This is a genomic window from Geobacter sp. AOG1, assembly GCF_019972315.1.
GTDB lineage: Bacteria > Desulfobacterota > Desulfuromonadia > Geobacterales > Geobacteraceae > Geomobilimonas.
Genome location: NZ_BLIZ01000001.1, coordinates 2517521 through 2632863, shown reverse-complemented (window position 1 = coordinate 2632863; position 115343 = coordinate 2517521). Strand labels below are relative to the sequence as shown.

The 115343-nt window shown below is 51.3% G+C and carries 100 protein-coding genes, 1 tRNA gene, 1 pseudogene and 4 riboswitches (1 of these 106 cut by a window edge); of the genes and pseudogenes, 29 read left to right on the top strand and 73 right to left on the bottom strand.

What is annotated here, in order from left to right; genetic code table 11:
• The 40 genes from LDN04_RS11970 to rnr form a co-directional block, all read right to left on the bottom strand.
• Positions 1 to 154, bottom strand: the 5' portion of a protein-coding gene (locus LDN04_RS11970; RefSeq protein ID WP_223910721.1) for a glycosyltransferase. It extends 773 nt beyond the left edge of the window; the window shows 154 of its 927 coding nt (coding positions 1-154); its start codon is at positions 152 to 154; its stop codon lies off the left edge, out of view.
• A gap of 60 nt (positions 155 to 214) precedes the next feature.
• Positions 215 to 1282: a glycosyltransferase family 4 protein gene (locus LDN04_RS11965; protein WP_223910718.1), complete on the bottom strand. Its 1068-nt coding sequence runs from the start codon at positions 1280 to 1282 to the stop codon at positions 215 to 217.
• Positions 1283 to 1373: 91 nt separating this feature from the next.
• Positions 1374 to 2369, bottom strand: coding sequence for a glycosyltransferase family 2 protein (locus tag LDN04_RS11960; protein ID WP_223910714.1), 996 nt, complete (start codon positions 2367 to 2369; stop codon positions 1374 to 1376).
• A 35-nt stretch (positions 2370 to 2404) separates the two neighbouring features.
• Complete coding sequence (locus LDN04_RS11955) at positions 2405 to 3520, bottom strand: glycoside hydrolase family 99-like domain-containing protein (protein ID WP_223910711.1); 1116 nt, start codon at positions 3518 to 3520, stop codon at positions 2405 to 2407.
• A 349-nt stretch (positions 3521 to 3869) separates the two neighbouring features.
• Positions 3870 to 5084 (bottom strand): glycosyltransferase family 4 protein, encoded by a 1215-nt coding sequence (locus LDN04_RS11945; RefSeq protein WP_223910708.1) that lies wholly within the window; start codon positions 5082 to 5084, stop codon positions 3870 to 3872.
• A 13-nt stretch (positions 5085 to 5097) separates the two neighbouring features.
• On the bottom strand, positions 5098 to 5883 hold the full coding sequence (locus LDN04_RS11940; protein ID WP_223910705.1) for a CatB-related O-acetyltransferase: 786 nt from the start codon (positions 5881 to 5883) through the stop codon (positions 5098 to 5100).
• Positions 5870 to 7501: a hypothetical protein gene (locus LDN04_RS11935; protein WP_223910702.1), complete on the bottom strand. Its 1632-nt coding sequence runs from the start codon at positions 7499 to 7501 to the stop codon at positions 5870 to 5872. Before LDN04_RS11935 ends, LDN04_RS11940 begins: the two co-directional genes overlap by 14 nt.
• Before the next feature lie 31 nt (positions 7502 to 7532).
• Positions 7533 to 8324, bottom strand: a complete 792-nt coding sequence (locus tag LDN04_RS11930) for an SDR family oxidoreductase (protein WP_223910699.1) — start codon at positions 8322 to 8324, stop codon at positions 7533 to 7535.
• Positions 8325 to 8337: 13 nt separating this feature from the next.
• A complete protein-coding gene (locus LDN04_RS11925; RefSeq protein ID WP_223910696.1) occupies positions 8338 to 9630 on the bottom strand; it encodes a glutamate-1-semialdehyde 2,1-aminomutase in 1293 nt (430 codons plus the stop codon).
• Positions 9630 to 10349, bottom strand: coding sequence for a cytidylyltransferase domain-containing protein (locus LDN04_RS11920; protein ID WP_223910693.1), 720 nt, complete (start codon positions 10347 to 10349; stop codon positions 9630 to 9632). Before LDN04_RS11920 ends, LDN04_RS11925 begins: the two co-directional genes overlap by 1 nt.
• 85 nt (positions 10350 to 10434) lie before the next feature.
• The gene (locus LDN04_RS11915; protein ID WP_223910690.1) at positions 10435 to 11193 is read right to left on the bottom strand and encodes a class I SAM-dependent methyltransferase; all 759 of its coding nucleotides are present in this window, start codon (positions 11191 to 11193) and stop codon (positions 10435 to 10437) included.
• A gap of 35 nt (positions 11194 to 11228) precedes the next feature.
• Positions 11229 to 12701, bottom strand: a complete 1473-nt coding sequence (locus tag LDN04_RS11910; protein ID WP_223910686.1) for an aminotransferase class I/II-fold pyridoxal phosphate-dependent enzyme — start codon at positions 12699 to 12701, stop codon at positions 11229 to 11231.
• Positions 12702 to 12745: 44 nt separating this feature from the next.
• On the bottom strand, positions 12746 to 13615 hold the full coding sequence (locus LDN04_RS11905) for a sugar phosphate isomerase/epimerase (protein WP_223910683.1): 870 nt from the start codon (positions 13613 to 13615) through the stop codon (positions 12746 to 12748).
• Positions 13615 to 14082 carry a GNAT family N-acetyltransferase gene (locus tag LDN04_RS11900; protein ID WP_223910680.1) on the bottom strand — a complete coding sequence of 156 codons (468 nt, stop codon included), beginning with the start codon at positions 14080 to 14082 and terminating at the stop codon, positions 13615 to 13617. The genes LDN04_RS11905 and LDN04_RS11900 overlap by 1 nt, the downstream gene beginning before the upstream one ends.
• Positions 14079 to 15137: an N-acetylneuraminate synthase gene (gene neuB / locus LDN04_RS11895; RefSeq protein ID WP_223910677.1), complete on the bottom strand. Its 1059-nt coding sequence runs from the start codon at positions 15135 to 15137 to the stop codon at positions 14079 to 14081. Before neuB ends, LDN04_RS11900 begins: the two co-directional genes overlap by 4 nt.
• Before the next feature lie 87 nt (positions 15138 to 15224).
• Positions 15225 to 16442 (bottom strand): ABC transporter ATP-binding protein, encoded by a 1218-nt coding sequence (locus LDN04_RS11890; RefSeq protein ID WP_223910674.1) that lies wholly within the window; start codon positions 16440 to 16442, stop codon positions 15225 to 15227.
• Positions 16442 to 17221, bottom strand: a complete 780-nt coding sequence (locus LDN04_RS11885; RefSeq protein ID WP_223910671.1) for an ABC transporter permease — start codon at positions 17219 to 17221, stop codon at positions 16442 to 16444. The genes LDN04_RS11890 and LDN04_RS11885 overlap by 1 nt, the downstream gene beginning before the upstream one ends.
• Before the next feature lie 68 nt (positions 17222 to 17289).
• On the bottom strand, positions 17290 to 18045 hold the full coding sequence (locus LDN04_RS11880) for a glycosyltransferase family 2 protein (protein WP_223910668.1): 756 nt from the start codon (positions 18043 to 18045) through the stop codon (positions 17290 to 17292).
• Position 18046: 1 nt separating this feature from the next.
• Entirely contained in the window at positions 18047 to 18874 is an 828-nt protein-coding gene (locus LDN04_RS11875) for an alpha-1,2-fucosyltransferase (protein ID WP_223910665.1), read from the bottom strand.
• Positions 18871 to 19626 (bottom strand): glycosyltransferase family 2 protein, encoded by a 756-nt coding sequence (locus LDN04_RS11870; RefSeq protein WP_223910662.1) that lies wholly within the window; start codon positions 19624 to 19626, stop codon positions 18871 to 18873. The genes LDN04_RS11875 and LDN04_RS11870 overlap by 4 nt, the downstream gene beginning before the upstream one ends.
• Complete coding sequence (locus LDN04_RS11865) at positions 19623 to 20603, bottom strand: glycosyltransferase family 2 protein (RefSeq protein WP_223910659.1); 981 nt, start codon at positions 20601 to 20603, stop codon at positions 19623 to 19625. Before LDN04_RS11865 ends, LDN04_RS11870 begins: the two co-directional genes overlap by 4 nt.
• Complete coding sequence (locus tag LDN04_RS11860; protein WP_223910656.1) at positions 20600 to 21442, bottom strand: decaprenyl-phosphate phosphoribosyltransferase; 843 nt, start codon at positions 21440 to 21442, stop codon at positions 20600 to 20602. Before LDN04_RS11860 ends, LDN04_RS11865 begins: the two co-directional genes overlap by 4 nt.
• Positions 21439 to 23157 (bottom strand): glycosyltransferase family 39 protein, encoded by a 1719-nt coding sequence (locus LDN04_RS11855; RefSeq protein WP_223910652.1) that lies wholly within the window; start codon positions 23155 to 23157, stop codon positions 21439 to 21441. The genes LDN04_RS11860 and LDN04_RS11855 overlap by 4 nt, the downstream gene beginning before the upstream one ends.
• Positions 23138 to 24004, bottom strand: a complete 867-nt coding sequence (locus tag LDN04_RS11850) for an ABC transporter ATP-binding protein (RefSeq protein WP_223910649.1) — start codon at positions 24002 to 24004, stop codon at positions 23138 to 23140. Before LDN04_RS11850 ends, LDN04_RS11855 begins: the two co-directional genes overlap by 20 nt.
• 9 nt (positions 24005 to 24013) lie before the next feature.
• Positions 24014 to 24796: a hypothetical protein gene (locus LDN04_RS11845; protein ID WP_276572188.1), complete on the bottom strand. Its 783-nt coding sequence runs from the start codon at positions 24794 to 24796 to the stop codon at positions 24014 to 24016.
• 80 nt (positions 24797 to 24876) lie between these two features.
• Positions 24877 to 25671 (bottom strand): ABC transporter permease, encoded by a 795-nt coding sequence (locus tag LDN04_RS11840; RefSeq protein ID WP_223910644.1) that lies wholly within the window; start codon positions 25669 to 25671, stop codon positions 24877 to 24879.
• Positions 25672 to 25770: 99 nt separating this feature from the next.
• Complete coding sequence (locus LDN04_RS11835) at positions 25771 to 26142, bottom strand: hypothetical protein (protein WP_223910641.1); 372 nt, start codon at positions 26140 to 26142, stop codon at positions 25771 to 25773.
• Positions 26143 to 26191: 49 nt separating this feature from the next.
• Positions 26192 to 26416, bottom strand: coding sequence for a type IV pilin protein (locus tag LDN04_RS16895; protein WP_276572187.1), 225 nt, complete (start codon positions 26414 to 26416; stop codon positions 26192 to 26194).
• A 222-nt stretch (positions 26417 to 26638) separates the two neighbouring features.
• Positions 26639 to 28012: a sigma-54 dependent transcriptional regulator gene (locus LDN04_RS11825; protein WP_223910638.1), complete on the bottom strand. Its 1374-nt coding sequence runs from the start codon at positions 28010 to 28012 to the stop codon at positions 26639 to 26641.
• Between the two features lie 19 nt (positions 28013 to 28031).
• Positions 28032 to 29663: a nitrogen regulation protein NR(II) gene (locus LDN04_RS11820; protein ID WP_223910635.1), complete on the bottom strand. Its 1632-nt coding sequence runs from the start codon at positions 29661 to 29663 to the stop codon at positions 28032 to 28034.
• A gap of 2 nt (positions 29664 to 29665) precedes the next feature.
• On the bottom strand, positions 29666 to 30886 hold the full coding sequence (locus LDN04_RS11815; RefSeq protein WP_223910632.1) for a type II secretion system F family protein: 1221 nt from the start codon (positions 30884 to 30886) through the stop codon (positions 29666 to 29668).
• 27 nt (positions 30887 to 30913) lie between these two features.
• Complete coding sequence (locus LDN04_RS11810; protein WP_223910630.1) at positions 30914 to 32005, bottom strand: type IV pilus twitching motility protein PilT; 1092 nt, start codon at positions 32003 to 32005, stop codon at positions 30914 to 30916.
• Between the two features lie 13 nt (positions 32006 to 32018).
• Complete coding sequence (pilB, locus tag LDN04_RS11805; protein WP_223910627.1) at positions 32019 to 33728, bottom strand: type IV-A pilus assembly ATPase PilB; 1710 nt, start codon at positions 33726 to 33728, stop codon at positions 32019 to 32021.
• A 38-nt stretch (positions 33729 to 33766) separates the two neighbouring features.
• Complete coding sequence (locus LDN04_RS11800) at positions 33767 to 34666, bottom strand: shikimate dehydrogenase (RefSeq protein ID WP_223910624.1); 900 nt, start codon at positions 34664 to 34666, stop codon at positions 33767 to 33769.
• Positions 34663 to 36534, bottom strand: coding sequence for a DUF2723 domain-containing protein (locus tag LDN04_RS11795; protein ID WP_223910621.1), 1872 nt, complete (start codon positions 36532 to 36534; stop codon positions 34663 to 34665). Before LDN04_RS11795 ends, LDN04_RS11800 begins: the two co-directional genes overlap by 4 nt.
• Positions 36531 to 37286: a bifunctional 2-polyprenyl-6-hydroxyphenol methylase/3-demethylubiquinol 3-O-methyltransferase UbiG gene (locus LDN04_RS11790; RefSeq protein WP_223910619.1), complete on the bottom strand. Its 756-nt coding sequence runs from the start codon at positions 37284 to 37286 to the stop codon at positions 36531 to 36533. The genes LDN04_RS11795 and LDN04_RS11790 overlap by 4 nt, the downstream gene beginning before the upstream one ends.
• 5 nt (positions 37287 to 37291) lie before the next feature.
• Entirely contained in the window at positions 37292 to 38311 is a 1020-nt protein-coding gene (locus LDN04_RS11785) for a lysylphosphatidylglycerol synthase transmembrane domain-containing protein (protein ID WP_223910616.1), read from the bottom strand.
• Positions 38304 to 39275, bottom strand: coding sequence for a bifunctional riboflavin kinase/FAD synthetase (locus LDN04_RS11780; RefSeq protein ID WP_223910613.1), 972 nt, complete (start codon positions 39273 to 39275; stop codon positions 38304 to 38306). Before LDN04_RS11780 ends, LDN04_RS11785 begins: the two co-directional genes overlap by 8 nt.
• A gap of 35 nt (positions 39276 to 39310) precedes the next feature.
• Positions 39311 to 40150: a twin-arginine translocase subunit TatC gene (gene tatC, locus LDN04_RS11775; protein ID WP_223910610.1), complete on the bottom strand. Its 840-nt coding sequence runs from the start codon at positions 40148 to 40150 to the stop codon at positions 39311 to 39313.
• A 74-nt stretch (positions 40151 to 40224) separates the two neighbouring features.
• Complete coding sequence (gene rnr, locus LDN04_RS11770; protein ID WP_223910607.1) at positions 40225 to 42483, bottom strand: ribonuclease R; 2259 nt, start codon at positions 42481 to 42483, stop codon at positions 40225 to 40227.
• 171 nt (positions 42484 to 42654) lie between these two features.
• Between rnr and LDN04_RS11765 the strand changes: the two genes are divergently transcribed.
• From LDN04_RS11765 to LDN04_RS11750, 4 genes are all read left to right on the top strand, one after another.
• Positions 42655 to 44820 (top strand): tetratricopeptide repeat protein, encoded by a 2166-nt coding sequence (locus tag LDN04_RS11765; protein ID WP_223910605.1) that lies wholly within the window; start codon positions 42655 to 42657, stop codon positions 44818 to 44820.
• A gap of 206 nt (positions 44821 to 45026) precedes the next feature.
• Complete coding sequence (locus tag LDN04_RS11760; protein WP_223910602.1) at positions 45027 to 46298, top strand: TolC family protein; 1272 nt, start codon at positions 45027 to 45029, stop codon at positions 46296 to 46298.
• Positions 46299 to 46310: 12 nt separating this feature from the next.
• A complete protein-coding gene (locus LDN04_RS11755) occupies positions 46311 to 47408 on the top strand; it encodes an HlyD family secretion protein (protein WP_223910599.1) in 1098 nt (365 codons plus the stop codon).
• A gap of 19 nt (positions 47409 to 47427) precedes the next feature.
• Positions 47428 to 48978 (top strand): DHA2 family efflux MFS transporter permease subunit, encoded by a 1551-nt coding sequence (locus LDN04_RS11750; protein WP_223910597.1) that lies wholly within the window; start codon positions 47428 to 47430, stop codon positions 48976 to 48978.
• Between the two features lie 43 nt (positions 48979 to 49021).
• Here the strand turns inward: LDN04_RS11750 and LDN04_RS11745 are convergent, their stop codons facing one another.
• The 14 genes from LDN04_RS11745 to aspS form a co-directional block, all read right to left on the bottom strand.
• Positions 49022 to 49654, bottom strand: a complete 633-nt coding sequence (locus tag LDN04_RS11745; protein ID WP_223910594.1) for a TPM domain-containing protein — start codon at positions 49652 to 49654, stop codon at positions 49022 to 49024.
• A 24-nt stretch (positions 49655 to 49678) separates the two neighbouring features.
• A complete protein-coding gene (locus tag LDN04_RS11740; protein WP_223910590.1) occupies positions 49679 to 50545 on the bottom strand; it encodes a YgcG family protein in 867 nt (288 codons plus the stop codon).
• Between the two features lie 8 nt (positions 50546 to 50553).
• Complete coding sequence (locus LDN04_RS11735) at positions 50554 to 51138, bottom strand: LemA family protein (protein ID WP_223910587.1); 585 nt, start codon at positions 51136 to 51138, stop codon at positions 50554 to 50556.
• Positions 51135 to 51449, bottom strand: coding sequence for a SemiSWEET family sugar transporter (locus tag LDN04_RS11730; protein ID WP_223910584.1), 315 nt, complete (start codon positions 51447 to 51449; stop codon positions 51135 to 51137). Before LDN04_RS11730 ends, LDN04_RS11735 begins: the two co-directional genes overlap by 4 nt.
• Positions 51446 to 52192, bottom strand: a complete 747-nt coding sequence (locus LDN04_RS11725; protein WP_223910580.1) for an RNA methyltransferase — start codon at positions 52190 to 52192, stop codon at positions 51446 to 51448. The genes LDN04_RS11730 and LDN04_RS11725 overlap by 4 nt, the downstream gene beginning before the upstream one ends.
• Positions 52189 to 52809: a DedA family protein gene (locus tag LDN04_RS11720; protein ID WP_223910577.1), complete on the bottom strand. Its 621-nt coding sequence runs from the start codon at positions 52807 to 52809 to the stop codon at positions 52189 to 52191. The genes LDN04_RS11725 and LDN04_RS11720 overlap by 4 nt, the downstream gene beginning before the upstream one ends.
• Positions 52810 to 52986: 177 nt before the next feature.
• Complete coding sequence (locus LDN04_RS11715) at positions 52987 to 53535, bottom strand: 2-oxoacid:acceptor oxidoreductase family protein (RefSeq protein WP_223910574.1); 549 nt, start codon at positions 53533 to 53535, stop codon at positions 52987 to 52989.
• Between the two features lie 23 nt (positions 53536 to 53558).
• Complete coding sequence (locus tag LDN04_RS11710) at positions 53559 to 54377, bottom strand: 2-oxoacid:ferredoxin oxidoreductase subunit beta (RefSeq protein ID WP_223910571.1); 819 nt, start codon at positions 54375 to 54377, stop codon at positions 53559 to 53561.
• Between the two features lie 2 nt (positions 54378 to 54379).
• Complete coding sequence (locus LDN04_RS11705) at positions 54380 to 55513, bottom strand: 2-oxoacid:acceptor oxidoreductase subunit alpha (protein WP_223910569.1); 1134 nt, start codon at positions 55511 to 55513, stop codon at positions 54380 to 54382.
• A gap of 23 nt (positions 55514 to 55536) precedes the next feature.
• Positions 55537 to 55731 carry a 4Fe-4S binding protein gene (locus LDN04_RS11700; RefSeq protein ID WP_088534432.1) on the bottom strand — a complete coding sequence of 65 codons (195 nt, stop codon included), beginning with the start codon at positions 55729 to 55731 and terminating at the stop codon, positions 55537 to 55539.
• Positions 55732 to 55918: 187 nt separating this feature from the next.
• A complete protein-coding gene (gene mdh, locus LDN04_RS11695; RefSeq protein WP_223910566.1) occupies positions 55919 to 56872 on the bottom strand; it encodes a malate dehydrogenase in 954 nt (317 codons plus the stop codon).
• Positions 56873 to 56919: 47 nt separating this feature from the next.
• Entirely contained in the window at positions 56920 to 59145 is a 2226-nt protein-coding gene (locus LDN04_RS11690; protein WP_223910562.1) for an NADP-dependent isocitrate dehydrogenase, read from the bottom strand.
• A 333-nt stretch (positions 59146 to 59478) separates the two neighbouring features.
• Positions 59479 to 60081, bottom strand: coding sequence for a LysM peptidoglycan-binding domain-containing protein (locus LDN04_RS11685; protein WP_223910559.1), 603 nt, complete (start codon positions 60079 to 60081; stop codon positions 59479 to 59481).
• Positions 60082 to 60193: 112 nt separating this feature from the next.
• Positions 60194 to 61975 carry an aspartate--tRNA ligase gene (gene aspS / locus LDN04_RS11680; RefSeq protein ID WP_223910556.1) on the bottom strand — a complete coding sequence of 594 codons (1782 nt, stop codon included), beginning with the start codon at positions 61973 to 61975 and terminating at the stop codon, positions 60194 to 60196.
• Positions 61976 to 62455: 480 nt separating this feature from the next.
• On the opposite strand from aspS, the gene LDN04_RS11675 reads away from it, so the two are divergent.
• Together LDN04_RS11675 and LDN04_RS11670 are read left to right on the top strand one after the other, a co-directional pair.
• Positions 62456 to 62830, top strand: a complete 375-nt coding sequence (locus LDN04_RS11675; protein ID WP_223910553.1) for a hypothetical protein — start codon at positions 62456 to 62458, stop codon at positions 62828 to 62830.
• A gap of 198 nt (positions 62831 to 63028) precedes the next feature.
• Positions 63029 to 64042, top strand: coding sequence for a DUF4382 domain-containing protein (locus LDN04_RS11670; protein WP_223910550.1), 1014 nt, complete (start codon positions 63029 to 63031; stop codon positions 64040 to 64042).
• Positions 64043 to 64375: 333 nt separating this feature from the next.
• Here LDN04_RS11670 and LDN04_RS11665 read toward each other — a convergent pair whose 3' ends face one another.
• The 5 genes from LDN04_RS11665 to LDN04_RS11645 form a co-directional block, all read right to left on the bottom strand.
• Complete coding sequence (locus tag LDN04_RS11665) at positions 64376 to 66913, bottom strand: bifunctional aconitate hydratase 2/2-methylisocitrate dehydratase (protein WP_223910547.1); 2538 nt, start codon at positions 66911 to 66913, stop codon at positions 64376 to 64378.
• Positions 66914 to 67225: 312 nt separating this feature from the next.
• Positions 67226 to 68119, bottom strand: coding sequence for a DUF5684 domain-containing protein (locus LDN04_RS11660; protein ID WP_223910544.1), 894 nt, complete (start codon positions 68117 to 68119; stop codon positions 67226 to 67228).
• 129 nt (positions 68120 to 68248) lie between these two features.
• The gene (gene hisS / locus LDN04_RS11655; RefSeq protein ID WP_223910541.1) at positions 68249 to 69496 is read right to left on the bottom strand and encodes a histidine--tRNA ligase; all 1248 of its coding nucleotides are present in this window, start codon (positions 69494 to 69496) and stop codon (positions 68249 to 68251) included.
• Positions 69497 to 69524: 28 nt separating this feature from the next.
• Positions 69525 to 70916, bottom strand: coding sequence for a diguanylate cyclase (locus LDN04_RS11650; RefSeq protein WP_223910537.1), 1392 nt, complete (start codon positions 70914 to 70916; stop codon positions 69525 to 69527).
• Positions 70917 to 71011: 95 nt separating this feature from the next.
• Positions 71012 to 73420 (bottom strand): DNA internalization-related competence protein ComEC/Rec2, encoded by a 2409-nt coding sequence (locus LDN04_RS11645; protein WP_223910534.1) that lies wholly within the window; start codon positions 73418 to 73420, stop codon positions 71012 to 71014.
• 227 nt (positions 73421 to 73647) lie between these two features.
• On the opposite strand from LDN04_RS11645, the gene LDN04_RS11640 reads away from it, so the two are divergent.
• Positions 73648 to 74199: a Slp family lipoprotein gene (locus LDN04_RS11640; protein ID WP_223910531.1), complete on the top strand. Its 552-nt coding sequence runs from the start codon at positions 73648 to 73650 to the stop codon at positions 74197 to 74199.
• Positions 74200 to 74276: 77 nt separating this feature from the next.
• Here the strand turns inward: LDN04_RS11640 and LDN04_RS11635 are convergent, their stop codons facing one another.
• From LDN04_RS11635 to LDN04_RS11610, 7 genes and pseudogenes are all read right to left on the bottom strand, one after another.
• A complete protein-coding gene (locus LDN04_RS11635; protein ID WP_223910528.1) occupies positions 74277 to 75473 on the bottom strand; it encodes a cofactor-independent phosphoglycerate mutase in 1197 nt (398 codons plus the stop codon).
• Positions 75474 to 75527: 54 nt separating this feature from the next.
• Entirely contained in the window at positions 75528 to 76415 is an 888-nt protein-coding gene (xerD, locus tag LDN04_RS11630) for a site-specific tyrosine recombinase XerD (RefSeq protein ID WP_223910525.1), read from the bottom strand.
• A gap of 4 nt (positions 76416 to 76419) precedes the next feature.
• Positions 76420 to 79122, bottom strand: coding sequence for a [protein-PII] uridylyltransferase (gene glnD, locus LDN04_RS11625; RefSeq protein ID WP_223910522.1), 2703 nt, complete (start codon positions 79120 to 79122; stop codon positions 76420 to 76422).
• A gap of 45 nt (positions 79123 to 79167) precedes the next feature.
• Positions 79168 to 80511, bottom strand: coding sequence for an N-acetylmuramoyl-L-alanine amidase (locus LDN04_RS11620; protein WP_223910519.1), 1344 nt, complete (start codon positions 80509 to 80511; stop codon positions 79168 to 79170).
• Positions 80512 to 80558: 47 nt separating this feature from the next.
• Positions 80559 to 83171 (bottom strand): DNA mismatch repair protein MutS, encoded by a 2613-nt coding sequence (gene mutS / locus LDN04_RS11615; RefSeq protein ID WP_223910516.1) that lies wholly within the window; start codon positions 83169 to 83171, stop codon positions 80559 to 80561.
• A gap of 251 nt (positions 83172 to 83422) precedes the next feature.
• Positions 83423 to 83503 (bottom strand): annotated as a pseudogene (locus LDN04_RS16990) (hypothetical protein); the annotation flags it as partial.
• A gap of 233 nt (positions 83504 to 83736) precedes the next feature.
• A complete protein-coding gene (locus LDN04_RS11610) occupies positions 83737 to 85149 on the bottom strand; it encodes an ATPase (RefSeq protein WP_223910513.1) in 1413 nt (470 codons plus the stop codon).
• A gap of 352 nt (positions 85150 to 85501) precedes the next feature.
• Here LDN04_RS11610 and LDN04_RS11605 point away from each other — a divergent pair, with 352 nt between their 5' ends.
• From LDN04_RS11605 to LDN04_RS11525, 17 genes are all read left to right on the top strand, one after another.
• Entirely contained in the window at positions 85502 to 85699 is a 198-nt protein-coding gene (locus tag LDN04_RS11605) for a Flp family type IVb pilin (protein ID WP_223910510.1), read from the top strand.
• A 232-nt stretch (positions 85700 to 85931) separates the two neighbouring features.
• The gene (locus LDN04_RS11600; RefSeq protein ID WP_223910507.1) at positions 85932 to 86117 is read left to right on the top strand and encodes a Flp family type IVb pilin; all 186 of its coding nucleotides are present in this window, start codon (positions 85932 to 85934) and stop codon (positions 86115 to 86117) included.
• Between the two features lie 250 nt (positions 86118 to 86367).
• Positions 86368 to 86841, top strand: coding sequence for a TadE/TadG family type IV pilus assembly protein (locus LDN04_RS11595; protein ID WP_223910504.1), 474 nt, complete (start codon positions 86368 to 86370; stop codon positions 86839 to 86841).
• A gap of 30 nt (positions 86842 to 86871) precedes the next feature.
• Positions 86872 to 87744 carry a Flp pilus assembly protein CpaB gene (gene cpaB / locus LDN04_RS11590; RefSeq protein WP_223910501.1) on the top strand — a complete coding sequence of 291 codons (873 nt, stop codon included), beginning with the start codon at positions 86872 to 86874 and terminating at the stop codon, positions 87742 to 87744.
• A 27-nt stretch (positions 87745 to 87771) separates the two neighbouring features.
• Positions 87772 to 89133, top strand: a complete 1362-nt coding sequence (locus LDN04_RS11585; RefSeq protein WP_223910498.1) for a type II and III secretion system protein family protein — start codon at positions 87772 to 87774, stop codon at positions 89131 to 89133.
• Positions 89130 to 90221: a pilus assembly protein TadG-related protein gene (locus LDN04_RS11580; RefSeq protein ID WP_223910495.1), complete on the top strand. Its 1092-nt coding sequence runs from the start codon at positions 89130 to 89132 to the stop codon at positions 90219 to 90221. The genes LDN04_RS11585 and LDN04_RS11580 overlap by 4 nt, the downstream gene beginning before the upstream one ends.
• 27 nt (positions 90222 to 90248) lie before the next feature.
• Entirely contained in the window at positions 90249 to 91370 is a 1122-nt protein-coding gene (locus LDN04_RS11575; protein ID WP_223910492.1) for an AAA family ATPase, read from the top strand.
• A gap of 32 nt (positions 91371 to 91402) precedes the next feature.
• Entirely contained in the window at positions 91403 to 92719 is a 1317-nt protein-coding gene (locus LDN04_RS11570) for a CpaF family protein (protein WP_223910489.1), read from the top strand.
• A 3-nt stretch (positions 92720 to 92722) separates the two neighbouring features.
• A complete protein-coding gene (locus LDN04_RS11565; protein WP_223910486.1) occupies positions 92723 to 93685 on the top strand; it encodes a type II secretion system F family protein in 963 nt (320 codons plus the stop codon).
• An 8-nt stretch (positions 93686 to 93693) separates the two neighbouring features.
• A complete protein-coding gene (locus LDN04_RS11560; protein WP_223910483.1) occupies positions 93694 to 94608 on the top strand; it encodes a type II secretion system F family protein in 915 nt (304 codons plus the stop codon).
• 154 nt (positions 94609 to 94762) lie between these two features.
• Complete coding sequence (locus tag LDN04_RS11555) at positions 94763 to 95146, top strand: DUF192 domain-containing protein (protein WP_223910481.1); 384 nt, start codon at positions 94763 to 94765, stop codon at positions 95144 to 95146.
• On the top strand, positions 95139 to 96668 hold the full coding sequence (locus LDN04_RS11550; RefSeq protein WP_223910478.1) for a glycosyltransferase family 39 protein: 1530 nt from the start codon (positions 95139 to 95141) through the stop codon (positions 96666 to 96668). Before LDN04_RS11555 ends, LDN04_RS11550 begins: the two co-directional genes overlap by 8 nt.
• Positions 96669 to 96680: 12 nt before the next feature.
• The gene (locus LDN04_RS11545) at positions 96681 to 98414 is read left to right on the top strand and encodes a 6-pyruvoyl-tetrahydropterin synthase-related protein (protein WP_223910475.1); all 1734 of its coding nucleotides are present in this window, start codon (positions 96681 to 96683) and stop codon (positions 98412 to 98414) included.
• A 2-nt stretch (positions 98415 to 98416) separates the two neighbouring features.
• Complete coding sequence (locus tag LDN04_RS11540; protein ID WP_223910472.1) at positions 98417 to 99988, top strand: hypothetical protein; 1572 nt, start codon at positions 98417 to 98419, stop codon at positions 99986 to 99988.
• Entirely contained in the window at positions 99978 to 100712 is a 735-nt protein-coding gene (locus tag LDN04_RS11535; RefSeq protein WP_223910470.1) for a bifunctional 2-polyprenyl-6-hydroxyphenol methylase/3-demethylubiquinol 3-O-methyltransferase UbiG, read from the top strand. The genes LDN04_RS11540 and LDN04_RS11535 overlap by 11 nt, the downstream gene beginning before the upstream one ends.
• A 29-nt stretch (positions 100713 to 100741) precedes the next feature.
• Positions 100742 to 102733, top strand: a complete 1992-nt coding sequence (locus LDN04_RS11530) for a hypothetical protein (protein ID WP_223910467.1) — start codon at positions 100742 to 100744, stop codon at positions 102731 to 102733.
• The gene (locus LDN04_RS11525; RefSeq protein ID WP_223910464.1) at positions 102734 to 103585 is read left to right on the top strand and encodes a dolichyl-phosphate beta-glucosyltransferase; all 852 of its coding nucleotides are present in this window, start codon (positions 102734 to 102736) and stop codon (positions 103583 to 103585) included.
• A 12-nt stretch (positions 103586 to 103597) separates the two neighbouring features.
• Here the strand turns inward: LDN04_RS11525 and LDN04_RS11520 are convergent.
• The 4 genes from LDN04_RS11520 to LDN04_RS11505 form a co-directional block, all read right to left on the bottom strand.
• A tRNA-Cys gene (locus tag LDN04_RS11520) sits at positions 103598 to 103672 on the bottom strand.
• A gap of 92 nt (positions 103673 to 103764) precedes the next feature.
• Positions 103765 to 104973 (bottom strand): MFS transporter, encoded by a 1209-nt coding sequence (locus LDN04_RS11515; RefSeq protein ID WP_223910454.1) that lies wholly within the window; start codon positions 104971 to 104973, stop codon positions 103765 to 103767.
• 88 nt (positions 104974 to 105061) lie between these two features.
• Positions 105062 to 105655 (bottom strand): CDP-diacylglycerol--glycerol-3-phosphate 3-phosphatidyltransferase, encoded by a 594-nt coding sequence (pgsA, locus tag LDN04_RS11510; protein WP_223910451.1) that lies wholly within the window; start codon positions 105653 to 105655, stop codon positions 105062 to 105064.
• Between the two features lie 13 nt (positions 105656 to 105668).
• A complete protein-coding gene (locus LDN04_RS11505) occupies positions 105669 to 106253 on the bottom strand; it encodes a lytic transglycosylase domain-containing protein (RefSeq protein WP_223913382.1) in 585 nt (194 codons plus the stop codon).
• 230 nt (positions 106254 to 106483) lie between these two features.
• Here LDN04_RS11505 and nadB point away from each other — a divergent pair, with 230 nt between their 5' ends.
• Genes nadB through LDN04_RS11490 form a run of 3 tightly spaced genes read left to right on the top strand, consistent with a single transcriptional unit; the run spans position 106484 to position 108613 of the window.
• Positions 106484 to 108079, top strand: coding sequence for an L-aspartate oxidase (gene nadB / locus LDN04_RS11500; protein WP_223910448.1), 1596 nt, complete (start codon positions 106484 to 106486; stop codon positions 108077 to 108079).
• Between the two features lie 7 nt (positions 108080 to 108086).
• Positions 108087 to 108365, top strand: a complete 279-nt coding sequence (locus LDN04_RS11495) for a chorismate mutase (RefSeq protein WP_223910447.1) — start codon at positions 108087 to 108089, stop codon at positions 108363 to 108365.
• A gap of 38 nt (positions 108366 to 108403) precedes the next feature.
• Positions 108404 to 108613 carry a hypothetical protein gene (locus LDN04_RS11490; RefSeq protein ID WP_223910445.1) on the top strand — a complete coding sequence of 70 codons (210 nt, stop codon included), beginning with the start codon at positions 108404 to 108406 and terminating at the stop codon, positions 108611 to 108613.
• Between the two features lie 19 nt (positions 108614 to 108632).
• Here LDN04_RS11490 and LDN04_RS11485 read toward each other — a convergent pair whose 3' ends face one another.
• The 3 genes from LDN04_RS11485 to LDN04_RS11475 form a co-directional block, all read right to left on the bottom strand.
• Complete coding sequence (locus tag LDN04_RS11485) at positions 108633 to 109361, bottom strand: hypothetical protein (protein ID WP_223910442.1); 729 nt, start codon at positions 109359 to 109361, stop codon at positions 108633 to 108635.
• 78 nt (positions 109362 to 109439) lie between these two features.
• Entirely contained in the window at positions 109440 to 110396 is a 957-nt protein-coding gene (locus tag LDN04_RS11480; protein WP_223910439.1) for a GTPase-activating protein, read from the bottom strand.
• 78 nt (positions 110397 to 110474) lie between these two features.
• On the bottom strand, positions 110475 to 111596 hold the full coding sequence (locus LDN04_RS11475; RefSeq protein WP_223910434.1) for an HD-GYP domain-containing protein: 1122 nt from the start codon (positions 111594 to 111596) through the stop codon (positions 110475 to 110477).
• 218 nt (positions 111597 to 111814) lie between these two features.
• Between LDN04_RS11475 and LDN04_RS11470 the strand changes: the two genes are divergently transcribed.
• Positions 111815 to 112537 (top strand): Crp/Fnr family transcriptional regulator, encoded by a 723-nt coding sequence (locus LDN04_RS11470; RefSeq protein WP_223910430.1) that lies wholly within the window; start codon positions 111815 to 111817, stop codon positions 112535 to 112537.
• A 76-nt stretch (positions 112538 to 112613) separates the two neighbouring features.
• A riboswitch (cyclic di-GMP riboswitch) is annotated at positions 112614 to 112689 on the top strand.
• Positions 112690 to 112872: 183 nt separating this feature from the next.
• Positions 112873 to 112948, top strand: a riboswitch (cyclic di-GMP riboswitch).
• A 67-nt stretch (positions 112949 to 113015) separates the two neighbouring features.
• Complete coding sequence (locus LDN04_RS11465) at positions 113016 to 113927, top strand: hypothetical protein (protein WP_223910428.1); 912 nt, start codon at positions 113016 to 113018, stop codon at positions 113925 to 113927.
• A 176-nt stretch (positions 113928 to 114103) separates the two neighbouring features.
• A riboswitch (cyclic di-GMP riboswitch) is annotated at positions 114104 to 114179 on the top strand.
• Positions 114180 to 114295: 116 nt separating this feature from the next.
• Positions 114296 to 114387: riboswitch (cyclic di-GMP riboswitch) on the top strand.
• Positions 114388 to 115343 lie beyond the last annotated feature (956 nt).

Here is a 115343-nt window from a genome sequence, read left to right as displayed (position 1 = left end):
CATCACATAACGTCGCTCCTTTCGGCACTTCTAAATCAGTATAAGAATAAACCCGAACATCAAAACCATTTTTGATGAATGAGGAAATACAAACATGTTCTTGAAGACTAAGACAAGAGCCATGCCAGAAAAAATTAGCTATTACTAAAGACATGACGAATGATCATTTATCTTTATTTGTAATATTATAAGCAAGTTATTACCTCCGGCCACTTTACAAATATGCCAGTTGATGGAGTTCAAATATGAGATTATTAGCTATTCGAGCCCAATCCAGATCATATTCAGCGAACTCTCGCGCAATTACGGCCGAATCCTGAATATGCTCCCGATTTTGAATCCAACGCAAAACAGTTTTAGCATGGGAAGATGCATCCCCAGGGGTACACAACTCCCCTGTAGCTTCCGGAACATAATCAACAACACCACCCACCCGTGAGGTAATGATCGGTAACCCAGACGCCAAAGACTCGACGATGGCATTGTTGGCCGCAGAATCTATCAGAGGCAGAAAAAGAAAATCGGCTTGTTGATACAATTTCCGCAACGTCTCTGGTGAGATGTCAGCATGCCAATGAACCCTAGCATCGCGCGCAAGTTTTAGTAAAGCCGGGTGGTTCCGTACCTCTCTTATTACTACACAATCAAGTCTTGTTTCTGGTTGCTCACTCCATACCAATTCCATTGCCGCCGCTAGTGTGTCAAAATCTCGTAACCACTGCCCGACAAATATGAGTCGGGGCGGGGTATTTGCCGACGATGAATCTGTCGGACGAAAAAAATCATGGCAAACCCCATGCCGGATCAAAATGGTCGGCGTTGTGCAAATATCAGAAATAAACTTGATCTGCTCTTGAGAGAAGCAGATGATTGCGCCTAGACCATTTAGAGTTGAAAAATCACGCCAGTGTAATCGCAACCACGATGGCGGTTGATGCAGGCACAGCAACGTTCTTCGTCGGATTGAATCACTTGCGTTAGCAAAATTGTACCCAAACTGGTTTTCTCCCGCCGAAAGCAATACCAGTGCATCAGGATTACGCTCCGCGCAACTTAACACTTCTGCCGCTATAATCTCATGACGGCACTCAACGAAAGGACTGTTCGCCATTTCTTGGTACTGGACTCGGCGAGGGGATTTAACTAATTGCCAAAATCTCTGCCACACATGAATTTGCTTACCATTTCTGGCGTAGTGTGGCACGTAATAGTTCTGAATTCGGCCGGGCACTGAATTTTCCAAAGCTGAAAACAGTGGGTCAAAACCGCTTACCGAGGCCATGTGACTCCAGGTTTCGCGAAGACAAATTAGTTTTATCTCAGAATGATGGCTTATCATGATATCTCAAATTCTGGCCGAAGTTGTGCCATTATCAATAAATCCCTTTTCGAGTCCATCGGGACAAAAATTGTCGGTCCCAAAAAACAATTCGTCGCTTACGCAACGCTCGCAGATCACACAAAAACAGTTTGATTAGCTCGCCCAAAAGAGATTTTCCATACACTTCATGCAATCGAAAAGCACTTTTCCATATTCCTTTAGAGCAGAAAAAAACTTGCAATAATTCAGTTTGATTATAAAGCCACTTCCTCCCCAAGTTTAGTTCTATGGGCACTTCGACTTCGTACCTCGGTCGCAATCGAAAATACTGACTAATCCATTCGATATATTGAATTGCTGCCTCAAACTTCTCGTATCGGTCTTGGTCATGCATTGCGCTTATATTCTGACCTGAGAAGCGCCATTTTACTTTAGGACCAAAGATTGTTCTGATCCCAGGCTCACCCGCCAATTTGATCCATGTCGCATCATCAGAGCACCAGGCACGAGGGAATGATTGAATTCCTCCCACTCTCTCCAACGCGTTTCGAGCAAACAAATATTCCGGCGCATAGCTTGGTAGCACGGAGCAGAACCGTCTCATGGCAAAGTCATTAGCTGATAATACCGCCGGAAACCCGGTAGGTTCTAAAATCAAGGCACCAACTGAATCAATGACGTCTACGTTAAAATGAAAGATATCATGTAGGCTACCCGATATGTTCAGTTCTCGATAGAACATTTCCACGCATCCGGGGTCCATTATATCATCGTCACCAAATAACCAGATCCAAGGCTCAACACTGAGGGCGATGCACCTCTCCCATTGCGCAACAAGATTCTGGTTTCCAAGGTTTTGGCTGAAACGATGATATCGCAGGTCGATGAATTCCCGCCAGGGCTCGCAGATAGACCACACATCATGTGGTGAAGCGTCGTCTCCGATATAGACGGTAAAATCTTTGCACGTTTGTGCGGCAATCGAACGGAGCGTTTCGTCAAGAAAAGCAGCTTTATAGGCCGGGATGACTATTGCAAGGCGACGCATAGGCTCGATGGATTCACCTACCAGATGAGCAGGTCTCACGTGCATTCCAATTCCGTGGAGTTCACCGACGCCCGGATCGCGTCTCTGTTTGCTTCAAGATACGCAAGCCCCCAGCGCTGATCGGGCTCCAAGTGGTTTCCCTCGGCCCACTCGTTCCAAGCATTCACGAAAACGAGTTTCTCGTCGTCAGGGCGTGTGGCGAGACGTTCGGCAATCAGTGTGTCCTGCAACCACCTGCCATAGGCCTGTGGCGTGCTATTGAGAATAATCGTCGCATCCTTCTTGCGACGGGCAGAATTATCGAAACCTGGTGTCACGCAACGGTAGCGACGATATCCAACTTCTGATTTGGACCGCATGCCTCGCACCAAATTGTCGTACTCCGCAAAGTTATGCTCTAAGAAACCCTTTGGGAAAAGTGCAGCCATACTCAGCAGTCGCTTTAGACGTCCGAATTGCAGATGACTAACCTGTTGCCAATCGGGTGCAAACTCGACCGCCGCATCAAAACCGATAGATGCCGGATCAATGTCCGAGCGGAACGACTCCACACGCGCGAGGAAGATATCGCCGATGCCTGCCTTCACCGCCGCCGCCCGCCAGATATCAGCTGTACATGCCGGATTCGGTAAAAGTTCTGTGCGGTAAACAAGGAACAGCGGCCGATTACCCACACGAATGTAGCGTCGATCGGCGAAGATTGGGAGCAGATGCTCAATATGTGCGCGGTCGTCCTCTTCTGAGTAGCGCTGCTCCAGTAATATCTGGCCTGAACGACCATCCCAAGCACGCGTCCAGTTTTCGTTGGCCCAGCATAGACAGAACGGAAAGTCCGGGCTCCCGGAAGCAACGACCTCATCCATCGGAAGATTGAGCACTCTTTTACCGTTAAACCAGTAATGATAGTAGCAAAAACCTGTAACACCGTAATCGGCGGCCATGTGAGCCTGTGCAGAGCGAGACTCAGAAAGTCGCAGGTCATAAAAACCTAGATCAGCCGGCAGATGTGGTTGATAGTGTCCTGGAACTAAGGGTCGCGCACTGGTCACATTGGTCCAATCAGTAAAACCCTTGCCCCACCATTCATCGTTTTCTGGGATTGGGTGGTATTGGGGGAGGTAAAAGGCTATGAGGCGTGGCAAATTAGACATAAAAACCTTTTCGCCAGAGTCGTTCTTGCTGCGTACAATGGAGCATTGCGTTAAAAAGCTTACCAACTGCCGATATAAGATGGATAAAATACAGGATCATAAGTTACTGAGCCTTCAAGAGTTTCTCCAGCGGGATAAGTGCTTATCCATCCCCTTTCAGCGCTTCATCGGCCATGGCTCGTATGGCTCGCAGAGGATGATTCTTGAGAACAAACAATTCAGGGGGCCAGTCACTTACGAAAAAAGAACTTTCTTAGCTATCGTATCCACGCATTTTGATTTCGGAACATTGTGTACATAAATATATAATAATCGAATAAAAACAACTAGTTGTTTTTTCAACAACCTGCTAATGAGGCATTGTAGCTACACTTTCAAGTATTTTTTCTATGGATTTCACATAATTTACTTCGGAGAAATGCTCCTGCATCCTCTTGTATCCAGCCAATCCCATGGCTGATCGCTGTTGATCATTATTAAGAAGAAGCATTACGTGCTCCGCCAAGGCTTCAGGATCACTGATCGGCACTAGGTAGCCAGTTTCACCATTAACAATTATTTCCTCAGGCCCACCACACCTAGTAGACACAACGGGTTTCTTGAGCGCCATCCCTTCGACAACCACCCTTCCGAACCCTTCCTGGTCGGAAGCAATAACTATCACATCTATTTCCGAGAGGATTCTCGCCACATCATCCCTCCAACCGAGAAAAAGGATCTTTTCCGGGATGGCGCAACCTTCTGCGAGGGACTTAAGTTTTCTTGTGCAGTCATCATATCCGAGGCCAACGATCAAGTAATAGACGTCATCAAGGCACGAACTAATAATTTCTGACGCCTGGATGAAGACATCATGACGTTTACATGGATCAAGAGCACCAATGGATACAATTAATCGACAATTGTCAGGTAAGCCCAACTCTTTGCGCAGACTCATCGACTTTGCATTTTTACTGATAAGTTCAGACGAATCTATACCATTGTATACTACAACTGCTTCTGACTCCTTCCCAAAATAGTGTTGTCCCAACCACTGTGAATTGACGATGACTTTACTGGAAAGCGACCTTATTATGTAAGGAAGTACAATAGGAGGTAGATAAGATGACACCTGTTTACTGTTATTAACCCCTTCCCTCAAGTGCCAGATATGTTTAACTCTCAAAAGCTTGGCTGCGATAGCGGCATCAGCATTAACAACGGTATTGCTATAGACTATATCTACTTTGAGACGAGAGAGTAATGATGTCAACCGATATATCCGTATCGGCAATGAAATCAGGAATGCGAAAAATCCCTGGCCACTCTTTTCTGTAACGAGAGGAATCCAACGAGACATATGTACTACATGGCATGGGATACCTGCTTTTTGGACGATATCAAGAAAAGGGCCATGATACGGGGCTATTACGACTGGCTCGAACTTGTTTCTGTCTATATTGAGCAAGAGGGACAGAAGAGACCGCTGGGCACCAAATAATGAACAGTCATGGGCAATAAAGGCGATTCTGATTATTTGACTCAGAACTTTAGTGCATGTTTTTTCGCCGTGTGAATTTAACATATTTATTAAGTAGTTATGCTTTTACAACATGGACTTTATCTAGAGTCATTGTGCCGTCAAAGAACTCACGGTTACGGCGGATTTTTTCATCATCCCAGAGCCACCATTCCAGTTGAAGCAATGCCGTAATGAGTTCGGGATCAAAACGGTACCTGATTACTTTTGCCGGAGTACCGCCCGCGATAGCATAAGGAGGTATATCACGGGTTACCGTGGAATTGGCTGCAATGACAGCCCCACTGCCGATTGCCACTCCAGAAAGGATTACGACCTGCGCCCCGATCCAGACATCGTTACCAATCGTGATTGGACCTCGTGATTCGATATCGTTATCTTCGGAGCCATTCCAGAAGCATTCCTGTCTGTCAGCGGCTTCGATTAAATTGCGAAAAATGTAGTACGAGGTACACCTGTCTGTTTTATGGTTGAACTCCTGAATGGTGCAACTGCGGGCAATGGAGCAAAAACTGCCAATGGTCACGCCATGGATCTTTGCGACTATGTCACTGTTTGGACCGTTAAAGGATGTATAGCGGCCTATCTGTACCTTTCCCGATATAAAACTTTCAACCACGGCGGAATGGTCGCCGACCTCGACATGCCCCGTTAGGGATGAATTTCCGATATAGGAAAAGGCGCCAACTACGGTAGTGCTGTCAAGCTTAGAATTGATAATGTTGGCGGTCTGGTGAAGCAATGGATTGCTCGGTAAGGATGATTGCGCCATTTTAGATGGCTGCAGATCCGCTCCATAAACCATCCGGAATAATTTATACATCCCGTTCTTAAATAGACTCAATTCCCCCTCCATAACTCACGCCGGCTTTGGACAACAAGCTTTTGAGCCCTGCTTCTGCAACTTCAGGTAACGCAAAATAATCTGACGCGGCAGTACGGCACATCTCGGGGGGTATCTTCTCGCAACACCTGATTGCCGACAGGAATTCTTCGGTAGTTTCAACATGAATAACAACCCCGAGATCAATAAGATCCTTATAGAATGCGGCGCCTGTCCTTGTTATCGTGACGGTAGGCAGCCCGAATCCGAGGGCTTCCAGAGTGGTGGTTGAGTGGGTAGTAACATGGACACTGCTTGCCAATATCAAGGGATACAAAAGTACTGAACTGGCTTGTTCATAATCATAGTTGCTCGCCTTGATCTGTTGTAGCCGAGCCATGATGCTTTCTTTTTCATGCAGTGGTGTGGCTGGATGAAAGCGGAGAAGCCAGAACCATTCTGCAGGACCTTGAGCAATCGCCTCAACAAAGAAGTCATTGCCTTCACCAAAGTCATTCAACGCGATAAGGATAATTTTGTCATAACCTGACATTTTGTTGCGAAGATCTTCCCATCCCTTGCCCTTTAAAGAAATCGTCGCTGAACGTCCCTTGTTGAACCAGAGATTTCCACCGATGATTGTTGCTGCCTGCCTCTCAAACGCAGGATTGTTCTCCACCAGTTCCCGGGATTGAGTCTTCCCCCAGGTCAGGAATATATCAGGCACGACCTCATAACCGATTGCTGGGTATTTCACCCAACCGGAGTAGGCAAAATGCCCGCAACTTTGTACACCATGCTGCAGGTCGACACTGACAATACCAAGACGGCGCGCAGCCAGCGTTGCAGCCATCACCGTCAGGTTGTACCAGCAGACAGAGATCATCATTTTCGCACCAGTCTGCTTCAGCCAGCGTTCAAAAACCAGACTCTGTTGTTGCAGGCATCTGATCTGCCCGCATATTTCAGCCCATGAGCGCGTACGTCCGCCCAGCATGGCCGTAGTGAACAATGCGACATCACGGTACCAATCCGGTTCATCAGGGAGCGGGACATCCGGCATTTCCTCGACTTCTTTTGCAAGCAAGCGGGTTACCCATGCGGATCGTGTACACCGTGGCCAGCGCTCTTCATCGACCTCCCAGACCAGTGTTGACACCCCCTGATCGTGGAAAAACTCAACCAACGGGTCGGAGTATATTTCGTAGAGGCCGCTCTCTGTCTGTTGACGTCGCCCGGACAGAGTCAGGATTACCACGTCCCTTCCGGCTGCAGTATGAACGTCGTTATGTTCCTGATCGGCAGCCAGCAAACGCTCCCATTCCTGCTCACGAGGCCGATCTTCTTTACTTGTGTCCACTGCTACTGCCTGCCGCTTGTGACCAATTGCCCAGATTCGACGCACCACCCTAGGCAATAGAGGCACTCGCATTAAGAGATCTTTTATGCCACTTGCGGTATCATTGGTTGGTTGCGAAACAATGGGGGCTATGGGGTGAGCCGCTGATTTTAAAGCTGCGTAATGGGTCTGAACTCGGATAAGTGGCCATACGTGCCAATCATAGCAGCGATAAGTCTCGACAGGATGGTCCGATTCGAATGTCGTTATTAACTGAGCTAATTCTTCTCTTGTAGCCATTAAGTTCTCGAAAATAATTATTTATTGGACATTAAATGATTGTCCAACCGCCATCCACCACTAGGTTGTGTCCCGTGATATAGCCGGCGGAATCAGATGCAAGAAAAGCCACAGCAGCAGCAACATCTTCCGGCTTTCCCATTCGCCGCATTGGAGGCTTCTTACTATATTCAGTTACGAAAGATACATCTTGGCCATTAAATACTCCGCCCGGGGAGACAGCGTTTACCCGAACTCCGTAAGGCCCGTAGTACGCAGCCAGGTATCTGGTAAAGCTCAGTATCCCGCCCTTTATTGCTGCATATGCTGCTGGCATTGTCATTTCCGTGCCTTCATAGATGGAAAAATCCGGGCCTACCATTCCATATATGGACCCCATATTTATGATTGAGCCATGTCCTTCATTTTTCATCACTTCGGCAATCTTCTGACAACATAAACAGTAGCCATTCATGTGTTTGTCTACGTTGCATCTCCAGGATGCCGCAGGAATTTTCTCAAACACAAGCCCCCAGTCATCGGTTCTGGGGTATGCGTTATTCACCCAGATATCGGGGAAATGCCCTGTATTTGCCAATGTATCGATTGAAGCCAAAATTGAATCTTCAGAAGCAATATCTAGTTTCAGAGCACTGATTTTCGGGTCGTTGTCAAACTCTCGCAACATGGCATCGGCAATTATCTGCGCCGCAGCCAAATCAAGGTCCGCAATAATTACATCAGCCCCAAGAGAGACCAGCGCTTTAATAATGGCTCTACCGAGAAGACCTGCGCCACCGGTAACTACTGCAACTTTCTGTTGCAATGAAAATATATTTTGCATGCAAGACTCCGGTTCAATTGTATTTTCGGAAAACCGGTTTAATAATTTCCCCTTTCAAATAGCCGGATATTCCTTCCTCCAAAGCACGTTTATAAACTGTAAGGCTTCTTTCAAGAGCTATCCTGGTCAACTCCAGTTCTTTGTCACCATGCCGGTAACTCAACGCAACCCAAGGGATCATGACGCCATTGCTGATCATCTCTTGGGCAAAAAGCGTTCTCATTGCCATTGATATCTTCCCATCCCGATCAAAGGTTTGATAATAGGGAGAACAGGGAACTCCCAACGCCTGGAAATACTTTTCAATCCCGAGGGATTGTGCTGTCTGGTTTATAAGATTAATCAGCTTTTTCCCGTACTCCCACAGTTGTTCAATCACATTGTATTTTTTTAGAAATGCCACTGAAGCCACAAAGGCCCCCATTCCTGCCATCTCAGCGCCATGGGTGGTTGACAGCAAAAAAAGGCGTTCACGCCCTTCCAACTCTATCGAACCAAGCTCCATTATCTCACGTCTGCCGGCTATTGCCGCTACCGAGAACCCGTTTGCCATAGCCTTGCCGAAGGTGCATAGATCCGGTTCAATGCCGTAATAGTGCTGAGCGCCTTTTATATGCCAGCGAAAACCGGTGATCATTTCATCAAGTATGAATACAATACCGTTACGACGGCATAACTCTCTTGCATTTTTCAGGAAATCGTTCGTTGGATGTTCAATCGTTGCCGGTTCCATGATGACGCAGGCTATCTGGTTGGGATGTTCTGCTATCATATTTTCCAGGCTGGCGAGGTCGTTGTAATGGAACTTCAGGGTTTTTGTTATGGTGTCTTCAGGAATGCCTCTTGTAATATCAGTTGATCCTATAAACCAGTCATCATATGAAAAGAACGGGTGTTCCGCACATCTGGCTACAAGTTCACGACCGGTATAAGCCCGCGCCAGCTTTACTGCTGCGGTTGTAGCTGTCGAACCGTTTTTGGTGAACTTTACCATATCAACAGAATCGATCAGCTCTATCAACAGCTCCGCAGCCTCAAGTTCAATAATAGATGCCCGTGTGAGATTATTTCCTTTTTCAATCTGTTCAAATGCAGCTCTGTTTATTTCATCCTCTGCGTAACCTATTGAGACCGACCGCAACCCCATACCGTAATCAAGGAACTTGCGGCCATCTGGAGAAAACACATAGGCACCCTTTGCACTTTCTAGGATTTGAGGGGCATTGGACGGGAACTGATCAAAACCTCTCGAATAGGTATGAGCGCCACCTGGAATGGCCTTCAGCAGTCTTTCCTGGTAGGTCATTATGATATCCCCTTGTATTTCTTCATCAAGGCCTCAACCATTATGAAATCATCCATGTCGTCGATTTCCAATGATTTCCATTTTGGTACGACATAGCCAGATGTTCTCTGATGGTAGAAGGTCCCCTGTTCAAGAAGTTCAGGAACTTTCGATACATAGATAGAGCCTTCAAGAAAAAACAATTCCTCTATATCCTGCCGGCGCAAGTATTTCAGTTCATAGTGAAATCCTGAAATAAGCTCGTTCTGTTTGTCCATCCTGATCATGAATGCAGGATGGCAACTTTCCACTCGCGCAATACTAACGATCGAGTCAGCTGATGGATTGTTTTCAATCTTCTCAAGTGCTTTTTCAATATCAGAGATTTCGCGTAAAGGCGATGTCGGTTCCAGCAGTACTAAATAATCAAACACCTCTTGCCTGGAATATTGATAATATTCCAAAGCATGCTGTAAGACAGCAAAAGTCGTAGCCGTGTCAGTCGCAAGATACTCCGGGCGTTTGAATGGTACTTCTGCCCCATATGATCTGGCGATGTTTGCAATTTCATCGCTATCTGTGCTTACAACAAGCCTATCAATGTATCGGCTCTCTCTGCCGGCCTCAATGCTCCAGGCAATCAGGGGCTTTCCGCAAAGTTCTTTGATGTTTTTCCCTGGCAGACCTTTACTTCCACCTCTTGCTGGAATTACGGCGAGAACTCGTTTGCGGTTAATCATCCGTAGAAACCCTCATTCATAAATATTTTCTGTATCCGAGAAAGGTCAATTCTTCTGCCACTACTTTGGGTATTCTTTGAAACGATTATACGTATTTTTCAGCCGCAACAAAATGCCATGGCATAAGCAGTGGGCCAGAGATTTGTAATCTAGTTCCGTCTGCAATATTTTCAGTATAAGTTCCCCGGCCCTTCGATATTGGTTTTTCCAGGTCAATATCAATATGGAAAGGAATGGACGCAACGTTTGAATATCCCAAAGAGTTAAGAAAGCTTTGCACTACAGGTAATGAGTATATGTTGTAAAATGATTTCATCGATACTTCAAGATTCTCATCATAATCAGAAACTTCAATGGCACATGACAATGGACCATCATAAAATAAAGATGACAAACAAATCCATCTTGATTGAATAGCAGATAATGCTTTTAATGGTTCTGCATAGTCTGGTAGCCAACTTAAGGTTTGAAGCGATATACATCCATCAAAAGCATTTATCAAATGCGGTCCCATTGCATACCAATCACCAGTTTCAAGATGACAATTTGAAATATTATTTTGTTTTAGGAAGTTATTCCCGCATTCGACAAGATCTTTATTTATGTCAATTCCAGTAAACTCAATATTAGTAAATCTGCTGGCCATGTAGTATAAGTTTGCACCTTGGCCACACCCCAAATCCAGTATTCTCAACTGATCATATTTATTCAAATATCCGAGTTCTTCAAGCCAATTTACGAAATGAATCGTACTGCGATAAGGTGAAGCGAACTGTCGTTCGTGATAGTTCTTGTCAATAGACGAGCTTAGCCACTCAGACGTTCTTTGTGTATTTTGCTTCATTTTCAGGTCCTTTTACAGCGTCAAGCTTGTTCAGGCTACCTTGCTTTCAATGTGTTGATAATATTTGTGCTGTTTGTAATAGAGATGATGTCAGCGCATACCTTATCAACATCCTCCAGTTTAATATTGTTGGAAGTAGGTAAGCTAAGACCTGAAGAAGCCAGCCAATCGGAGTTGGGAAACGTCCGATTGGCTTCATAGCTGAACGGGGGTTGAGAGTGCAGCGGGTAGAAAAACGGACGGGTATCAATTCCCTGCCCTGCTAGCTGAGCCATTAGGATATCACGTCCAATTCCTGACTCATTTTCATCTACAATTATAGAATACAGCCAGAAAATGTTTTTTGCCCATTTTTCACGTGGCGGCAGGATTATCCCTTTGATGTTTTTCAGTTGTCTGTCATATCTAGCAACAATCTCTTCCCGGTATTCCAGAAATTCGTTTATTCTTTCCATCTGTGCTAGGCCAATGGCAGCCTGAAGGTTGGTAAGCCGGTAATTGAAACCGGCTACTTGATGCCAGTAACGTTTCTCACGAGTCATGCCATGGTCGCGCAACAGTTGCATTTTTCGGTGCAGATCGAGGCTGCTGGTCGTTACCATGCCACCTTCGCCGGTGGTGATAACCTTATTAGCAAAAAAACTGAAGGCGCCGATATCACCGATGGTTCCAACCTTGCGTCCTTTATATTCAGCTCCCAGAGCCTCAGCGCAGTCCTCAATCACATACAGGTTGTGTTTCCTGGCAATCACCATGATCGGATCCATATCGCACGGATGCCCATAGAGGTGAACCGGTACAATGGCCTTTGTTTTTGGAGTAATACGATCTTCGATTGCGGCAGGGTCTATTGTCCATGTCGTGCGGTCAACATCAACAAATACAGGCTTTGCTCCGCATAGAACAGCCATGCTGGCAGGAGCCACAAAAGTCAGATCAGGCACGATGATCTCATCATCGCAACCTAGCTCGAGTGCAGCCATTGCCAGATGGAGCGCGGCTGTACCGTTTGAAACACAAAGGGCGTGAGCGACAGAATGATACTCCGCAAATGCATCCTGAAACCGCTCGACATATTTCCCCTGTGACGATATCCAGTTGGTGGCAAGGCAGTCAAGAACGTATTCGGTCTCTTTACCCTTCAACACCGGTTCCATAACCGGAAGTCGCCAAAAGTCTGTCCAGAGAACAACATCTACAACATGTCCTTCATTGTTGAGTACGGGCACGTTGCGAATAACTTCATTTATAAGAGCAAGGTTTTCAGTCCTATTGCTGTTTACAGAACCTGCAACGAAATTGCGGTTCATGTGTCTCTCTGCCGAATCGGTTATTTGTGCGCCATTCAGCAGCGCCCGCCTTATATCGCCGTCAGTGAGAATACCTCGCATGACCTGGTTGTCATCTGCAATGAACACCACTCCCCGTGCGTTTTTGTCCAGAGTTGCCAATACGTCTTTTAGGGTTGCAGAAATGTTGACGAGAATATTGCTTAAGTCTTTCGGCATGGAGAGTGCTCCGTTACTCCGTTATGACATGAGGTTATCAATAATCAAACTTTCAATTCTTCAATCAATTTTACCTGTTGCAACATTTCATCCTGTAAGAGTTTGTTCACTTCGATTACCATTGGTATTGCCGCCAGTTCTTTGAGATAAGGTGCAAACCAGCTCTCTGATCTGATCGGCGAATTCGTGTCGCACTGACCATTATTGTCGCTGAGATGGAGGCATCTGATGAAGGGTCGCAGTTCCTCAATATAGAGTTCTGGAGGGATTCCGAACGTTGCGGCGCTAACGTTAGCATGCCCGGTATCCAGAAGCAATCCGACTGCAGGATTATTGATGTCTAAAAAGAACCTGGCTAATTCATCAATGTCCGCAAGCAGGAGAGGAAATGTGCCATCATCGCTGATGTTTTCGACCGACACCACATTGTTTTCCACCAATAAGTCCACATCACTGTCTATTGCGTATAATGCCAGATTATTGATTGTTTTTACATATATTTCATAGGCTTTTCCCCTTGGCACGGATTGCCTTTCTGCAAGCTGTCTCTGGGCTGCATGATTTCCAAGGTCTTCTGGGCGAAGGTTCAGCGCAAAGCCTGAATGCACACTATAGAAAGGGGCGCCAAGCCTGGCGCAGAGATCAATCGCATTCTTGCACAGCTTGACGCTCTGCTGGTGAATGACTGGATCGGTGGAGGCAAGGTTTAGAACAAAGGGGATAGCTGGAGGGGGAAAATAGTTGTGCACAAGAAAGTCTAGCTGTTTTCCAGCATTACAGACAGTTTCTAGCGATGATGGAGAGAAGGGAAGGGCCGAACTCAATTCAAGGTTAAATCCATGTTCAAGGCTTGAAGCAATTATTTCGTCCAAGTCAGTGGTTTTGAAGCAGCCTGTTGACAGATAGCATGGCATCAGTCCCTTCTCCAGGATTTTTCCATGATCGTATGCCCTGTTCGATGGCATATTCCTAGCGCAGAAAATCCAGCCTTTTCGTATGTCTGTCTTGCATAGTGGTTGTCCGGATGCACCTTTAGCATCATGGTTTCTATGCTGTTGACTCTGCACCAGCACATGCAGTAATCAAGTGCAAAGCCTGAGAGCCCTTTTCTTGAATAAGCTTGTGCGATATATACACCAAAAGATGGCCTTTGATAACCCTCGTCAAAACCGCGCATCATAAAAAAACCGGCAAGATTGCCTCCGTACCATATACCCCAGTAGCGGTCTTCACGCACTGTACCCAGACGGACCTCAAGGCTATTGAAATCAGCGGGAAATGGGATGAAATACTGCCGGTACACATTATCGTCAGTCGTGAGAAGTTTTGAGAGTGCAGGTGCATCAGATGGTACCAGCCTATTTATCTGTATGTCTTTCATTTGCGCTCGCCACAAACAGACCAATGGATCAGTTCATCAGGCTGAATATCCTTTGTTGCTATACACCCGATTACTTCCGACATCAAGCCAGGTCTGATTCCGGTTCCTGGGCGCTTACAAGTGAGCATATCCTCTTGAATCATTTCTCCAGTTTTTATCAGTCGGGTAGCAACCAGACTACGCCTCATTCCACGGGCATTTAAAATTTCTGCTTCGCAAGGCTCTTTATTCCCTGAGCCAAGAGTAAGTTCTGCTTCGCGGATTGCCCGGCATAATCGCGCAAACTCTTCCGGCGTGGCAGAGGCGGCATGATCTGGCCCAGCCAGATTTTTCCCCAAAGTCAGGTGCTTCTCGATTACCTTTGCCCCTAGCCCTATTGCCACCAGGCAAGCGGTGTCAGACTGGGTATGGTCGGAATACCCCATAACCGTGCCGAAAGCAGCGGCCATGGTCTGGATTGTGCGGAGATTGGCATCCTCAAGGCGGGAAGGATAGTCGGTCGTACATTGTAGGAGAACCATCCTGCCATTGCCAGCAGCACGGATAGTCCGCACAGCATCATCCACCTCGGCAAGTGTTGCCATGCCGGTTGAAAGAAAAATTGGCTTGCCGGTCGCGGCAACTGCTCGAAGAAAGAGCGGTTCAACAATCTGGCCTGATGCAATTTTGTAGGAGGATACCCCGAGTTTTTCCAGTAACTTTATGTCCGTCATGCTATAAGGTGTGGAGAGAAATTCAATATCAATTTTTCGGCAATAATTGATCAGTTCAAGATGCGCATCAAAATCAAGCTCCAGTTTTTTCAGCATTTGGAGTTGTGATTCGCTCCTATCGGTGACCTTAAGCTGATAAGTGGCTTTTGGCGCAGATGCAGTAACAATGTCTTCTGTCTTGAAGGTCTGGAACTTCACGCAATCTGCGCCTGCCGCTTTTGCCGCATCAACCAGCTTTTTTGCGAGGTTAAGATCGCCGTTATGGTTTACCCCTGCTTCAGCAATGATATAAACAGGACGGTGCATATCATTATTTATTTGTGACAGACTGTGATAAACCATGAATGACAGCTCCTCACCTATATAGACTTACATGCACTCAAATTCATGATGCTGCCAAGTTAAATTCAGTGCGAAATTAGCCGTAGTTCACGCTTCTTCAGTTATCAGCTCATATTTCGTTGAATCAGCCAGATAGGGTATATGTGAATTAGAAAAATATTTGCTCTGCACTTCGAACGAACCAGCCCGATTTGAGTAAATAAGTGGCCCGATCGTAGCCCTGTGAGCCAGCCACAAACTCCAATAATACCTGTCAGCATTCAACAAAAGTGGATGTATTGAAAAACAAAACCGTGACTTCCCTTTTGGAATATTGATCACGTTGTCAGAGTTCATTGAGTTCCAGTTCAGGCACTGCACGTTTAGACTATTTCTGCAATCAAATGAGACAACAACATCCTGGAGAGGTTCTGACGTTTCAAGGTGTATTTCAACGTCCAGGCGACCACGATAATCGACCTTCGGATTGCAGATGACAACCTCAGCAGAGATAAGCGGCGGATGGATCTGGAATATTCTGCCGACTGCGTCCTCTTCCGTAGTGTCAGGCAAGTTAAGTTTGTAGTATGCGTTTATTGCCTCCGTAACATTTTGAAACTTCTCGCCTTCGCCGCCTTTCATGACGATTGCATTCGTGCAGACCGCCGCAATATCATTCATGCTGTGTGAGACAAGGATAACAGCACAGTTTGAGATAAGATTGTGAATGCGGCGGTAACTTTTAAACCGGAACGAGAAGTCTCCAACAGCAAGCACTTCATCCAGCAACAAAATGTCCGGATCCAACGCCGTGGCGACCGCAAATCCAAGCCGAATATTCATCCCCGAACTGTAGTTCTGTACCGGCGCATCGATAAAATCACCTAACTCGGAAAAATCAATGATTTCATCTATCCTCTCATCAATCTCTTTTTTGGTGAGCCCCAAGACTGAGGCATTGATGTAAATATTCTCGCGCCCCGTCAGGATAGGGTTAAAGCCTGCTCCCAGAGAGATCATTGCTCCCACTCGACCCCGCATCTCTACCCGCCCCTGGTCCGGCTTTATGAGGCCGTTGAGTATCCGCAGAAGCGTCGACTTGCCGGCGCCGTTAAGTCCGATGAGCCCCAGGCATTCGCCGCGCTTCAGCTCAAAACTCACGTCTTTCACAGCCCAGAACTCGTCCGAACGCAATTCGCCATTGCCGCCATGTCGCCTGCCCAGCAGTTCGCTGCCCAGGTCTAGCATGCCGTACCACAGGGATTTTTTCAGGCTGCGGCAGAATTTCTTGCTGACGTTGTCTACTGAGACCAAGACTTCAGACATCAGGAACTCATCCTCTCAATGATTATCGGCATTGCAAGCCGGTAGACAGCCCAGACCACCAACAGCAGAACCATTGCGGCAAGGTTGACCAACGCAAACGCGCCGAGGCAGTCAGGCGCAAAGCCGGTTAGCCAGTCACGAGAAGTCAGAATAAGCGGGGTCAGTGGATTGAGATTGAACAGGGTGGAGGCCAGGCCGGTCTTGGGCATTGGAAAAACCACCGGCGATATGTACATGAGAAACTGCAGCAGCAAAGGCAGGGCACGTCCCACGTCGGTGTAAAGCATACCCACAGGGGTGATCAGCAGTCCGAATGCAGTACCCACCAGCACCAGCGAGCAAAGGCCAAGGGGAAATAGAAGCAGCGCCCACCCAGGCTTGACCCCCAGGATGAACACCGCTCCCAGCAGCAACAGGATCTTGATAGCTGCGTTGAACAGGGTCTGGTAGATACCGGAGACGACCAAGGCCTCGCGGGGAAAGTTGAGCTTGGCAAGCATCCCCCGGGAGGCACTGACCTGCACCAGCGGAGCGTTGAGGGCATCCATGAAGACCGCCCAAAGCATGGTGCCGGTGAAGACGTAGACCGGGTATGGCAATGCCGTGTCAGTGACAGTGACAATGCCGCTGGCATTGAGAAAAACCCAGGCCAAGGTGTTGGCCAACGGCATGATGAAGGCCCAGAGGATGCCGAGGATAGTCTGACGGTACTGCGCCCTTATGTCGCGCACCGCCAGTCGCCAAGCAAGATCATGACTGCTTCGCAAATCTGAAAACATATCTCGCAGCATTCTTAAAGGGCTACAGACAGATGATTCCGGAGTATATATTTTTACTTGAAATTCGCTCATATCGATTTGACAGTTCGCCGTTTCTTTTTCAGCAAATTGACCAGGCTGCCAGGGGACTTCAAATAACAAGTGAAATGTCGGATTATCAACATCAGCAGCATTTGGCATTTTCTCCTGACCGTCATCGAGCGGTCACGTGAATGGTTGCGGATACGATATCTCAGTAATGCCTCAGGAATCCGCACTACAGAAATACCACTTTGGGTCATTGCAATCCAGAAATCCCAATCCTCCCAGCCATGCTCGAATGCACTGCAGTATCCTCCAACCTCTTGCCAATCACTTTTCCGAAAAAGCGACGAATTAAACAACAGATTTTCGCTAAGCAACCGGTCTCTGGAATAATCGGGTAGTTGCATGATTCCTGCAGTTCCATCAACAAGCAATGCGTCACAACATATAATACATCTGCCAGGAAACGAACTAATCATACTGAATGACTGTTCAAGGTAATTAGGCTCTATCATGTCATCGGCATCCAGTGGCAGAATATATTCGCCAATAGCCTCACGAATTCCCCGATTGCGGGCAGCAGCGACACCCCTGTTTGGTGTATGAATTATGTGTGTTTTTGGGCGAGTATAATTCTGCAGTTTTGAAACAGTGAAAGGATCATCCGACCCATCGTTAACAATTATTATCTCGAAGTCCTGAAATGTTTGTGCCAGAACTGATTCTACCGCCTCATCAATATAACGTCCATGATTGTAACATGGTATAACGACAGAAACGACTGGCACGTTACCGGACATATTATTCCATCACCTTAACAGCCCTATCAAAATCCTCAGGAGTCCTAATCCAGCACAGCGGAACACTGCCAAAATAGGATGCCCATCCTGAAAAAGAACTCTGAGGCCCATAAATTTCATCGCAACCGGCTAGTATATACAAATCCTCCACGGCACTGCCTGGTGCTTTTCTGTAATCAAACCCTGCAAACAGGTCCCAGTCTTGTTCTTCATTGCTCGAAATAACGAATCTGACACGGCGTCCTTTGTGCATATCGAGTAATCTGGACATGATGGAAACATACTCATGTGTATGGAAAAAATGCCTGCCATCATCCCATTCTCTATAGTCTCCTTGGCGTATATGTATGCCTACAAGAACATCACAAGCACAACGGGCCTGTTCCAGAAACAGCCGTACCTTATTAAGAATAGTATCAACAGGAGTAAAAAAGTTTTTAATCTGGTCGTCATGCTTCTTTAAAATCATGAAATCCGTTACAGGCCAGCCATTATAAGTTAATACATTATTGTGAGCGCAAGCATGAATGGTGTTTGAGTCCTTCAGATCAATGATTCCCGTGTTGTCAGGCTCCATAACGGATAACCACGAACTATTCTTATTACAAATACCGAATCGCACGAGAAACAGGAGAATTTTTCTAAAAACCACCGACATGACAAGCGGTAAGGTGATCATCCTGCCATTTGAACATACAAAGTATTTTCCATATTCGTCAAAAGCAAGGTTTAATATCTTGACTTTATATTCAAGAGCAAACGAGAGATACGTCCTTAGGTAGGCAAGTCGATTGCCGAGTTGACCATATGTTTGCCCCAGAATTATCATCTTACACTCAAGCGGTTGGGTAGAAACTTAAGGCCGAAATAGCAACGGTGCAGTATTCTTTGAACAGGTTTCCCCTGAAGATATCGGCAACGCACGCCAAACTCCTCCCTGAAAGCATCATCAACCTGCCGCACAGACAGACTGTCGTCGTGTATTCTGAAACAAGCCAATGTTCGATCCAGCAGGTACGGAGTCGATCGTGCACCGACCCGCAACCACAGATCATAATCCATGGCAAAACGGAGCGTCGTATCAAATCCTCCAACCGTTTTAAAGACACTCCGCCTTATGAATGTAGCCGGATGAAACAGGATGTTGCCCCGTAACAGTCTACGAAAAGACCAGCGCCGTACCGGCAACACCCTTATAATGCGGCCACCGCCATCAACGTGATGAATCCCACCCGAAAGCCATTCCGTCTCAGGGTTGTTCTCAAATGCTCTCACCACTCTGCCTAGCACCTCATTATCAGGATAATAGTCATCAGCATGCAAAAAACCAACCACTTCGCCGGTTGCCAATTCAAGTCCCTTGTTCATGGCATCACTTATGCCATTATCTGGTTCGCTGATCCAGTGCAAATTCTGATTCCTATTCGCCGCATCCCGAACAATCCCAAGTGTGTTGTCCGACGAACCTCCGTCAATTACTATATGTTCGACATCGTGCCACGTTTGGGCAGACACCGTTTCAAGCATCTGGCCTATGTGCCTCTCGGCATTGAGGCACACCGACACAATCGAAATTCTCATGGTCTTTTCTCCAGATCTGCCCCTCTTTGCAGCATCAGACCCAGGATCATAAAAGCACGTTCCCACCTCGCGCTGAGCAAACGGATCATACATTCACCAACAAGTACCAGATAGACCATCGGAAGCAATGCTGGGTAAAATCTCCTTGTGAATCGGATTCGGTTACGAATGTTGTAATAATCACAAACGGAACTTTTATTCAGGGGGTTGCTACACGTACCAATACTCCCGCCAACCTTGTGGTAAATAATACTTTGCGGAGCATAACCCAATCTGAACTGGTTCTTAGCGCGAAGAGCCCAGTCAGCCTCCTCGAAATAGAGAAAGTAGTCTTCGCTCATGTATCCAACCCGTTCTAAAAACTGCCGTGATACCAACATGGAGGCGCCTTCAACGTAGTTCATCCATGATTCAGCGCGTAGCTGATTGACTGTTCCGTCCCATCGTTTGAAAAAACGTCCGTAGTGCCAGGGCAATCCGATCCAACGGCAATAATAACCGCCACCCAGCGCCTGTATCCGTTCCCGGTCGTGATACAGACGGATGGTTGAACCACAAATACCAATGGATTCATCCCCACGCATACGGGACACCAAGTGCTCGAGAGCATCCGGTTCTACAATCGTATCGTTGTTAAGCAACCAGCAGTAGGCGGCATCATCTCGGGCCAGCGCATAACGCATTCCGACGTTGTTGCCAGCTGCAAAGCCAAGGTTTCTATTCGTAGCAATTAGTGTCAGTAAGGGATCAAGATGTGCAGTACCACCGACGTCAGTCAGAGGACACTGATATTCAGCATATGGCAGGTTGTTTCGCGTAGCCCAATTCTTTATCTGCCCTCGTGAATCATCACTGGAGGCATTATCGCAAATTATTATCCTGAAGTCAGAGTAGGTAAGACGCATTAAACTATTCATACATTCTAGCGTGTCACGCCAGCCATTCCAGTTGACCAGAATAATATAAACACGTTTCACAGATAGATGCTCCAAACAACCAAAGCTACCCATAATAGTCCCACAAGTAAAAGCAGACTGTCATTTAGTAATGCCTCAGTCGGATCGCCTCCCTTTCCTGAAGTTACGCGCAGAATAAAACGCAGCAATCCGAACAGACAAAGAGGTACAGAATAGAGCAGTTTGTGCTTATTCAATGTGTACATGGCGTAGGTCACCAAAACCACTGTGCCAGTCATATACATGGTTCCTGCAAGAAAACCTTCAGGATAGCGAGAAAGACTGGTGCGATGTTTACCGGCGTGAACCCCTAACGACAGGGACTCGCTCAGTCGTTTGCCTGTGCTTAAAAAAACTGATAACAGAAATACTGTAAGGAAGAGCCACGGGGAAATGGGTATCTGGAAGAGTTCGCCACCGGCTTGGAGACGGATCAAGAAGCCCGCCGAGATTCCGAAAAGATCAACAATAGGAATATGTTTCAAAAATAAAGAATACAAAACAGAAACAACTGCATACCCCGCCAAATACGGCAAAATTCTGTACGAAACCAGCCAGGCCAACAGTAGGCTGAGAACACATAACAAGATCGCACTTATGCATGCCGATTGAACGTTAATAACCCCGGATGGCACAGGGCGAAAACGCTTCCGGGGGTGATTAAGATCCCTTTCACGGTCAAGCAGGTCATTGAAAACATACCCTGCACTGGACATAAGGCAAAAAGCACAAAAAGTCGACAATCCTTTGCCCAGGACATCTGGCATCACAATCTGGCCTGCCAGCAACGGCGGGAAGAAGATCATCAGGTTCTTAAGCCACTGTACAGGCCGCAGCATAGTTAGGTATGCTGCCATCATTGTGCGGACTCCAACCGTTGAAGGTAAGTTTTAGCAGCTTGTTTGTAGTGTGCACCAAGCGGCGCATCACTATAAGCGCGGCGGAAATAAGTTGCAGCCCTGGATTCGTCTCCTACAATCACCGCCATCTGCCCGCTTCTATACAACCAGAAGGGATCGCATCTTTTATTGTACAGCACATCGAGAGTCTCCAGCAGGTCTGTTGCCATGAAAGATTTATCCTTGCCGGAAAGTTGGTTCATCCTTCTGCTATCTGCCCTATAGAGAATTTCAAGTGCGTCGGCGGATGCTTCTCTCTTGTCTTTGAACAGATGGAAAAACGTCTCCCTGACGCCCTCGTAGTTTTCCTGTGCCAGTAGAACAAGCATCATATTAGCCTTTATCAGCAGACGCATCGATTCTCTTTTATTCAAACGGTCCGCCATGGCAAATGCTTCTGATGCCTTCTCAAACTCGTGCTTGCGGAGAAACACACCTCCCAAGTCATTATACAGCGAGCCGAAACCGGGAGATTTTGCTATTGCATCCTGGTAAAATGCCTCCTTATCGTTCCAAAGCAGCGTGCGCTGCACGCTGACGACGGCATATCCACAGAGTATAAGCAGCAGGAGTATAATAACCCTATTTCCGTATTTTTTCACTCCTCTTGCGAGTATGCAAGCTAATCCTATAGCACAGAAGGCTGCGGGCAGGTACAGATAACGCTCGGCAACAGGAGTCCAAGCGATATGCCGGATAGCAAGCGCCAGAGGCGGTATGAGCATAATTGTTGCTGAAATGAACAGAGTAGCGGCTACGCGTTTACGGGCATACAACCACCATAATGCAGGGGCAAACAATGCCCCTCCCCAAAAATAAGCCGGATGAACTTCGGTGATAGCGAAGTTGAGTGGCACGGGAATAATCAATTTTGTCAGGTAAAAACCGAGGGCGGCAAGTAGATCCTTGCTAGCCCCCACAAAATTTAGGTCGGTAACTGCCATGAGTCTACTGAAACCGCTGGCATTCTTTTTTAAGGCTAAAACAACGATGAAAAGCAGTAAACAAGGCACAACTACAGCGGCGATTGAGGTGAGACGTTGTCGAAGCGTTGCTGAACCAGGCCAGGTAAAGGCGAAAACCATGGCGACGCCACAGAAAGCAAGGGCTGTTTCTTTTGTGAGCAGGGCGCTGCAGAACAGTATTACTGTTACTGCAAAATTTTGCCATGAGGGGCTTTCCAGCCAGCATAGCCAGAAATAAAAGGCAGAAAGAATACACAAAGCAAGCAGCAGGTCTGTTCTCCCCGCAATCCAGACAACAGGCTCAACATTGACGGGCAGCAACGCAAACCAGAGCGTAGCCAGGAAAGTGCTCCACGAATTTAACCCAGTATCCTTGCCCGCGATCTTTAAAATCAACAGATATACCAGCAGACAGTTGGCGCAATGCAGCAGGATATTTTCCAGATGCATAGCCTGCGAATTCATGTTCCAAAGCAGATTGTCAAGGTAGAAGGAAAGTTCAATGACCGGGCGGTAGTAATAGCTGTTATTGGTGGGGAGCAGGATTTGAATCAACGATGGGGAAGATGAATAAAAATCGATAATGCCAGAGTCATCAACCGGATGAATGCCGCTCGACAGGGCCGGATAATAGATGGCCAGGGATACGGCTACCAGCAGAACGGGACAAAGTAAACGCTGTATACGAGAATTATTGTTGAGCCACAACATCCAGGAAAAAGGCCTCAATATTCTTTCTGCGAGGTTCAATTCTCTCAATCGACGTTTGGTTATTGATAGATTGCTGGATAAATGATTGCAACGCATTCTTTTCTATAAAAAGTTCTTCAACCTGACCGTTGGCGGCAGTTGTGCGCACATCATAACCTTCAATCCCTTGTTGGAGAATATTATCAACCTTGTCGACAACCTGGAGCATCCCCCTATTGATGATAGCCACCCGATCGCAGACCTTCTCAACATCATCGGTAATATGGGTACTGAAGAAAACACATTTACCCCGCCTTTTCAGATCCAGGATGATATCCTTCACCAAAGCCCTGCCGATCGGGTCAAGACCGCTCATCGGCTCGTCTAGGATATAGACATCGGGGTCGTGAAGCAATACCTGGGCCAGTCCCAACCGTTGCACCATCCCTTTACTGTAACTGCGCAAAGGGCGCTTACGGGCATCCCACAACTCAAGCAACTTCAAACAATCAACGGTGCGCCGGGCCAGCAGTTCCTCTTGCATTTTAAATATCCGGCCTACAAACAAAAGGTATTCCTCGGCGCCCAGATAGTCATAAAAAGCTGGATTCTCAGGTAAATAGCCCACCTTGCGCCGATAGTTATCCCCGGTGACGGAATCACCCATAATGGTCGCAGTGCCTGATGTCGGCCTGATAAGCCCCAAGAGGCATTTTATTGTGGTAGATTTACCCGCGCCGTTTGGCCCTAGAAAACCAAAAACCTCACCCTGTTCAACCGACAGAGTCAGTTCTTTCAACGCATTAACCGTCAGATGCCTCTTGGTCTTGTAACTTTTGCTGAGCCCCTGAATATCAATCGCAAACATCTGCTGTCCTCACTTGTGTTGTGTTGCAAAGGCAAACTTGCTGGTGCTGACAACCTTGCCGCTTGATTCGAGATAGAATCTTCCACCATAGGGGTCAACGGGCACTGGGGACAACAGTCCCGATTGAATCAACTGTTCCAGAGAACGCGGCATCATCCCTTTAAGCTCCTTAAAACGGTCCCGGGCCTGCTCAATCCGGCGAACCTCGCGAAAAGCCGCCAACCTGATCCGGTATCCCTCCTTGAGAACCGCATTCTTCTCATTCTGTTCCATAGCTGCTAAATAGGAAATGGCCAGATCCGTCTGACCTGATTCCTGCATATAACGTCCGGCAAGCTGTATATGCAGGTTGTTGTTACTCAACAAACCCGCCTTTTGATAGTAACGCGCCGCATTAGAATAGTCTTTAAGAAAGTATGCATAGTTGAACCCGGCAAAAAAAGGGAGATACCAGTCCCAGGTGCGGTACTGCATGCCGTACTCAAGTAAATTATTGGCGACTTTGAATTGCTTGGCGTCCCATGTCAGAAATCCCTGTGCAAAATAGTAGGCATCCATGTTGTATGGGTCGAGTTTAACAGCACCATGCAACATGCGTGACATACCCATCAGGTCAATAGATTCACTGACTATCTTCCCAGCCTGAGCCTTGCCGAGTGTCCCTCCATAATACATCAACACCTTCATCACCAGTGCAGCCCCTGCAAGCTCTTGCTGGTCGGCACTGAGAGGTTTGATCAATTTTATGCTCGGAACAAACCCGAGTTTCTCCTCAATCGGCTTGTTGCGCATGTAAGAAGTAAAGGGGCCTATCAATATGCAGTACCCCAGCACCCCCGTTACCAGAAGGCAGACAGGAAAGGTTAGCCGTCTCATCCTATCTCTCTCCGGTTGAACAGGAGCGCCGAGCCACCTAGTAAGGCGACGGTATAGACAATGAAGTAAGCGCCCGTCAGCACAAGCCCCGCCGGATTTGGCGGAATGCTGTAAATGGCGTTCACCTTAAGATCGAATCCGGCCAAATTGGGCAGGATATAATAGACCAGAGAGGAAACGGTCTTTAAAAACGGCGAAACAGTTTGCGCCGAAATCGGTGAATGGACATACTCATATACCTGTTGGGTTATGCCGCTGGCAAGAAAGACACAGATTGTCCCGAAGATAGGCAGAAAAAATGAAGTGCTCACGGTTGAAAGCAGCATGGCAACGGCTATCAGCAAGATGTATTTGAGAGTGGCAAACACGATCGCCAGCACGTACCAACTCCAGATGATCGGCCTGTCGGAAGGGTAGATCCCCGATGCCAGCTTTATCATCACGCCCGCCACGACACCCAGAACGGTCGAGGTAAGGATCAAAAAGAGCGCCAAGCCGAAAAAACGCCCCAAGAGGTAGGAACTACGGCTGATGGGCAGACTGATGACACTCACCATGTATCGCCGTTCCATATCTTTCCAGAGCGAAGTGGCCCCGAGAAAAACTGCCAACAGCAAAAGGATGAACGAAATCAGCGACAATGAAAGTGTGATCGATAGTTCCGTTACCTGACGCATGGAAAGCGACGCCGCGGAGGGGATAAAAAGAAATAGGACACCCAGGGCCATGATTCCCTGAAACACTCGGTCACGGAAGATACCTTTCAAGGTAATCCGAATAATATCCATCATGCTAGTTTCCTCGATACATTCTCACTATCGGTACGTTGATATGCAAAAAAAACGGGGTGTCGAAACACCCCGCATTTAAACTAACTGCCTATAAAAAAATTACATCGCTGTCCATGAGTTGAAAGAAGAAACGTCAGGGCTGGACGGTGCTGTCAGGGCGGTTGCAAGACCGATTTCCGACTTGTAGATAGCTGTTGCATCATTAGAGGTGCCGTAAGCAGTATTGCCGCTGTTATGCTTAGTGTCAGCTGCATAGCCGGTATTTGAATAGTTAACACCAAATTTCACACCCTTGGATAATTTACCAATCATGGTGGAAGTGGTCGTACTTGCCGCGTCGCTGGAACTGATACCACCAAAAATCTGCAGGCCATCAGTTGTAGTGACCGAGCCGCTCGTTAATGCAGCAGCCATGGCAGTCCCTGCAAATGCGAGCGATAAAGAAGCTGTTATTGCGAGTATCCTTTTCATGTTTTCCTCCAGTTCTATGGTTTTCTGGTAAATTGATTGCTGAAAAAAATTAACGGGCATCCAAAGCTACCGGATAGGCCTGGCGATCAGACATATAGGCTTCCATACCGGTTTTCGAGTTTTTCAAGTCACTGTTGGCTGCGGCGTTGTAACCCTTCATACGATATGCAGAAAACTGCGGGATGGCAATAGCCGCCAGGATGCCGATGATCGCGACGACGATCAAGAGCTCGATGAGGGTGAAGCCTTGGGTGCTTCTCAACTTGTTTAACATGTTTTTTCTCCTTTCGGGGTGTAGTACAACGTGGTGTCGTACTGTGTGATCGCTAGTACGCAAAAAAACCGCATTTGCCAGTAACAATGCAACCCTCATACCAAAACCTAAAACAATTTAGCCTCTGTCAAAACAACATGTTACCTTAACCAACCTGAATCAATGGGCACCAACGCGCCAAAACCGTCACCGGACGATGACAATATTTGTCAGTCGCACCCATCACTCTTCATCCATACCAAACTTTGCCAGCCGGTAGCGAAACGAACGGAAGCTCAAACCGAGAAGTTCAGCCGCCTTTTTCTTAACACCGCCGCTTTTCTCCAGTGCCTGCAGAAGAAAACGCTTCTCGATCCCGTCAAGGTACCTTTCAAGATCCATCCCTTCGATAGGTATCACTTCAATACCGACCGGTTGTAGCGCCTTTTCGCCTCTGGTAATGATGGGGGGAAGGCATTCGCAGGTAATTGTCCTGTCTCCCAGGACCAGGCATCTTTCTACCAGGTTTTCAAGCTCTCGGACATTGCCGGGAAAAGGGTATTCCATCAGGCCCTTCAGCGCATCGGGGGCAATTATTACCCCCTGAACCGGCTGCTGGATAAACTTGCGATAGAAATGCTCTACGAGCAGGGGGATGTCCTCCGGCCGCTCCCTGAGTGCCGGCAACTGCACTTGAACTACATTCACACGGTAGTAGAGATCCTCCCGGAACTGCCCCTCTTTCACCTGTTCCAACAGGTCTCGGTTGGATGCCGCAATGATCCGCACATCTGCGCTACTCTCTTCGGTCCCGCCAATCCTTCTGAAGCAGCGTTCCTGCAACACCCTCAAAAGTTTCGCCTGCAACTGGATGGGGACTTCCCCGATCTCGTCAAGAAAAAGCGTTCCCCCTTCGGCCTGTTCAAACAGACCGGCACGGTCCGACACAGCCCCCGTGAAGGAGCCTTTTTTGTGACCGAAGAATTCGCTTTCCATAAGTGTCTCGGGGATGGCACCACAGTTGACCGCTACAAAAGACTTATCCCTACGTAAGCCGTTGTAATGAATGGCCTTGGCCACAAGTTCTTTGCCGGTGCCGCTTTCCCCCGAGATGAGAACGTTGACGTTGCTCGCCGCAACCTTTTCGATAACCGTGTACACATCTCGCATTATCCGACTCTTGCCAATAATGCCGCTGAAACTGTAGCGCTCCTCGATCGCCTGCTTCAGGCGCACATTTTCCCGTGTGAGGCTCCGTTTTTCGAGGGCGTTCCTTACCAGAACCTTAATTTCTTCAACTTTGAACGGTTTGGCAATGTAGTCGTAGGCTCCGCACTTCATAGCTTCCACCGCCTGTTCGGCGGTGGAAAATGCAGTGACGAGCAGGACCGCCGTGTCCGGTGCATCGGTCTTGATACGCTCCAGTAACTGTAACCCGTCCAGCCCGGGCATATTCACATCAGATATCACTATATCATAACTATTGGTCTCAAACTGGGCGATGGCCGCTTCCGCATTTTCCGCCGCATCCGTTACATACCCTTCCCTCTCAAGAAGAATGGTAAGAAACTCCCTCATGCTCAATTCATCGTCTACAACTAGTATTCTGGTTTGCATGTGATGGACACCTTTATGCTTACTTGGGAATCAAAATCGTAAATCTCGACCCCGAACCCAGATTGCTCTCAATGTGCAGGGAGCCGCCATGGGACTGGATAATCCTGTAGACCGTCGCCAGCCCAAGTCCGGTTCCTCCATTTTTCGTCGTAAAAAATGGTTCGAATACACTACCCATAACCCGTTCATCCATACCTATACCGTTATCCTCGACGACAACTTTAACAAAATCGTTTCCCAGATTTTCACCGTTCACAGCATCATCGATCGCAGTAAACGTTACCGTACCCCCATCAGGCATAGCATCGGCCGCATTCACCAGAAGATTCCAGAAAACCTGCTTGAACTGGTCCCTGTCAATGGCAATCGCTATTCCTGGAGGACAGTCATTCCGTAGGGCAACCCGTTCAAAACGGCTGTCTGCGCTGACAAGGGACTGCATCTCCTTGATAAAATTATGGAGCACTACAGTTGTTTTCTCAGGGGCCGCAGGTCGGGCATAGGCAAGGAAATCGCTTATCAACAGATTCAATCGGTCTGATTCACGCTCTACAATAGTCAGGAGACGTTTGTCGCCATCTGAAATGGCGGCCCCTTGGGCTATCAACTGGACTGATCCGCTTATGGCTGCTAGCGGATTTCTGATTTCATGGGCAATGCGTGCGGACAGTTCCCCAATGGCAGCGAGCCTGTCGGCCTTTTTCAACTCGGCCTCCATTCGCTTGATCTGCGTGAGATCAAGCAGGTTAATGATCGCTCCCTGTCGATTTCCTTGCATATCCGTCAACGGCACGGACTTGAACCCTATGATGAGCTTCGTCCCTTGATCAGAAAAATATTCCACCTCTCCCGTCAGAGGAGTCAATACGCCATCTCCATACTTTTCAAAGGGAGTAATGATTTCACAGAGCGGTCGGTCATAGGCATCTTCCAGACTTACACCGGTCAATTGCTGGACGTACCGGTTGAAAACCCTCACCTTTCCCTCATTTGTGATGGTAAGCAGACCACTACCAAGGTTTGAAACGATTGAACTGTTCAGCCGCTCCAGCTCTTCAAAATCGATGACTTTTTTCTTGAGTGCAGATTCACTTCTCTGTGCCCGCTCGGCAAGATAGCCGGTGAGAAATGCCGTAAGATAAAACGCGCCAAAATTGAGAAAAATCGTGGAGAAAACGAACTTTGCACCAAGTTGCTGGGCTGGAACCGGGCTGAGCCCCATGTCTATGAGCCTGCCGAAATACTGAAAATCGAGAATTGCACCATACAGAATACCGCAGAGTGAAGCAGTATAATATGCTTCCCTGCGGGCCAGCAGCACGCTGGCATTGATAATGGAGAGAAAGTAGAAAAAGGAATACGGAGAGGTGATCCCCCCCGTTATGAGGAGCAGCAGAGTAACGAAAATCAGGTCCCAGATTATCTGGAGGTAGGTAAGAAAGCGCGTGAATCTGTCGGTAAATTTGAGAAAGAGATAGGAGCCGAAGGAAAATAGGTAGGTGGCAATGATAAGCCGGACAACAGTCACCTGTGACGGGTACAAAGAACTTCCCGCTTCATCAAAATCCAGGATAATGGTGGAGCCAAGCAGAACTGACACCACCAGTATCCTGAAGAAGATGAACCAGCCTAATCTTCTTTTTTCATCCACGACTAGCCGCCAACTGCACCGGCAAGTTTGAAGATCGGCAGGTACATGGCGATTACTAGACCGCCGACCGCTGTTCCGAGGAACACCATGAGCAACGGCTCCATCATGGAAGTCATGGCGCCAACGGCATCATCCACCTCATCGTCGTAGAAATCGGCGATCTTGTTGAGCATGGCATCCATGGCACCCGTCGCCTCGCCGACCGAGATCATCTGCACCACCATGGGGGGAAACACACCGCATGCGGCAAGGGGTTCAGCCATGGTCTTCCCTTCAGAAATCGCCTGACGGACATTGTATATCGCCTCTTCTACCACCTTGTTACCAGCGGTCTTGGCGACGATCTCCAACCCATCCATGATCGGCACACCACTGCTGATCATGGTGCCAAGCGTCCGGGTAAATTTCGCAACCGCCACCTTTCGGATAAGCGGGCCAGCTATGGGGGCTTTCAAGGCCAGTGTATCAACGACCTTTCGCCCCTTAGGCGTGGCGTAGTACTTGCCGAAGAGAAATTTAATCCCAAAGGCTGCACCGATCATCACGATGATGTATTTTTTCATAAAATTGCTCAATGCGATAACAATTTTGGTCGGCATCGGCAATTCGCCCCCGAAATCCGCAAACATCTTAGCAAAGGTCGGGATAACGAAGACGAGAATAACCCCCACGACGATAACCGCTATGGACATAATAGTGATCGGGTAAACCATTGCCCCCTTGACTTGTTTTGCCAGCTTCATGGCCTTTTCAATATAGGCGGCCAACCGATTAAGAATGGTATCGAGAATACCCCCAACCTCACCTGCCGCAACGAGGTTCACGTAGAGCTGGTCAAACACTTTGGGGTGCCTGCCAAGGGCATCGGCAAAGGTAGAACCGCTCTCGACGTCCTCTTTTACCTTGAACAGCACGGCCTTAAAGGTTGCGTTCTCCTGCTGTCCGGAAAGGATTTCCAGGCACTGGACGAGAGGAAGGCCGGAATCAATCATGGTTGCAAACTGACGCGTGAACACAACCAGATCTTTGGTGCTGACTTTTTTGGCACCAAAACCGGGAATCGCTATCCCCTTCCCCTTCCCCTTCCCCTCTGCCTTAATGGTTATGCCGGAGAATCCATATTTTTTAAGTTGAGCCTCCACCAACGCCTGGTTAGCGGCTTCCATGACTCCCTTTTGCACCGACCCGGATTTGCCCCTGGCCTCCCAACTGAACTTAGGCATTTACTATCCTCCTCATAATCATCAGTCTCAGGGACGACGCCTTGGTCCCTGTGCCCCTGCATTGGCAACCATCTGTTTGAATTCGTCTGGTTCCGGAGAGCGACCAAGTGCGTCTTCGAGACTGATGATACGCCTCAGGTAAAGGTTTATCAGACACTGGTTCATGGTCTGCATGCCGAACTTCTCCTGTCCAACCTGCATCTGGGAATATATCTGGTGAATCTTGTCTTCCCGGACAAGGTTGCGGATTGCGGGGTTCGGCACCATGACTTCAAGGGCCAGTGCCCTCCCCTTCCCCCCCAGCTTGGGGATGAGAGTCTGGGACAACACACCTTCCAGCACGAAGGACAACTGGGTCCTGACCTGAGTCTGCTGATAGGGAGGGAATACGTCGATGATACGGTTGATGGTCTGGGCGCAGGAGTTCGTGTGGAGCGTGGCAAAACAGAGGTGCCCCGTTTCAGCCAGGGTAAGGGCCGCCTCGATGGTCTCCAAGTCCCGCAACTCGCCGACCAGAACAACGTCCGGGTCCTGGCGCAACACGTACTTCAGTGCGTTTTTGAAACTCTTGGTATCAGCGCCAACCTCACGCTGGTTAACAAGACACCCCTTATGGGGATGGAGGTATTCTATGGGATCCTCAATCGTGACGATGTGATCGCGACGATCCATGTTGATTTTATCGATAATGGATGCGAGTGTGGTCGATTTGCCACTCCCCGTCGGTCCCGTGACAAGGATGAGACCGCGCGGTTTTTCCGCCAGGTCCCTGACTACCTGCGGGAGGCCCAACTCCTCAAATGTGAGGATTTTATAGGGGATGACCCGGAAAACTCCGGCCACAGCCCCCCGCTGGATGAACATGTTCCCCCTGAAGCGGGACAGGCCCTTCACACCGAACGAGAGGTCGAGTTCATTGTCTTCTTCGTACTTGTGCTTCTGTGCATCAGTAAGAACGCTGTAGCAGAGTTGCTTGGTGTCAACTGCATTGAGAGGAGGATAATCCAGCGGCGTTAGCTGACCATCGACGCGGATCTGAGGAGGGGTATTGGTGGTGATGTGAAGGTCGGATCCTCCACGTTCCACGAGTTCCTTGAGCAATTGATGTAGATTAGCCATTGATTCTCGTCTCCTAGTCGTCCGCCACGGTTACCCGCAGAACTTCCTCGAAAGAGGTGACCCCTTCCATGAGTTTGGTCAATCCCGACTGCCGCATGGATTTGATGCCGAGGCGCATGGATTCGCGTTTGATCTCCGCAGTATTGGCACCGTTAAGAATAAGCTCCCGGATTTCCTCCAGCATGGGCATGACCTGGTAAAAACCGACGCGCCCCTTGTACCCGGTATTGTTGCATTTCGCGCAGCCGGCCCCTTTGTAGCAGACGTACGATGGTGCCACTTCCGGTGGGACACCGGCATCGATCAGGGCCTGTACCGGTATATCTTCCGGTTCCTTGCATTCGGAGCAGATGCGCCGCGCCAAACGCTGAGCGGTAATGAGATTTACGGCGGAAGCCACGAGAAATGGCTCGATCCCCATGTTGAGAAGACGGTTGATGGTGGCTGGCGCATCGTTGGTGTGGAGGGTAGAAAGCACCAAGTGCCCCGTCAAGGCTGCCTTGATACCAATTTCGGCCGTCTCGAAGTCCCGGATCTCGCCGATCATGATGATGTCAGGGTCCTGGCGCAGGAAGGATCTCAGGGCAGCGGCAAAATTGAGGCCGATATCTTCATGCATCTGGACCTGGTTGATGCCGGCAAAGTTGAACTCCACCGGGTCTTCGGCTGTGGAGATATTTTCTGAAACCTTGTTCAGTTCCGACAATGCGGAATAGAGGGAAACGGTCTTGCCACTTCCCGTTGGCCCGGTTACCAGCACCATGCCGAACGGTTTGTGAATTTCCTTCTGGAAATGGGCAAGGGCTTCCGGCTCATACCCCAGTTTCGTCATGTCGAGCTGCAGGTTGGATTTATCCAGCAGCCGCATGACGATCTTTTCGCCAAACAGGGTCGGCAGAACCGACACCCGGAAATCCATGTCCTTGCCGCCACCCATTTTGATCTTGATACGTCCGTCCTGGGGAAGGCGACGCTCCGCAATGTCCAGTTCCGCCATGATCTTGAGACGCGACGTAATCGCATTCTTGAGCTTCATGGGGGGCTTCATCACTTCATAGAGAACCCCGTCGATCCGGTACCTGACACGGAACGTCCGTTCGTAGGGTTCGATATGAATATCGCTTGCCTTCTTCTTTATGGCATCGGTGAGTATCAGGTTGACCAGCTTGACGACCGGCGCGTCTTCCGTTGCCCGTTCGAGGGAAGAAACATCAACATCGTCCTCATCCCCGACTACTTCGAGGTCTTCCAACCCCTCGAGATCGTTCATCACGTCAGCCAGGGATGCGGACTGGTCGTAGTATTTGTCGATGGCCGTTTTTATGGCGGTTTCTGCAGATACGACCACTTCGACGTTATACCCGGTCATGAACTTGATGTCGTCGATGGCGAAGATATTGGACGGGTCACTCATGGCGATGATGAGGGTCGAGCCCGCCCTGTTCACCGGCACGATCTGGTACTTCTGCGCGATGTCGACCGGTATGATCTTGATGACCGCCGGGTCAATTTCGAATTCGGCAAGATTGATCGAGGGAACACCATACTGCTTGGAAAGAAATGAGGTAAGATCGGGTTCGTTGATCAAACCGTTCTTGATGAGAATGGAACCAAGTCGAAGCTGGCCGGAGGATTCCTTCTGTTCGTCGAGGGCCTTGGCCAGCTGTTCTTTGGTTATCAGATTATTTCGAACCAGGAGTTCTCCCAGCCTGCTTGCCTGCATACAGTCACCGTCTCCCGTAGTTAATCAGCCTGCAAATACTATTTTGAATATACGCCGTTGTCAAGCATATCTTGGCCATCAAGCGCCGCCAAAAGGCGCGATTTCATTAGGCCATTTGGCGGTTTACACCCTGTCCAAATGGTAAATGCCGCTTCTCCCTGCGCCGCGAGCATGCCTGCGCCATTGGCCGAACGAAGGGAATGTTTTCGCGCTTCGACAAGGAGTGGAGTCAGCGCGGGATTATAGACCATGTCATACACCCGCGCTGCTGGCGCCATTGGAGCAAGATCAAGATCGGTAAAGTTTGTGCCGTTCAGGCCGACCGCAGTCGTATTGATGAGCAGGTCAACGTCCTTCAAACACCGGTCACCCTTCAAGATATCCAGGGTGCAAAGAGCAAGATTCACACCAGTAAATACCGACCTGAAACCGGCAACGAGACATTCACCTTTTGCCGGCGTACGGTTTGCCACAGTGACCGATGCTGCGCCAGACTGGCAGAGACCGACAAGAGCCGCCCGTGCAGCACCTCCTGCCCCCAGAAGCACTACCCTGCTGCCTTTGACGTCGAATCCCAGGTCATCCTGCAGCGATTTAATGAGGCCAGTAATATCGGTGTTATGGCCTATCAGGCGATCACCGTCCCGTTTGACCGTATTGACCGCCCCGATGAGTCGGGCTTCCTCGGAAAGCTCGTCGAGTAGACCGATTATCGCTTCCTTGTGGGGAATGGTCACATTGAAACCCGCGACACCAAGGGCACGCAAACCCTCCACCGCTTTCGGAAGATCCCCCGGAGCCACAGGAAACGGCACGTAGACGTAATCCAGGCCGAGTTCAATACAGGCAGCATTCTGCATCAGTGGCGAAAGAGAATGGGCTACCGGCCAGCCGATTATCCCGAGTACCCTGGTTTTTCCCTGAATATCGACTCTCATTGCACATTGTATCCGTTCAGAATGCCTGCGACCTGACCACGCAACTCCGGAGAAATCTGTTCAGCCAGCCGCAGTTCCCCGACACCTTCAGCTATTCTCCCGAGTCGCAACAGCATGTCCCCCGCCTCAAGATGACTAGTTGCATAGATGAGTATGGCCTTCCCCGTATCAAGGTCTCGGAAGAACATCTCCCCGCTGACACCCCGTATTGCATAAAGTCTCCAGACCGACTGCTCCGGGGGACGGAACATGGCACCGGACAACTTGGCCAGTCGATAACAAATGCCGGACTGCTGAATGGTGTAATTACTCAACCCGATGGAATATCTGGTAGAAAAATCGATGTAAACAGGTCGTCGTTCAATCTGTTCATCTATCGCCAGCCTCAAAACGTCGTCGGGGGAGAAGTTTTCCAAAGGGATAGTTCTGAGTCTGCTGTTAGCGAATACAAGGGGGAATGAGTCCAGGTACCAGCCGAAAACCAGATGGGGTGAGTGCAATAGATCCACATCTTCCCGCATTTTTTCCACCCCCTGCAGATACCAGAGTGGAAAGGCACCACTGTCTCCCCAGGTAAACAGGGCAGTCCCCTGGGGAAGGGTCCGGAGCGAGTTTGAGGCATAGTCATAGGCGATATAATTTTCATGCTGGTCATTCTCGTCGTAGTGGAGCGCGCAAACCGAGATTGGGAGCGCAGCGACCACGAGTACAGCACCAACCTTGGCTGGCAGTTTCTCCAGGTAGTGGCTGGGAAACATTCCGAAAACTGTCTTCAGAAGAACAAACATCCCAAGACCGACAAAGACTGCCGAGAAAAGGTAGAGTGGCGTAAAAAATTCTTCCGTCAGAAATATCAGGTCGGGCAGGGCATTGAAGTAGCCGACGATGACAAGCATGAATACCAGTAACCCCAATAGATATGCGAGTATCTCATCGCGCCGCTTTCTGAAAAAGAAGGTAATGCCGACAAGCAGCAGGACCATCCCCACTACCGTGAACTCGAAGGGGATATTGAAGGCGTTCAGCTGTGCCCAGAGAAGCTTAAGATCCCGATCGGGCTTGTCCGTGGGGTACCCCTTGCGCAGAAAATGCCAAAGAAACTGGGTAAGGGTCTTGGGATCGCCCCAGTTGAGAAGCGGCTCTCGTACCGCCCGTACCGGCAGGTGGAGATGGACGGAAAACCCGACAAGGCCGAAGGTGATGGCGAGGAGTATTTCCTTGATGCGCCCGAGTATCCGCCAGTCCAGGGAGATGATCAGAAACGCGAACGATGGCACAAGCAAAACCATGGTCTGATGGGCACCGAAGCCGAGTCCGCAGAGGAATGCTCCCAAATAGACATAGAATGGGCGTTCATCTCCCTGACGATAATGTTCTCTCCAGAGGAGGAGCAGATAAAAAATCATCGCCGCCAGAAACGATATGAGCGGGTATGGCTTGTCATGGTTGGACTGCAGCCAGAGCCGAGCCGAGAAAGCAAACGTCAGCGCTGCGCCGAGGGCGGTAATTCTTCTGAAATAACGGGGAAATGCTACATCCGACGTCGGATCTTCGGTTTGCAGAAGATAGACTACCAGGAGATACACGCCATAGCAGGCAATAGCCGCAGAAACAGCCGTGGCGATGTTCACCCTGAAGGCAAAGTTGCCGAAGGGGAGATAGGTGAACGGCTTGGCGTAATTGATAAACAGCGGGTAGCCGGGAGAATGGGCGGAGCCCAGGGAATAAATGGCGGTGAGGAATTCACCACTATCGAAAAAGGTAACAGACGGGGCGAGGGTCAGCAGATAGACAAACAAAGGAATTATGACCGATGCCACGGCAAAGATATCGATGCGGCACAGCACCCCTGAAACCCGACGGTTCATGCTGACTCACCTTGCTGCTCGACGCGACGCGCAACGGCAAAATAGCCGTTGCCGAGATCGGTCCGAAAAAAAAGCCGCTGCAGCAGATAGAATGGATACATTGTCAGATCGTTAAACAATAGGAAGAAAATCCGTTTCATCCCCGTAAAAAGCCACATACCACTGCTCTCTTCGGTACGTACCCGCAGATCACGCTCCTGTTTGCACTTTTTACGGATGGCGCGGTCATAAAAAGGTTTCATCAGATTGTATATAGGTACGCCATAGGAGTATATACAGACGGGGTTAAGTCCGGCAGCAGCCAGTTTGTCATGCAACTCTTCCCGTTCATAACGACGGAGGTGACCGCAGAAATCGTCATTAGCCCCCCATTTTGACATATGGGCCGGAACCGTGAGCACTACGTGACCGCCGGGTCGGGTTTTCGACGCCAGTTCACGCAGAACCCCCACGTCATCCGCACAGTGTTCCAGCACCTCCGAAGCTATCGCCACATCGAACTGTCCGGCTACGTCCTGCACTTCACCCCTTGCAACCGTTACCATTGTGTTCGCGACCCTTTCCCGAGCAGCCTCCACCGCATCATCCGAAAGGTCGACGCCGGTACCTCGGTACCCCCGGGCCGCCAGAGCCACCAGAAGGTCACCCGCGCCACACCCTACTTCGAGAACGTCTCTAACGGGAACCGTACGGAGGAAATCAAGAATAACCTTCCGCTTGAGCAGGTAGCTGGGAGTAGGATACCATTCCATGTCGATCAGCCGCTATGCTTTGCGGATTGTTCTTCCACATTCCGAAGGGACATATTGTCACGCCATAGATAGTAGAAACCCGCCAGTATTACGGGGAAAAAATTTATACCGTGCATGACGAGCGCCACACTGAGCGCCATTTCCCGCTGTACGTTGAACGCCAGAAGGCCGTAAACGCACGCCGCATGATACGTTCCTACGTAACCGGGCGATGCCGGCACCATCACGGCAAATACAAGAAATACCATGATCAGCATGGATGCCGTGACCGGAAGCGAAATACCGAAGGATTTCAGCACCAGGTCCACGGGCCAGATCGCGGTACTCCAGATAACGAGTGAAGAGACAAATAACGCCGCCAGTTCTGTTGGCCTGGCCGACATACGGATACCGGCAATGAACGAACCGAGGAGGGGAATGATTTTCTCGGCAATGCGGGCGGGGAATGGACGCAGTAAACTCCCCAGCAGATCCAGAGTCCAGTGGGTCCGCCGCTTCAGGAGCACAAGAAAGGCAATAACGCCGACGTAGAGGGCAAGGGTGATGTATCCCCCCAGCTTGAGCCCCTCCTGCACCTGCTCCATGCCTGGGGGGAGTTGAACGGTGAAGAAGGTCACTACCAGGATCAGGAGCACGGTGAAGCCGTCAAACAGACGGTCCAGGACCAGCGTGGCAAAGACCGAGCTCGAATCGAGTTTTTCTTTTTCCGCAAGAACGTAGGCGCGGACAAATTCTCCGAGCCGTGCCGGCAGCAGGTTGTTTGCCATGTAGCCGACGATGGTTGCCGGGAAGAGGTTCGCCAGGGAAGTCGCCTTCTGGGGGAGGAGCAGGTAGCGCCAGCGTATGGCACGACAGTAATAACTGACAAAGGTGAGAAGCACAGAAGGGACAAGATAGCGGTAGTCCATGGAACGGAATGCCGCCAGTACCTGCCGTCCATCGATCTGCCGAAACAGCAGGACCAGCAGAACCGCACTGATGCCGATGCCGATCCAGAGACGTTTGTCGATGTTCTTCCTAGCCATGGTCTAGTGCTCCGAGGTAGTCGCGATACTCGATAATGGACACGTCCCGCAGGATTTCCCGGCATCTGCGGATATCTTCCCCTATTGCCTGCGTAAGTGAGGCGACATCGGGAAACTTCATCTCGCCGCGAAGCCTCTCCACGAAATAGACCCGCAGTTCATTGCCATACAGGTCGCCGTCGAAATCAAAGAGAAAAACTTCTATGGCGCTTGCTTCATCACCAAAGGTCGGATTGTCACCGATATTGCACGCACCATCGTAAATCCGGTCATTCACCTTGACCTTGACCGCGTACACACCATGGGCGGGGAGCAATTCCTTGTCCGTTTGGAGATTGGCGGTCGGAAATCCGAGATCCTTCCCCCGGTGATGACCATGCACGACCGTTCCACCGACGGAGAAATGCCGACCCAGGAACGCTACGACTTCTTTGACGTCACCTGCCTGGATGAGGCGTCGCACCATGCTGCTGCTATAAACCGTTTCGCCGGTACCGATCGGTGCCAGCACCTCCACGGCAAACCCCATTTCTCCGCCAAGCCGCTGCAAAAAAGCGACATCCCCTTGCCGGTTACGGCCGAACGCGTAATCATACCCGATGATAAGTTTCCGGGCACCGATCCTTCCGACCAGAATGTCCCGCACGAACTCAGTTGCACTGATGGATGCGAATTCAGGGGTAAAGTGAAGCACAACCAGGTAATCGACCCCAGAGGCCTCAATAAGATTCTCTTTTTCGGCATAGGTGTTGATGAGGCGTACGTCTCTTCCGACCGGGAGCACCTTGAGAGGATGGGGATAGAAGGTGATGACCACCGATACCCCTCCGATATCTGCTGCCGCCTTCTTCAGACGACGGAACATCTCCCGGTGCCCGAGATGGACGCCATCGAAATTGCCGATGGTGACCACTGCATTGGGGAGTCGTTCCCGTATCTCATCGATGCTGCGGTAAATGATCATGGTGTGGTTGCTATTTCCTGAATACGTTCGTTCTGTCAAACAGCGGCATCCGCAGTCACCGGTTTTTTCCTGCCGAACACAAGCGCCACCCAGATACTCACTTCGTACATCAGGTACAGAGGGACCATAATGACGAACATGGTGATGAGATCAGCATGGAATGCGGCTATGATGGAACTTGCCAGCAAGGCGTATTTGCGATTCCGTGCAAGCAGGGTGTAACTCACGATCCCGAACCGGGCCAGCAGCAGGGAGAGGATGGGAAGTTCAAAGATGAGACCGAAGATAAGGATCAGCCGTAGACAAAAATTAATATAGGCACTCAGGTTGAACCAGCTCTGCAACCCCTGTGATTCGTAGGAAAGGGAAAAATTGATGATTACCGGCCAGATTATGATGAGGAAAAACAAAGCTCCTACGCAGAAACTGATGGTGCTCACCGTCACGAAAGGGAAGACGAGCCGCTTCTCCTTGAGAGTCAATCCCGGAGCGATAAAAAGCCAGAGCTGATAAAAGACGATTGGCAGCACAAGAATGAACCCCGCGATGACGGAAATCTTGCATTGGATGAAAAAGGGCTCCAAGGGTGCACTGTAGTTGAGGCGCCGCTCCCGGACCGGCGCGTTGACCTCCTTGTCCAGCTGATATCGGGTATACACCCCGGGATAACGCTGCTTTACCTCACCATAGACCCGTTTTTTGATCTCAGTAAGGTACGTATGCCCCGTCAGGGGCTTTTCGACAAAGTTCAACAGGTCGTCGGAAAAGTTCCACGCCACCCCCATGCCGATTACTACCGCAACGACAATGATGATCAGGCGTCGTCGCAACTCCACCAGATGTTCTATGAACGGCATGGCCGCGTTTTCGCTCATGGTAACCGTAAACCGCCCGTAAAGTGCAAAACTTGTAGAACATAGCATAGCGACTCACCGGCGCGCAACTGCTTTCACCGTCTGCGCCGGCCACCGGAGTCACCTTTTTCTCCGCGAGCAGCTGCCGATTTGATTCGCGGGCGCTTCCCCTTGACCGGTATGCGAGGGTATGCCTCCCCATTTGCTCGTCCCTCGCTGGCCGGTTGAGCCGAAACGGCCCCCGCCACCACGAATTCGATCTGCTTCCGTTCCATGCTGACGCTTGCCACCTTGACCCGCAACTGGTCACCGATCCGGTATGTTGTCCGTGATCTCTCGCCGACAAGGGAGTGCTGTTTTTCCAGGTAGCGGTAGAAGTCAGAGGGAAGCGTGGAGATATGTACCATCCCCTCCACAAAGAGTTCGACCAGTTCGATAAACAGACCGAAGGACGTTACACCGCTGATGATGCCGTCAAATTCCTCGCCGACCTTGTCGCTCATGAACTGGACTTTCTTCAGCTCGACAATCTCCCTCTCCGCCTCCATGGCCACCCGTTCTCTCTTGCTCGTGTGGGAGGCGACCTCCGGCAAGGTTTCGGCCAGACGCTCAAGATCATGCTTGCGCAGAGTTTTAGCAAGAGCCCCCTTCAGGATGCGGTGCACGACCAGATCGGGGTAGCGCCGGATAGGTGAGGTAAAATGTGTGTAACAGGGAGCTGCAAGGCCGAAATGGCCAAGATTCTCTTCCGAATAGCGCGCCTGTTTCATGCAGCGGAGCAGGACCTCGTTGATCATTCGCTCTTCCGGTTTTCCCTCCGCCTGGTCCAGCAATCTCTGTAACTCGGCCGGCTGGACGGATTCCTCACCCAGGCGCAGTTGGTACCCAAAATTGAAGACAAAGTCGCGGAAGTCACGCAACTTCTCCTGATCGGGTGATTCGTGCACCCGATAGAGGGAGGGAGTTCCGCTGGTTTCCAGATGATGGGCCACCGCCTCGTTGGCCGCCAGCATGAACTCTTCGATGATGCGGTGGGCAAGATTCCGCTCCGCCTTGACGATGGCCTCGGTCTGTCCCTGGAGATCGAGGATTATCTGGGGTTCGGGAAGGTCGAAGTCGATGCTTCCCCGTTGCCGGCGCCTGGCGGTGAGGCGTAGCGATAGTTCCTCCATCAGCTGCAGATCGTCAAGGAGATGGCCATACTGCTCGCGGAGTTCGGGGTCCTTGTCGACCAGGACCCCTTTGACCTGGGTATAGGTAAGACGTGCGGCGCTCCGGATTACGCTGGGATAGAAGGCAGTCGTGACCGGAAAGCCGCTCTTGTCGAAGGCAATTTCCGCGGTCATGGTAAGGCGGTCCACCTGCGGGTTCAGGGAACAGATGCCGTTGGACAGCTCTTCCGGCAGCATCGGGATGCAGCGGTCGGGGAAATAGACCGACGTCCCCCGCAGGTACGCCTCTCCGTCCAGTGCCGACCCGGCACGCACGTAATGGCCGACGTCGGCTATGGAAACCCAGAGCCGTATTCTCCCCCCCTCTTCCCTGCTCACCGAGACCGCATCATCGAAATCACGGGCCGTTTCTCCATCGATGGTGACGGTCGGGTGGTTCCGCAGGTCAACCCTTCCCGTAATGTCATCTTCACTGACCTCGGCCGCAATGCCTCGAGCCTCGGCAATCACGTCGTCGGGAAACCGGTATGGCAGGTCGTGTTTCCTGATGACAGTAAGGACCTCCACTTCCGGATCATCGCTGGAGCCGAGAACCTCGACGATGCGGGCAGTCGGTCCGCTCCGTTCGGTTGGGTAATTGACGATGCGCGCCACTACCACCTGACCGGATTGGGCGTCACCAGCGGCTCGGGGCGGAATGATGAGCTCACCCGTGACTCGCTGATCGTCCGGGATCACCACCCCGTGATCGCCCGTCGTCAGGAAACGGCCGACGACCGTCGTATGGGCACGCTCCACAATCCGCGCGAGCCGCCCTTCCCGTTTGCCGGTACGGCCGCGGGGCGCGGCCACCACCTCTACCAGATCACCGTGCATCGCTTCCCGCAGGTAACGGGCAGGGATAAACAGATCCTCACCGCCGCTGTCGGGGGTGACGAATCCGTAGCCATCCCTATGGACGGAGAGCCTGCCGGTGATAACATGGGACGCTCCCGTTACGCCGTAACGATTCCCTTGCTGCCTGACGAGTTCGCCTCGATCCACCATCCGGTCAAGATAGGCCTTGAACTTGGCGCGCTGCCCCTTGGTCACCCCCAGGAGTTGCATCAGATCCCGGAACGGGCGAAACACGCCGGGGTTCTCTCGAAACAACCCCAGAATTTTTTCCCTGTTTATCGCCATACCGCTCCCCTAAAAAATTTACCCGAACTGCGCTTGAATATGCTCAAATAAGCTCCTGTTGTCAAACAGTTTACCGGTAACCCGGGAAAATTCTTTTGATTTTTACCGCCCTAACCAGCTATTATCAGTGCGTGAATTTACACGTTCATTATTCCGGATCTGGAGTCATACATGCTGTTGCGCCGTATCCCTCTTATCGTTATCTTCTGCTCCGCCCTTTCGATTCCCGCGTCGGGGGGAAATCTTCTTCAACTGCCGTCGGATCATCTTGCCATGGCGGCCCAACATCTCAAGGTCCGTGATTACCGAGCGGCACGGACGGCTGCAAATCAGGCACCGGCTGGTGGTCTGCGCGATTTCCTCGTCGGCATGGCTGCCGCAAAATCCTCGGACTGGGATGAAGCGGCAACAGCCCTGGCCCGGTCCGCCGAAACCCTTCCCCTGCTGGCAGATTACGCTCTCTATCATGAGGCGAACGCCCTTTACCGGCTGGGGAGATACGCGGATTGTTTCGTTCCTCTGGAAAAACTGCTCAAGGAATATCCTGAATCTCCCCTCTACCGCTCCGCCCTCCTGCTCGTTGCCGATGCCCGCTATGATGCGAAGGACTACCCGAATGCCCTTTTGGCATATGAACGGTTTGTCGACAAATATCCGGCCGGAAACGACTCCCTGACTGCGTTACTGCGGACCGCCCTCTGCCAGGAGACTACGGGCTATCAGGCGACCGCTGCCTCGATTTATCGCACGATCTGGCTCAAATACCCGGCTGCCGATGTGGCAGACAAGGCGTACGACCAGCTGCAAACTCTTGCCAATCAAGGCATTACGGTGGCACCTTACAGCAGCGACGAACTGTTCAAACGGGGGATGACGCTCTACGACATGCACCGATTCGAGCAGGCAATCAAAACCTTTTCCACTATCCCCCCCGCTACCGTTACCGCCGATGTCGCCCAGAAACTGGCACTCAAAACCGCCCAAGCCATGGTCAAAGCCAGACGCTACAAGGATGGTGAGCAGGCACTGACCAGACTCCTTTCCGATAATCCCCGCAAGGAAATCGCGACAGAAGCCACTCTTTGGCTTGCCAGGCTACAGGATAAAACGGGGCGTGACGAGACCGCCATAGCAACGTTTCTGAAGCTGGCGGAAACATTCCCCCAATCGGACCTTGCCGATGATGCCCTTCTTGAAGCGGCCTACATCAGGAAATTCCAGAATCGGAGTTCGGATGCCCTCCCCCTGCTGCAAAGGCTGCTCAGTGAATACCCACGATCAAGCCTCAAGCAAACTGCCCAGTGGGAAACCGCATGGGCCAGCTATCTTGCGGGTGACTTTCCAACTGCAGCAAACCTCTTCCAGAAACTGACCGCCATAGAGCAGTATCGGGAAAAAACACTCTACTGGGGAGGGCGGGCCCTCGTGGCAACAGGTGATATCGTCGGTGCCCAAGCATTTTTCACCGCCCTCATCTCGGAATATCCGAACGGGTATTATGCCCTTATGTACCGGTCGACGGCAAACCTGCCGGAAGATAAACCATTGAATCTTGAAGCGGACATGGCACATCTTCTTCCCATCCCGGACGGCTTTGATCGGGTCAAGATGCTGATTGCCTGCGGACTTTACGATGAAGCAAATCGCGAACTGGCGCACGTGAAAAAGAAAGTGAATCCCAAGGGGAAAGCTCTCCTTGGGATTGCACGGCTCTACCTTGAAATGGGGAATTACAATGGGGCACTGTCGTCCGTAAAACAAGACCGGCCCGACAAGCTCGACAAGGATAACGTTATCACTTGGGGACTTCTCTACCCTTGGGGATTTCGCGAAATCGTCGCACAAAACGCAGCCGATTGCGGTATTGGCGAGAGCCTTGTCCATTCGATCATCCGCGCTGAAAGTAGCTATTCGACGACCGCCAAGTCTCCGGTGGGGGCCATTGGCCTCATGCAACTGATGCCGGCAACCGCCAAGGTCATGAGCGGCTCCAAGAACGGTAATTTCGTGACGAACAGCCTCACGGCGCCCGATGTCAACATTGCCTATGGTACCCGTCATCTGAAAGACCTTCTTAAATCCTACGATGGCGACCAGGTAATGGCTGTCGCAGCCTACAACGGGGGGTCTGGCAATGTAAACCGTTGGCGCAAGACCTTCGGCCGACTACGCCAGGATGAATTCGTCGAGTGCATCCCCTTTGGCGAGACACGTGAGTATGTGAAAAAAGTACTCGCCGGAGCATATCTGTACCGGCGGCTTTATGGATTGGAAATCTCTCAGCGCTCTCACCTTCCCTTCCGGAACCAGACCAGCACCGTCACCCCCGCCACCTGACTTCCTCTCCCTTAGTTTACGGGCACTCACAATTATTTTGACAGCATACCGACAATATGTATAATCCTGCCAGACAAAAGCCACGGCATTCCCGCGTATAACACTGCGTGCACATCGGGGAGACACGCTGGGATTTGTCTGATAGCAGTGAACCCGATACGGCCGCAGTTCAGACGAATATTTGCGCAGTTGAACTGGAGCAGACCATGTCCCTTATACTGAGACTCATCGCAGTTGGACTCCTTATACCCGCGGCAGTTGCCCAGAGTGAAACTCTCACCCTGAAAGATTGTCTGTCGGAGGCCAGGAGTTCGAACAATACCCTGAGGGTTGTCGCCTACGACCAGACAATAGCCAAGGAGGGGGAACGAATCGGCAAGAGCGGGTATTTCCCCCGTATCGACCTGGAGGGAGGGTACACCGCCCAACTGGATCCCCAGACAATTGATCTTGGTGGCGGTCGTGCCATAGCAACCCAGCAGGCAGACTATGCATTCGCAAGCCTCGGCATCTACCAGACTCTCTACGATTTCGGTCGCACCGAAGCCCGGGCAGACCGCGCTCATACCGTGCGCGAAGCAGCTACATTGAGCTATAAAGGGTATGAGCAGGACGTTTTCCTCCAAGTGGTGACCAGTTACTTCGGAATTTTGCAAGCACAGCAACTGTTGCAGGCGGCAGAAGATGAAGTCATCCAGATGACTGACCACCTGCGGGTTGCGCAGAACCTTTTCGAACTTGGAGTTGTCACTCGCAACGATCTTCTGCAGGCAGAGGTTCGCCTTGCCGGCAGTCAGCAGCGCCGCCTGGACAGTACCAACCGCTTGGGAAATGCCTGGTTGCAGTTGAATTACCTCATCGACAGGAAACCGGATTCCCGCGCCGAATTGGAAGAAACGGCCACTCTGCCCCCAACCGCCCCAACCGCTTCCGAGGATCTGGCATTGACCAATCGTCCGGAGATCAAAGCCCTGGAGAAGAGTGTCGAAGGGAGCGACCTGGAAGTCCAGGAAACCAGGGGAGGCTATTATCCCGAAATCTTCGCAAAGGCAGGGCTTGATTACGTACAGAACCGTCAGGTCAGGGAGCAGGCGATCATGGCGGCCACGATAGGCTTGAAAATCAACCTGTTTGACGGCCAGGCTACGACGGGACGCTATCGCCAGGCGGTTGCCACCCGTTCCAGAAACGAGGAATCGTTGCGCCAGTTGAAAGCAGCCATAGGGCTGGAATACCGCTTGGCTGCCAACGACGCCAAAGTCTCCTTCGAAAAAATCAAGGTCACCGAAAAATCGATTCAGCAAGGGGAAGAGAATCTGCGGATCAACAAGGATCGCTACCAGGCCCAGGTGGGAACCGCCACGGATGTCATTGACGCCCAAACCCTCCTGACCCAGGCCAAGACCGATTACTATCGCAGCATGTTCGATTACCAGGTTGCTGTGGCCAGAGTAAAGAAAGCCCTCGGAGAACTCTAGGAGAATATGACAATGCCCGAAGTACGCGATACCGCACCGCAAGAATCGCCCGCCCAGCCGAAGGGAGATTCCAACGGCACCCGCAAGCGTGCGACCACCATTCTGGTACTGGTGCTCATCACGGGCGTACTGCTCGCTTGTTACTGGTGGACAAAGGGGAAAACCCATGTAACCACCGACAACGCCTTCGTCGTGGCGGACGTATTCGAAATTTCATCACGCATCCCGGCAACCGTGAAGCATGTCCATATCCAGGACAACCAGCTGGTAAAAAAAGGTGACCTGCTTTTGGAGCTGGATCCAGCCGACTACAATGTACGTCTGCGGAACGCCGAAGCAGCCCTCGATGTTGCCCGGAACGAGACATCCGGTGATTACGCCAAGGTCGAATCGGCCAGGGCAAACCTCCAGTTGGTCAGTGCCCGCCTTGACCAGGCGGATCTCGACCTCAGCCGTGGAAAGGCTCTCTTCAAGAAAGAGGTCATCCCACGGGAACAGCTTGACCGGCTGGAAACAGCACGTAAAGTGGCATCCCTGCAGGTACAGGAAGGGAAAGACAACCTGCGTCAGGCCATGGCGGAAGTCGGGCTGGACGGCACCGGCGGGAAAAACGCGAAGGTTTCCCAGAAACGCGCCCTGCTCGACGAGGCGGCGTTAAACCTTTCCTACACAAGGATTTACGCTCCCAGTGACGGGTACATAACCAAAAAGAACGTGGAGGCCGGTAACCACGCACAGACCGGCCAACCGCTCATGGCTCTGGTGCGGCTCGACAACGCATGGATCGTGGCCAATTACAAGGAACGGCAACTGACCCATGTAAAACCTGGCCAGAAGGTCGTGTTCGAAGTTGATGCATACCCCGGCAGGGAATTCACCGGCCGGGTCGACAGCATCATGGCGGGGACCGGTGCGGCATTTTCCCTCCTTCCTCCGGAAAACGCCTCGGGCAATTATGTCAAAGTGGTGCAGCGGATCCCGGTAAAGATCATCATCGACAAGCAGAGCGACCCGGACCATCTACTCCGGGTCGGCATGAGCGTCGTACCGACCATCCGGACTGATCGACGCATCATGGACATCCTCAAAGAGCTGAATCCCTTCTCCTGACCTGATATCCCGGGCTCCCATGGAAGCGACTGGCAAGAACATCAATAAGTGGCTCATCACCATTACCGTCATGCTCCCGACCATCATGGAGATCGTGGACACGTCAGTGGCCAATGTCGCCCTTCCCCACATGCAGGGGAGCCTCAATGCCGGCACCGACGAAATCACCTGGGTGCTCACCTCCTATCTGGTGAGTAACGCGGTGGTACTCCCCATGACCGGCTGGCTTTCACGGCTGTTCGGGCGGAAAAGATTCCTCATCACCTGCATCTCGTTGTTCACCGTTGCATCGTTTCTCTGTGGTGCCGCCCCCAACCTTGCCACCCTGATTTTCTTCCGCATTCTCCAGGGCGCCGCCGGTGGCGCCCTTATCCCCAACAGCCAGGCGATTCTCCTCGAAACGTTCCCTCCCCGCGAACGGGGGATGGCCAATGCGATTTTCGGCATTGGCGCCATGTTCGGACCGATAATCGGACCGGCCCTCGGGGGGTGGGTTACGGACAACCTGAACTGGCGCTGGATTTTTTACATCAACATCCCCATCGGTATTATCGCGGTAATCATGGCGTATTACTTCATTTACGACCCATCGTACCTGAAGCGGGGAAAGATGAAGATCGACTATCTGGGTCTCGCATTTCTGACCACGGGGCTGGGTGCACTGCAGGTCGTGCTGGACAAAGGACAGCAGGACGACTGGTTCAATTCGTCGTTCATCGTATTTTTTTCCCTGGTCTCCGCTGTCTCCATCATCATGCTCATCTACGTGGAACTGAAACACGTCAATCCGATCATCAACCTCAGGCTCTTCAAGGATATTTCATTTTCAGCCGGCAACCTCGTCATGTTCATGGTCGGATTCTGCCTCTACAGTTCCATAATGCTCATCCCTCTCTTCCTCCAGACTCTCATGGGCTACGATGCTACCCTGGCCGGAATGGTGCTTGCGCCGGGGGGGATAGCTACGCTCATAACCATGCCGTTTGTGGGAATAATCATTTCCCGTTATGACGGTCGCAAGGTAGTGTTTGCCGGCCTCCTTATCGGCGCGGCATCCATGTTCATCATGCAGCGCTTTACCCTCGAAGCCTCCTACTGGGATTTCGTCTGGCCGCGCGTAGTGCTGGGGGTTGGCCTGGCGATGATTTTCGTTCCCCTGACCACAGTCACCCTCGCCTCCATTTCCCGGGAAGAGATGGGGAATGCAACCGGCATGTTCAACCTGCTGCGCAACATCGGGGGGAGCGTCGGCATCGCCATCGCTGCTACCCTCATCGCACGTTACGGACAGTTTTACCAGAACAGCCTCGTGGCCCGTGTCACCCCCTACGACACTGCTGCCCGGATGAAGCTCGCCACACTGAAACAGGCCGCTATAACTCAGGGCATGGACCTGACGACAGCTGATACGTTCTCACTCGCACTCGTTTACAAAGACGTACAGCGCCAGGCGAGCATTCTTTCCTACAATCGCATATTCTGGATCGTCGGCCTTGCCTTCATCGTCATCATGCCATTTCTTCTGCTTCTGAAGCGGCCGCGACACGACGGTCCCAGGGAGATGCACTGACGGAGAAGAAAAGGCCGCTGAAACTGTCAGCGGCCTTTATCTCTCATGCGGTTATCACGTCATCGGACAATTCGTTCACATCATCCGGCGAGCGCGGGAAATGCTCCTGCAGTGCAGCGCCACATCTCCCCACAACCGCACACAACGCCTCACACGCACGCCCTTCACGCAGACCGGCGGAAAGCTCATGGGCGAGCCCCTGCCACGCCTGGGGGGGAATCCTGCTGTCGATCCCCCGATCGCCGAGAATCCACACCTTTCGCTCCAGCAGGGAGATGAAAATCAGGACGCCGCTGGCGTGTTGGGTCCGGTAGAGACCTTTTTCATAAAAAGCACGCACCGCCCGCTCCCGCACAGCCTGAGCGATGCGTGACCTCTTCAATAATGGCAGTTTCAGGATCGGCACGCGCACGAACAGGGCGCGACAGGGCAGATAGCACAGAAAGACTGCGGGAATGTAAAACCAGATGGTAAGGTGGTGCAACACTATGGCGACCACCATGGCCAGAAGACCGGCAAACAACATCCCTCCCAAGACAATGGCGTCATGGTAGGAGTCGCTTTCGTCGACAACCATGGTGGCTATTTCGCCCGACGTTGACGACTCGGCCGCATGGACTGCCTGACGTATCAACTCCCTCTCATCAGCACTGAAAAAATCTGCTGCGTGTTTCATGTCGAGATGCGCCTCCCCTTCCCGTCACCAGTCGCCTGAAGCCCCACCGCCGCCGAAATCCCCGCCGCCACCGGAAAATCCACCGCCGCCACCCCCACCGAATGAACCTCCTCCGAAACCGCCACCGATGAAAGGTCCGCCATAAAAACCGCCACCGCCGCCTCCCCCGCCGCCAAAGAGAAAGCTCACCAGCAGCCCGATAGCGAAACCGGCAACAACAAGCCCGGCAAGGATGGCCAGAGAGAGGCCGGGCAGTATGAGCCAGGCTACGACAGGGGCTCCGACCGCACCGGCAAGACCACCGAGCAGACGGGAAATGGCCCCAAGGAAAATGCAGACGACCAGCAGGAATATCGCCAGGGAAAAGACCGGCGGCGCACTTTTCCCGGCATGGCGCAGGTCAATGTTCTTTCCTTGGTATTCTCCCTTTGCCACATCCATGATTGCGGTAACTCCCGCTTGCACGCCTCCGTCAAAGTCACCCGCCTTGAACCGGGGACCGATGTCGTTGCGGATGATCCGTCCCGCCACAAGGTCAGTCAGCTTTCCCTCCAAACCTCTTCCTACTTCGATTCTGATCTTTCGTTCCTGTGCGGCGACCAGGAGAATGGCCCCGTTGTCCAGCCCCTTCTGTCCGATTTTCCACGACTCTGCTACCCTAATGGAATACGCCTCGATATTTTCACCGGCCAGCGTTGGAACGGTCAGGACAACAATCTGGGTTGAATCACTCTGCTCGAATTCTGCGAGTCGGCGCTCCAGTTGCTGAACAACAGCCGGTGAAAGCATACCGGCGTAGTCGTTGACATGACCGCGCAACGCCGGCACGTCCAGGGAGTACGCGGACCCCGTCAACAACAGCAGTAAGATGAGCGAGAGTAATCTGGTCATTGCCGTGACTAGAACTTCACTTTCGGTGCGACTTTTGCCCCCTCTTCCGCCTTGAACGGCTCCTTGCGGGTGAGATGCAGCAGGACCGAATTGGTGACGGAATTGGGGAAGGTGCGGATACTCGTATTGAACTCCTGGACCGACTTGTTATACCGGACCCGGGCCACGTTGATCCGGTTTTCGGTCCCCTCCAACTGGTTCTGCAGATCGAGGAAATTCTGATTGGCCTTCAGGTCGGGATAACGCTCCACCACTACCATCAGGCGGGACAATGCACCGGAAAGCTCTCCCTGGGCCTGCTGGAACTTGGCAAACGCCTGGGGGTCGTTCACGAGTTGCTTGGAGGCCTGCAGGGAGCCAACTTTGGCACGCGCCTCGGTCACCGCCGTCAGGGTCTCTGCTTCATGTTTGGCATACCCTTTCACCACCTCAACCAGATTGGGGATGAGATCGGCACGCCGCTGGTAGCTTGCTTCCACGTCACCCCATGCGGCAGTCACCGCTTCCTCGTTGGCCTGCATGGTATTGTAACCGCATCCGGAAAGGGCCATCACCGCGCAGATCATCAGTGCCGCCAGAACTGTCGTTTTCATACTTCCTCCTGTGAAGAGCTGTTTTCTGAAAGATAATCACGCTCCGGGAGGTTGTCACCATCCCGGTATCTGATTTTCAGCACAATAAGGATGCCATAGCAGAGAAGGGAGAAGAGGTTTGCGGTTATGAGGGGGACATCCTTCAGCAGGATACCATAAACAAGCCACAATGCCATCCCTGCCGTCAGGAGAATCGGCTGCCAGATGGATATGTCTCGCGCATGCCGTGTCCGGTAGGTTCTCACCACCTGGGGCACCGCTGCGAAACTGGTAACCGCCCCCGCGATCAATCCGAGCCAGGTGACTGTCATCGCCCCTTTTTCCCTTCGTAGGCCGTAGTGGCCCAGTCAACCTGAGATACCATCCCTCGCAGGATGGCTACTTCACGGTCATCCAGTTCAGCCCGGGAGAAGATCCGCCGCAGAGAACGCATGAGGTGGGCAGGGTTCTGGGGATTGAGGAAACCGATTCTGAGCAGCGAACTCTCCATCTGCCGATAAAGTTCTTCAGTCGTATTGGTCGAGGCAAGCTGCCGTTCCACAACAGCGGGAGCAGCTTCACCCGCTTTGAAAAGTTCATAGCAAAAGATCAGCACCGACTGTGCCAGGTTGAGCGAACCGTAATCGGGGCTCGTCGGAATGGTAGCATGCCAGCGGCACATGGTAAGCTCTTCTGTGGTCAGGCCACTGTCTTCCCTTCCGAAAACAAGCGCTGCACGGTTATGCGTCACCTGGCCAAGAACGATTGTCGCCATTTCCTGGGGGGAGAATATCTCTTGACGATATTTGCCATGGCGTCGCGTGGTTCCAACGGTTATTTCGCAGTCGGCAAGAGCATCCGCAAGGTTTTCGTACACCTTGGCCCGGTCCAACAGGTCGCGGGCTGAAACGGCAAATTTGTGTGCCTCCGGATGATCCAGCGCACACGGATTGACGAGACGGAGTTGCATCAGCCCCATATTTTTCATGGCCCTGCAGACCATTCCCACGTTGCCCGGACTCTGCGGTTCGACCAAAACGATTGCGACCTTGTCGCGTAATTCTTCTCGCGTCACCTAGTGCTCCCCGATCGAGATTTCATTCTGCGTAACCGCTTGCGTGCCCGCCGTCTACGCCACCGTGCATGGATTAAATGGGAGAGCCACATGCAGCCGATCAGACTTATCAGAATCAGCATGAGATAGGGCTCGTAACGACTCACGTCCTCCACGAAAAGCGAGGCGCTCTTCCCGAAGAGAAAACCGGCAAGGGAAAAGATGATTGACCAGCACAGAGCACTGAGGAGATTCAAACCGCAGAATTTTGCTGCCCCGAGGTTGGTCATCCCCAGTATAACAGGGAGAATTATCCGGAATCCGTAAGTAAAGCGGGATATAAACGCAACAAAAGTGCCATATTTTTCGATCAATTTGAGCGCTTTATGGAATTTTTTTGCAATGGAGGTAAAGACTTTCAAGAGGCGTCGCCCCTGCCAGCGCCCGAGATAGAAGTAAAATTGGTCTCCGCAGAATGAACCTGCCAGGGCGGTCACGATCACGCCAAAGATGTTGAGATACCCCTGGAATGCGAGAAAACCGGCCAGAATAAGCCCTGCCTCCCCCTCGAGAAACGTCCAGAGGAAAAGGACCCAGTAGCCGTGCAATTCAAGATAGTCTCTGAGAAACTGCTGCAATGTTCCCCCGAAGCTGTTGAGATACCTAATGTAGAGAGCGGCAGTTGCCGCGTTGTGGATTAATCCGAACGCAGGTACGTTACACTGGTTAGTAATACCACATTTACGAGCAGTTACGAACGTATAAAAAAAGCCCGACATCATGGATGCCGGGCTTCATGTACAGGGCAGTCAATCTTACTTTTTCGCGGCAAGTGCCTTTTCGTACCCCATGTTGAACGCCTTCTTGTTCAACTCGAGGAAAGCCTCCGGCACGCGAGAGAGAACGGCCTTCTCGGCACTCTCTTTGGAAACCGCGCCGGTAAGGGCAACCATCGCTCCCAGGGCAACGATGTTGGCAACAATCTCGCGGCCCACTTCGTTCTTTGCCGTGTTGATGATCGGAAAGGAAACAACCTGGAAATTGCCTGCAGGCTGCCTCTTGACCAGGTCGGAGTCGATCAGCAGAACGCCCCCTTCCTTGAGGTCATGGGAATACTTGTCACAGGACTCCTGGGTGAGAGCCAGGAGGGCATCCACCACAGTAGCTTTGGGATAGTCGATGGGGCCATCGGAAATAACAACTTCCGACTTGGAGGCGCCACCACGGGCCTCCGGGCCATAACTCTGGGACTGAACGGCCTGCTTGCCGTCAAAGATCGAGGCAGCCTCCGCCATGATCACACCGGCCAGGATCAACCCCTGCCCGCCAGCCCCGGAAAATCTGATCTCATAACGTCCAGACATCTGTCATTCTCCTTTACGTGTGATTACTTCGCGGCCTTGGCGCGCTCGATGACTTTGGCATACTCTGTGGTATATTCCGGTTTTTCCTCTTTATAGAGGACACCGGTAAGAATCTTACCTTGGAGTTGCTCGGGGCTCATCTTTTCGGCAGCTTTGACCGGTACGGCAATGTCCTTGAGAACATTCATCATCTCTATAACCGACCGGAACTTGTTGCGGCGGCCATAGGTGGTCGGGCAGTCATCAAGAATCTCCACGACGGAGAAGCCCTTGTGCTGAATCGCTTCGGCTATCAGCTTATCGATCTGATTGGCGTGGTAGGCAGTACCACGTGCTACGAACGTGGCACCAGCACCGATAGCAAGCTTGGCTATGTCAAATGCGGGGTCCGGGTTGCCGTAGGGGGTGGTAGAAGCTTTGGCACCTGTCGGAGTTGCAGGAGAAAACTGGCCGCCGGTCATGCCGTATATCTTGTTGTTCATGATAATATACGTCATGTTGATGTTGCGCCGACAGGCATGGATGAAGTGGTTGCCGCCAATTGCCGTACCGTCGCCATCTCCCCCGACAAGAATAACGTCCATCTCGGGTTTTGCCATCTTGACACCAGTCGCGAAGGCTGCTGCCCGTCCATGGGCAGTATGAAGGGTACAGCAATCAATATAGCCCGGGAGACGTGAGGCACAACCGATGCCGGAAACAATGGCGGTATTCTTCTTATCAAGGCCGACTGCGTCAATGGCGCGAATCAGCCCTTTCATGACAATCCCGTGACCGCAACCGGGGCACCAGATATGGGGCAGTTTGCCGGGGCGGATGTACTTATCGTAATCAAAAGCCATGGTTACTTGACCTCCTTCATCTTGTCTACGATCTGACCCGGATTGATCGGCTCACCGTCAACCCGGAAAATACCAAGTACCGGCGCATTCCCTTCAATGCACCCCTTGACGACACCATGGCACATGCCGAGGTTCATTTCGGGCGTGATGAATGCCTTAACTTTTTTGGATATCTGAAGGAGACGATCCTCGGGGAACGGCCAGAAGGTCTGAAGACGGAAGAGACCAGCCTTGATACCGTTCTTGCGTGCTTCATTGACGGCAAAGCGAGCTGAACGGGAAGTCGAACCGTAGGCGACCACAACGATGTCAGCATCATCAACCAGATACTCTTCCCACTTCATGATATCGGCTTTATTGGCCTCTACCTTGCGAACCTGACGCTCTTCCTCTGCCTGTACTATCTCGGCTTTGGTAGTCGGGAAGCCGTCCTGCATCTTGTTAAGACCGGTTACATGGAATTTGTAGCCGGAACCGAAAGCAGCCAGCGGAGGCACATCACCGAAGCTGGTATCGTAGGGTTTGTACTGCTCGGGGGGAACGGACGGCGCCGTACGGTCGACAACTTCCAGCTCGCCCTTTTCGGGGAAGACAATACGCTCACGCATGTGAGCAACGATTTCGTCTGGCATGACCATGACCGGCGTGCGGTATTTCTCGGCCAGATTGAACGCACGAACTGTTTCTTCGTAGGTCTCCTGTACCGATGCAGGAACAAGCAAGATAGCCGGATGGTCACCGTGGGTTCCCCACTTGGCGCACATGACGTCCGACTGGCTGGGTCCGGTCGGCATGCCGGTGGATGGGCCGCCCCGCATGACGTTATAGATAACGCAGGGTACCTCGGCAATGCAAGCATAGCCGATGTTTTCCTGCTTGAGGGAAAGCCCGGGGCCCGAGGTCGAGGTCAGCGCCTTTACACCGGTCAGCGAGGCTCCGATAAGCGCAGCCATGGCACCAATCTCATCTTCCATCTGGATGAATTTCCCGCCGATTTTGGGAAGTTCTGCAGACATTACCTCCGCAACCTCGGTGGAAGGGGTAATCGGGTAACCGGCGAAGAACGTGCAGCCGGCATAGAGTGCACCTTGGGCCGCAGCTTCATTACCCTGCAAAAAAGCAACTTTCTTTGCCACTTTAAATACCTCCTGTCAAAATGTTAAGGTGTTACCTTGATAGCAAAATCGGGGCACCGTAGCTCGCACTGCATGCACTTGATACAGGCCTCCAGGTTTTTTACCGCCGCAACGAAGCCTTGCATTTCCAGAACTTTTGTTGGGCAGAATTCCACACAGATGTGGCATCCCTTACAATACTTCTCGATAATCTCGATCGTTGGAAGCTTCTTTTCCATCTACTTACGCTCCTTATCTGGAATAAAGCCGTTAGGCCGACAAACGGACAGAATCTACCACAAATTGTATACGATTACAATAACTGGTTTTACTGCCAAGCCACTACTCGAAATATTCACTCCATAAGACAAAAGAAGGGCACGTGCCCTTCTTTTGTCTTAACAGACAAACTGTGGGAGCAGGAAGCTATTTCATGCTGCCTACGAGTTCCTTAACAGCTGCAACGGACTTATCCATCATGGCCTGCTCTTCGGCATCTAGTTTGAACTCGATAATATTTTCAATTCCCTTTTCACCGAGAACGCAGGGAACGCCAACATAGTAACCGTTCACGCCGAATTCACCCTGCAGGTATGCACAGGTAGGCAGCACGCGCTTCTGGTCCCTAAGGATTGCTTCGGCCATGGCAATGGCACTGGAAGCAGGAGAATAGAATGCAGACCCCGTCTTGAGGAGGGCGACTACTTCCCCGCCTGCGCCACGGGTGCGCTTGACCATTGCTTCCATGACTTCTTTCGCTTTGGCCTTATCCTTGTATTTATTTTCAAGCAATTCCATGACCGGAATACCGCACACGCTGGTGTAGCGTACCAGCGGAACCATATCGTCACCGTGACCACCAAGGGTCATGGCGGTGACGTCTTTCACGGAAACACCCAGTTCCCACGCGATAAAGGCGGCAAAACGTGATGAATCTAGCACACCGGCCTGTCCCATGACACGGTTGTAGGGGAAACCGGTAATCTGCTGACAGAGAGTTACCATGGCGTCGAGCGGATTGGAAATTACGATGACAAAGGAATTAGGAGCGTGCTGCTTGATACCTTTGGCAACTTCGGTCATGATCTTGGAGTTAGTGGCGATGAGATCGTCGCGACTCATGCCCGGTTTGCGGGGAAGACCTGCCGTCACAATGACGACGTCCGAACCTTCGATATCTTTGTAGTCGTTGGTCCCCTTCAGGTTGATGTCAAAACCGTCGACAGGACCTACCTCGGCGATATCAAGCATTTTCCCCTGGGGCAACCCTTCCACGATGTCGAACATTACAACATCGCCAAGCTCACGCAGTGCGCAGAGTTGAGCAAGAACACCACCGATTTGACCACCACCGATTAATGCAATCTTCTTTCTCGCCATTTTCTCTCTCCTTGTCTGTATTTTGTTCTACTTCCTGCTCTCATGGTTTATGCAATAGCGTCAATAATTGCATTCAAGGTTGCGCTAGGACGCATAGCTTTTTCCGTCTTGACCGGGTCCGGCATATAGTAACCGCCGATATCCTGAGGTTTCCCCTGGGCACCGATCAACTCCTCGTTGATCTTTGCCTCATTGTCCTGGAGCTGCTTGGCTACCTTGGCGAAACGTGCAGCCAGATCCTTGTCCTTGGTCTGGGCAGCAAGAGCCTCTGCCCAGTACATGGCCAGATAGAAGTGGCTGCCCCGGTTGTCGATCTGCCCAACTTTACGGGCCGGGTTCTTGTTTTGATCCAGGAATTTGGTATTGGCCTGGTCAAGGGTATCAGCCAAGAGTTGCGCTTGTTCGTTCTTGAAAGTAGCTGCCAGGTGTTCGAGAGAAACGGCAAGGGCCAGGAACTCACCGAGGGAATCCCAGCGCAGATACCCTTCCTGGACAAACTGCTGAACATGCTTCGGGGCAGAGCCGCCTGCGCCCGTCTCGAACAGACCACCGCCAGCCAGAAGCGGCACGATGGAGAGCATTTTTGCGCTGGTACCCAGCTCAAGGATCGGGAACAGGTCGGTCAGGTAATCCCTCAGTGCATTGCCGGTCACGGAAATGGTATCCAGCCCATCTTTTGCCCGTTGACAGCTTAACAGCATCGCATCGACGGGAGCCATGATGCGAATATCCAGGCCATTGGTATCATGGTCTTTCAGGTACTTGTTAACTTTTTCGATCATCTGGGCATCGTGGGCCCGGTTCTTGTCCAACCAGAATATGGCCGGTGCCCCGGTTGCACGTGCTCTACGTACCGCCAGTTTGACCCAGTCCTGGATCGGCAGGTCTTTTGCCTGGCAGCCGCGCCAGATATCGCCTTCTTCTACGACGTGCTGGAACAGCACCTCTCCCGACTCGGTGACAACGCGCACAGTACCGTTACCAGGAACCTTGAAGGTCTTGTCGTGTGAGCCGTACTCCTCTGCTTTTTGCGCCATCAAACCTACGTTGGAAACGCATCCCATTGTTGTAGGATCGAATTGGCCGTTTTTCTTGCAGAAATCTATACAGACCTGATACCACTCCGAATAACAAGTGTCAGGTATCACGCACTTTACATCGTGAAGCTTGCCGTCAGGACCCCACATACCGCCGGAGTCGCGGATAACAACGGGCATGGATGCATCGATGATGATGTCATTGCTGGCATGCAGGTTAGTGATCCCTTTATCCGAATCGACCATAGCCAGTGCCGGCCTCTTCGTGTAGACCGCCTGGATATCGGCTTCAATTTCGGCCCTTTTTGCTTCCGGCAGTTTCTGAAGCTTCAGGTAAAGATCGCCCAGGCCGAGATCCGGATTGACGCCCAACTCTTTGAAGGTGGCGACATGCTTTTCAAAAACATCCTTAAAGAAGACGGAAACAAAATGTCCAAACATGATGGGATCGGAAATCTTCATCATGGTGGCCTTGAGGTGTACGGAGAACAACACCCCCTTCGCTTTGGCGTCCTCAATCTGCTCCTCGATGAATTTACGCAGAGCGCGAACATTCATGAAGGTTCCGTCAAGCACCTCGCCTGCCTGAAGGGACAATTTCTCTTTCAGGACCGTAACCTTCCCGGCTTGGTCAACAAACTCGATCTTTACGTTGCCGGCCTGCTTCATCGTGGTGGATTTTTCACTGTGGTAGAAATCACCTGCCGTCATGTGCGATACATGGGTCTTTGAGTCCGGACTCCAAGCACCCATCTTGTGCGGATGCTTTTTAGCGTATTCTTTTACCGCACGAGCCGACCTTCTGTCGGAGTTACCCTCTCTCAAAACAGGGTTCACGGCGCTCCCCAGGCATTTGGCATAACGAGCATTGAGCTCTTTCTCGGCGTCGGTCTTCGGCTCTTCGGGATAGTCAGGGAGTTTATAGCCCTTCTCCTGCAGTTCCTTGATTGCAGCCTTCAACTGGGGAATTGAGGCACTGACGTTGGGAAGCTTGATAATATTGGCCTCTGGCTTCTGGGTAAGTTCACCAAGTTCGGCCAGATAATCCGGCATTCTCTGACTCTCCGTCAGATAATCGGGAAAATTTGCGATAATTCTACCCGCCACAGAGATATCCCGTGTTTCCACGACAACCCCAGCCGCCTTTGTGAAGGCATTGACGATAGGGAGCAGAGAGTAGGTTGCCAGTGCAGGGGCTTCATCGATTTTTGACCAGATAATCTTTTGTGTCGTCATGTTTTCTCCTTAGTTTTTATGCCGGTGTAGTCCGAGGCTTAGTGAAAGGGACCTGTATTTTGCCCTTTTTCCCATCACAGTCAGTGCACCTGTCGGTATTTTCCATATACACACCTTGTTACGTTGCGCATCTATGACAGCTACATACAAAGCATAAAATGCGCGCCTGAATAAACGGGAATCATGGCGAATTTTGCAAGGTGGGAATTTTGTATACAGTATACAAAACAGGGTGGACTGTCAAGGAAAATAAGTGAGAATATTTTATTATTTCAACGCGGTAAGGTCATTATTAGGAAGATAAGGATACATCATGCGACACTGGAAGGGTTGCTAGTGAAGCGGTTTGTCTTGGGCGTAACGGCGTGCTTCCTGGATATCCTCACGCGTCGCATTTCGTGGGATACGCAATACCTGTCCGGGCCAGATATGGCGGGGATCGCTAATCTGGTCACGGTTTGCCCTGTAGATAATTGGCCAGAGATTTGCCTCGTTATAGACATCCTGTTGTGAGGCTATTTGCGGAAGCGATTCACCCCGTTTTACCGTATGATAACTAGGCAAAGGCTTTTCCCGTTGCTGCCTAACTTTTTCGGCTTTTTTTCGTGCAGCTTCTGCTTCCATAGCTGCAGCTTCCGCAGCTGCACGAGCCTTTGCCAACTTGAGCTGTTCGGCAAGGAGGGCCGTCTTTCGTTCCTGTTCCCGCATTTCTGCCTCGACCCGCAACCGTGCTGCATCAGCACGCCGTTTCTGATCGGCGACAAATTCCTTTTCGAGCAGATTCCCCCTATTCAGCACAAGGAGGTAAAAGCGCTCTGCATCACCGGTATCACCGGCTCTCGCAGACGCGTCACCCTTAATCATGGCATCTTCCAAATCCTTATATTCGGCGGGGAAAACCCTGTCGGTGCCGTTCAGTCTGACCCGGTCAAACACCAGGAGTGCCTCCTGGCGCCATCGGGGAACTGCAGGTGTGCAAGCGGCAACGAGCAGCACGAGAGCAACGATGAGTGTGAATTTTCTGCTCATCCCTTCCTCACATGCATGGTTACTTCGCAGCCAATCTGAGCCCCAACTCCTTCAGTTGCCTGGCATCAACAGGTGAAGGCGCATCCGACATGAGGCAGGCACCCTTCTGTGTTTTCGGGAATGCAATCACGTCTCGAATGGAGTCGCTGCCGGTAAGCAGCATAATAAGCCTGTCCATGCCAAAGGCAATCCCACCGTGTGGAGGTGTGCCATACTCCAGTGCATCCAGCAGGAATCCGAATTTAGAATGTGCATCCTCTTCGGAAAGTCCAAGCATCTTGAACATGAGTGACTGGATTTTTTCCTGATGAATCCTGATGCTGCCGCCACCGATTTCATTGCCGTTCAGCACTAAGTCATAGGCCTTGGCACGACAGCGACCCGGGTCGGATTCAACATATTCCAGGTCTTCGTCCATGGGGGCGGTAAAAGGGTGATGCACCGCCGCCCAGCGTTTGTCTTCCTCATCCCATTCCAGGAGGGGGAAATCCGTAATCCAGACGAAATTGAAGACGTTCTTATCCAGAAGACCCAGCAAGTTTGCAAGGTGATTCCGCAGTTTGCCGAGAGAATCGTTGACAACTTTGGGCTTATCAGCCACGAACAGGAGAAGGTCTCCTTCTTCCGCGGCAAAAATCTTGTCCATTGCGGCAATTTCCTCGGGAGTAAAGAATTTTGCGATGGGGGACTGCCAACCTTCCGCCGTCACCTTGACGTAGGCGAGCCCTTTGGCACCGTAGATCTTCGCAAATTCGGTGAGTTCATCAATCTCCTTACGGGACATGCCACCGCACCCCTTGGCGTTGAGACCTTTGACGATCCCGCCCCCAGCCACTACGTCCGCAAAAACTTTGAAACCCGCTCCCTTCACGATATCCGACAACTCAACCAGTTCAAGACCGAACCGCAGGTCGGGATTGTCCACGCCGAACCGGCGAATTGCCTCCGTATAGGTCATGCGCGGAATGGGAAGTGCCACATCCACGTCTTTTGCTGTCTTGAATATGGTAGCGATCAGTCCTTCCATGACCGTAATGATGTCTTCCCGGTCAATGAACGACATTTCGCAGTCAATCTGGGTGAATTCAGGTTGGCGGTCGGCACGCAAGTCCTCATCACGGAAGCAGCGGACAATCTGAAAATAGCGGTCGAAACCGGACACCATGAGTATCTGCTTAAAAAGTTGAGGGGACTGGGGAAGCGCGTAAAACTCACCGTTGCTAATGCGTGAAGGGACGAGGAAGTCGCGGGCTCCCTCCGGTGTGGATTTCGTGAGAAAAGGGGTTTCCAGTTCGTGAAAGCCGTTACCGGTCAGGTAGTGCCGTGTAACCTGGGCAACCTTTGATCTAAGGATGAGATTCTGTTGCAGTGTCGGACGCCTCAAATCGAGGTAGCGATGCTTGAGGCGAAGATTTTCCGCGACGTCCACGTATTCGTCGAGGGTAAAGGGGAGCGCCTTTGAACGGTTGAGGAGTTTGCACTCACTGACGACCACCTCAACCTCGCCGGTTTTCATGTTCGGGTTGACGGTCCCTTCCGGGCGGGCGATCACCTTACCTTTGATAGCCACGACGTATTCATTGCGAAGCGATTCGGCCTTTTTGTGGGCGTCCGCATTCTGGTCCGGATCGAACACCACCTGGGCCAGACCTTCCCGGTCTCGCAGGTCGATGAAAATGAGACCACCATGGTCACGACGACGCATGACCCACCCCATAAGGGTCACTTCCCGACCAACATCCTTGCTCGTCAATGCCCCGCAATAATGGGTTCTTTTCCAATCGCCAAGAAAATCTATCATCAACTCGACCTCCATGTTAGTAAACGAATGGGTGAGTATACTCAAAATAGGTTGATGCTTCAAGAATTAATGGAGCTGGCCATAACGAAAAGAGCCCGCCAGTATTTTTAGCACGCTATTCGTCCCTTTTCCGGCTGAACGGATACTCTCCATCGGCGCTGCCGATACGGTCATTCCGGGTGATGCCCTCGCTGCTCAATTGATTTTAGTTTTCATTTTGCACTATGCTGTAATCAAAGGTAGGAAGGAGGGAATGACAATGGTTGGCGGGTAACGAAGGGGACGAGTAAATAGTTCACGTAACGTATAAAGAGAATATAACGAGATAAACGGGAAGCCCGCTTTTGGCGGGCTTTTCAGTTGTACCACTCCCTTTCCATCGTAAATATGTTGATACCCTGCCGGCGGATCGGGAGGGACCTGCCCCTCCCCTTCCGCCTCGCATCTTGTGAGGGGCGACGTGCCTGGTATAATGGCTCCATGACGATCACCTTTTCATCAGATCCCACGGGTTGGCGAATCCTCGGGTTCGGCAAACACCCGGAAATTGCGACCGCGGTCCAGGAAAAGCTCCGTTCGCTCGGGTTCCAGGCAACCACCTTCGTACTCACGAACGACAACGCCGGGGACGCACGGCTGGTTTCCGAGTTGGAGCGAGCCGAGTACGATGGTGTGGTCATTGGCGGCTACATTAACGGACAGGACGCCGTGAATTTCCCGGCTACGGAAGAAACCACCGCTTGGTTCAACCGTGTCCTCAACATCATTCACGCGAATGCGCCCGGTTCGAAGATTATCCTCGTGCGCGGTCCGGCAGACATTCTGCCGGCGGTTGAACGAGTTCTCGGAAAATGACAAACGTCATAAATATCCTCTGACCGGCCCCGCCATATCAATGCGGTTTCACCCGTTAGTCAGCAAAACACACTTACTGCATTAAATGCATTCAATTAATATTTGTTAAAGTTTCGGAAGGAGATATACTGAATTACCGGAGATACTCCATCAATGCAACAGCCGCATCGAGACATTTTCTAAGGAGGTACCAGAATCATGCAAGAAAAAACAAAAATAGCTCTTGCCGGAGTGCTTCTGTTTGCTTTTGCGGTACTGTCACTCGGTCAACTCTCAGGCTGCGGCGGTGGAGGCGGAGGAATCACGACCGGTACGGCAAGCGGTTCTTCCGTTGCAGCAACTGGAATACTTCAGGTAAGCATTACCGACAGACCTGCCCCCCCGGAATTGGCCAGTATCCACTTAAATATCATTAAAGTCGTGGTTGTCCCTAAAGGCAAGGAAGATTTGGCGGATGACGATCCCGACCTGCCGGTGATTGCTGTCTTCCCAGGAGGTACAGATGTTGACATCCTTAATCTGCATTTCGTGCCGCAGATACTAGGAACTACTGCAATTCCTGCCGGTAGCTACAGCCAGGTCCGCCTTATCCTCGCGTCCAACAGTCCAACCTTAAGCAACTACGTAACTCTGTCGAGCAATCCTGACAAAAAGCGACCACTTAAAACGCCGAGCGCCCAGCAAAGTGGCCTTAAAGTAATCGGCAATTTCACGGTAACGGCAAATAAATATGATCCCCTCATCAATACCATCATCCTCGATTTCGACCCGAATGATGCAATTGTCTTTGCAGGAAAGTCCGATAATATCATCCTAAAACCGACCGGCATCCGCATCACCCAGGTTTTCAATTCCCTGACCAATGCCGGTGCGATTTATGGACTTATCCACACTCCAGTATTCAACCCCCATTCGAGTTCTACCTTCAGATCATGGTCCAGCGCCAAAGTCTCTGTAGTTCAGAACTCAAGCGTTGTTGCCTCTGGGGTTGTTTTCAGTATCTTTAGTAGTCCCAGCGTATGGAAATCGACATTCAACGCATTTTTACCTGCAGGGCCAAATTACAAGGTATTCGTCAATACTTACAGGGACACGAGTTTGAAGATACCCGCGCCGTTCCAGATGTATTCTTCAAGCTTCATCAATGTAACTCAGGGAGTCGATAGCTACGTGGTACAACCGGATGGGATCATTTATCTCAAAGTGCAATAACTGCCCTATTTACAACCGAACTGAAGGGGGTACCACAAGGTGCCCCCTTTTTTGTTACACACAATAAGATGTCAGGCGTACATCTCAGCTATTCTTTCAATTCTCCCAGTTTGTCGGAAGCGCGAAGGTCAAGCCTGACCCAAGCGCTTAGGCGGTGGTTGACGAACTCAGGCGGTGGAACGTCAGTATAACTAAAGTGGACACATTTCCCAATACACCCATAATGGCCTACTCACCTAGTCAAGCAAACAAAACCCCCGTCCGGGCAAGCCCAGAGCGGGGGTTCTCATTACATCAAGCCTTTTAGCCTCTCAGCCTCAAGCCATTCCGCGATTACTTATACTCCGGCATCTCATCGAACTGAAGATATTTGTAAATTGCATCTTTCTTCGGCTCGATCTTTTCTTTATAAGCCTTAAAATACTCGGCAGGCTTGGGCAGTTTGCCCATCAGCGCCGTAACCGCGCCTAATTCTGCGGAACCAAGGTATACCTTGGCCCCGTTACCAATGCGATCGTCGAAATTGCGGGTCGAGGTGGAGAACATGTTGACGCCATCGGGTACACGGGCTTGGTTCCCCATGCAGAGCGAGCAACCGGCGATTTCGATCCGTGCACCGAAAGCGCTGTAGACCGAGAAATACGCCTCGTCCTTGAGCTGGCCCTGGTCCATCCGGGTCGGCGGGCAGATCCAGGTGCGGACGTCGGGGTTGAACTTGCTGCCACGCCAGATCTCGGCAGCGGCACGAAAATGGCCGATGTTGGTCATGCAGGAACCGAGAAATACGTCCTGAATCTTGGTGCCTGCTACTTCGGAGAGCAGCTTGACGTCATCCGGGTCATTCGGACAGGCCAGAATCGGTTCCTTGATGTCCTTGAGGTCGATCTCGATTACCGCCGCATATTCGGCGCTCTTGTCTGCCTTCAGCAGGCTCGGGTTCTTGAGCCACTTTTCGACATCCTTGATGCGTTTTGCCAGGGTTTTCTTGTCCTGATAGCCTTCAGCAATCATCTTCTTCATCAGTGCCACATTGGAGCGCAGGTAAGTGGCAACCGACTTTTCTGATAGCTGAATGCAACCTGCAGCGGCGGAGCGTTCGGCAGCCGCATCGGTCAGTTCGAACGCCTGCTCAACGGTTAACTCGGGCAGTCCTTCCATCTCGAGGATGCGGCCATTGAAGATGTTTACCTTGTTCTTCTTGGGTACGGTGAGCAGGCCCTGCTTGATAGCCCAGTAGGGTATCGCATTGACCGCATCGCGCAGGGTGATACCAGGATTGAACTTGCCTTTGAAGCGCACCAGAACAGATTCTGGCATATCCAGCGGCATGAAGCCCATGGCGCCGGCAAAGGCGACCAAGCCAGACCCGGCCGGGAAGGAAATGCCAATGGGGAAACGGGTATGGGAGTCGCCGCCGGTGCCGACCGTATCGGGCAACAGCAGGCGGTTCAGCCACGAATGAATAACACCGTCGCCAGGACGCAGGGCAACGCCGCCACGCTCAGCGATGAAGCCGGGCAGGTTCTTGTGCATCTTGACGTCAGCCGGCTTGGGATAGGCAGCCGTGTGACAGAAGGACTGCATGAACATCGGGGCCTGGAACTTGAGGCAGGCCAGTTCCTTCAACTCATCAGCGGTCATCGGACCGGTGGTGTCCTGAGAACCGACCGTGGTCATTTTGGGTTCGCAGGCTGTGCCCGGCAGAATACCGCTCACGCCACATGCCGCGCCAACCATTTTCTGGGCCAGGGAAAATCCCTGTTTGGCTTTAGGCTTCGGGTTCACCGGCAAGGTGAATACAGTGGTCGGCTTGAGTCCCAATGCCTTGCGGGCCTTGTCAGTCACGGCGCGACCGATGATCAGAGGGATGCGGCCACCAGCACGGAATTCGTCGGGAACGGTATTGGGGCTGATGGTCAGCTTGGAAAGCACTTTCTTGCCACTTTCATCTGTGATGACACCTTTCTTGGTGTCGATCACGATCACGTCCCCTGTTTTCATGCCGGTCACGTCGGCTTTCAACGGCAGTGCGCCGGAATCCTGGGCGGTGTTGAAGAAGATCGGCGCGATGACACCGCCGATTATCACGCCAGCTGTTTTCTTGTTGGGGACGCAAGGAATATCCTCGCCAATCGCCCAGAGAACGCTGTTACAAGCCGATTTACGGGAGGAGCCGGTACCGACCACGTCGCCCACGAAGGCGACTTGGTAGCCTTCTTTGCGGAACTTGGCAATAGTGGCCAGACCATCCTTGAAGCGTGTCTTGCCCATGGCCAGGGCATGCAGAGGGATGTCGGGGCGACTCCAGGCATCACCGGCCGGAGAAAAATCATCGGTATTGATCTCGCCGTCAACCTTGTAGACCTTGACCTTGATGGTGTCGGGCACCCCTTTACGGTTGGTGAACCAGTCGGCATCGGCCCATGACTTGAGAACCTTGGCAGCAGCGGCATTCTTGGCTTTGGCCAAGGCGGCGACTTCGTCAAAGGCATCGTACACGAGGGTAATACCGCACAGCGCCTTTGCTGCTTCGTCAGCAAGCGCCTTGTCCTTGAGGGCACCAACGAGGGGAGCGACATTGTAGCCACCGATCATGGTGCCAAGCATCTTGATAGCATCCTTGGGAGCGACAAGGGGAGACTTAATCTTACCGGCAACTACGCCGGCCAGAAACTCTGCCTTCACCTTGGCGGCCGGATCGACACCCGGCGAGACCCGATCAGTAAGGAGACCGAGGAGAAACTTCTCTTTCCCCTTGGGTGGCTTCTGCAGAAGTTTGCACAGCTCGGCGGTCTGCTCGGGAGTGAGCGGCAGTGCCGGAATGCCTTGAGACGCCCTTTCTTTCTCGTGCTGCAGATAAGCTTCGATCATGCGATAACCCCTCCTGTTTAGTGGTATGACGTGACTACGAATTTAATCCTTGATAGAGAAACCCATCAATTTCATTAAGAACAAGTTGTCAAAAAGCGTATACTGTATACATTTTTTTCGCTCATTTGTCAATTCCTTATGTTGTCACTTTCCCAACATTGTTTGCGAGCTTTAATACACAACGAGCGTGGTTTCGTCATTGGATGGTTACACAGCAGATTGGGTTGGGCAGTAAATTGCGGGGGAAGGGAACCGATCATGGAGACAGATGGATTCTCCATGACCGGGCAAGATGATCGAATCAGGTAATAGTTATGCCGTGTACGTTGAATTGTCGAAGGCAAGGAGCGGAAACATGATGAAGCCAAAGAAGCAGAGAAGCACCCCGTAAAGAGGGCTCTTGTTGAACTTCTGTGCTAGGGAAAGACAGACGAGCAGATAGAAAATGAACCCGATAAGCGGCACGAATATGATGATCAGAAACCACCACCAGGCTTTTCCGGCAATCAACACCAGGACGTACAGATTATAGATTGGAATGAGAGCCTTCCAGCCTGCCTCCCCCGCCTTTTCAAAAACCCGCCACATGGCAGCTATCATGATAATCACCAGTAACAGTGGCACCAGCATAAACGTCAAACCAAAACCCAGCCCTGCAGCTTCCGTCATTGCGGCAGGAGCAGGTATAACCGGGGAAGGAACCGGTTGCGGTGGCGCCGGCTTGGCAGCGGCAGCGGTTACGGGTGCCGGTTTAACAGGAGTTGGCGTAGAAGGTGTGCCTGCACCAGGAACTTGCTTGACACCCGGTGTTGCAGCCGCCGCGCCAGGTGAGCCGGCAGGAGGATTCGTCGTTTTCGGAGAAGCAGACGTCGAGGGAGCCGGTTTGGCAGATGACTGCGTGGCTGCCGCACTTTCGGATGGTGCGTCTGCAGCAGACCCGGCTGTCTCCGCCGGTTGCTCCTCGCTAAGTGCAACTGTCTTGGCTTTCTTTACCGGCCGCGCGCGGAACGTCTTCTTGACATTGACCTCGCCCGGAGCAAACTCCAGCAATACGTCACGATTGACCTCGACATAGACCGTATCCTTGCTCCGCCAGAATGACTGGCACTGCACAACCGACCCGTCCTTCAGGAACACTCGGGCAGCCAGTGCATCCGATGCGATGAAAACGGCAAGCGCTACTACCAGACACCAAATTTTTTTCATGGCAAAGCCTCCTGTACAGGATGTCACGTCAACAACAGGACAAAACAGCACTAAAAAACAAAAAAAGCCACCCTGCCGGCTTCGTAACCGGCGTGGGTGGCATAAGACCGAGAAAGCACACATAGTGGCTCATACAAGCATGCCCCGCGCTACCGCATCGTCATCCAACGGAATTTCCGACTGGGTTCCCGCATCCATATTTTTCAGAACAGCCATTCCCCTGGTTAGTTCGTCCTCTCCCACAATCAACGTGAAACGGCTCTTGAACTTGTCAGAACGCCGCATCTGACTCTTCAGGCTCTTCCCTTCGTAATCGATTTCTACCGAAATCCCGCGTCGCTGGAGGGCACACATGAGGCTGAACGCCCGTTCCTGTGCAGGTTCGCCGAGAGCGGCAACGAACAGGTCGGGACGCTTGCGGAATTCCCGATCTGCCAGGAGCAGTGCTACACGCTCCACCCCCATGGCAAAACCGATGCCTGGCAAGGAAGGGCCGCCAAGGTCGGCGATGAGGCCGTCGTAGCGACCTCCCGCCGCCACCGCACTCTGGGCGCCCAGAAGCGTTGTCACCAGTTCAAAGGTCGTCCGGGTGTAATAATCGAGTCCCCGCACCATACGGGAATTGATGGTGTATGAGGTACCGACACCATCGAGGTGACGGCGGACTGCACCGAAATGCGCTTCGCACTCTCCGCAGAGATGGTCGAGTACCGACGGTGCCCCGACGGTCGCCTCTTTGCAGCCGGCGGCCTTGCAGTCGAGAGCCCGGAGTGGGTTGGTTTCCAGTCGCCGTTTGCAGTCGTCGCAGAGTTTATCGAGCCTGTCGCGGAGGAAATCTGTGAGGGCTTTGCGGTATGCCGGGCGACAGGCAGGACAGCCAAGTGAATTTATCTGCAGGGAGGGTTCCGTCAAACCGAGTTCTGCGAAAAAGTGACAGAGCATGGTCAGCACCTGGGCATCGACCTTGGGGTCGTTCACCCCGGTCACTTCGGCGCCGATCTGATGAAATTGGCGATAGCGCCCCTTCTGGGGGCGTTCGTAGCGGAACATGGGACCCATGTAATAGAGTTTGGCAACCTGGTCAGCCGCATAGAGCTTATGCTCGATAAAGGCACGCATCACCGACGCCGTCCCCTCAGGCCGCATGGTGACACGGTTTTCACCCTTGTCGACAAAGGAGTACATCTCCTTTTCCACGATGTCGGTTGCATCTCCTATGGAGCGGCTGAAAAGTTCCGTTTTTTCCAGAATAGGAACCCTGATCTCGGCAAAACCGTACAGCTCGAAAACCCGACGCGCAGCGGCCTCGATATGCTGCCACTTTTCCACCTCGCCAGGGAGGATGTCGTTAAAACCCTTGATACCGTTGATTGCCACGTCTCTGATGCTCCTTCACTACTCGATGCTATTCCGCTGTGCGCGGAGAGAGATAGAATACCATGTTCTTTCCGCTGGACTTCCCCCGATACATGGCTCGGTCCGCCAGTTCCAGCAGTTCGGTCTTGGTTTTCGCATCGTCCGGGAAACAGGCATAACCGAGACTGGCAGTAAGCTTGATGGTATATCCCTCATTGGCAAGAAAATCGTGGGCCTCTATGGAGCGACGGATACGTTCGGCAACGGTGGCAGCTCCCCCCACCCCTGTTTCCACCAATATCACGGTATACTCGTCACCACCATAGCGCATGACGGAATCCACTTCGCGGACCGACTTCTTGAGAAGGGTTCCGACTTCCTTAAGCACCTTACTCCCGACCAAATGGCCATGACAGTCATTGACATTCTTGAACAGATCGAGGTCGAGAAACAAGACCGACAGAGCCGACCCGTAACGTTCGGCACGCTTAAGCTCTCTCTCCAAGGCAATTTCCAGGTAGCGGTAGTTGAAAAGGCCGGTCAGTTCGTCAATGTAAAGCAGATTTTTCGCGCTGGTAAAGCGGGCCGCGTTTTCAAAAGCCAGCGATGCTTGATCTATGAGAAAATTGAGGTTTTTAGAATTGATGACACTCGGGAAATCACATCCGGCTTCATTGAAAAATATGATGGCACCCTGCAACATGTTCTTGAACCGGAGCGACAGAATCATCGCATCGTTCACCCCGTCGGCCGTGCTGTTGTCGGGTAGCATCCCCGCAGGCACGAAGTTGTGGAGACGGATGAAATTGTCGGCCTTATTGTCGTGTATATCAAAATTAGCCAGGGCAGTTTCACCCAGCAGGGAGCCGGTTGCTTCGTCAAACCCCCTCACCTCTTTCATTTCCAGAAGGTCGGAACCTTCGAGGAAATAGGCCACCCCGCGCGAAAGGCCGATCTCCTTCGCCAGGGCATCGAGAACAAGCGAATGGAGGCGTTCCATGTCGAGACAGTTGGCAATGGTCTGACTGACCTGGAACAGGTTCACGAGCTCTTTCAACTCGTGGTTTTCATCCAGGAGACGTCGCTGTTCGATACAGAGAGCCACCGAGTGCTTCAATTCCTCGTTATTGATCGGCTTGACGAGATAATCGCGGGCACCGTTTTTCAAGGCGTACACCGCAGTCTCCAGGTTGCCGTGACCGGTGACCATGATCACTTCGATGGCAGGATCCTTTTGTTTGACCCTCGACAGGATATCGAGGCCCGAGACATCCTTCATGACAAGGTCGGTCACAACCACGTGATAATAACACTGCTCAAGTTTTTCCAGCGCCTCCTCACCGGACGACGCAACGTCCACATCATAGCCTTCTTCGCGAAGCAGATCGGAAAATACTTCCCGGAAAAAACCGTCATCCTCTACGACGAGAATCCTTTCCATGCAGCGGCTCTCCTGAATACAAATATGAAACGAGATATTATTTATAAACTAACTGTAATTCGACTGGTTAAAGTATCAGATTATTTAGAACAGTGTCAATTAAAATGCCCTGCCAACGTTGCAATACTGGCACCTTCTCCCCGTGCGTCACACTCCATTTCAATGGTACCATCAAGATCGGTTCTGAAAACCGTTATGCCGTTTCGCAGGAAATTTGAAACAGTCTCGGGGGCGGGAAGATGAAAGCTGTTGCCGTAACCGGCCGATATGACGGCGTAGTGGGGAGTTGCCGACTTGAGGAAAGGGAGGGATGATGAAAATCTGCTGCCATGGTGGGCCACCTTAAGCATGGTACACTGCACAGCGGCATGTCGCCTGAGCAATTCCGACTCGGTAGCTGCTCCGATATCGCCGGTGAACAGGACGGATGTTGCACCTGCCACCAGACGAAACACCAGCGAACTATCATTTACGTCTCCGGGAAGGTTTCCCCCACTGCCTTCGACCTGGCGGAAAGGGGCGAGCGGTTCTATCTGGATTCCGTCAATGGTGAACGGTCGGGAATCTGCGTTTACTATTCTAGTTTTGACGTTTCGTGCAGTAAGTATTTCTTTAAGGGCAACGTATTCCGGATACGCACTCTTTTCACTCCCCTCCCAGAACTCGCGAACTCTGAAATTATTCGCGACAAAAGCCAGCCCCTGACAATGGTCGGGATGGGGATGGGTCAATACCAGATAATCGATAGTCGATATCCCCATTTTCCAGAGGGCCGGGGCAACGAGTCGTTCCCCCACATCGGACGACCCGCCGCGCGCATTCCCTCCACCATCCACCAGCATGGTTTTCCCGCCAGGAAATCTGATAAGGGTGGCATCCCCCTGACCGACACTGAGAAAACTGATCCGCAATTTCCCTGCGCCGGGATCGGGGAGGCAGAAAAGGTGAACGGTCAGGGCGGCGGTCAACAGCGTCGCCCCTCCGGACCTCAGCCGGCGGTGAGGGATGAAGGTGAAGACTGTCAGGGCAGAAAAGAACAGCAAGAGGTCGGTCCGGTCGGGATTGACAAAAGTCCCGACGGGAATCCTGGAGAGATGGAGTATGAACCAGTCCGAGATTTTTATCAGGAATGCCGCTCCGAGGAAAAGAAATTTTGCCATAGAGGGGGCTAGATAGACGAATGGCAGCGCGGAAAACCCGAGAACTACCGCGCCGTAACCCATGAGCGGCACGATAATAAAATTGCTCACCAGCCCCGTCATGGAAACCCGGTGAAAATAATAGGCGACAGGGACGAGGGTAACGAGGGTGGCGGCGACGGACACGAAGAAGAAGAGAAGCCCCTTTTCCGCAACACTGCCGATCTTGCCGGCAAAGGGTCGGTTAAAGAGTGGGACAAGTACCAGTATCCCCCAGATTGCAAGAAAGGAGAGTTGGAATGACAGATCGAAAATGGCGGGCGGATGTATCCCAAGGATAACCAGGGCCGCCAGGAGGAGCGAATTGAGCGGGTCGGTCTCCCTCTGGAGCGCCAGGGCTATCACATACACGGCAATGGTGAGAACCGACCGGGCTGTGGCGGGTGCCGCACCGGACAGGAAGAGGTAGAACACCAATACTGGCAGGGTAAAGAGCAGAAGGGTGCGACGCAGATTCAGATGGAGCATGAGAAATTCCGAACTGCGGGTAGCCATGAACAGCAGATGAAACAGGAACAGGGCAATAATGCCGACATGAAAACCGGATATGGAAAGGATATGATTGACACCGCTCCTCGTATAGGCGTCCTCCAGCTCTTTGGGCACCCCTCCCCTCTCACCCAGGAGAACGGCTTTGAGTATGCCGTTCTCGGGACGGGGCACCACCGTGTCAACAAAACGCCCCAACTCTCGTGCAACTGCGTCAACCCTTTGTTGCAGAGGATAGGCAACGCCACGGCGGGTGAGGATGACGTCCTCTCCGGTAGCAACAAATCCGGTGGCAAAGATGTCGCGGTACGCCAGATACCGGGGATAATCGAATTCGCCGGGGATGCCGTAGTTCCGTGGCAGTTTGGTGCGCACACGACATCGCACCCGGTCACCGGTCAGAATATCATCACCACCTCCATTGATGAACAGAAGGAGTTTTCCGGTGAGCGGTTTGACGGAGTCCCCATCGACGAAACCTTCGGACTGGACGAGCAGCCTCCACCCCTTGTCAGTCATTTCGGGGCGCGCCACAACTACCCCTTCCATGACGGTGGGTTCGCTGGCTTGGAGATTGGCTACATGGGAGGGAGGGAGATTGGGATGAAGGTATGGCTGGAGTGAAAGATTTCCCAGCAGAAAGATGAAGGTGAACAGGACCGTGTGAAACAGCAGACTGCGGGCACAAAACGCTGAGAGCAATGCAACTGCCAGCAACGGCAGCAGAAACTGTGCGGAGAGACACATATCGGCAATGCCAGCAACAACGAGGCCGCCGATGAACGCAAACAGGGGAAGCAGAAGTGGCCGTTCCATTGACGCCTGCCTTCCTAACTTCTCATCGTGGAACAGCCGTCCGTTTCCCACAGCTGTTGCTCCATGACTATTCTACATTTCCCCACGCCCCCTCCACAACCATGAAAACATGCTAATACAATCCTGTATAACACAGCTCACGCGCGTTGCCTAGCACAAGGAAACCTCGATTGACAATCCCCGCGGAACCGCTACTATTGGAACAGAAATTCACAGGAGGAAGGGCAATGAAGAGGCTTGCACTCATGCTTGTCGTGCTTATGCACGTAACCGCTTGCACCCAGGTGATCAGCGAATCGGGACGGAAGCTTGCCGACCCGGCCATCCCCTACGAAAAGCTCAAGCAGAATCCGGACGGCTACATCGGCAAGAATGTCATACTTGGAGGAAAAATCGCTGCCGTTAGTAATGCAAAGGACGGAGGGACCCTTGAAGTGGTCCAGATGGAACTCGATGGCCACTACTACCCGGAAGATACCATGTTTTCAGGTGGCCGCTTCCTCGCCACAAGCACCGATTTTCTTGACCGGATGATCTATGCGCCGGGGCGGTTGGTAACCGTGATGGGAGAAATTAAAGGGAAACGAGTCAAGATGCTTGACGAGGTCGAGTACAGCTACCCGGTCATCGCCATCCGGGAAATCCATGCCTGGCGGAGCACCGGTACCGATAATCTTTACACCAATCCTTACCCCTACTATTATCACGATCCGTATTACTACGGCTATGATACCGGCCCCACACCGTTTCGCCCCCCTGGACCACCGATGTTCAAGTAATATAGGAAAAGGCGGGGTATCTCCCCGCCTTTTCCTATATTTGGCCAATGTAATTCAAATCTCATCCCCAGCAAGAGCTATTTCATCATCATCTCCATCAACCGGAATCCCTCCACCAGCATGAGGCCGGTCTTGAGCGCTTCGTCTTCGTCGTACCCTCCAACAGCAGGGTTTTCCCGCTCTTCCCCGCCGTATATGATGAAGGGGACCGGCTCGGAGGTGTGTGTCATAAGCCGAAGCGGCGTCGGGTGGTCCGGGGTGCAGAGAATCCGGTACTCGCCAAACTGCCGCATCCCTTCCAGTACAGGCCCCACCACCAGGGCATCGAAATCCTCGATTGCCTTCAGCTTGTGCTCCAGGTTGCCTCCGTGGGCAGCCTCGTCGGGCGCCTCCACATGCAGGTAGACATAGTCATGGCTCTGAAGAGCCGTAAGCGCTGCCTCGGCCTTGCCACGGTAATTGGTATCGATGTAGCCGGTAGCACCGGGCACCCTTATGATGTCCAAACCGGCATAGATACCAATGCCGCGGATCAGGTCCACCGCCGAAATGACCGCCCCGCTCAGGCCGAAGCGCTCCTTGTACGTTTCCATGCGGGGCGAACGGCCATGCCCCCAAAGCCAGATGGAGTTTGCCGGCAGCTTGCCCTCTTCCATGCGTTGTTTGTTGACAGGGTGCCGACTCATGACCATCTGGGAGGAATTCATCAGACAGATAAGTTTGTCCGCACCATCTCCCCGGGGAAAGTAATCGAGGATGCTCTTGCCGGTGATGTCGTGGGGGGGGGTTGACGTAAGCTTGTCCCTGCCGTTGCGCCAGACCAGCAGGTGCCGGTAGCCGACGCCGGGGAAGAACTGGAACTCGTCATCACCCAACTGTCGTTGCAGATCGTCAATCAGTTCCCTCGCTTCTTCGGTGGAGATATGGCCGGCCGAATAATCCTGCATAATGAGGGTGGTTCCCGTCGGTTTGAGGTTAACCATGTTGACCCGGAACGCCACGTCACCGCTTCCCAGATTGACACCCATGCTGGCTGCCTCCAGGGGGGAACGACCGGTGTAGCAGCTCCGCGGATCGTAGCCGAATACCGAAAGATTGGCCACGTCACTGCCGGGAGGAAGACCGGGCGGGACCGTTCTGACGAGGCCGAACTTTCCCCGCCTTGCCATGTAATCCATGTGGGGGGTTCTGGCCGCTTGCAGCGGGGTCTTGTCACCCAATTGGGGCAACTTCTCGTCCGACATGCCGTCGCCGAGCAGTACGATGTATTTCATAATTTTATGCATTCCTTTCAAATGGTGTTCAATAGCAAAGTTACGTGATCGCCGTTATCCGCGGGGGTGGAATTCCTCATGGAGACGCTTCAATCGCTCCCGGGTGACATGGGTATATATCTGGGTGGTGGACAGGTCGGCATGACCGAGCATCATCTGGACACTCCGCAGATCTGCCCCATTTTCCAGCAGGTGGGTGGCGAAGGAGTGACGAAGGGTGTGAGGCGAAATATTCTTGTGTATCCCCGCCTCCTGCGCCCGTTTCTTGATGATGTTCCAGAACGCCTGCCGACTCATGGGTCCACCGAGACGACTGAGGAACAGATACGGGCAGCCCCCCCGCCGGTCAAGACTGTTCCTGACCGCCCCGACATATTCACGCAGGACACTGCGCGACGATTCACCCAGTGGGACAAGCCGCTCTTTCGAACCTTTCCCCATAGTGAGGAGATAGCCGGCATCCAGATTTACGTCACGCACCCTCAACCCCACCAGTTCCGACACCCGCAAACCTGTCGCATAGAGGACTTCCAGCATAGCCCGGTCTCGCAGCGGCAGCCAGTCGGTACCTGCCGGCGCGGCGAGGAGACTCTCGACTTCCCGGCCGCTCAGGATTGACGGTAATTTGCCCATGACCTTCGGCGCCTCTATGATGGAAGTCGGATTGGTGTCGGCGTACTGTTCCACCTGCAGGAACCGGTGAAACATCCGGACTGCCGAGAGAGCTCTTGCACGGCTGCGGGGTGCGAGGCCAGCATCTTTTTCCCGGGCAATGAAGGCCGCCACGTCAAGAGGCCGGATCCGGTCGACCGCCGTGCACCCCTCTGTCGTCAGAAATTCGAGATATTTCCCGATATCCCGACTGTACGCCTCGAGGGTGTGTGCCGCCAGCCCCTTTTCCACCAGCAGATAATTCAGGAACAAATCCAGGTAGTGGTGCATGGCATCACTCGTCAATAGCGGCCAGAAGCCGCCCCTTGATCTCCTCCAGTTTTTCCGGGCTGGTCACCTTGTGGCCGAAAATGTCCTTTACGTAGAATACGTCCGCCACCTGGTCCACCTTGGTGGATATCTTTGAGACGCCGATATAGAGCCCCATGTCGGTAAGGGAACTGGTGATCCGGTACAACAGTCCGACCTTGTCATGGGTGTATACGTCGATGACGGTGTAGTCCTCCGACACATCATTGTCTATTTCGACCCGGGATGGAAACCGCGGCTTCGGCCGGTCCGCCAGCAGGGTTGGCCGCTGCCGCTTCTCCACCAGCGTTCCCACATTTATTTTACCCGTAAGAACCCGGAGCATGTCATCCTCGGCCTTTTTCCAGCGGCTTTCATCGGTGATGACGAATCCTTGGGGGGAATTGACCTGGAGCACATCGAGCGCCTTGCCGTTCCGGCTCGTATGTATCTGGGCACCAAGGATATTCATGCCGTTTGCCGCCATGACCCCGGTTATCTTAGCAAACAGCCCGGGTACGTCGAGGGTGCATATGGTAAAGGTGCTGTAATTGCGCTCCATGTCATGGTCAACCCGAATCACCATGGTCTGTTCTTCAAGGGACAGGAGAATACGGACGTGCTCGGCGATCACCGCCGGAGGATTGGCCAGCAGATGGCGAGTCGTGATGGCCTTCAGCTCCTCTTTCACCACCAGCGGTGGATAGTCGTTTTCCAAGAGTTCGACGACACACCTCTTGACCTTTTTCACCCGCTCGCTGCTCGCTTCGAACCGGAAATCTCCCCGTTCCAGCACCTGAAAAGCCTTCTCATAGAGTTCCTGCATAAGAAGCGCCTTCCATTCGGTCCAGACGTCCGGCCCCACCCCCTTGATGTCCGCATAGGTAAGCAGATAGAGCATCTTCAGATTTTCGCTTTTTCCCATCTGGCGGGCAAACTGGATGATCATCTTTTCATCGTGCAGATCGCGACGCTGTGCGATATGGGCAAAGAGGAGGTGAGTCCCCACCAGAAATTCCAGCCGTTCGCTGTCTTCCTTGCTCAACCCCATCCGCCGGGCAATGGTCGGTACCATTGCGGCCCCTTTCTCCGCATGGCCTCCCCCTTCCCCCTTTCCCATATCGTGGAGCAGCACCCCGAGAAACAGGAGTTCCCGCTTATCCACCTCTTGGACCAGCTGGGTCAACAGGGGGAGTTCGTCACGATGCTCACCTTTCCAGAGGAGAAAGAGTTCCTCCACACAGAACAGAGAATGGGTATCCACGGTGTAGATATGGTAGAGGTCATGCTGAACCTTGCAGAAAATCCGTTCGAATTCGGGGATGAACCGGTTGAGAAATTCCAGATGGTGCATCAACTTGAGGGTTTCAGGAACCCCCTTGTCGGAGCGGAGAATATTGAAGAACGAAGTATTCACATCGCGGTTACGTCGAAACTTGTCATTCACCAGATCGAGGCTGCGTCTGATCAGCCCTTTCACCTTTATGTTGAGGGAGACCCCGTGTTTCTGGGCGTACTCGAAAATCTTCATGAGTCGGGTCGGGTCCTTCTCGACCACCGCTTCATCGGGGATGATCAGTTCCCCTTTGAGGACGTAAAACCCCTCCCCGACCGGCCGTCGAGTGAAGTAGCCAAGTAGCCTGCTGGCTCCCTCTTCGCGCCAGACACACTTGGATATGAGCATGGAAGAAAAATGCTCGACCCGCGCCGCATGGAGATAATAATCCCGCATGAACTCCTCGACAGCCAGTACTTTTCCGTTGTCCCGGTAGTCGAGGAACTGGGCGAGTTGAGTTTGGGCGACGAAGGTTAACTGGTCGTTCTTCCGCCCGGCCAGATAGTGCAGCTCGTTGCGAAGTCTCCAGAGATAGTCGAGGGAGGCGTGGTAGAGCGCCAGGTCCTCTTCCGTGACAACCCCCTTGATGATGAGTTCCTGGGGCTCATCGATCTTGAATTTTATCTTAGCCACCCACATGGCGGAGTGGAGGTCCCGCAGCCCCCCTTCACTCTCTTTTATGTTCGGCTCCAAGGTGTACACCGTCGAGCCGTACTTTTCGCGCCTTTTATGGACTTCGGCAAGCTTTTCCTTGATGAAGGTATCGCTCCCCTTGGAAAGAACCTGGGTCAGCATCACCTTCTGGAAATCCTTGAACAGGAGATGGCTTCCCCTCAAGAAACGGGCATCCAGGAGGGCGGTTTTCACCGTCAGGTCAGAACGTGCCATTTCCACACAGTCATTGACGGTCCGCACCGAATACCCTACATCCAGCCGCATGTCCCAGAGGAAGTAGAGGAGTTTCTGGGCAATGTCCTCCACACGCTGCGGATCGCTGCCACTGTAGAGAAACATGAGGTCTATGTCGGAATAGGGATTGAGTTCACCCCGCCCGTACCCGCCGACCGCCACCAGGGTCAGTTGTCCCCTACCATGACGGTTCCCGCCCAGGTCACGAGTTATTGAACTGAACAGTTTCCTGATAAGGGTGTCGGTCATGGTGGTGATATCTTTCACCACGTCTCTGCCGCTTGCCCCTTCCCGGTGTCTTGCCTTGATTTCCTCACGGTAATGGGTGAGGAAATGCTTGCTGGCCGCAAGATAGAGTGGGCGCTTCTCTTCAAAGGTAGCCCGGCCCGCGTCACCGGCAACTTGGGTGCTGTCGGGGAAGTAGCGATTAATATCGAATTCCATAACCCCTCATTGGTATGCTCGACGAGTCACGTCGAACGGCAGCTTTCATTTCATGCTTGACATATACGCCCTGATACCGCCCATTATCCCGGCGGCTGTTGCATCCTGGTATTGCGCGTCCCGCAAGCGTACTTCCTCTTTTTCATTGCTGAGAAACGCGGTCTCCACCAGGATGCTCGGCATGGTGGCCCCCACGAGAACGTAGAAGGGACCCTGCTTGACTCCCAGGTTCTTCACACCTGCATACCCTCCGGATACCTTGTGGTAGAGGGCTTTCTGCACTTCGTCGGCCAGGTGAGCCGAGTCATTGAGCTTGTAGTTGGCCATGAGATCGAACAACACAGCCTGCAGAAGACTCACTTTTTCCAGGCTGGTGCCGTTCTCCTTGGCAGCAAGCTGAGCCGCTTTCTCGGTCTTGGCCAGATTCAGGTAATAGGTTTCGATCCCCGATACATTTCGGTTGAGAGCAGCATTGGCATGGATAGAAACGAACAGATCGGCGCCCACCTTGTTTGCAATGGCCGTCCGTTCCTGCAGCTCCAAAAAAACGTCGGTCGAGCGCGTCATGACGACATCGAGACCCAACTCGTCCCGCAGCAGCTTCGCCAGTTTGAGACCGATCTGGAGGACCACATCTTTCTCTTTCCCTCCATTTGCACCGGATGCCCCCGGATCGTGACCGCCATGACCTGGATCGACCACAATCCGCCGTACCTTGCCGATAACCGGTTTGGGTGGCTTTTTCTGCTCGACGGATTCTGGCTTGACGGTCGGGGCTAAGGGAACAAGGGGAGTCAGTATCGTTTCCCGCGGTTTGGTCAACTCCTCGCGACGGTCTCCCTTCACGTCGATAATGATACGGAAGGGGTCGGAAAAGGTGAATATCTTGAAGTCCTTGATGCTCTCCATGTCGAGGACCACCCGCACCGTGTCGGCACGGTACTGGCCGATCCTGGCCATCTTCAGCAGGCCGTCGCCGATGGGAATGTCTTTAACCCCGGGCGCCACATGGGTCCCCTTGAGGTCGATATAGAGCCGCGGCGGCACCGACGCCTCCCTGATCGCCGGCAACTGGTGATACTCGAACTGCACTTCCCGGTCCACGCTCACAGCAATCCTCGTATAATCGGGATTGGACCAGTAGCGCATGTCACTGACCACTCCCCTGCCGCCAACTGACGGTTCAATCGGGGTGGAAAGCGAGACAGGTTTGCGCTTCTCCACCACAACCTGCTTTTTCACGGCGGATTTCTTGGGCGACTTCACTTTGGCCGTCTTTACGCTCTTTGCCGTCCCGGTTTTATTTTTCTTCTTGGCAACATGCTGTTTCTTATTGGTATCCCCGTCAGGGGAAGTCCGCGCACCAAAAGCTGGATGCGCTATCAGCATACACATTAGACAGAACATTATGAAAAACGCACCGTTACGACGCATGGTTACACCATCCTCTTCAATTCATCCAGTACATTCAGCGCTTCCAGTGGGGTCATGATGGAGAGATTGAGCTCCTTCAACCGCTCGATCACTCTGTCGCCATCCCCACCGAACAGGGAAAGCTGGGGCGAGTGTTTCAGTGGGACATTTTTTCTGCTGCCTGCTATACGGGGCATACCTTCCGCGCTGAATTCACCCTTTTCCAGATTCAGCAGTATCTCCCTGGCCCGCTCGATGACTGTCAGGGGAAGGCCGGCCAGGCGCGCCACCTGGATACCATAGGAATGGGACGCTCCACCCGGGACGATTTTACGGAGAAAGATGATCTGATCGTTCCACTCCCTGACCGCAATGTTGAAGTTCTTGATCCGTCCGCGGGTTACCGCCAGTTCGGTCAATTCGTGGTAATGCGTGGCGAACAGGGTCCTGGCGGCATGGTCGGGGCGATCGTGGAGGTACTCCGCCACTGCCCAAGCGATGGATACTCCATCGAACGTGGAGGTGCCACGCCCGATTTCATCGAGGACCACCAGACTCCGGGGTGTGGCGTCGCGAAGAATCTGGGCGGCCTCCGTCATTTCCACCATGAAGGTTGACTGGCCGCGTGCCAGATTATCCGCCGCTCCCACACGGGTGAAAATCCTGTCCACAACCCCGATCCGCGCCTCGACCGCCGGTACAAAGCTCCCCATCTGGGCCATGAGTACGATCAATGCCACCTGGCGCATAAACGTGGACTTGCCCGCCATGTTCGGCCCCGTGATCATGAGAAGCTGGTTTTCACTGCCATCGAGCAGAACATCATTGGGAACAAACCGCTCTCCCAGGGACATGGCCTCGATGACCGGATGGCGACCGTCCGTTATGGCGATGGCATCCCCTTCATCCACGACGGGACGGCTGTAGCCACGCTCGTGGGCAAGTCCTGCAAGGCTGGCGAGAACATCCAGTGTTGCCAGGCGGTCCGCGGTTCGGGCAATCCTTTCGCTCTGGGCCGCAACCATGACGCGCATCTCCTGGAAAAGTGAGTACTCCAGCTCGGTAATCCGCTCCTCGGCACCCAGCACCTTTTCCTCGTACTCCTTGAGTTCGGGAGTAATGTACCGCTCAGCATTGGCCAGGGTCTGCTTGCGGATGTAGTCCGCGGGGATGCCGGCAAGGTTCGCCCGGGTTACCTCGATATAATAGCCGAAGACTTTGTTGTAACGGATTTTCAGAGAAGTAATGCCGGTCCTCTCCCGCTCCTTCGCCTCCAGCCGGGCGATATACCCTTTCCCTTCCCGACTGATGGAGCGCAGATCGTCCAGTTCAGCATGGTAGCCATCGGCAATGATACCACCGTCACGCAGGGAAAACGGCGGATTATCCACGATCCCGCGGCTAATCAGGCCAACAAGGTCCGTGAGAGGGTCGATTCCATCGACCAGCGACCGGATAAGCGGACTTGACATCGGAAAGAGGACTTCAAGAAGCGACGGAATCCTCTGCAAGGATTCCCGCAGCGCCACCAGATCCTTTGCAGATGCGGAGGCGAGGCTTATCCGTCCGTTCAGGCGCTCCAGGTCATAGACGCCAGTCAGCTGCCCCACGATCTCGCCACGTAAACCGGCAGACAACAACTCCTCGACCGCAACCTGGCGATCCTTTATGTGCGGAAGGCTTATCAGGGGATAGTTAATCCATTGCTTGAGCTTACGCCCCCCCATAGCCGTTACCGTCCGGTCCATAAGGCCGAGAAGCGAGCCACGGCGCTTCCCCTCGCTCATGGTCGCAGTCAGTTCCAGGTTGCGCCGGGCTGTCTCGTCCAGCACCAGGAATTCCCTGGTCTTGTAGGGGGTTATGGTACTGACATGAGCAGCCTTCCCCTTCTGGGTTTCCTCCAGATAATGGAGTACCGCAGCGGCGGCGAGCACTCCCGCCGGAAACCCTTCACAGCCGAGGGCATCCGGAGACTCGACCCCGAACTGGTTGCGGAAGACCCGCCCAGCATAGTCCGTGTCGTAAACCCAGTCATCAACGAACGTAACTATCCGCTCGCCGGTAACACTGGACAGGTCGGCAAGATAACCGTTCTCACGAAACTCAGCAGGCACAAGAATTTCCCGAGGGTTAACGCACGCAGCCTCGGCACATGCCCCGGAGCTTCCATCCAGTTCGGTCAGGCGAAACTCACCGGTAGAAAGGTCGAGATAGGCCACACCCCATGCCTCTCCTGACGTTGCAAACGAAAGGATGTAGTTGTTTTCCTTGGGGGAGAGACAGTCGGCATCGACAACCAGACCGGGGGTGACAACGCGCACCACTTCACGCCGCACGATCCCCTTGACGCTTTTCGGGTCCTCCACCTGTTCACAGATGGCCACCTTTTCGCCGGCTTCGATGAGCTTGGCGATATAGGGATTGGCCGAATGATAGGGGACACCGCAGAGAGGGACGTCGGCACCTTCGGAATTCTTGTTGCGGGACGTGAGTGTTATATCGAGGATGCGGGAGGCCTTGACGGCATCGTCAAGGAACATCTCATAAAAATCACCGAGGCGGAAAAACAGGATGGAATCTGGATGGTCTGCCTTGATTTCGAGATATTGCCGCATCATTGGGGTGAGTTCGGACATAAAGACCCTTTACAGCACGTTTTACAGGCCGTTCATGCTAGCAAATTACACCCTTGAAGTAAAGACACATTGCCGCTAAACGCCACGAAAAAGGCCGACTCCCTTAAGGGGTCAGCCTTGACACGATGCCGCTAAAAAATAAAATTTAGATGTTCTCTTCGTTGAAGTGGTTACTGGTATTCGCTGTGCCGATGTCTTCTCTCCGGTCCCCTGTACTCCCCACCGGCACCACGAATTGGATCATGACCTATCCGGACATACCCACCAGTCCGGAAAAAGCCCACTATCTTCCCTTGACGGATGAGATTGTCGAGATAGGAGTCCTTAATCATACCCCTTGTATAGTCTTCGTAGATCGCACGAATAAGCATAGCCCCACCCCCTGTAGACGGATACACTTATCGGCATTATTCTACCATACTTTCTAGGAATTTAAACTGCTGAAAATCAATTATTTTCTTCCGCAGAACAAAAAATTTACTTGAAACTACAATACCCCTTCCCTTGATGGGAGGGGGTATTGTGGGTGAACCTAGAGGGGGTCAGGCTGACTGACAAAGGAGGGTTACGCTGTTTCATGGGAAATGAAATAGCTATCGCAGGCCGTTTCCATATTCTCCTTGGTAAGGTGGGGTGCTTTGCCGTAATAGTGCGAATCCACAATTATCTGTTCGATCAGATCCCGGGGGTGGCAGGCATTCCGCTTCCGGCCGTTCTTTGCGTAAAGATCGTTCAGCAGGTAGTCGTACACTTCCTGGTTGAACGCAATACCATTGGCCTTGCAGACCATTTTGAAAATTTGGAGGAACTCCTCGTCGCTCGGCTGGTCAATTTTCACCTTATAGCGGATTCGCCGCAGAAAAGCCTCATCTACAAGGTCTTTAGGATCCAAGTTCGTCGCAAATACCACCACCATGTCAAAGGGAATGGCGAATTTCATGCCGGTGCTGAGCGTCACGTAATCCAGCATACGGTCAAGGGGTACGATCCAGCGGTTCAGAATCCTGGAAGGTTCGACCTGCTGCCTGCCGAAGTCGTCTATGATGAACAATCCGTTATTCGCCTTCATCTGGAGAGAGGCTTCGTAATATTTCGAGATGGGGTTAAACTCCAAATCCAGCATCTTCAGAGTCAGTTCGCCACCCGTAATCACGATGGGACGCTTTATGAGGACCCAACGCTGATCAATATCCTCCTGCGAGACCGAAGGCTCCACCTGCTCATGGTTTACAGGATCAAACACCCTGATAATCTGCCCGCCGACCGTTATGGCATAGGGGACATAAATCGTGTCGGGGAATACCCTGCCGATTGACTCGGCAATGGCGCTCTTACCGTTACCCGACGGACCATAAATGAATATGGCCTGCCCCGAACTGATGGCGGGTCCGAGGCGCTTCAAGGTATTGTCATGTATGACGAGGTGGGAAAGGGCATTCTTCAGGCGCGGTTCATCAATAATCGCGCTTTTCACCGTCTGGGATTCGACGGTGGCACGGTAATCGTCCAAGGAAACCGGCGCAGGACCCGCATATCTGCATAATTCCAGAAGTTCGGTCCCCCGCTTGCCCCCCAATTCGGTTATTTTGAATACGTACGCCATCTTGGTATAACTGGAGGCCCCTTTGACTTCGATAAACTTATCCCTCCGCAGCTCTTCGAGCACACCTTCGACAATCGACACCGGCAGCTTGACCCGTTCGGCAATGTCCGCCATCTTGAACTCCCCCATAAAGAGGAGATGCTTGAGTATAAGATCTGTCACCAGCGACGGATCTAATCGCGCCTCTTCCACGGTTTTTGGGGCACGCGGCGTCCTCACGAAAGCGCGTTTAATCTCCTCTTCCTTAACAAAACCGAGCGCCATGAGGTTCTGCCCTAGACGGCCTCCCATGCGATGCTGTCTTTCCAGCGCCTTGTCAAGTTGATCTTTGGTGATTAGGCCTTCCTCGATCATTCTGAGTCCCAGCTGATACATGTTTAACTCCTTCATTGATGGTAAGCCAAGTAATCCACGATACCTTAACATTATTAATTATTACTATACCAACTACAACTTGTAAACAAGCACGCCTACATTTACCTCATACAGGATGTTAGAGACGAACCCAAGAAACCGACCTTTTATTCAGCTGTTTTCATTAAACACACACATCAAAGTTAAATATACCAAGCTCATTAATAATTCATGGACCATAAAAAATTTCTTTGCAATCTTGTAATTCTCTTAAATGCCTCTACAATTACCTAAAAGAAAAGTTAGATGGTCAACAATATACACAAAGATTGATACTGGAAGCAAAATCCACACCAATCTGCATGAGGGCAAAATGACTGTAATTAAACGCATTTTCAGCTACGTTCGTTGCATCATACATTCGACTCAAGGTCAAACATTGGTCGAATACGCCCTTATCCTGATGTTAATCGCAATGGTGGTTATTTTTGTGCTCATGGGCCTCGGGCAAACCGTCAATAGTACCTATTCAAAGATCAACAGCGGTGTGGTCGGCGCAGCAGGGCAGTAATTTATTGTAAATTCAACAACGCCACCATTTATTGCCATAAATTCATAAATTATTTCTTAGAGCGCTTGACATTAGAAATGCATTACATTACAAATACACAATAACCCCCATGCAACATATCGTTTTAATTAGGCAGTCGTTTGTAAACATTAGAAAGGAGGCCTAAGCTGAATCGGAACTACCAACAAACCATCCCCCCTACTCTACTAACTTAATCGAAAGGAGAGAACACATGTTGAATTACATCACTGCACTGTATGTAAAAATGACCGAAGCACTGAAGAACGAAAAGGGGCAGACACTTGTTGAATATGCGTTGATCCTCGTACTCATCGCAATCGTGGTCATCGCCATGGTAATGGGTATCGGAAAATCCAGCAATACTGTCTACTCAAAAGTGAATAGTGCATTGCAATAACTCAACTGATATGCCCTGATGAACTTTAGCAATCGCACGTCACCCAATACCTCAAGACAACAACGAGCACTTGTATGACTGGCAATGTCGTAACTTGTGAGTATTCCCATGAGGGCAATTATTTTGAAAAGCATCCGGGTTTTCTCCACATCTCCCATACAGCCACGAGAGACGCCCGGATGCTTTTTTTCGTAATCATGACAAGCACTCATAAATCAATGAGTATCAGCATCAATCAGCAGGTACCCGAATGAATACTAAAGGCCAAACACTTGTTGAAACAGCTCTGATCTTACCAATTCTGCTTTTACTGGTCCTCGGAATTTTCGAATTCGGCAGGGCCATGTACATAAAGAATACCCTGAACAACGCTGCCCGCGCAGGCGCGCGGGCAGCAGTCGTCTTACCGAAGTACGATGCAACGTCTAATCCGACTGGTCTGAGCCCCAAATCGGGCGAGGCGCTTAATGCTGCATGCAGTTTCAGTACTGAAAACAAGTCTGTTTACGAAATTGTTTGTGGAAGCCTGACCAGTGGCATACCCAGAAATGAAGCCACGGTATCCATCTCCGCATTCACATCCTATAGCACCGCCACAACCACCCCCACACATGGCGACCGTATTACTGTTTCCGTCACCTGGGGTAATTTCCAGACTGTCGTTTCAAAAATTATCCCGCTGGGGAAAGGCCTTTCGGGAGAAGCATCCATGCGTTATGAATGACATCCTATTCCCACACTTCGAGGAGGGATCATGTTGCGATACAAGTCGGTAATAGTTGTATCGGTTCTGGCTCTGGTCTTTGCTGGAGCTGCAGCCTGGCTCACGTACAACTACCTGAACAAAGAGAAGAAAAAAATCACTGCGGCACAGCCGGAAAATATTGTCGTAGCCGCAACGGAAATACCGATTGGAAGCCAGATCACGGCAAATCAGGTAAAGATTGCCGCTTGGGCAAAGGATAGCATCCCGCCGGGGAGCATGCAGGATGTGAAAGCAGCTGTCGGCAGGGTGGCGATCCGTCACATCACTCCGGGTGACAGCATCACTGAACAAAAACTCAAGCCGAAAGCGGGCGCGGGTGGCACCGGATTCATGACCTACGTGGTGCCCCAGGGGCATCGGGCCGTGACCGTTGCTGTCAACGAAGTTGCAGGTGTAGGCGGGTTCATAACCCCCAACGACAGGGTCGATGTTGTTCTGACCACCCCTATTCCAGGTTCGCAGTCGGAAAATATCAGTAAAATTGTCCTGCAAAACGTCCCGGTGCTGGCGACCGGCCAGATAACGGAGCAGAAAGAAGGAAAGCCTGCCATTGTACCGACCGTTACCCTTGACCTTCTGCCTGAAGATGCCGAAAAGCTGGTACTGGGCGCAAGCAAGGGAACCCTTCAGCTTCTTCTGAGAAACATCGCCGATATCGCTCCCGTGGAATCAAGAGGTGCTACCATTTCCAAGGTGCTCACCGGCAGCGAACGTCCAACAGTAAGCAAAGTATCGGCGACACCAAAACCTCGTAAGGCGGTAAAGAAGGTATCAAAGGCGCCTTCCGCCCCGTCTCCTTCTTTCAGCAGTGTGGAGATAATAAAAGGAAAAGAGAGGACGTCCAAGCAGTTTGCCGAATAACTAAACTCACGAAGATGAGGTGATGCAATGAAACTATTCAGATCTAGCCCGTGCCTGTTGCCCATATACCTGTTACTTCTGCTAGTGCCGACGGCAACCTGCTGGGGAGGCATTCCTACGGAAGTAACCGTCAACAAAAGCATTCTCCTCAACCTCAAAAATCCAGCCTCGCGTGTTTCCATTGCCAATCCCGCACTCGCGGAGCTTATTCTCATTACCCCCCAGCAGTTGCAGATAAACGGCACCGCTCCCGGAACCACAAATCTCATCGTCTGGGAAAAGGGGAATGACAAACCGTCGTTCTTCGATCTGAAAATATCAGGCGACCAAGGGGCCATCGAAACGCAAATGAAAGAACTTGCCCCGAACGATGCGATTACCATGCAGTACGCAAACGACACCATCGTCCTCGCAGGTAACACCGCCAACGAGCAGACACGCAAAAAGGCAGAAGAAATTGCCAAGGCATATTCGACCAAGGTCATCAACCATATCCGCATCGACGAACCGCAGCAGGTGCTTCTCCAGGTAAAAGTTGCCCAGGTAGATAAGACTTCACTCAAGAAGCTGGGCATCAGCTATATGGCCAAAGGGAATACAGCTGAAGGTTTTACCAATCTTATTGGTGCCCCCGTCGGTGGAGCCATTAAAAGTACTACCTCTTCTGGTAATGGATTTCAAACCCAAGAAACGGGAAGTGGTGTAGGCATATCCGGAAATGTTGTCGGTCTTGGCAGTTTCAACCCACTCGATGCCTATCAACTCGGGATATCGTACTTTCCAGCCGGTGTCGGCGCAGTACTCAATGCACTGACCACTAAAGGTCTTGCCAAAGTCCTGGCGGAACCGAATCTACTCGTGAAGAGCGGACAAGACGGAAAATTCCATGCGGGGAGTGAAATACCCTACTCCGTTGTAAAAAGTGTAGGTGGTGTCGCAAGTACTGAAATTGTATTTAAACAAGTCGGTATAACTCTAAATTTCAAACCGGAAGTCATGGAGAATGGGATCATTTCCCTTAGGATTGACCCAGCGGAAGTAAGCAGCATTTCAGGGACCCTCGCGGTCAACGGTTATCCCATTATTGACACCAGAAATGTAAACACTTTAGTTGAGCTAAAAAATGGCGAAAGCCTTGTTCTTGCAGGTCTACTTCAGGAAGAAGCGATAAAAACAATGTCCAAGATTCCACTTTTGGGGGACATCCCCATTCTGGGCGCACTCTTCCGCTCAACCCAGGATGATATCAAAGAGAAAGAATTGGTTTTCTTCATCACACCGAAAATCGTAAAACCCATGGCTCCCGGAGAAAAAACCGAACTGCCGACTGATAGGAAACTTACTCCCGAAGAAGAGAGGGAACTAAAATGGATGCCTCTGGGAGAATGAACAGACTGAAAGACAAAAAAGGAATTGCCCTGGTCTACATCGCGCTGATGCTGGTCGTCATCATGGCATTCGTAGGTCTTGCAATAGACATCGGCTACATGTACGTGGCAAAGGGACAATTGCAGAACGCGGCGGATGCGGCAGCCCTTGCAGCAGCGACTCAGTTGCCTGACTCAACCAATGTTAAAGCGGAGGCAAAAAAATTCGCCGCCAGTAACAAAGCGGCGGGAGAAAGCGTCACAATTACCGACAGTGACATAACATTAGGATACTGGGATGGGGTAAACTTTACGACCCCAGTTCCGGCCCTGAAACCAACCAATGCAGTAAAGGTTGTGGCAAGGAGGGACGTTGCAGGAGCTACTGCTGCCAATCAAGGGAAAGTTCAGGTTTTCTTCGGCAAGATTTTCTCCCTGTTACCCGCCGGAGGTTCTGGATGGAATGAAATGAGTGCCGCAGCAAGCGCAATCGCAACTCATCCTCCCCGGCCGGGTGCAGGGATACTTTTGTGTGACCAGTGGTGTTCTCCGACACCAGTAACACCAGGACCGCTTGATCACCCATTATACTGGGACAGGCAATATGCTACAGGCACAGCAAATAATCAATTGGGCTTGCCTTCCAAGTACATAGTAGCCTTCTCCGAATACAAGGACGAACCATCTACAAGTTTTAACCCGGACAGCCTTATCATGAAATATATTAATAACACTGCTGAAACACCAATAGCTTCTTCTCTATGTGGACAACACGTATATTCAAACAATGCTGCGCCAGGTACTCTGTTTAACTCGCAAGGAGATTTAGTGAAGCGACTTGCTGCTGAAATTACCCCTACAAAGCCTTATTGGGAAATAATAGTCCCGTTAGTCAGGTCAGACGCGGGCGATTGTTTCTCGCCAGATGTCCAAGGCATGGGGCAAAACACGCCGGGTGAACGTTACGTTGTAACGAGATTCATGAAGATAAGAATCAAATCTATTGAAGGTCAACCACACCCTAACATGTCTATTGACATAGTGAAATGTATCGAGTGCTCAGAAATAGATAATGAACAAGGTATATGGACTTCACAATTAGTAAAATAATGATGTCTACTGGAGATCAAAAAACAGATGCCGCCACATGTCAATCTACTCATAATAGACAGTGATAAAGCTTCCAGGGAGACCATTGAATCTACTCTCAAGCCTTACGCTGACACCATAAAAATCATCGGGTCGGTCGCCACCTTCAGCGAAGCCGCGCTCTCCATCCAGAGAGTCGAACCTAATGTCATTATTCTTGAGCTCGCCGATATCCAGCAAGGCGCAGATTACATACGGCTCCTTCTCTCCAGACACCCCCGCACCTCCATAATAGTAAGCTCCGTAGAAAAGAGTTCCGAATGGATTCTCACGGCAATGCGTGCAGGAGCAGTTGAATACCTGCTACGCCCCATCATACAGCAGGAACTGCTCCAGGCGCTCCAGAAAGTCGGTCGATTCGGATTCGCCAAACCTGTTGAAGAAAAACAGCGTGGCAAGATCATCAGCGTCTACTATCCCATAGGAGGTGTTGGGACAACGACCCTCGCGGTGAACCTGGCCGCGTCCCTTGCGACAGAGGGAGCCAAGGTCGCCCTCGTGGACCTCAACCTGTTTTCGGGAGACATATCCACCTTCCTTGACGTCAACCCAACCTATACGTTGAGCAGCGTCACCACCAACATCGCCCGGTTGGACGCCAATTTTCTCATGACCGTCATGACGCGGCACTCATCGGGACCGTTTGTTCTGACCGAACCGGTCGAAGTGGACGAAGCGATATCCATTACCCCCGAGCAGATTCTGCGCATTCTGGAATTTCTCAGGGGGATTTTCACCTATGTCATTGTCGATTGCGGTGGTGCCCTTGCCGACTGCAACCTGGCAATTTTCGAAAGCTCCAATACCATCCTTTTCACAACTGCACTCAGCCTGCCGGCGCTCAAGAACACCAAGCGCTATCTGGTCGCTATGGAGAGAAGGGGATTCCACAAGGACCGCCTGAAACTGATCGTCAACCGCTATCTGCCGAAAGCGGACATTCAGATCAAAGACGCGGAAAAGGTGCTCGGTTACAGCGTGTTTCAAACCATCCCGAATTGCTATGACGATGTCATCAACTCCATAAACAAGGGGATGCCGGTTGTTAAGCTGCTCCCGCGCTCTCCGGTCAGCAAGTCCATCGAGGCGCTGGCTGAGATGGTTAAATAATTCAATCAGGTTCCGTACTTTTGGGGAATGATATGATCTTCAATGATACTTTCAAAAGCAATGACAATGTGATTGTCAAGGACCGGCAGTTCTTCCAGAACCTGAAGACACGCATCCATCGTCGCCTTATCGACAAGCTCGATCTCAGCAAGCTCGAACAGCTCGGCAATGGCGACATGGGTAAGGAGATCAAGTACGTCATCGAAGCGTTGATCGCGGAAGATGGTGTCCCGTTGAACCAGACTGAGAGGGAACATCTCATCGTCGAGATCCAGCACGAGACATTCGGACTGGGTCCTCTTGAACCACTCCTCGCCGACCCGGAAATTTCCGACATCCTGGTCAACAACAGCTCTCAGGTCTACATCGAAAAATTCGGCAAGCTCGTAAAAACCGATGTTTACTTCCGGGACGATGTACACCTCTTGCAGATTATCGAGCGGATCGTCTCGAAAGTCGGCCGCCGGATTGACGAATCGTCCCCCTATGTGGACGCAAGACTCCCGGACGGCTCGCGTGTCAATGCCATCATCCCCCCCCTTGCCCTTGACGGACCGGTTCTGTCCATACGACGTTTCGGTCTCGAACCGCTCCGGATTGGCGACCTGATCAGGAATGGATCCCTTGACGAAAGAATGCACCTGGTTCTGGAAGGTGCAGTCAAGACTCGTCACAACATTCTGATCTCGGGTGGTACCGGTACGGGCAAGACAACCCTTCTGAACGTTCTCTCGGAGTTCATTCCCTATAACGAGCGGGTCGTTACCATTGAGGACTCGGCCGAGCTGCATCTCAAGCAGGAGCATGTGGTCAGGCTCGAAACGAGGCCTCCTAACATCGAGGGAAGAGGTGAAGTGACCCAGCGGGACCTGGTTCGTAATGCCCTGAGGATGAGGCCGGACAGGATCATCCTTGGCGAGGTCCGCGGTGGTGAAGCGCTCGACATGTTGCAGGCCATGAACACCGGCCACGACGGCTCACTTTCCACCGTCCACTCCAACTCAACCAGGGATGCCCTTGCCCGCATCGAAACAATGGTGCTCATGGCAGGCATGGACCTTCCGGAACGCGCAATCAGGGAACAGGTCGCCGCAGCGCTCAACATCGTCGTCCAGCTCGTCAGACTTTCAGATGGTACACGAAAGGTGGTAAAGCTTTCCGAGATTACCGGCATGGAAGGAAACACCATAGTCATGCATGACGTGTTTGTCTTCAACCAGAAGGGTATCGACAAGGAAGGCAAAGTAGTCGGCGAATACCGTGCCACCGGGGTACGGCCTCTCTTCGCGGAACGCTTCAAAATCTACGGTTACGACCTGCCGCCGGATGTATTCGAAACCGGGAGATAGCGGATGCAATTGATAATCCTTTTTACATTCCTCGCGGTATTTTCCATTCTGGCAGCCGTTTTCCTGGGAACCGCGGAATATCGCCAATCCTCCAAGTTCGATCTGAAGCGCAGATTGCGGCGCATGGCCAAGGAGAGAAAAGCCGAGAGCATGTCCGAGGGTCTCCGCTCCGAGATTCTCAAGGAAGTGTCACCGTTCGACAAATTTCTTGCACGCATTCCGTACCTGAATGATCTCGACAAACGACTTGACCATGCCGGCCTTAAAATTTCCACCTCACGGTTCCTGCTTACCGTTATTGCCATCGTTGTCTTTGGCTTTCTTTTCTGCTACCTGATTACCAAGATGTTCTGGTTCAGCCTGCTCTTCGTGCTTCTCCTCTTCGCGGCACCACCCATATACCTTGAACTTTTGAAGCAGAAGCGTATTGAAACTTTTACCGAACTGTTCCCGGAAGCACTGACGATGATTGCACGATCTCTCCGGGCAGGACATTCATTCACAAGCGCTATTCAACTCATCGGTCAGGAAATAGCAGACCCCGTCGGCGAACTGTTTAAAACCGCCTATGATCAGCAGCAACTCGGACTCAGAATTACCGACACCCTCGACAACATGAACGAACGGATGGATTCTCTCGATCTCAGGTTCTTCACCACGGCAATCGGAATCAACATCGAGGTGGGAGGGAATCTCGCCGAAATCCTCGACAACCTCTCCCACACTATCAGGGAACGATTGCGCATCCGGCGGCAGATTCAGGTGTATACCGCCCAGGGCCGTTTGTCGGGATACGTACTCGCCGCCCTGCCGCTGGTCACCTTTGTCATTTTCCAGTTCCTGATTCCCAGTTATGAACGGGTCATGCTGACAGAGGAAATGGGAAGATACGCTCTCATACTTGCAGTATTCATGCAAGTGATTGGCTTCCTGTTCATCAGAAAGATAATTAACATTCGGATTTAGGTGCTCACATGCTCTACGTTATTACGGCGGCAGTATTCTTATCCATTGCGCTTCTCACGTGGGCTCTCCTCTACCCGACCATTACCCGCAGAAGCATGGTTATGGAGAGGCTCGAAAAGTTCGGCGAGAAGGAGCAGACACAACCGCTGATCGAAGACCGCAAGAAGAAATGGCAGGAGTTTTTCGAACAGGCCGGTTCTGCCATTCCCATTTCGGAAAAAGAACAGTCAAAGTATACCCAGTTGCTGGTGGCTGCCGGTTATAGCAAAAGGAGTGTCTACGCATTCATGGGAAGCAAACTTCTGCTTGCCGCCCTGCTGCCGTTCGTGTTCGTTCTCTTTTATGTAGTTCCGACGGGAAAGTACGCGGACCCCCTGTCGCTTTTATTATTGGTATCGATGGCAATCATTGGCTTCCTGCTTCCCAGTTACTGGCTCTATCGGAAAGTAAACAGACGAAAAGAACAGATATTTCATACACTGCCCGACCTCCTCGACCTTATCACCGTCAGCGTCGAAGCCGGTCTGAGTATGGACGCCGCCCTCATCAGGGCGACGGAAACACCGCAGTTTGTCAACGACCCGCTGGCCATAGAGATACGAAACGCTTCACGGGAAACACGTGCGGGAAAACCCAGAATCGAGGCGTTGAAAGACATGGCGGAAAGGACCATGGTGGATGACGTGAAGGCCTTCGTCACCATGCTGGCCCAGACGGAACGATTCGGAACGAGCCTTTCTCAGGCCTTGCGGGTACACGCCGATTCGCTGCGCACCAAAAGGCGGCAGATTGCAGAGGAGGCTGCGGCCAAAACCGCCATTAAACTCCTGTTCCCCCTAGCCTTCTTCGTCTTCCCGGCATTGCTGGTCGTCATTCTCGGGCCGGCATTTATTCAGATAAGCAAGGTTTTGACCAAGCAGTAATATGTTCTTTTTTGAACCATTAACAGAAAGGAGGGCAACATCATGATTGATTTTCATGCAATAGTGTTGATGATTATCGCAGTAGAGCTGGCCCTGATTTATGTCAAGCTTGGGAAGAAGTAGAGTCTCCCCGGCCATGCAATGATACTTATGCATGGCCGGGGGAATTTTCAGATCAAAACAATCTGGCAGGCAAATGAAAGCTCTCAATCTTACAACCGGAAATGCATTGGCAGACGATGTGTCAATAGCCGACACCCTTTTCACACGAATGAAAGGACTGCTTGGCAGAAGCGACCTTCCCTCCGGCAAGGGTTTGTGGATAAAGCCGTGCAAGGGAGTTCATACCTTCTGCATGCAGTTCCCGATAGACGTCGTCTTTCTCGACAAGGCTAATCGTGTCATTTCCCTTGCAGTGGAGCTTCAACCAAATTGCATGACGAAAGTACTGCCGGGCGCAACCAGCGTAATCGAACTACCCGCTGGGACTCTTAAAACAACAAATACGACCATTGGAGACGAGGTTGTAATTGCTTGAACGCTTCAGCCGCGATATCGTTTTAATCCCATTGGGACTTTTCCTCCTGACTGTTGCAACTCGCATTCCCTTCACCAGCAAATTCCTCTATCACATTGATTCCGTGAATTACGCTCTGGCACTTGAGCGTTACGACATAACCGTCCATCAACCTCACCCTCCTGGCTATTTCCTCTATGTGATGCTCGGCAGACTTTTTCATCTGTTCATAAATGACGCAAATGCAGCTCTGGTCGCCATGAGTATCGTCTTCAGCGGACTGACCGTTGTCGTAATCTACCTGCTCGCAGAAGATATGTATGGCAGGAAAACAGGGATCATCGCCGCATGCTTCGCCATTACCAGCCCCAATCTCTGGTTTCACGGCGAAGTAGCCCTTTCGTACGGAATTGAAGCCTTCTTCAGCGCTCTCGTGGCATGGCTCTGCTGGAAGCTATATACAGAACGATACCAGTATATCTGGATGTCAGTTCTTGCATTGGGAATTGCAGGTGGCATACGACAAAATACCGTCGTTTTTCTCCTACCTCTCTGGTTGTTCGCCGTGAAAAAAGCACCACTACGGAAAATTATCGCGTCGATAGCGCTTTTAGGGGTCGTTTGCCTCAGTTGGTTTGCACCCATGGTCAAGATGACGGGCGGATGGGACGCCTACACCGGGGCCTTCCAAGAGTTGATGGAATTTACCACCAGACATAATTCGGTTTTCGATCGCGGGTGGGTTGCCTTCAAGCTCTATTCACAAACGCTTTACGATTTTACGATCTACAGTGCCGGCGCAGGCATTCTGGCGATAGGGTTTGCCGCTTACGTTCGTTTACGCAAAAAAGCACCGCAAGTTATCAGACGCAAGGATTGTTTGTTTTTTGCAGCATGGTCACTCCCATCATTTATTTTCTATCTTCTCATTTTCATTCATCCAGCCAACCCAGGGTATGCACTCATTTTTACCCCCCCCCTGCTGGTCATTTCTGCCTGTGCCGCGATTTACATGAGTAAGGAATTCAACAGACTCGTCGGACACGATATCACCGCAGCACTAATCTCAGTCCTAATGCTGGTCAACACCGGTGTATTCATGTTTTCGCCCTATATGATATCTTGGGAAACAATCAGATATCATGACAGGGCCATAGAAATTATTGTGAAAGACATGCAGTCCTTCAACCCAAATACGACAATTTTCATCGGGAACAATTATGTTTTTTATGGATTCAGACAGATAATGTACTACCTCCCCCAATACAGAACCTATCAAGCCAATGCATCCAAATCACCTTCAGGGGAAAGACGCATTATCTTCTGTGGTTTCGACAGAAACACCTATTTGTCAAAAAACATGCAACTACCAACAAATATACACAACATAGCCACAGTTCTGGTTGGAGATGACCGTGAACAGGTCAGCGGGTATAAAAACATCGTCATTAGACAAGTACTTCCGCATATTGCTGTAGCTTTTGGACCTGTTGGCGTAATGCGAAAGATTTTTCCTAACATGACTATTACCCAGGATGGATGAGTTAACTGACATATGCACGCGACAACATCTTTTAAAATCGAACATCCCAACATTGATTATTTCAACAATTATTACGTTGTAGAATTTATCGTCATCAGTTTGTGTCTTTGTCTGACTGCCAGTTACTGTATTTTGCCATTAATCATTCACCAGTCACTCCCTTACAGCCACGATATGCTATTTCATGTTTTCCAGGCCGATCAGTTCACTCGGGGAATCGCAGGAGGAAGTCTCTATCCGCGATGGATGGCCGATGCAAATGAAGGCCTCGGTAGCCCTACTTTTATCTTTTATGCACCTTTTAGTTACTACATAGTTGCTATGATTCATTCAGTTGTGCCATCTTTCAGAGAATCAATGACCATCGCAATATGGTTCAGCTTTTTCCTTTCCGGTTTGGCAATGTATACGGCAATGCGCAAGACATGTGGTAAACATGCCAGCCTCTTGAGTGCGATTATTTATCAGATACTACCATTCCATCTTCTAGACCTGTATGCCCGTGGGACATTTGCTGAGCTTTATGCTTATGCCTGGGGTCCCCTCGTCTTTCTTTCGTTGCAGCAGATTCGTGTTACAAAATACCCTTTCTGGCCTGTAATTGTATTAGGCACTTCCTTCGCTGGGTTAATACTTACCCACCTTGTCACTGGTTTCATGCTGGCATGCGCCACAGGTATATATATTCTCTTCTTTTCAATAAGAGATAAAGACTGGAGATTTACCATTTTTAGCACCTTCGGGCTCATTGTTGGATTTGGAATTACGTCATTCTACCTGATTCCCGTTATTTTCGAACGCGCCTACGTGCATATCGATTTCATAACAACATGTGTAATTTGCGACTATACTAATAATTTTCTTTTTGATTGGAAGAATATTAGCGGTTTTTTTTACCAGCAGCTTCACATGACTGTTGCCATTGAACTTGTTCTCATTTCCTTGATTGCATCACAATCACTCAAGACATTCAAAACGAATGACCAACAAGCAAGGCAAGAGCTACTCTTTTCTGTTCTGTTCATTCTATCATTTTTTCTTACCACTCCACTTTCTACACCTATTTGGCAATTCATGCCCGGTTTTCCGTCTTTACAGTTTCCATGGAGATGGATTCTGCTAATGGAGCTATTTCTCTGTGTAACTATCGCCATTTACTTTAACCGAATGCAATTTTCAAAATGCAGGATGTACCTCATTACATTCATCCCCCTCGCTATCGTATCGGCAACAATAATATATAAAGCAAGCCTGTTTCATAAGGAACTAATTCCCTCTCTGGAAAATCCCATTCTAGAAAGTCAGTATGCAATTGCATGGGAATATATCCCTATTTGGGCTTCCGCTCCAAGGCAAACTATCATGAATTGTGGAAAAGAAAAGATGGAGGTAATCTCTGGCAATGCAGCGGTTTCCATCACGAAATGGCTTCCCGAATTGCGAAAGGGATACATTGATGCCTCAAGCTCTTCAAAAATTAAAGTATCAACATTTTTTTATCCGGGATGGAAATTGTTTGTCGATGGGAAAGAGACTCCCTTGAGTATCCAAGACCAGTCAGGATTGATGGTGTTCGACGTCCCCCAAGGGAGACATGACGTTGCAATAACTTTCACCGACACAGATCTGAGACGGACCGCAAAAAGCATATCCGTGATAGCTTTAATCATGGTAATGTGTCTTGTATTTTTAGCCATTTTACCTAGCACTATTGTCAGATATCCATCCAAACAAAGGTGTCATTAACGATGGAAATTTCACCACAAACAAAGAATTACTATCTCCCCTCCATCGCTGACCTTATTTTTTTAACGATTCTTTTGTATCTGTCCTTCTACGATACATCGGGAATGCTTGGTGACGGCGACACGGGATATCACATACGTGCTGGTGAGTACATCATCAAGACTTTTTCGATACCCAAACTGGATATGTTCTCTTTTCACACCCCTCCCCTCCACTGGACTGCCCACGAATGGCTGTCTGAAGTGATTATGGCATACATTCACCGTGCTTTTGGTCTCACTGGCGTCGTTGTTTTCTTTTCATTTCTTCTGTCCTTGGCCCATTATCTTCTATTCAGAATACTTCGCAGCTACACATCGAACATCCTTTGGGCAATACTCGTCATCATTCTTGTCATAGGTTCATCTCTAATCCACTGGCTGGCTAGGCCCCACATATTCTCCCTACTACTGATGATCATATGGTACTACCTGCTGGAATCCTGGCATTATGGACGAAGGGACCGCCTCTATCTTCTTCCGCTCATCATGCTGCTCTGGGTCAACCTGCACGGTGGGTTTCTGGGTGGGTTCATGCTGCTCGGCGCATACCTTGCCGGAAACATTTTCAACATGCTGACAGCTACCCCCTCAGAGCGCGGTCACTATCAACAAAAATGCAGACAGCTCGGTCTGACAATCGGCGTCTGTCTTTTTGCCTGTCTCGTCAACCCTCTCGGATACCATATCCTTCTCTTCCCGTTCAAACTTGTGTCCGACAAATACATCATGGATCATGTCTCGGAATTTCTTTCTCCTAACTTTCACGAACGGATGCCCTTCAAGTACCTGCTGTTTTTGCTGATAACTCTGTTCGCCATTACCAAGAAACGCCTTGATGCTGTGGAACTTGTGCTGGTCCTGTTATTTACTAATATGGCTCTCTATTCGGCACGATATATTCCGCTCTTTGCTCTTATTGTGGCACCTATTATCACCCGCCATGCAAACTATGCGTTAGATTTTCCCGATAACAACGTTACCCGTTTTTTCAGAAAACGAGCCGAAAACATCTCAAAAATAGATGCATCTGTACAGGGATACTTGTGGCCTATCATGACCGTTCTTATTGTTGCTATTGCAGTAATTTCAGGTAAAATTCAGCATACTTTTGATGATAAAATCAAGGCAGTTGCTGCAGTAGAGTTTTTAGAAAAAGAAAGAATCTCGGGCAATATGTTTAACAATGATGAAATCGGAGATTATATAATCTACCGGACCTACCCTCTCTATAAGGTTTTTATCGATGGTAGACTTGATATGTATGGCACTGGTATAATGAAAGAGTATTCCAAGGTAACAAAATTTGAACATAACTGGGAAGACACATTTAAAAAATACAACATCAAATGGGTTATATTTGATACAGACTCTGTTTTTTCACGCTTCCTTTTGCATAATAACAATTGGACACTTATCTATTCAGATAAAGTCGCAAGCATTTTTGTAAAGAATCTGCCTGAATATAGTAATCTGATAGAAAAATATTCTTCTGTAAAACCATACATTCCCGAGGATACAAACGATGCGCGATAATGAAATTCACAAGATGCATCGGCTTGAAGAAAACCACTGGTGGTTTCAGGGCAAAAAGCTCCTTGTCACCAGCTTTCTCGATCAGGCGGGAGTTCAGGCGGGCAACTACCTCGACATCGGTTGTGGTACTGGCATGTTTCTCAAAGAATTTGCGCGGTTTGGAACGGGATTCGGAATCGATGTATCCGAACAGGCTCTCCACTACTGTCGCGACAAGGGCAAGGCAAATCTGATCAAGGCCAGTGGGGATAAACTACCGTTCAGGGGTGGAGCGTTTTCATTCGTGTCGCTTCTGGACGTGGTCGAGCATTCGCAGGATGATCTCGGCGTACTGCGGGAAGCGTTCCGCGTCTGCAAGCCAGGTGGCACCGTGATAGTAACGGTTCCTGCCTTCAGTTTCCTCTGGGGTTCCCATGATATGGCACACCATCACGTTCGGAGGTACAAACGTGCAGATCTTGCACGTCTCGGTGAGAATGCTGGTTTTGTTCTGGAGAGAATTTCGTACACAAATTTTTTCATCTTCCTGCCGCTGCTCCTGCGGAGACTATCTTCCCGCGGCAAACCTGCTTCGACAGAATCAGATCTGCGGGAAACGCCAGGCTGGCTAAATCGGCTGTTATTTTCTCTCTACAAAATCGAATCGATGTATCTCAAAAAAGCCCACCTACCCTGGGGAGTTTCTCTTCTCATGGTACTGAAGAAACCGGCCGCACTTTGTTAGTGGTGCGTTCAAACGATGCAGGCAACGACATGAAACGTCAGAAGCCTAAACAAGATATTAGAGAATCACTCGACCTGGGATATGCAATCTTTTCATCTCTGCTGTTCCACGTCGTGCTTTTTTTTGTCCTGGCATCCACATCCATCTTCTACCCAGCAGTGGGATCGGCCATGAGATTCGATTATATCTGGCTCGACCCATCTCTGACACCATCCGCTACTCCATCGCCATTGGTAACGAAAAAGAACGTTGCTCCGCCCTCCGTAGCAGTGGGTAGTGAATCACTGAATGATGCGGTTGAAGCTGCTCTCCAGCCAAATAGCGAGATTATCCCCCCACAAAAGCAAACAATGCCTGTCACACCGACGGAGCAGCCTGAAACTGCTACTCCCGATGACAACATCGAGCCTGACCTGGAACTGGTACGCGTCAATGAAGCGATTAAGCAGCCAGTTCCAGCCACGGTAAAACCACTACCTGCACAGAAACAGGCACCTGATCTCAAGGCCGACCGCGAGCGGAGGGTTGCCGAAGAAGCTCGGTTAAAGGCCGCCCAGGCTGAGGCAGAGCGGTTGCGACTGTCGGTCGAGCGTGCAAGACAAGAACAACTCGCAAGGGAGCGGGCTGACCGACAGCGCAAGGAAGCCGAACAATTAGCTGCTCTCAAGGCCGAGCAGGAACTGAGGGATGCCGAGGAAACGCGGATAAGGGCAGCCCATGCAGAAGCGGAGAAGTTACGCGAGCTTACCGAACAAGCAAAGCAGGAACAACTGGCCTGGGAACGGGCTGAACTGCAACGTAAAGCGGATGAACAGGCGGCTGCACTCAAGATCGCACAGGAACGGATAGCAGCAGAAGAGGCGCAGCTACAAGCGGCACAGGAAAATGCGGAACGGTTGCGGCAGGCTGCTGAGCATGCCAGACAGGAACGAATGGCCAGGGAGAAAGCGGAGCAGAAGCGCAAGGAACAGGCTGTACGATTGAAAGCAGCACAGGAACAGAAGGCAACCGAGGCACAGCTGAAGGCAAAGCAGGAAGAAGCAAAACGACTGCGTCAGGCGGCTGAGCAGGCCCGACAGGATCGTCTGGCAAGACAACGGTCAGAAGAGTTGCGCAATAAGGCGGAACTGGCAGCAAAGCAAAAAGCTGACAAGGAGCGGCAAGCAGCCGAGGAAGCTCGCCAGAAGAGTGCTCAGGAAGAGGCAGAGCGGTTACGAAGGGTCACGGAACGTGCCAGACAGGAGCGCTTGGCGCGTGAACAGTCCGAACGGCAACGCAAGACTGCCGAACTGGCTGCCTTGGCAAAAGCCGAACAGGAACGAAGGACTGCCGATGAGGCGAGGCGGAGCGCCGAAAAGGAACGACTGGCGCAGGAAAAGCCCCACCTGGAAAAAGTGGCAGCCATGCGTAAAGGTGCAGTTACTGCACCACAACAGGCATCGGGAAGCCCGGTGGAGAGAAGTCAGGATGCTCCCGTTACCCCTACCGCAACAGCGTCAGTTGAGAAGAAACCGACTTCACCGAAGCCTGAAAAAAAGGGAATTATTATTCCTGCAGTCCACGGCGACCTGAAACTGGTCGTAAGCGGCAAATCTCCCCTGAAGATTGCCACCACTTTTCGTGCGTACCAGAAATCACGGCGAAACCGGCCGCAGACGCTGAACGAGGCACGTCAAGAAAAGAACATAACTCCCTTAATCGTCACACAAGCTGATGACACTAAGGAAGCCATAATTGAAAAGGCACAGGAAGGTATTTACACCTTCATCGCAGAACCTGCTGAGGGAACAACCCCGAGGTCGGGCTTCACCCTCAAGATATTTGAGTCGACCAACAAGGCCAGGACCCGCTCCATCGGTGACAAGACCGTGTCGGGAAAAACCGTCGTCACCAAGGTGTTGATGCCGGATGGCATTCTCTGGGATGATGAATCGGCTTTTACCGGCAGTATCGAAGACTCCAACAGCATCACCAAGTTCAATGCAGAAACTGGCCTGATCTGGAAGGAATTCAGCAATTAGGTGGGAAAATACGCGCTCGGGGAGATCGCCATGCACATTGAATTGTCTATCGTAATTGCCGCATTCAACGAAGAAGTGCGCCTCCCCATGACGCTGCGTAAAATCCATGGATACGTGACATCCAGAAAACTCACATCCGAAATTATCGTAGTCGACGACGGGAGTAGCGATGGCACGGCCGGACTCACCGAGGCCTTATCCGGGGATATTCCAGAGCTGAGATTGATTAGCTACCCACAGAACCGGGGCAAAGGCCACGCTCTGCGGACCGGAGTTCTCGCATCGCGAGGGGGACTTGTTCTTCTTACGGATGCCGACCTTTCCACCCCCATAGAAGAACTGGAAAGGCTCAGGCCTTTTATTGACAACGGATCCTGCCACGTAGCGATCGGCTCGCGGGCTCTCGCCATGAGCAGAATCACGAAACGGCAGCCGTGGTGGCGCCAGGGAATGGGAAAGATATTCAACCGCTTTGTGAAAGCCCTGGTGATCAACGATTACAGCGATACCCAGTGCGGTTTCAAACTATTTACGGGAGAGACAGCCCGTAGTCTGTTCTCCAAAGCCCACATCGACCGGTTTGCCTATGACGTGGAAATTCTCGCTCTTGCTAAAAAGAACGGCTATCGTGTTGCCGAGGTACCGATAGAATGGATTAACGCACCCGGCTCAAAGGTGCACCCGGTCGAGGATTCGTTGCAGATGCTCAAGGATTTATGCAGAATCCGCCTGACCATCGGTGCACAGAATAAAACTACAGACCACGGCAACCTGCGGAATAAGACCGTCATACTCAAAACCGGCCTTTCCGATGTCCTAGATATAAAAAAGGGATCAGTCGATTTTGACTGATCCCCGAATATTTGGAGGCGGCGAGCGGATTTGAACCGCTGAATGGAGCTTTTGCAGAGCTCTGCCTTACCACTTGGCTACGCCGCCGATTTGTGCTCCATTTGCCCCGGCATCCGGGGCAAATGGAAGTAGTTTTATACACTTTTACCGCGATGATGTCAACGCCTAAGATGGTCTTCCTACCCTTCCACGTAATCAAGATCCTTACTGAAGGTTTCTTCCAGGTGGTAAAGTGCCCAGAGTGCAACCAGCATACAGGCAAAGCCTACCAGCAGGGAGCCGTTCACAATGCCGAACTGCTGACGCGCAAACTGGAAAAGCAGCGTTATGGGGACCACCATGCCGCGGACGAAATTTGGGACCGTGGTGGCAACAGTCGCCCTGAGGTTAGTGCCGAACTGTTCAGCGGCAATAGTCACGAATATGGCCCAGTACCCGCTCGCAAAACCGAGAAGGGTGCAGACGCCATAAAATATGCGAGGAGACTGACCATTCTGGAGGAAATAGGCGGCAATGCCAAGAACCGTCAGGCCGAGAAAAAGCATGACCACTTTTCGCCTGCTCCGCATCAACTGGCTCAGGAGACCACTGGCAAAATCACCGAACACGAGACCCAGATAGCAGAACATGATCGCGTTGCCCGCTGAAACCGGACCTGTCACCATCAGAACCTTGGAGAATTCGGGGGAAAAGGTGATGAGGATGCCAACCACGAACCAGGTCGGCACGCCGATCATGATCGACTTCAGATACCTAGAGAAGCGCAGGCGATCGGTGAACAGGGCGAAGAAATTCCCCTTGCTGATCTGCCGGCTTTCGATTTCTCGGAACATGACAGACTCGCTGACACTGATCCTGAGGACAAGAAGCACGAGGCCAAGCATACCCCCAATGAAGTAGGCAGTACGCCAGTCAAAGTGGCCAGCGATGAAATTTGCCATGATAGCGCCTGAAACTCCCACTGTAGCAACCACCATAGTGCCGTAACCGCGTATCTGCCTCGGAAGAATCTCGGTAACCAGCGTGATGCCAGCTCCCAACTCGCCGGCCAGCCCTACCCCGGCAATGAAGCGAAGGGCAGCATAGGCCTCGATGGAGGTAACCATACCGTTTGCGATGTTAGCAAGTGAATAGAGAAAGATGGAGCCGAAAAGGATTTTCAGCCTCCCCTTTTTATCCCCCAGGATACCCCAGAGAATTCCCCCCAAGAGCATGCCGATCATCTGCATATTGAGAAGGAACACCCCCTGGTCGATGAGCGATTGTCCTTGCAGCCCAAGTGCCTTCAGACTCGGTATTCGTACGATACTGAACAGCACTAGGTCATAAATGTCGACAAAATAGCCGAGCGCTGCGACTATCACAGGGATACTGACAACGTGTCCCATGGTCGCGGAAAGTGTAACGTTTCCGCGATGCTGGAAATCATCCATGGCGAATCCTCAAGAGAACTCATGCAGGAGGGAGTAAGAAAATTTACTTGGTAATAACACGCATGTATTTGACCAGATAGTCGACGCCCGACCATATGGTAATGATGGTGGCTATCCAGAGGTAGAACATTCCGACGTTGTGCATATTGACATACAACCAGGGATGGTTGATAGAGAAGAACCAGTGATAGTCGTAGTGCAAAAGGAGGGCGATAATGGCGACGAGCTGAAAAATGGTCTTGAACTTTCCAAGGTCGCTGGCGGAAATGACGATCCCCTCCGTGGACGCGATACCTCGCAGGCCGGTTATGATGATCTCGCGCCCGAGAATCACGAGCACCATCCAGGCAGGGACACGGCTGAAGGGAAGAATCATGATGAGTGCCGCCATGACGATCAGCTTGTCGGCAATCGGGTCGAGGAATTTTCCGAAGACGGTGACAATCCCCATCCGACGGGCAAGGTATCCGTCGAGCCAGTCGGTAATTGACGCCACAGCAAAGAGCGCAGCCGCCCAGAAACCAGCCTCCCGGGAAGGGGAGAGAAGGAGGACAGCCAGCACCGGAATTGCCGCGATACGGAGCAAGGTGAGGATGTTGGGGATGTTCCAGATGGGGCTACTGTTGTCCAGGGGCATGAAACATCCTTATTCAGCGGCCATTATAGGATTGTTTGTAACTGAGAACCTTACTGACATAGTTTTGTGTCTCCGCATAGGGAGGTACACCACCATGCTGGGCTACCTTCGTCAATCCTGCATTGTACGCGGCGAGGGCAAGTCGTTCGTCCCCCTTGAATGTGGTAAGGAGGAATTTCAGATAACGAACACCACCACGGATATTTTCCCGGGGGTCAAAGCTGTTACTGACTTTCAGATCTTGGGCGGTCTTTGGCATGAGCTGCATCAATCCGCTCGCACCTTTGCGGGACACAGCGTTTGGGTCGTACCCCGATTCGGCATGGATAACCGCCTTTACGAGCGATTTTTCCACCCCGAATTCAAGGGCGCAGGCATTAATGATCGTATCGAATTCTTCGGGGTTGCGAACACAGTTGGTCAGCTTGAAGTTAGTACGCAGTTTTCGATCTTTCTTTATATCCCGCATGAATATCTTGAAACGACTGTCGGTAGGCGCATCGGTAAAATGAACAACGCCGTTATCGTCTTCGTATCTGTAGATGTCGGCTGCGGATAGCGCAACACTTCCGGCAAGCAGCGCACATTGTGACACCATGATAAGCAGCAGACTGAACCTGTTCACTCCGTATGTCCCCTTGTCATTCCCTGTTAAATCAACACATTTCACCTAATCCATTCAATTTATAGACCAAGTGGCACCAGTTGGCAAGGCCAAACTTCCCCTTACCCGTGATAACACCTTAAAATGCCTTGACAAATTACTTGAGGGGGTAAATAATTCTCGCTCTTGACAACAACAAATAAGCATCTGACGAGGGGGACTCCATGAAGTTGGAAAGCGATTTTCTGGTCATAGGCAGTGGTATCGCCGGACTTTCTTTTGCATTGAGGGCCGCTGCCCATGGCAAGGTGTCGCTGGTGACCAAACGCGAAATTACAGAATCGGCAACAAACTATGCCCAAGGTGGAATTGCTTCCGTCTTTTCACAGGAAGATACATTCGATGCCCACGTTGACGATACCCTGGTGGCAGGTGCCGGTATTTGTCACGAAGATGTGGTCCGTATGGTAGTCGAAGAGGGGCCCCAAACCATCCGCAACCTTATCGACTGGGGAGTGGAATTTACCACCAAAGGTGACGGCTATGACCTTACGCGGGAAGGGGGACACAGCCAACGGCGCATACTCCATGCCGACGACGTCACCGGGCGGGAAATCGAACGGGCGCTCGTAGTAGCAGCTCGCGAGAACCCGAACATAACCATCTATGAACACCACATCGCAATAGACCTCATTACCGAAGCCAAGATCGCCAAGAAACGCGTCAAACCGAACCGCTGCCTGGGATCACATGTCCTGGACATAGGGAGTGGCGCGGTGAAAACCTTTAAAGCCAAGATAACCCTGTTGGCCACCGGTGGTGCAGGGAAAGTCTATCTCTACACATGTAACCCCGATGTCGCGACCGGCGATGGCGTTGCCATGGCCTACCGGGCAGGTGCAACCATCGCCAATATGGAGTTCATGCAGTTCCACCCCACGACCCTCTTCCATCCCCACGCAAAATCGTTCTTGATCTCCGAGGCGGTCCGGGGCGAAGGAGCAATCCTGCGTCGTCGGGACGGCACGGCATTCATGGACAGATATCACCACCTAAAGGATTTGGCCCCCCGCGACATCGTGGCTCGTGCCATTGACAACGAAATGAAGACCCACGGCGATGACTGCGTCTACCTGGATATCACCCACAAGGACCCGGAGTTCGTCCGTACCCGTTTTCCCAACATCTACCAGACCTGCCTTGAATACGGCCTCGATATGACAAAAGAAGGGCTGCCGGTCGTGCCGGCGGCTCACTACCTCTGCGGTGGCGTCGCCGTTGACCTGAATGCCGAAACCGACATCCAGCACCTCTATGCAATCGGAGAAGTGGCCTTTACCGGCCTTCACGGGGCAAACCGGCTGGCCAGCAACTCACTGCTTGAAGCGGCAGTCTATGCCGGTCGCGCCTACAAACATGCCATTGAACAACTCAGCACCAACCATTTCGATTTTCCCGAAATCCCCGTGTGGGACGCAAGTACTGCCACAAACAGCGATGAAATGGTGGTGGTATCTCAGAACTGGGATGAGATTCGCCGTTTCATGTGGAATTACGTCGGCATCGTCCGTTCCACAAAACGCCTCGAGCGGGCATTGAACAGAATCAAGTTGATACAGGAAGAAATCGACGACTACTACTGGGACTTCATTATCACCTCCGACCTCATCGAACTGCGCAATATCGCCACCGTTGCCGAACTGATCGTGCGCTGTGCCCAAAACCGCAAGGAATCCCGGGGGCTGCATTACAACATCGATTATCCGGAGCGGGACGATGTCCACTGCAAGAAAGATACTTTCATAAAGAAGAGTTTCTGAGGCATTCATGACAATCGATGAGATCAGACAGGAAATAGATCGGCTTGACAGTGAGCTCCTCCGCATTTTTAACGAGCGGGCTGCACTGGCCCTCACGATCGGCGAGATAAAAAAGGGATTGCACCTCCCCGTCTACGACCCTGCTAGGGAGAAGCGCATATTCAAACGCATGAAGGAAGAAAATCCGGGGCCTTTGGATGATCAGGCCATCGTCAGATTGTTCGAGCGGGTGATAGACGAATCGCGTCGCTTGGAAAGAATTATGACGAATAAAGAAGGCAACTAGCTGGAAGAAAACCGTGCAACTCCGAGGAGGAACTTACCGTGCTGATTATCATGAAAAAAAGCGCCGACGAATCGGCGCTCGATCAGGTTAAGGAATACCTAATAACCAAAAATTTTGACATTCACCAATCAACCGGTGCCAACCGGATCATTATTGGCGTAATCGGCGACACAGACACGCTCGATATCGGTACCATCGAATCAATGCCCGGCGTTCTCCAGGTGATACGGATTACCAGAGAGGAATGACCGCCCCGCCCGAACCATCTTACCTGAGCAACCTGTAAAGATAAATGAACGTTCCACCAACCGAAAGTGCAGACAGCATCCCGCCAATCTGATTTACCAGCACAGAGAATGCAATGCGGTCGGAGTAGAGTTCAACGGTGTCTGCAATACCATTATTGGTCGCAAAGATGTGCCAGTCATTGTCCCAGCAGAAAACCTGGAGATAGAGTTCTGAACCCTTCCAGAGAAAGATAAAAAAGAAGACAATCCCGAACGCCACAAATCCCTTGGAAATGACGGAGTCCCGTATCTGGGCATAGATCTTCCGGATTAGGTCGATGTTGATGACGGCAAGGAACACCCAGCTGGCATTTTCAATCATCTTGATATTCCGGAGCACACTGTATGTCGGTTCGGGATTGATGAAGATGAATACGGATGACACACAGATTACCCCCAGTGTTCCCAAATAAACGGCCGCTTTGCTCCCCCCTATATCCAGGGTCCGGCTGAAGACGTAATACTCCTGAAAGCCGTGGGTCATGACCATAATGGCGACCGTCCCGATGATGTAGTGAACTGCTTCGAGTCGCGTGTAATCAGCCCAGGGCGCAAGCAAATAGAACTGGCTCAAGAAAATCAGGAAAAAACCCACCGAGATACTCGTCCAAACACGGGCGTTGCCAATGCTGAAGTAGAAGCTCATCCCACCTGCCAACAACCAGAACACAACCTGGATAATCCCTATAAGGTTACCAATATCATCCATATTCACCCTCCAGTTTAATACGACTCATACAAAACACAGACATGACGGCATTACAGACAGAAGTACTTCACGTCCGGTTCAGGCTTTGGCCCGACTTGAAATTTCGCTTTTCATGGTATCCACCATCTCCTTGAGCTTGGAAAGGCTGGTCAACAGCTTGGCACTCTTTTCCACACCAGCAAGGAACGTGATAACACTTTCCTCTTTCTGAAGAGACTCTCGCCCCCCTACCCCCCCCAACTCTTTTTCAACGAGTGTTCGCCCCATTTTACCGAGATAGGCTGAGGCAACTTCCTTCAGGTCTTCTTCTAGTTCCTTCAAACGTGAATCACGCTCCTTGACTTCGCGCTCCTGACCATCCCGTTTCATTTGGTTCATTTCTGCCGCATAGCGCGTTTCGGTCGATCCCCAAAGCTTGTCGATATTCACCATCTCAAGCAAATCGTAATCCATCAACTCGTCGGCACTCTGGGTGGAAAGAACATCGATTTTTGCGCCAGGGAGACCGGCTATCTTCTGGGATTCGGACGCAGACGTATCGATATCCTGGGTACCATCATGAAAAAACCCGAGTGGCGCACCGTCTTTATAAAAGATGAGTGCCGACCGGTCCTCGGTGTAGATGCGAAGACAACCGTTCAGTCGCTTTGCCTTTACTTTTTCCAGCAGCCCTTTTATGTCTATGAGTTTTACTTCCTGGCCGCGGTACAGCATCTCTCCGTGCAGCAGAGCGTGGAGCCCCATAGTAAGGTCTTTCGACAGACGATAAACGTTGAGACTGCCACCTCCAGCCATGATGTTGTTGCAGAGCCCGGCCATCGCCTCGAAGCCGGTCTGCCGCGTGGTCCCACGCTCCAGCAGCGCGCTGATGAGCTTCCCACTTTCAAAAAAAAGTATGGCTGCCGACGAGGGAAAGGTGAAATTAAGATATCCCGTGAAGTTACCACTCTTCAGCTTTTCGAGCATTTCCGGCAACTTGATTTTTGCGGCAGGAATATTCTCGTACAGCGGATTTCCTTTGGGAAGCAGGAACATCCTCGTCTCCTTGGTTTTATGTTGTGTTTATAATTAATAGATTTTTTCTTCAGTGTCAAAAGCAAAATAGGTGACACGTTAAAGATTTTCGCCCGCAAAGCTATCGTAAATATGTTCAAACATATGCTCTATTTTAAAAAATATCGTCAACAGGTTCGGATCGAAGTGGTTCCTGGGATCGATACGATGGTCTCCGTCACGAAAAACGCCTATCGCCTCGGCATGGCACAGGGGTGGCTTGTAACTCCGTCGTGACCGAAGCGCGTCATAGACATCAGCCAGTTTTACAATGCGTCCCGACAAAGGAATGTCTTCTCCTCGCAAGCCGTTTGGATAACCGCTCCCATCCCAGTTCTCATGATGGGAAAGAGCGATCTCCCGTGCAATCCGCAAACGTGGTGAATCTCCCAGTATCTGTTCTCCGTAGACCGGGTGCATCCTGATGACGCCCAACTCCCGTTCGTCCAAAGGTCCTTCCTTGAGAAGGATAGCCGCGGGTACTTTTATTTTGCCCACATCGTGCATCTGTGCCGAATAGGTTATAACTTCAACATAGTCGGCAGGAAGCCCCATATTTGCCGCCAGTGCACCGGCATAGCGGTTAACCCTAAGAATGTGCTTGCCGGTATCCTCTTCAGCTGCCTCGCAGGCCCTGGCCAATGCCTCGATGGTATAGATGAAAGCCTTTTCGGTCTCCCTCATCTGGTCGGATATGGTAAATACGGAACCGATGACTACCGCAAGTCCACGAAGAACATCTGCATCATAATCGGTGGCACGCCCTGGATAATTGAAAGCGATTATGGCACCAGGAGTCTCGCCGCTTATCCGGTAGGTAACGAAGTTCCTGATCGCATAACCAACAACCTCCTTTACCACCGTAGGGAAAAATTCCTGGTATTTTTCAACCGACTCACAACTGTCGCTCCAATTGGAAACAACTACATCGGCATGTGCTCCGGCGATGCCGACAAAATTGGCGTAACCGATTAAAGTATTGACGGCAATCTCTTCCGAACGCTCCACGATTTCCCCATCATGGAGATGAAAAACTCGGCCGCGCAACAAACCATCGACTTCCCCGTTAAAAGCAACGAAAACACTGGTGGGACCTCGCCGCCCCTTCCCTTTCAGAACCATTTGGAGTGCCTTGACAGAAAGCTCCTCACCCGTAAAGCGCTTGCAGCAGATTTCCTGCAAAGCTTCGTCGGTAAGTCTCAGCAACTCCTGTGTCTGTCGCAGGGACATTTCGCAGAGTTCCTGGGACATAGGCTCCTCTCTTCCTGTTCAGCGTATGCGTCGGGTTGCCTATATATACTCTACAAATCGTTATCCTGCAAGGACTTATAGATATCACTCACCTTGACACGGGGCAACAACTAATTATAATTGCCTTATACTGAGGGAGGGACTTGAATATGAGCGCTTACGTGCAACCCTTCAATGTTAGACCAAAAGCACGCTCCGGGGATGTGCTCAAAAACATACCTTTTTTTTCCTGTATGAACAAAAACGAACTTGCTGAGATTGAAAAACTCCTTGTTTCCAAGCGCATTTGCAAAAACCAGGTAGTGCTGTTTGAAGAAGACACCCCTAACTTCATGTATGTCGTTTATTCCGGCAAGGTACGGGCCGTTCATCAGAGCGAAGACGGCAAGGAGCGGATACTGGCCATCCATAAAAGGGGTGATTTTTTTGGCGAAATGGGTCTTCTTGACGGCAAGACCGCTCCAGCATCGGTTATTGCCATGGAAGACACGGTAATAGGTCTTCTCGCAAAACAGGACTTTGAAAAACTCATGTTGAAAAACAACAATGTTCTTTTGAATATTATTACCATGCTTTGTGCAAGATTCAGGGAATCGCTTCTGATGCTCAAGGCCATGAGCTTTGCAAATGCTGAACAACGGCTCAGGGAAGTCCTTAATAGCATGGCAAGACTTTATGGAATCAAAGAACAGAGAGGAGTAATGATCTCCCTGAAACTGACTCACAAACAAATTGCCGATTATGCCTCAGTATCCCGCGAAACAGCAACCCGTCTGCTCGGAAAACTCACCAGCGAGGGAGAAATTGAAATCCTCACCAACAAGAACATCCTCGTCAAAACTAATTTCTTCAACAAATTACAGTGCTTGTAAAATAGAAACGAATTTTTTTATTGACTTTCTCTTCAAAATTGTGTAGCTATTTTCTCCGAAAACAACAACAGAGGATAGACGACAATACTAAACCATCCGCAAGGATGGGACGGAAAGCCCAAGGGTCTCACCGAGACAGCCGGGTCGCCGAAATATCTAATCGATATTCAGCCCCGGCTTTTTTGTATTCAAAAACCATATTTATGATGAAAAGCTCGGGAAACATGTGATAGTTAAATACTTTTAACAAAATATATGCAAAACCTGTGACACAGGTCACAACTACTTCTCGAAGATTCATGTATTAGTGTACGTAACAATTGCATAGAAGAGATACACGACAATACTAAACCATCCGCAAGGATGGGACGGAAAGCCTAAGGGTCTCACTGAGACAGCCGGGTCGCCGAAATATCCTTCATAGATATTTTGCCCCCGGCTTTTCTACGTTCAGGCCGTCGTGTTTCCGGGGCAATTTATGGAGGTAGTAACCGACATGCTTAGAGCCCTTGAAACAAGACACCATCTTGGCGTCAACCCGATTCAAAGACTCTTTCTCCTTCTTTTTCTCTCTCTTTCCCTCCCGCTTTTTTCCCCGAACACGACCCTGGCTGCACAGACGACCCTCGCATGGGCCCCGCCGGTTAACCCCGACGGGACTCCGTTCACCGGTGTTGCCGGATACCACCTGTATTTCGGGACGGCATCCGGCACCTACACTCAGAGTGTCGACACCGGCAACGTAACAAGCTATACCATCGGCAGCTTGGCAGATGGGACAACCTATTATTTCGTTGTTACCGATTATGACACTGCCGGTAACGAAAGCGGCTTCTCCAACGAAGTAAGTAGGGCGTTTCCCGCTCCGTCGACCACCTCCGTCCCTGCTTCCTACCAGATTACGGCAACCGCGGGAAACGGTGGCACGATAACACCCCAGGGAACTGTCAGTGTAAACCAGGCCACCAACCAGATTTCGATCATTAAAACCGTCACTGCATCCCAGGGCACCAGCGTCTCTTTCACCGTGACGGCAAATCAGGGCTACCAGATATCAAATGTTACAGTCGATGGGATCTCGGTCGGCAAAATTACTGTTTATACCTTCAACAACATAAACAGCAACCACTCAATCACGGCTAACTTCACCACGACCACCAGTACCTCCCCACTCAAAGGGGATATTGACAGTGACGGTGTCGTATCTCTCGCCGATGCACTTACCGTCCTCCGATCCGTCACCAATAACACGCAACTGACGGCCGATCAAAAATCACGGGCCGACATCTGGCCACTCGATGCATCAGGCAAGCCGCTGGGTGATGGAATTGTCAATCTGAATGACGCGCTCCTCATTCTGCGAAGAGCTGTTGGATTGGTTACTTGGTAATTACAACGTACCACACCAACCTGCCCCAGTTTTACTGTAGTCATTATCAATAAGCAGCTTGGAGGCAAGATATTTAAAATGTTTCTAACAAAATACATGCAAAACATGTGATAAGGGTCACAGTTATTTCTCGAAAATTCCTGTAATAGTATACTTAACAATTGAATAGAAGTGATACACGATAATACTAAACCATCCGCAAGGGTGGGACGGAAAGCCTAAGGGTCTCACCGAGACAGCCGGGTCGCCGAAATATCCTTCATAGATATTTTGCCCCCGGCTTTTTTGTGTCTTAATTTTGCAAATACAGCCACTAACCGATTGATTAACAATAAAGAAGAGAGGTGAAAAACAGGAAGCACGCACTAGCTTGAAAAGGGCAAACCGTCCGAAAGGACGGGACGCAAAGCCGCTGGCCTAAGTCCTCCGCACAACGGGATATGGCAGCAGGGATGCCAAGCGAAGATTCAGTACCTCATACGAATGGGCTGATTTCGTTTTGGCGAATAACCCAAACATGGAGGTACTAAATCGTGAAAACTCTCTGCCTGACACAAAATAAGTTCGAACATTACTTCTATCGCTCATTAGTCATAATGGTGTTAATGACTATCATGGTGATCCACCTCGCATCAACCTATGCCCGTGCCGCTCAGACGACACTGACATGGAATCCGCCAGTCAATGCCGACGGGACCCCCTTTACGGGTGTCAGTGGCTACAAACTCGCGATGGGAAATGCCTCCGGCACCTATACCCAGACCATCGACGTGGGAAATGTAACCTCGTATACCGTAAATAATCTCTCGGATGGTTCAACCTATTATTTTGCCGCTGTAGATTATGACGCTGCTGGCAATACGAGTGGGTACTCCAACGAGGTTAGCAAGACACTTCCTTTCACCTACTCCCTGACGGCAACTGCCGGCGCTGGGGGTACGATATCACCGGTTGGTAGCATAACGACAAGCACCGCCACCAGCGGAACATCCACTATCACCTCCGTCACGGTCACCCAGGGTGCAACCCAAGCATTCTCCATAACACCTAGCTCCGGTTACAGTATTGCTAACGTGACGATTGATGGGACCTCTGTTGGTGCAGTCACCAGCTATACCTTCTCCAACATCACCGCCAACCACACCATGACTGCTACCTTTGCAAGTCTAACCACGTCCAGTGCCTTTACCGTTACCGCCACTGCCGGCACCGGCGGCAGCATTTCCCCTAGTGGCGTAACAAATGTAAACTCGGGTGGAAGTCAAGCGTACACCATCACCCCTAATATCGGTTACTACACGGTTAGCGTGACAGTTGACGGAACAGTGGTGGCATCAAATCTGGGTGGCTACAATTACACCTTTAGCAATGTAACGGCCAATCATACCATTTCCGCAACATTTGCCGTAGCTACCG

Excerpts from the sequence above, each read along its gene's own strand:
- LDN04_RS11610 (WP_223910513.1), bottom strand. The coding sequence starts at position 85,149 with ATGTATCAGCTGGGACTCAGAATGATCGAGGAAGGCCTAATCACCAAA.
- LDN04_RS11535 (WP_223910470.1), top strand. The coding sequence starts at position 99,978 with ATGCGCGATAATGAAATTCACAAGATGCATCGGCTTGAAGAAAACCAC.
- LDN04_RS11870 (WP_223910662.1), bottom strand. The coding sequence starts at position 19,626 with ATGAGAATTTCGATTGTGTCGGTGTGCCTCAATGCCGAGAGGCACATA.
- LDN04_RS11640 (WP_223910531.1), top strand. The coding sequence starts at position 73,648 with ATGAAGAGGCTTGCACTCATGCTTGTCGTGCTTATGCACGTAACCGCT.
- LDN04_RS11530 (WP_223910467.1), top strand. The coding sequence starts at position 100,742 with ATGAAACGTCAGAAGCCTAAACAAGATATTAGAGAATCACTCGACCTG.
- LDN04_RS11600 (WP_223910507.1), top strand. The coding sequence starts at position 85,932 with ATGTTGAATTACATCACTGCACTGTATGTAAAAATGACCGAAGCACTG.
- neuB (WP_223910677.1), bottom strand. The coding sequence starts at position 15,137 with ATGGTTTATCACAGTCTGTCACAAATAAATAATGATATGCACCGTCCT.
- LDN04_RS11785 (WP_223910616.1), bottom strand. The coding sequence starts at position 38,311 with ATGGCTAGGAAGAACATCGACAAACGTCTCTGGATCGGCATCGGCATC.
- LDN04_RS11495 (WP_223910447.1), top strand. The coding sequence starts at position 108,087 with ATGACAATCGATGAGATCAGACAGGAAATAGATCGGCTTGACAGTGAG.
- LDN04_RS11855 (WP_223910652.1), bottom strand. The coding sequence starts at position 23,157 with ATGTTGTGGCTCAACAATAATTCTCGTATACAGCGTTTACTTTGTCCC.
- pilB (WP_223910627.1), bottom strand. The coding sequence starts at position 33,728 with ATGCAGGCAAGCAGGCTGGGAGAACTCCTGGTTCGAAATAATCTGATA.
- LDN04_RS11835 (WP_223910641.1), bottom strand. The coding sequence starts at position 26,142 with ATGAAAAGGATACTCGCAATAACAGCTTCTTTATCGCTCGCATTTGCA.
- LDN04_RS11670 (WP_223910550.1), top strand. The coding sequence starts at position 63,029 with ATGCAAGAAAAAACAAAAATAGCTCTTGCCGGAGTGCTTCTGTTTGCT.
- LDN04_RS11515 (WP_223910454.1), bottom strand. The coding sequence starts at position 104,973 with ATGGGACACGTTGTCAGTATCCCTGTGATAGTCGCAGCGCTCGGCTAT.
- LDN04_RS11505 (WP_223913382.1), bottom strand. The coding sequence starts at position 106,253 with ATGGTGTCACAATGTGCGCTGCTTGCCGGAAGTGTTGCGCTATCCGCA.
- LDN04_RS11570 (WP_223910489.1), top strand. The coding sequence starts at position 91,403 with ATGATCTTCAATGATACTTTCAAAAGCAATGACAATGTGATTGTCAAG.
- LDN04_RS11605 (WP_223910510.1), top strand. The coding sequence starts at position 85,502 with ATGACTGTAATTAAACGCATTTTCAGCTACGTTCGTTGCATCATACAT.
- LDN04_RS11935 (WP_223910702.1), bottom strand. The coding sequence starts at position 7,501 with ATGGCTACAAGAGAAGAATTAGCTCAGTTAATAACGACATTCGAATCG.
- LDN04_RS11580 (WP_223910495.1), top strand. The coding sequence starts at position 89,130 with ATGAACAGACTGAAAGACAAAAAAGGAATTGCCCTGGTCTACATCGCG.
- LDN04_RS11750 (WP_223910597.1), top strand. The coding sequence starts at position 47,428 with ATGGAAGCGACTGGCAAGAACATCAATAAGTGGCTCATCACCATTACC.
- LDN04_RS11860 (WP_223910656.1), bottom strand. The coding sequence starts at position 21,442 with ATGATGGCAGCATACCTAACTATGCTGCGGCCTGTACAGTGGCTTAAG.
- LDN04_RS11560 (WP_223910483.1), top strand. The coding sequence starts at position 93,694 with ATGCTCTACGTTATTACGGCGGCAGTATTCTTATCCATTGCGCTTCTC.
- LDN04_RS16895 (WP_276572187.1), bottom strand. The coding sequence starts at position 26,416 with ATGTTAAACAAGTTGAGAAGCACCCAAGGCTTCACCCTCATCGAGCTC.
- LDN04_RS11740 (WP_223910590.1), bottom strand. The coding sequence starts at position 50,545 with ATGACCAGATTACTCTCGCTCATCTTACTGCTGTTGTTGACGGGGTCC.
- LDN04_RS11965 (WP_223910718.1), bottom strand. The coding sequence starts at position 1,282 with ATGGCCTCGGTAAGCGGTTTTGACCCACTGTTTTCAGCTTTGGAAAAT.
- LDN04_RS11955 (WP_223910711.1), bottom strand. The coding sequence starts at position 3,520 with ATGTCTAATTTGCCACGCCTCATAGCCTTTTACCTCCCCCAATACCAC.
- pgsA (WP_223910451.1), bottom strand. The coding sequence starts at position 105,655 with ATGCCCCTGGACAACAGTAGCCCCATCTGGAACATCCCCAACATCCTC.
- nadB (WP_223910448.1), top strand. The coding sequence starts at position 106,484 with ATGAAGTTGGAAAGCGATTTTCTGGTCATAGGCAGTGGTATCGCCGGA.
- LDN04_RS11765 (WP_223910605.1), top strand. The coding sequence starts at position 42,655 with ATGCTGTTGCGCCGTATCCCTCTTATCGTTATCTTCTGCTCCGCCCTT.
- LDN04_RS11880 (WP_223910668.1), bottom strand. The coding sequence starts at position 18,045 with ATGTCCGGTAACGTGCCAGTCGTTTCTGTCGTTATACCATGTTACAAT.
- LDN04_RS11945 (WP_223910708.1), bottom strand. The coding sequence starts at position 5,084 with ATGTTAAATTCACACGGCGAAAAAACATGCACTAAAGTTCTGAGTCAA.
- LDN04_RS11540 (WP_223910472.1), top strand. The coding sequence starts at position 98,417 with ATGGAAATTTCACCACAAACAAAGAATTACTATCTCCCCTCCATCGCT.
- LDN04_RS11850 (WP_223910649.1), bottom strand. The coding sequence starts at position 24,004 with ATGTTTGCGATTGATATTCAGGGGCTCAGCAAAAGTTACAAGACCAAG.
- LDN04_RS11920 (WP_223910693.1), bottom strand. The coding sequence starts at position 10,349 with ATGATTAACCGCAAACGAGTTCTCGCCGTAATTCCAGCAAGAGGTGGA.
- LDN04_RS11925 (WP_223910696.1), bottom strand. The coding sequence starts at position 9,630 with ATGACCTACCAGGAAAGACTGCTGAAGGCCATTCCAGGTGGCGCTCAT.
- LDN04_RS11480 (WP_223910439.1), bottom strand. The coding sequence starts at position 110,396 with ATGTTCCTGCTTCCCAAAGGAAATCCGCTGTACGAGAATATTCCTGCC.
- LDN04_RS11790 (WP_223910619.1), bottom strand. The coding sequence starts at position 37,286 with ATGGAATGGTATCCTACTCCCAGCTACCTGCTCAAGCGGAAGGTTATT.
- LDN04_RS11635 (WP_223910528.1), bottom strand. The coding sequence starts at position 75,473 with ATGAAATACATCGTACTGCTCGGCGACGGCATGTCGGACGAGAAGTTG.
- aspS (WP_223910556.1), bottom strand. The coding sequence starts at position 61,975 with ATGATAGATTTTCTTGGCGATTGGAAAAGAACCCATTATTGCGGGGCA.
- LDN04_RS11825 (WP_223910638.1), bottom strand. The coding sequence starts at position 28,012 with ATGCAAACCAGAATACTAGTTGTAGACGATGAATTGAGCATGAGGGAG.
- LDN04_RS11745 (WP_223910594.1), bottom strand. The coding sequence starts at position 49,654 with ATGAAACACGCAGCAGATTTTTTCAGTGCTGATGAGAGGGAGTTGATA.
- LDN04_RS11780 (WP_223910613.1), bottom strand. The coding sequence starts at position 39,275 with ATGATCATTTACCGCAGCATCGATGAGATACGGGAACGACTCCCCAAT.
- LDN04_RS11575 (WP_223910492.1), top strand. The coding sequence starts at position 90,249 with ATGCCGCCACATGTCAATCTACTCATAATAGACAGTGATAAAGCTTCC.
- LDN04_RS11585 (WP_223910498.1), top strand. The coding sequence starts at position 87,772 with ATGAAACTATTCAGATCTAGCCCGTGCCTGTTGCCCATATACCTGTTA.
- LDN04_RS11900 (WP_223910680.1), bottom strand. The coding sequence starts at position 14,082 with ATGAAAGACATACAGATAAATAGGCTGGTACCATCTGATGCACCTGCA.
- LDN04_RS11735 (WP_223910587.1), bottom strand. The coding sequence starts at position 51,138 with ATGAAAACGACAGTTCTGGCGGCACTGATGATCTGCGCGGTGATGGCC.
- LDN04_RS11650 (WP_223910537.1), bottom strand. The coding sequence starts at position 70,916 with ATGGAAAGGATTCTCGTCGTAGAGGATGACGGTTTTTTCCGGGAAGTA.
- LDN04_RS11465 (WP_223910428.1), top strand. The coding sequence starts at position 113,016 with ATGGAGGTAGTAACCGACATGCTTAGAGCCCTTGAAACAAGACACCAT.
- LDN04_RS11690 (WP_223910562.1), bottom strand. The coding sequence starts at position 59,145 with ATGACGACACAAAAGATTATCTGGTCAAAAATCGATGAAGCCCCTGCA.
- LDN04_RS11845 (WP_276572188.1), bottom strand. The coding sequence starts at position 24,796 with ATGCGCAACAAGCCGATTGAGGAGAAACTCGGGTTTGTTCCGAGCATA.
- LDN04_RS11595 (WP_223910504.1), top strand. The coding sequence starts at position 86,368 with ATGAATACTAAAGGCCAAACACTTGTTGAAACAGCTCTGATCTTACCA.
- LDN04_RS11675 (WP_223910553.1), top strand. The coding sequence starts at position 62,456 with ATGACGATCACCTTTTCATCAGATCCCACGGGTTGGCGAATCCTCGGG.
- LDN04_RS11885 (WP_223910671.1), bottom strand. The coding sequence starts at position 17,221 with ATGTTTTCAGATTTGCGAAGCAGTCATGATCTTGCTTGGCGACTGGCG.
- LDN04_RS11930 (WP_223910699.1), bottom strand. The coding sequence starts at position 8,324 with ATGCAAAATATATTTTCATTGCAACAGAAAGTTGCAGTAGTTACCGGT.
- LDN04_RS11755 (WP_223910599.1), top strand. The coding sequence starts at position 46,311 with ATGCCCGAAGTACGCGATACCGCACCGCAAGAATCGCCCGCCCAGCCG.
- LDN04_RS11660 (WP_223910544.1), bottom strand. The coding sequence starts at position 68,119 with ATGAAAAAAATTTGGTGTCTGGTAGTAGCGCTTGCCGTTTTCATCGCA.
- LDN04_RS11810 (WP_223910630.1), bottom strand. The coding sequence starts at position 32,005 with ATGGCTAATCTACATCAATTGCTCAAGGAACTCGTGGAACGTGGAGGA.
- LDN04_RS11915 (WP_223910690.1), bottom strand. The coding sequence starts at position 11,193 with ATGAAGCAAAATACACAAAGAACGTCTGAGTGGCTAAGCTCGTCTATT.
- LDN04_RS11795 (WP_223910621.1), bottom strand. The coding sequence starts at position 36,534 with ATGAACCGTCGGGTTTCAGGGGTGCTGTGCCGCATCGATATCTTTGCC.
- LDN04_RS11710 (WP_223910571.1), bottom strand. The coding sequence starts at position 54,377 with ATGGCTTTTGATTACGATAAGTACATCCGCCCCGGCAAACTGCCCCAT.
- LDN04_RS11555 (WP_223910481.1), top strand. The coding sequence starts at position 94,763 with ATGGCCGGGGGAATTTTCAGATCAAAACAATCTGGCAGGCAAATGAAA.
- xerD (WP_223910525.1), bottom strand. The coding sequence starts at position 76,415 with ATGCACCACTACCTGGATTTGTTCCTGAATTATCTGCTGGTGGAAAAG.
- LDN04_RS11960 (WP_223910714.1), bottom strand. The coding sequence starts at position 2,369 with ATGCGTCGCCTTGCAATAGTCATCCCGGCCTATAAAGCTGCTTTTCTT.
- LDN04_RS11665 (WP_223910547.1), bottom strand. The coding sequence starts at position 66,913 with ATGATCGAAGCTTATCTGCAGCACGAGAAAGAAAGGGCGTCTCAAGGC.
- glnD (WP_223910522.1), bottom strand. The coding sequence starts at position 79,122 with ATGGAATTCGATATTAATCGCTACTTCCCCGACAGCACCCAAGTTGCC.
- LDN04_RS11890 (WP_223910674.1), bottom strand. The coding sequence starts at position 16,442 with ATGTCTGAAGTCTTGGTCTCAGTAGACAACGTCAGCAAGAAATTCTGC.
- mutS (WP_223910516.1), bottom strand. The coding sequence starts at position 83,171 with ATGTCCGAACTCACCCCAATGATGCGGCAATATCTCGAAATCAAGGCA.
- LDN04_RS11875 (WP_223910665.1), bottom strand. The coding sequence starts at position 18,874 with ATGATAATTCTGGGGCAAACATATGGTCAACTCGGCAATCGACTTGCC.
- mdh (WP_223910566.1), bottom strand. The coding sequence starts at position 56,872 with ATGGCGAGAAAGAAGATTGCATTAATCGGTGGTGGTCAAATCGGTGGT.
- LDN04_RS11485 (WP_223910442.1), bottom strand. The coding sequence starts at position 109,361 with ATGGATGATATTGGTAACCTTATAGGGATTATCCAGGTTGTGTTCTGG.
- LDN04_RS11620 (WP_223910519.1), bottom strand. The coding sequence starts at position 80,511 with ATGCTGATAGCGCATCCAGCTTTTGGTGCGCGGACTTCCCCTGACGGG.
- LDN04_RS11800 (WP_223910624.1), bottom strand. The coding sequence starts at position 34,666 with ATGAGAGTCGATATTCAGGGAAAAACCAGGGTACTCGGGATAATCGGC.
- LDN04_RS11700 (WP_088534432.1), bottom strand. The coding sequence starts at position 55,731 with ATGGAAAAGAAGCTTCCAACGATCGAGATTATCGAGAAGTATTGTAAG.
- cpaB (WP_223910501.1), top strand. The coding sequence starts at position 86,872 with ATGTTGCGATACAAGTCGGTAATAGTTGTATCGGTTCTGGCTCTGGTC.
- LDN04_RS11730 (WP_223910584.1), bottom strand. The coding sequence starts at position 51,449 with ATGACAGTCACCTGGCTCGGATTGATCGCGGGGGCGGTTACCAGTTTC.
- LDN04_RS11815 (WP_223910632.1), bottom strand. The coding sequence starts at position 30,886 with ATGCCTAAGTTCAGTTGGGAGGCCAGGGGCAAATCCGGGTCGGTGCAA.
- LDN04_RS11840 (WP_223910644.1), bottom strand. The coding sequence starts at position 25,671 with ATGATGGATATTATTCGGATTACCTTGAAAGGTATCTTCCGTGACCGA.
- LDN04_RS11760 (WP_223910602.1), top strand. The coding sequence starts at position 45,027 with ATGTCCCTTATACTGAGACTCATCGCAGTTGGACTCCTTATACCCGCG.
- rnr (WP_223910607.1), bottom strand. The coding sequence starts at position 42,483 with ATGGCGATAAACAGGGAAAAAATTCTGGGGTTGTTTCGAGAGAACCCC.
- LDN04_RS11645 (WP_223910534.1), bottom strand. The coding sequence starts at position 73,420 with ATGGAACGGCCACTTCTGCTTCCCCTGTTTGCGTTCATCGGCGGCCTC.
- LDN04_RS11565 (WP_223910486.1), top strand. The coding sequence starts at position 92,723 with ATGCAATTGATAATCCTTTTTACATTCCTCGCGGTATTTTCCATTCTG.
- LDN04_RS11470 (WP_223910430.1), top strand. The coding sequence starts at position 111,815 with ATGAGCGCTTACGTGCAACCCTTCAATGTTAGACCAAAAGCACGCTCC.
- LDN04_RS11905 (WP_223910683.1), bottom strand. The coding sequence starts at position 13,615 with ATGCCATGCTATCTGTCAACAGGCTGCTTCAAAACCACTGACTTGGAC.
- LDN04_RS11715 (WP_223910574.1), bottom strand. The coding sequence starts at position 53,535 with ATGTCTGGACGTTATGAGATCAGATTTTCCGGGGCTGGCGGGCAGGGG.
- tatC (WP_223910610.1), bottom strand. The coding sequence starts at position 40,150 with ATGAGCGAAAACGCGGCCATGCCGTTCATAGAACATCTGGTGGAGTTG.
- LDN04_RS11910 (WP_223910686.1), bottom strand. The coding sequence starts at position 12,701 with ATGCCGAAAGACTTAAGCAATATTCTCGTCAACATTTCTGCAACCCTA.
- LDN04_RS11545 (WP_223910475.1), top strand. The coding sequence starts at position 96,681 with ATGCACGCGACAACATCTTTTAAAATCGAACATCCCAACATTGATTAT.